The following is a 115343-nucleotide window of genomic DNA, read 5'->3' as shown; positions in this document are numbered from 1 at the left end:
TGTTGCCCTCGAATTTTGATTTTACTATATTTATAAAAAAATAAAATGGTACTCGCATTAATTTATAAAGGCTCCATGTTTTAAGTATTAACTTAAAACATAGTAATGGTGAAAAGTCAAAAAAAATTCGGAAAGGCTTTTGGTCTGAACGAAAAAGGATTGATAGATTTCCCAAAGAAAATATCCAGCGTAAGAATTTCCAGAATCAAAAATGTGGATAAAATGGGCGGCTGTTCTTATTGCTTTCCACATGGAATAGATACAACCAATTCTAAGCATTCAAAATTCACAAGAAACTGGAAGAAATATAGGCTAAAACAATATAAATCTTTAAACTTTGGCAATCAGAATTAATTTAATGTTAACCTCATTTTTCTACAGCAAAAAGAGGTTTTTCAATTTTTTTGGGTTTATAAAACAAACCTTCCATTGTTCCTGTTTTGAATTCTATTAATACTACATATATTGTCCATAGAATTGTGCGTTTCATCAAAAAATGGATTAAAAAAGCACACTTTGAGTGTCCTTTGTTGTACTTTAGTGACAGATTTAAAATTATATTAAGTAGGAATCTACGTTAAATAATGTTAATAGAAGTTGGAGAAATAAAAGTGATGTAAGGTCAAAAAAGCAAAAGAGCTAGGTAAATTTGGGTAATTATTAACCCTATAATTTATTTAGTTATGAAAGCACAAAAATTGATTTTTGCAGTGGCCGTATTGTTTACAATTGGATTATCAACTTCTTGTACAAAGAGTGATATTGCAGAACAGGACGAGCTGTACGAGCAGTCCATCGAAAGAGATGAAATTACGGAAGACGACGTTGTATGAGTTAGTGGTAGTGGTCGGTATCATTGTGGTATCGACCCTACCTTATTTTCATGACTTGGTTGCTGATAGGTCGGGCGTAAAGCCCAACGTTCCCGTTATTGGTGTGGAATCTTTTCTTACTGGTAGCGACGGGAAGATACTTGGGTTCAGTTCCTATCGTGTTTTTCTATATACCATCATGATTCACTTGTTCGCCCATGTCGGTTTTCTTGGTTGGATGATGGATGCAAAAGGGAAATTTTACCGTATTGCCCTGCTTGTTCCGGTAGTACTTAGCGGTTATACTTTGGCCGTAATATTGTTCAATGCCAGACAGGGGCCTTTTAATGATGTAAACACAAAATTTATAATAACGATAGTAACATCCCTTGGGGTGCTGGTTTACTATATCCTTGACCACAGAAATAAATTGAACCTCAAAAAATCCAAATCGAATCATGCGAGTTCTGAGGTGGGCAATTAGATTACATTTTCACTCCAAAGAAAAGCTTTGGAAGCTTTTCGACGCTTTTAACGAAGATAAAATCTACGTTGCTAATGTTAGTGACATACTTCAGAAATATATTGATTTCAAAATTGATGATATAGAGGAATTCGCTGCAACATATACCTACGATTTCCATGATACAAGGCGGATTCTAGACAATAAAAAAAGTAAGGAACACATGTACAATCGGGTATATAAAATGATGAAGGCACTTGAAGAAAAAGGGAGCCTTGACCGCTAAATCTTTCCGATATATTTTTCCATGCGTACACCGGATTTGAATATATGTTTTCGTAAAACAACGGATTCTTGCTTACTCCATTGCGGTTCTTTCAGGTATTCCAATTCAACAAAAAACGTATTTAGGGCATATAGCGCAAAGGAACTGGTTCCATTGTGAAGATGTGTTACCAAATTGCCATTTACCATGACTTTGGTCATTTGCTCTTTGGTGTCCAACATGAGAAAATCGTAGAGGGTCATATGATGGGCTGCTTAATGATTAAGCGTGTGTTGTAAAAGTAGTAAAACCTTTACAAATTAAAAATATTTTTGTGGGTTTTAAAGCCCACATTAATTTTTAGTAATCTGCGCAACTTGCGTAGATGGACGAAATGGATTTTTTAAGGGCGTTCGGAAAAAGATTGCAGCAACTTCGCAAATCTAAAGAACTAAGCTACCGTAAGATGTCCACTATGTGCGATATTGATTATAGCGACATATCAAAAATCGAAAAGGGTCAAGTCAATATACAGCTTTCTACAATTTTGGAACTTTCCAAAGCCTTGGAAGTAGAACCAAAGGAATTTTTTGAGTTCAACAAGGACTAGCAACTTCGTGGCTAGATAAAACGGCAACTTGACTTACTAGTGTCTATTAATAGACCTAAATCAAAATAATAATTGTTAAATAAATTGATTTAGGAATCAATAGTCTTTTTAGTACCGAAAAAGGTTGGTTTTACGGAGCTAAACTTTTTCTACTTTTTATATGATTCAAATCTTGGTGTCAAATTATTAGACGTTCACTGTATAGTTTTTAGACAGTTTCAAAACCTTCTTTTATAGATTTAGTTCTTAAGTATCTGATAATAAGGTAAATGTAATCATGGCATATTTATAGTACATGATAATTAAAGTTCTACCCTCCGAACTTATTCTAACAGATTTGGAACATTTGGGAACCCACTGTAGAACTTCATCAATCAAACAAAAGTATTATGTTCAAAAATCATCTTAAAGTAGCTTGGCGAAGTATAAAAAAAGAGAAACTCCTTACAGTGATTAAAGTGGGTGGTTTTGCCCTTGGTATCGCAGCTTGTCTTCTCATCGCATTGTTTATCAAGGATGAATTGAGCTATGATAAACATTATAAAAATGCGGATAATATATATAGGGTCGTTCTTGAAGTGGAAATAGAAGGAGAAACAAAAAAAAGTACCCATTTCCCTCTACTGTTTGCTGAAACTCTTAAAACAGATTTTCCGGAAGTCCAAAATGCCGGTAAAGTATATGGTTCCCAACTTTCGTCCGGGGGTAAACGGGCATTTAGAAAATCTGGGGATTCTCAAAACATATTTGAGGAAGGTTTCTTGATTGGCGACCAAGGTATTTTTGAAATTTTGGACATACCCTTAATACAGGGTTCCGAAAGTGAAGTTTTATTAAGTCCTAGGAATATTGTAATCTCTGAATCAAAAGCGGACAAGTATTTTCCAAACGGAGATGCGTTGGGAAAGAATTTGATATTAGATGATAATTCCTCCAATCCTTATACGATTGCAGGAGTAATGGAAGATTTTCCAACCAATTCACATCTAAATTTTGATTTTATATTGCCTATCGATGACTCCAACATAAGCTGGACCAGTACAAATTACTTTACCTACCTGAGTCTGGACGATAACAGTAGCGTTACCCAGTTGCAAACTAAAATGCAATCTATTTTAGAAAAATATGTAATACCAGCACAGATTCAAAGAGGCAGGGACGCTTCTTTCATAGAAGTGTTGAAAACAATTGAATATAAGTTGCAGCCGATAAGCGATATTCACTTAAAATCCGACATTGAAATGCAAGATGGACTCAAACATGGGGACTTACGGTTTGTTTGGCTTTTTGCTGCAGTCGCGGTATTTATTTTATTATTAGCGTGCATAAATTTTATCAATCTGTCAACAGCGAAATCAGCAAATAGAGCAAAAGAAGTCGGACTAAGAAAGACGATAGGCGCTTTTAAAAGTAATCTCATTTCCCAGTTTCTTACAGAATCTGTTCTATTCAGTGTGATATCTTTCATGTTCGGTATTTTGTTGGCATGGGGACTACTTCCCGCTTTCAACTCTATTGCTGCTAAAAACCTTGAAATACCCTGGGCGGATTGGTGGTTCTTCCCTACCGTTTTAATCTGCTCTTTAACTATTGGTTTAATTGCCGGTCTTTACCCTGCTTTTTATCTATCCGCGTTTCGACCTGCAAGTGTTCTCAAGGGAAGTCCGAGTACTAGTGGCAAAAGTGGCAAATTTAGAAGTGGTCTTGTTGTTTTTCAATTTACTACGTCCGTAATTTTAATAATTGGAACAATTGTCATATTTAATCAGATGGATTTTATATTGAACAAAGAACTAGGTTATGATAAGGATCAAGTGATAATATTGGAAAGTACGAGCATATTGGGTAACAAAATAGATAATTTTAAACAACAGTTATTGCAATTACCCCAAGTTGAGGCCGTTTCCAAAAGTGATTTTCTCCCTGTGGATGGTTCTAGAAGAAACCAGACCACTTTTAAGAATATTGGTGAAGGAAGTGAAAACGAGGGTGTTCTAAGCCAAACGTGGGAGGTTGACTATGATTATGTCAATACCTTGGGCATGACGATAGTGGAAGGACGTAATTTTTCAAAGGAATTTGCTATGGATTCGGTCAATTCAGTTATAGTTAATCAAAAAATGGTTAATGACCTAGGTCTTGCAAATCCTTTAGGAAAAGAGATTGACAATAATTATCAACAATATACAATAGTAGGGGTCATAGAAGACTTTCATTTTAAATCCTTAAAAGAAGATATTACACCTTTAGCCATTTCTATCGGGAACTCTCCAAATACTTTAGCTATTAAGATTAGAACTGAGGATATGAATGGAGTTTTATCATCTATTACAGCAATATGGGATAGGAATGTTCCGAACCAATCCATTAGTTATGGTTTCTTAAATCAAAAATTTGCTCAAATGCACGAGGATGTTCAGCGTATGGGTTCCATATTCAATAGCTTTTCTTTGTTTGCGATTATAGTCGCCTGTTTAGGTCTTTTTGCCCTCTCCGCTTTTATGGTGGAGCAAAGAAAAAAAGAAATTAGTATTAGAATTGTATTGGGTGCCCCGTTTCGTAGTATCTATAGATTGTTAACGTGGGACTTTTTGAAACTAGTTTTGGTTTCTATCGCCATTGCTGTGCCACTAGGATGGTATATGATGAATCGTTGGCTTGAGGATTTCGCGTATCGGATCAATATTGGATGGGAGGTATTTGCAGGTGCAGCTTTAGCTGCTCTGATTATAGCAGTTTTAACTATCAGTTATCAATCTATTGGTGCTGCTTTGATTCAACCTTTAAAAAGTTTAAGAAAAGAATAGTCGGTTCTGTAAATCGGCTAGTTAATCGAACTTATTTAAGAAGTTGAGAAAGTCCTTTTATTGGTTCTTTTAATCGAACTATTTTAGAAAATCCTCCAAAGAACTAAATTAGGCTTTTCAAATGAGTTTGTATTAGCGATAGTTTTTATTCAGTTCATTTGATAAAAGATACAATAAGTCATTCCTAAATTAAATGCTGCATGACATATTATTGCCCCTAAAATAGAGCCTGAACGTTTTCGACATATATAGAACAATATACCGACACAAAACATACTTAGAACCCATATCAGAGTTGGTGTTAACAAGAATTTCCATTCCTGATTGATAAATATTAGTCCAAAGTGGGAAATATGTACAATGGCAAATGCAGAGCTATCAACTAAAGACGCTGTTTTGTCTCCCAGGGAATTTGCAAAGCTTGAATGAACTATTCCTCTGAAAAAAAGTTCTTCTCCAATCGGGCTAAACGTCATTCCGATTAATGCGTTTATGTAGAACAAATTAAGTTTGTTTTGTTGGTCTATTCCTTCTGGAATGTTATAAGATTTTCCAATATAGTTGTACCAATTTTCATAAGAGTTGCCATAAAGCATTTCTCCTAAGAAATAAAGCAAAACGCTAAATATAACACCAATTGCAAAGGCAATGATTAGCCAACCATAGTTCGTTGGTCTTTTAATTCCTGCTCCTTTCCTACCATATTTGCTTAAAAACACGAATGGAGCTATTGCTGAAATAAGCATAATTATTCCGACATATTGCATATTCCCCGCTTCATTGCCTAATAAGACCAAGACAAAACGAGGAATGCAGATTAGAAGAATTAAAAAAAGCCCGAATTTCCAATCGAAATTGAAAATCTTGCCCCAAATAGGTTTTAATTCATTCTGCATACTTTGCTATAAATTATGGAGTTTTTCAAGCGTCTATTTGAACTTTAAATCTCCAATAGTTATTGGAAGACTAAAGCTTTCATAGGAGCCATTGTTGACAACAATCAGTAAAAATGCAACATAAATCTATTGTGTACCTGACACATATGTGACAAAAATTAGTTTTTAGCGATTTTATTTCGGATTCTACTTAATGATTGTCTCTCGATTCCTAAATAGGACGCTAAATGGGATAAGCTTATTCTATTGATGATATCCTTATTTTGGGCAATAAAGTTTAAGTATCTTTCTTCGGCATTTTCGAACAAAAAGCTCTCTACTCTGTCTGTTTCTCTTGTTAAGACTTTTTCTGCCATCAATCTTCCGTACATTTCGCTGTCCTTATGATTTCGATAAGCTTCCTGAAGTTTTTCATATGGCATTTTGATAATGATTGAAGGTTCAAGACATTCAATAAAATATTTAGACGGTGTTTGCCTTAAAAAAGAAGGATAGTCGGTGGCATACCAATTCTCTCTTATAAAACCTGTGGTTATTTTACTGCCATTTTCGTTGACATAATACTTTCTCAAAAGCCCTTGGCACACATATCCGATTTCTTTTTGTACTTCGCCACTTTCAAACAGAAATTCCTTTTTATCGTATTTTTCTAAGATTAAAAAAGAGAGCGTGAAGTTTTTTGCCTCAAGATTCAAGTCAGGAAATTGTTCCATAAATAAGTCAAAGTAGGATTGTAATTCATTTTCCATTTTTCTTTCAGCTTGTTGCCAGCAGGTGTATATAATTATAGATTATACACGCACATTTTGTGAAATAAAATTAAACAATTAAGACTGATTACCATGGAGGAAGAACAGTACTCTAAAACGGCCGTTTTACGGCACAATACAAATATCATTTAGAAATATTCTTTTCCAGTTCCATTTTCCGTCTTTTTTAATAGTTTCGAAAATTAACGTTTTACGGGACTAAAATGATATTCGGATACGCTAGTGGATTTCACTCAAAAAATTTACGATTACAAATAAAATTGCTTATGGGTTTCGGTTGCGATAAAATTTACAGGGACAAATATGTAAATCGAAATGACTACCGCGATGGTCTTAGAAGAATGTTGAAAAGAACCAAAAAGGGAGACATCATTTTTGTCCATCGAAATGAAGTCATTTTTGCCTCGATGAATGAAATGGTCAGAATCCTATCAATCTTAAGAGATAAAAATGCTCATTACATTAGTTTATCTGATTTCCATTTCAATACACTTCGTCTCAATGGTAGTTTTCTCCTTAAAGTATTTGATTCCATTCGAAGGTTTCAAAACGATATCTTACTTGAAAAAAGAAATCATATCAAACGACCGAAACAGAGAACCCTTTTAATGGGTCGTCCATCAGGCATTCAAAATGCAACTTTGGATAAGTATGAATATGCAAATTTTCTATATGAAGTGAAGAAGGAAACAATTGAAACAGCTTGTCAGAAAGCCCAATTGAGTAAATCGAGCTACTATAGAATCAATTCTGTCTTTAAAACTGAAAACTATAAGACCTGAAATCATTTGTCTTTAACATTTGGAATAAACTTTATGTTGAAGGAGTATCTAAATACTATTCCAAGTGCTATCCATTTCCTGTTTTTTTAAATCCTCAGCGATTTTTACATACCGCCTAAAGGAAGCTTCTTTTTTGTGACCCGTAATATTTCTCACAACCATTTCTTTCATACCCAATACCAAGCTATTAGTGACGAACGTTTTTCTTGCTGTATGACTTGTTATAAACTTCCATTTGGGTTCTGTAAGATCAATTCTTTTCTGACCAACCCAACGAGATATTGAAGTGGGAGTTGTGATTTTTGCAAATCGGCAACACTCCTTTATATACTTGTTAAACTTGACATCAGATATAATTGGAAGTGGTTCATGTATTGTGTCTTCATATCTGGCTAGTATCTCCTTTGCAAAATTATTCAAAGGGATTTTATGTGATATAGTTTTGGTCTTTTTAATATTAAGGACTAAATAATCATCTAGAATATTGGATGATCTCAGTTGACTTAAATCGGAATATCTCAATCCTGTAAAACAACCGAAACAATAAACGTCTCTGACCTGCTTTAATCTATCATTGTGAAAATCATGTTTGTAAAGTGCCATCAATTCATCCATAGTGAGATAAATTACTTCTATTTCTTCTTCGGAAGCCTTGAATTTTCGGTATTCTACATTTTCATGATAACCTCTTTCAAATGACCAATTCATAAAGGTTTTTAAAATTGAAATCAACTTGGCAAAATAGTTGTTCAATGTGTTCTTTTCTTCAAAACAATAATCCCTGAACCGTTCAAAGAACTGAATATTAATAGTTTCAAAAGTTAAAGGAAAATTGGTGTTTTCTGAGAACTCCTTATAAAAATTCAGTACTGATTGATACTTCTTAAGAGTGCTAGTCGCCTTAACATTTTTACCCTTTTCTATAAATTCATCGAACGATGGAAAAAAATCATTTGTCAATTTGATTGGCTCCAAACCTTTGCTCATCTTTTCGACAATGAAATCTTTAGTAGGATTAATATTGTTTAAGAGAATATATCTAAAAAGAGTTTTAGCCCTATTTTCCGATTCATCTATGATTTTATTGTATTCAAGATGATAATTGTAGGCTTCATTTTTTCTTGGCGTTTTAATACGTTGATTGCTATCATCCCAATGTGGTTTAATACAATCTATACCCTTGATTACTTTAAAATATTTAAACCCATTAGCAGAAATAAGCATCCGAATTGGTACTAGACCTGATTTCTTGATTTTGTCCTGTCTTAAGTGAAATGAAACTTGCATTATACTTTATTTAGGTAAAATTTGATAAAATAGGGCAACTAATAGGGCTACATATTTTTATTTAAATTGACAAAAATAGAGTTTAGATACCCTTGTAAACCCCAATATAGGCAATATATACCCAAGAAACTACGTTTTAACGAGTTTTAAAATTGAAGTAGTCCCGTCCAGACCGCTGGAATTCGTTGAAGAATTCGCAATAAGCCTGTAAATCAAGTATTTACAGGCTTTTTAATTTTATTTAATGCCAAAAAATACCATATAAAACCATAAAAAAGGTGACTCTCACGGTGCCTCTAGACACCCCTTTAAAAGAGTCACCGCCATCGCTGTAATTGACTGTTAAAGAAATCTTTACGAAGAAATTTTAACATTTGGTTTTACTACCTTCTGGTGACTATTTAAAAGTGTCACCAATGTATGGAGCAATAAATATCCTTTTTTACCCTAAAAAAAGAGAGTCCGATTCGGATGGAAAAGTAATGGTTTATGCCAGAATTACGGTCAATGGCAAGCGGGCCGAGTTTAGTTTAAGGCGCACTGTTGATGAACAACGATGGGATGCAAGAGCAGGAAGATTAAGAGGTACTGGTCTTGAAGTGTCCAAGTTCAATCGATTCTTAGATACCGTCAAAAACCGTTGTTTTGAAATCCATGATACCCTTTTAAGGGAACATCAAGATGTTTCCGCTACCATCATCAAGAACATCTATCTGGGAAAGGAAGGCAAGGAATGGATGGTGTTGGAAATCTTCCAAAATCACAATGATGAAATGGAAAGCCTTTTGGGGAAAGGTTTTACCAAAGGTACTTTACAACGTTATAAAGCAGCCTATGGACACCTATCCGCCTATATCCAACACAACTATCAAAGAAATGACATTCCGGTGCGCAGGATTGACCATAAGTTCATCACGGGCTTGGAATACTTTTTAAAGTCAAAACGAAGCTGCGAACACAATACGGCTATCAAGTACATCGTCAATTTCAAAAAGATTATACGGATTGCCTTGGCCAATGAATGGATCACCAAAGACCCCTTCTTTCATTGGAAGGCTTCATGGAAATCAAAAGAGAAACAATACCTCACTCAAGCTGAATTGGACACGCTATGTGAGAAAAGGTCTTTTTTGCCACGTCTTGATTTGGTACGCGATATTTTTGTGTTCTGCTGCTATACAGGTTTGGCCTATGCCGATGTAAAACAGTTGGGAGAAGAAGACATTATTATTGGGGTCGATGGTTACCGATGGATTAAGATGGCACGAAAGAAAACCAAGGCCATTAGCAGCATCCCTTTGCTCCCTCCAGCCGAGGCCATTATTGCAAAATATAGCGAACATCCGTATGTATTGGATGGCAAGGGTATCCTACCCGTATTAACCAATCAAAAATCGAATGCCTATCTAAAAGAGATTGCTGATGTTTGCGGTATCAATAAGAACCTGACCACCCATTTGGCACGACATACTTTTGCCACAACGGTCACTTTGTCCAAAGGGGTTTCCATTTCCACCGTAAGTAAAATGTTGGGCCATCGTTCCTTAAAAACTACCCAGATTTATGCCAAGGTATTGGACAGTAAAATTGCGGAAGAAATGGCCGTATTGAAAGCACAACTGGAAGAACAGGAAGCCCAGAAACGAAAGGAAGAGATTCCTAACCAAGATTGATTTAACTTATATTTCTAAGGACGCAAATTGCGACCTTAAAGCTTTTCTTCCCAAAGATTCCTTCCATTACCATATCCTCAAAAAGTAATGATAGGACTTCTTAAAATCCGAAAAACCACTGTCAAAAATAGCAGAGGCCATTACTTTAAAAGTAATGGTATTCCGAAGTCCCCACTCGTGGGGAAGAGGAATAGCAAGAGGGTAGCGTGCCAAGGCAGCGCTACGATAATACATTTTCCTTTGGAAGCCCCATAAATAAAGGGATGATAAAGAAATTGAAAAATAAAAATATCAGTAAAGTTTGGCGCAAACTTGCTTCAAACCCCCATAAACAGGGAAAAAATTTGACGTAAAATGATTGTAAAAGGAAAATATAAATACAGTTACAGTACGATTAACTTAAAAAGCCACGTAGCAAAACGATTTCGGCATTTCTCAAAAAAAATTGCTCCTTCACATTCCGAAACGCTCCAGAAGATTATGGATTTTTTTGAATGGCATGGATTGACGTCTTTCGACGAATTCGCTCAAAATCTTTTAGAGGAAATTCTAAACAACAGGGAACGAACAGAGAAATCCATCAAGCGTACCGAAGCGGCTATTGCGATTATACGTGATATCGAAATTACCCAGACCAGACCCAACAATGCCATGCTCCTTTCCCTTTTTGGTGAGAGCATAAGGCAAGAGAAACCTATTAGAAGGGAAAAGAAGCTTATCAATAAAGACCCAAAAAAGAATAAGGAAATAGAAATCACAGTCCCCAAAATTCGTTATGAACGTTTGACTGACAAATTGAACCGCACCGTTCGGGATTTCCAACATGTCTTGGACAGTGCAAAAGTGGTTAAGAAAGGTTTTGGGAAAGCTTTTCTGAAATTGGAAATCACCGAAAACGAACTAAAAAAATATAAGCAGAAGCTAAGGAATACCACTGGTGGGGAATGACCAAGGTTCGGGACTTTTATTCAAGCCAAATAGTGTGCCCTATCCGATTTTTACTTCACGCTTATCTGTCGGAACACTACAAAAATCGAACAGGATCCATGCACAAAGTTTTGGGGTAAGTATTTGGGACTTGCAGCGCAAAACCTTGTTTCGCTCGCCTTAATTTCATTGACACTACAATTTGTGGTAAAGAAACCTTTCCATTAAAACTCTAATTATCTAAACAATTAAAAGAAACTATGAATGGGACATTTTGATTGAAGAAAAACTGTTGCTTGCAAACCAACCTGTAAAACGGGCATATTACAGGACCTATTCCTTAGGTTGATCAAACTGTTTATTTATTTTTATTGTACATCTAGTGCGTAGATGTTTAATAATCAAATACTCTTGTTGTGTTTCATTTTTAAATACATAACCACTTTAAATAATAAGCTGACTTTATTGAAAAAGCAACAACATTATGTTTGGAAGAATTATTTGAAACCCTGGTCAATTCAAGGTAAAATTTGTTGTTTAAGAGAAGGAAAGACATTTGGGAGCTCTCTTAAAAATATAGGACAACAACGATACTTTTATAAAGCCGAAAAGTTGACAGATAATGAACAAGATTTTTTAAAAGGATTTATTGAATATTCATCAGGAGAAAATAAAGCAAGTCTCTACAGATTACTCAAACTTTACAACAACTTCTCAAATGGAAATGAATACGCGGTCAATTGTGGAATAGAAGATATACATTCAATAATTGAAAGCCGTTCAATCGAACTTTTGAATAATCTTTACAAGGATGATTTTAGTTTTTTTCAAGACCCGAAACTAAGAAACACTTTTAGTTTTTTCGTTAGCGCCCAATACACGCGAACAAATAGGATGCGCGAAAATATATCAAGAGAAAGATTTCAAACACCTAATCTCAACAATGAAAGGTTAGCAAGGGTTTTTCATCTATTTTTCATTGATATCACAAGTAACTGGATCTATAATCGAACCAAAATACAATTAATAATTAATGACACTTCAAAAGATTTAATTACTGGCGACCAACCAGTAATCAATATCAAAAACAATCCAAGAAGTTTAAACGAACCAGAGGGTTTTGATTTATTCTATCCAATTTCTCCTAAAAAAGCAATTCTACTAAGCGAAGAAGCAGAAGGTATAAAGTATATAAAAAAAGATGATGTTGAACAATTCAATAATCTAATATTCGAACATTCAGAGGAACAAGTTTATTCTAAAAAAATGTCCGATTTAAAATCGTTTAAATAAAAATTTAAACATTGATTTCATATCGCGTACTTCGCCCACCACCGATAGGTTTGAAAATTCCTTTTGCCACCAAATCTTGCAAATCCCTTGTGGCCGTTGCTTTTGATGTTTTCGCAAGCGAAACATATTTTCGGGCATTCATGCCCCCCTCAAAACTTTGGTGCCCTTCATCCAACATTCTACGAACTACTTTTTGCTGACGCTCATTCAGTTCATCTTTATGCTGGTCAAAAAACTTTGTCTTTTTTAGGGTAAATTCGATTTCTTGTTCGGCATCGATTTGGGCATCCAAAACAGTTTTGACAAAGTAATTTATCCAATTCGTGATTTCGTTGGAACGCTGTGCCTTTTGCAAGGCATCGTAATAAGCCTTTTTGTTTCCCTCAATGGATTTAGATAAACTGAACAGAACGGGACGACCGATACTTTGCGAAAGTGCTTTCTCTGCGACGGCTCGCCCAACTCTACCATTACCATCTTCAAAGGGATGTATGGTTTCAAAATAGAGATGTGCAACGGAAGCTCTAACAATAGGTTTTTTGATTTTGCTTTGTGAAGTATTAAACCATTGGATAAAACCATCCATTTCAATAGGAACTTCTTTTGATGGAGGAGCTTCAAAATGGACGACCTCCCTTCCCATGCCACCAGAAACTATTTGCATGGGTTCTTGATGGGTGCGCCATTGGCCTACCTGAATTTGGGTATTACCTTTCATTAGCATGGTGTGCCATTCGAATAGCATTTGGCTAGTCAAGGGTTTTAAAAAGTCATTGCGTACCGCCAACATCAATTCAGCCACTCCTTCCGCTCTTTTGTCTTTCGTCAAGGGTAATTCTGGATTTAGTCCTAAGTTTCTTCGAATGGAGGACATGACATCATTTCGGCTCAAATACTCTCCTTCAATTTCGGAAGTCTTTATGGCCTCGGAAACCATAAGATTTATAATGGCCTCTGTTTGCTCCAATTCAGAAAGTCCTTGTAATACCCCGCTGATACGTCCTGTTCGTTCTGCAAACTCGAAGAGCATATCTTCAATATCATTAGTTTGATATTGAAAATTTGGCCAGTCTTTTTGTTGCCAATTGTAGCGCATGAGCTGATTGGAATTCTTATTCAGCTCAAAAATAATAAATATATGAGTTGATTATAGATTTATTTGGCTCAATCTTCCCAACCGCAAAGAGTTCTTCCCATATATCTTGCTTTGTCTACCGATACGCTTGAAATGGATGCCTTGCAGTTTGAAAGACCTCTACAATAGGGTGATAAATGATAGCGCTTTGAATATTTACCATTACAGATATATACAGATTGTAATTTTAAGACAGGTTTTGGCGTTGCTGGAACAGGATTGGTTTTGTTAACCCTTGGTTTCTCCTTTGCATTTTTTTCATCAGGTGAAACAGTTGTTTTTCGAGGATAAGAGATTGGGGGCGATGGACTTGATTCAATTTTATTTAAACTCCTATTTCTATTCGAATCGGAACAATCATTAATGATTGTAAAAAAAACAACCAAAAAAAATACCGCCAAAGCAATGTATGCCAACCAAGAAAATATTTTAGAAAGCATGCTTGAATTACTGATTAGATATAAAAGACCAATAACTAACAGGAAAAACAAACCGGGAAGTCCAAAGGAAAGTAAAATAGCAAGAGCAATAAGGATTCCTAATACAGTGAAACAACCAGAGTTGGAATCATAAGAGTCTCTGTAGTTCGGTCTTGGATAGAAAGTCCTTTTACGGGGCAAAGGCTCGGTAATAGCCAAAGGTTCGTGGCAAATACATTTTTCAATTGGTTTCTCACAACTATCACAAGTTTCAATTTCAATTTCCTCTACCTCTGTTTTGTGATCTAAAAGATAGCCGTTGACCTTGCAAAAAAGAGTGCCAAAGGTTTGATTCCCTTCCTTGACCACATCCTTAATCTTTACATCTTCTAATTTTGGAGCTTTAATGCTTAATTTATAACCATCAAAACTGGATAAACCCTTGTTGGGAAAGCATGCAACATCCTCAAAGCTTTCTTGTTCAATTTGTATATCCGATTGGATGCCATTATATATTGACTCATTGATTATGTCCGAATCTTCTATTTCATTTTTTACGTTGAAAATCTTCCCTTCGTATATTGATATATCATAGACTTTGGAAATGGAAATTGGGTTTTGTCCTCTGCTTAAGCTTCCGAAGTATTTGCCTATAAAATCTCCTAGGATATAGGTTTTTCTGGGAACCTTTTTCTCAACTTTTATAGTCTTAAAGCCCATGGATTTGGTTTAAGAAATCACCCTCTTTGCCCAACTCTATTGTATAGAGCTTTCTCTGTGTATTAAAAGGAGCATCCTTGTAATTTTCTTCCCATACAATTTGAGATTCACTGAAGTTTCCAAGGAAATTGGGATATAATAATTTGAACTTACCATATTCTTCTAGGACTATTTGTCTTTGTAGAGTTATTCTATCCTCGGCATATTTACTTCTTGGTGAAATGGAAAACTTCAAGAACAGAGGTAATAGAAAAATCACCAAAAAACCTAAGGTGAAAATCCATACCCAAGGATTTTCTGTATTGAAGACCAAAAGTCCTATAAAAAACAAATTGGAAGGACTAAAAAGGTCATGAGTCTCAGATAGTGTTCTCTCTTTTTCATTCAACAACATTTGTTTTTTTTCATTTAGAAAGTCGAATTTTTCATTTCCCATTGAAATTCGTCCTGTATTGGTCTGCTGACTTAATTGAGCTAATTCTTTTTCGACGCTGGCTATCTCGACGTCAAAGTACCTATTGGATTTTTCACTGCTATTTTCAATCTTTTCAGCTATTACTTTTGAAAGTTCCATTGACAGTGACCTTTTAAAGATGAGGGCTTCGAGTGGCTTGATTAATGTGATGCCTACCAAAACCATAAAGACAATCCTGATGAACAATGACATTACATATCCAGTATTGTACTTTAGTTTATTGGGAGAAAGTGTAGATAGGTTTAGTTTATAAATATTGAAAATGATAATGGCCCATATTAAAGCCAAAGGCCATGAAATGGTTGGAATTTTAAAAATTCCGTTGAAAACGTATCTATAGGACAGAATGCCTAAAAAGAACAAAACAAAAAACAAAAAACCACTGATCGCAAAAATCATTTGGGTTTTCTTTCCACAATGGCTAAGTATCTGTTCATCTTCCCCAACTATTTTCCACAAAAAACGATACGTGTTGTTCAGTCTCATTGTGATTCTGAGATAAAAGCATCAACATTTTCATCAATACTCATTTTCTTTCGTTGCTTCCACTTTTCGATGATATAATCGCTCAGTTCAGATTGAGCAGCCATTAAGGCCATTTTTTCATCAATTTTACGTTTCACTTGATGGTTAATTACCAAATTTCTTTCCTGGCCCTTTTTATCTTTATAATACTCGTATTTAATCTGGATTCCTTCCTCCGCTCGTAAGAGTTCCTTAACGTTGTCCCTCATAAAATCATAGGGGCTTTTAATGAGCATCATTTTGAAAAAAATTGGGGTCAACTCAATAACGACAAAAAGCAATGTGATGAAAAATGTTATCCAAAATCCAGCAATTTCATGTGCTAGTTTTATTCGCTCCAATAAACCATCCAAGCCACTAGCTACTTCTTGGTTTTTGGCAAGTTCCGCATCAAGTTCTTTGGTTAGTTTTAATTTTTCAGATGTAAGTCTGTCCATTTCAGCTTTATTGTCCTTATCGAAAGTTTTTAGTTTTTCACCTAATGAACTCATAAGTTCCTTTAGAGCTGCTGCTTTTGGACCAGGCCTTACTATTCGAACTTCTTCTGTATATTGACTCTCCACTTCAGTCAATCTCTCCAGCAATTTATTTCTTTCCTCTTCTATTTTATCTATCTCAGCCTCAATGACATTAAACCTGGTTTCATAATTGGCCTTTGTGGCAATTTCATATTGCTTTCGTTTTTCCAATTGTTCTTGATGAAGTTCTGCATCAATCTCAGATTTGAACATTCGAATTTCCATGGGCTTAGAAATGGTAATGGCAATTACTAGTCCCATAATAATTCGAGGAAGAGAGTTTGTAAACTCTTGCCAAGTAATGGCTTCAGTTCCATCTCCCTTTCCGGTAGCAGCAACAATGAACCGGTCAATATTAAAAATGATAAGACCCCATATCACTCCAAAAGCACAAGACATGATTGCGGTTGGAATGTGGGCACCTCCATCCAGTGCGGAACCTTTGGGTTCGAAAATGGTATATATGGCATATCCCCCGGCCAAAGCTGCCATAAACCCAGTCGCCACTACAATTCCACCTAAACACGCATATTTGACTTGATCGGAATAGGTGCTCTTTTTCAGTATATAGCCGTCAGAACCTGCGGCTTTCCAAAGCCATTGCATGATTTTTCCAGGTTTGGGACTTTCATAATAGTCTCTTGTCATAAGTATTGGTTTTGTTGGTTTTCTTTTCTAGGTCTTTTAATTCTTGTAGTGTCTGCACTTTTTGAAGCCTCGAAAGCTGATTTAAAATATGTACATCAGTGATTGTCCTTATTTTTTGTGGAACTTTGAGCTGTAAACGAACTGGATTTGACTTCAATAAAGTCTTCGCAGGGTCTAAATTTTCCTCAGCTATTCGAAAGGAATTGTTTTTAAGCTTTAATGGAGGGTTTTTTAGTGAAGTTTCACCAAAATTCTTGACTCCCAATTGTATTACTTTGATTGAAGTAGTGGTCTTAATTTTATTACCCACTCCATAACAGGTAAGGCTGAATTGTTTTTTCCTATGGTCTACCTTAAATACTTGTTCATTAGGGCCGAAGTATGGTTTTGAAGAATTTTCGGGAATTATAATAATTGCATTTTCCACGTTCCATGATAGCTGATTCAATGTGCCATCTACACAATAGATGGAATCAGGTTTAAAGAAATGTAGTTCTAGGCGTTTTCCTTTTGTGAGAAGTATTATTGCTCGAAAAAGGATTTTAGGCAAAAAAATTAGGACTCTTAGAAAGAGTAAAATCTTAGTTTGTAATGTGCCAAAAGAACCCACATCAGTCTTCATAATGATTTACAGTTGCCAATAGTTCCTTTTTGTATTGATTTAATAAGCTTATTGCAATTTCATTTTCATCAATAACCCCTTTATTGGGAAGAATCAGTTGGATTTTATTCGTAATAGGATTCTCAAAAATTTCATATCCATATCTACAATTCTGATATCGGAAAATAAGAGCCTTAAACCCTTGACCAAAGCCCCTAGCAGAAGTGATTTTATAAACGTGTTGAGAGCAAGGCTCGCGAAAAATACAGCAACGGCGTTTAGATTCTGGAATTAAGAACCAGTATACCTTAATAATTATTAGAAGAATCTGACGCATTTCAATTTTTACTAAACACCACCATCTGTCTAGTTGTTGTATATCCAGGTGTAGCACCAAGTCCGAAGCATCCGCTACTGGGCAGAACGAAAGTGGAAACACTTTCTAAACGAACATAATTCCAGCCTAGATTGGAGTGATGTTTTATAATACCCTCAAGCTGTTCCGCAACATGCGTGGAATTACCTTTCTTTGAATCTATTGATGCAACAAATGGGACTACCTTGTATTCCATGAAATCAATTGGTTAAAACTTGAATAGTGTTAGTAAAGTTTATGATGTATGACAATCGCGGGAGCAGTAATAACATCCATTAACTTGGGTATAATATTTTTTGGCTTCCCTAACCGCACTTTTGCAATTGGTGAAACTTCCTAAATAAATTCTGTTACCTACTAAAGGTAACCAAACACATCCCTCTTTATGGACTTCATGGTCTCCATTTGCTTGTGCATTTTTGTTTACATAGTATTTCGCCATGATTTAATATTTTGATTCTTTAGATTGCTTTAAATTCACTCGCTAAAACTGCTATAGCTTTTTCCAATGTTACTCCCAACCCTCTACAGGTGTTTTTTAAATCGATAATTGCTTGATTTGAAGTTTTCTGTGGATGCCATAGAGTAGTATTAGGCAAGTAATAGGTTTTTGTTTCCCCTTTATATTGGAAATTATCACTGTAATCAAGTTTTTCCATAGCGGACTTAACACTTGTATGAAGCTTGTTCACGTCATAAGAAATCAAGATATATCCGACAGTATTTCCCATTGGTTCAGTTTTTTAAATTTATGGATATCCAAACCTAACCCCTTCGAAAGACAAACCCTTGCGTTTTCCCGCAAAGTCCTAGACTAATAAACCCTTCAATTGAGCTATGCCAAAACTCCTCCAAGTCAGGACACTACTTTATGAAGGGCAATGGGGCGAACATCGCCTTATCCTAAAAAATTATTGGCAGATTTATACGGAAGATGATATTAAATAAACCCTCGCTCTATGGCTTGTGCGACAAGATGCACTGGGGTTTTTGCTCCAAAAATTGTTTTAAGCTTACCAAGACGATCTTGAATGCTGCGGAGACTACTTGCCGGGTAGTTCCTTTCTTGGAATTTTTGAGCTATTTGTTCTTGCTTGTAGCCTTTGGACAGCAACTGCAGTACTTCTATGTCATAAGCATCAAGTTCCAGTTGGTTTTCTACGCTTCGCAATGATTGTTGAAGTGATGGCGAAATATATTGTCTTCCTTCAAACGTCTCTTGTATGGCTTTGTTAATCTCGTTTAAATCTTCACGATCTTTCCCTACAAAACCATTTATGGCATAGGAATCAAAAAGACTTTTGATTTTGCCCACTCGATGTTCTACCGAATATACGATGATTTTAATACTCGGTTGTATTTCCCTAAGAGCAGCAATCAACGCTTCACCGGTGGTGATTCTACGATTTTTATAACTGTTTTTAAATGAAAGGTCGGTAATCACCAGATCAAAAGGTTGATTTTGCTGTACCGCACCTTTACTCTTTAAAAGAGCATCATCACAATAGTGTACCACTGTTACTTCGGGTATTTGTAACAATGAGAGCCTTTCTTTTAAACCTGTTCCAGTAAGGCCGTGGTCTTCTGCAACAAGAACTTTTTTGAACATGCTTAGGTGATTAAATAACTAGATGGGCTCTAAAACCTTTGCCCTTACTTGATTCAAAACTAAAACTACCATCGCTTTCTTTCATGCGTGTTTCCACATTGTTCAAACCATTTAACTTCTTCTCGGTGACCATAAACCCAACGCCATTGTCCGTATAAATGGTTATTATCTTTTTGCCTTCATTTTTAAAAACAATGCTTATATCAGTAGCTTTGGAATGCTTTTTAGTGTTGACCAACAACTCTTGTAACCCTTTATAAAGCGCTATTTTCTTCGCTTCGGATTTACTATTCCAATTGATTTGGTTCACTGGGCTGGTTATCACCTGCATATCTTTAGGATGATGTTGGGCAATTAAATTCCTTAAAGCCTTATCATAATCTCTAACATCAATATGGGCATGGGTAATCGAAATGTCTCTCGCCTTTTTGTACAAAGAACTTAAATGCGTAAGCACTTTTTCTTTTGATTCCTCTTTTTCACCATACCATAAATCAACATAGTTCAGCACCCCCGAAATATCATTGGCCAGTTCATCATGGACTTTCTTTGAAATCTTGGCCTCAGTTTTAATAGAAGCCTCTAAAAGTTCTCTTCTACGGGTGGCATTTTTATAAATCATGAAAATACTACTAACGAGAACAACGATGATAAGTGCTACTAAAATCAGTACCTTTTGCTTATCCTTTTTGGCAGTTTCAGCTTGTAGAATCAGGTTTTCACGCTCCAGTTGGTCACTATTGAATTTGGTCAACGCATAAATATCCCTGATTTTGTTTTGAATCAGTTTTAGGTGTTTATTTTTGGCACTATAGAGATTTACTTCTTGGGTCACAGAGGCTCCAATTTTAGATTTTATGGATAGCAGCAAGTCCAATGCCTCTAACTGAGCAACCGGGTTGTTCAGTGCTTCGGAATATTTTAAGGCAGCTTCCGCAAATTGCAGTGCTTTAGCTGGAGAATTTTCTTGGTGGTACTTGGCAAGATTGATATTGCTAGAAATAAGTCCGGAAACATCGCTTATCGCTTCTCTGATTTTCAACCCTTTCATAAACATCGACTCACTTTCATTGTTAAAACTATCTTTTAGCCATAATACACGAGCCAGATTGGTTAAAACCATTGCATACACCTTCTTGTTTTCAACAATACTTTCATCATCAAGCAATTTTTGAAAATGTGTAACCGCTTCATCATATTGATTTAAATCAATCAAGATATTGGCGCGGGTATTCTCAAAATTTATGATTTGGCTCTTGATATTGACAGCATCATTTTGTTCCAAAAGTTTTTTAATCCTATCACTCCATTCCAAACTTTGTTGTGTTTTTCCCTCTTCTTTTAAAGAAACTGTGATAATATGGTACGCAGGAAACTTTTCTTTTACACTTGCGTTTTCGAGAAGGGAAAGAGCATCAGTAGCAGAGATATAAGCTCCGTTGAAATCACCTATCGCCTTTTGAATATTTGCCATTGACATGAGCATGGCCGCAGCAAGTGCTTGATCTTTTAAACCTGTATAAAGTACAAGTGCCTTATCATAATTTTTAAAAGCTTCTAAATGGTTGAACAGTTTTTTATTGTAGTATCCCAATCTAAAATGCGACTTGGCCAAAGCGATGGAATCTCCCAAATCTTTTGCTTTTATAGCCATCTCTTTTGACAACATGATTGCACTATCCAATTGTTGTGTTTTGGCCAATCTTTTTATGCGTTGGTCCAATTGACCTAAAAAAGAGGTTTCTGGGGCTGATTCTTGCGATAAATCATGAGCAGGTTTTTTCTGACAGGATAATAACATCAGAAAGCAAAAAAAGAAGGGAAAAACGAATAGTTTCACCCTTCTAATTTAAACAAAAGAAGATTAGTTAAACGGTCAATTCATTACTTGTCGGGGTCTTTGTCCTCATCACCATCATCGCCTTCAGTACTTTGCGTTTCATACAAAGATTTATCTTCTGTCAAAGATTCGGTAGTACATGAGAATAATGTTATGCTGCCCATTAGCGCAAATAAAAATAAAAGCTTCTTGCTCATCGTTTTCTATTTTAAAATTTCACAAAGTGGGCCCCTGTCCAGATGCTTATCTAGATTCACCACGGGGTTCAGCGACCCGTTAAAAATTTGCGTACGCTATGGTTTGGGAAGTGGAAGGGAATCCAGTAACTTTAAGCTACTCCCCCGGCTTTTAACCCTGAATTGCGTCTTCCTGCAAGAACCATCACTTGCATTTTGCTATGTTAGCTATACACAGCATGAACTGTTCGATGCAAATGAAAAGTAGTTTCTGAAGTTTTGATTAGACATTGGTTCGACATCTTTTCCCCATTTGTTCGACACCAATTTGACATGCATATAGGAAGCTAAATATCAACCAACTAAAAGATGATTTTGGAAGAAGGAAAGAGTTTTGAAAAAGAGGAACTGGTCCAAGAATTAATGGAGCTAGTATTTGAAAAAGCGGAGAAGGAATCAAAGAAGAAACCAATACATGGACTTGCCAAGTACCTATCTATTAAGTTGATGGAAAATTTTCAATTCAGTATTGACATCAATACGTTCACTAGATACTACAAGGGGTATATCCTTAATGAAGGAGGAAAGCAATCTCCAACCGATGATATTCTAAATACTCTTTGTAAATATTTAGGTCATAAAGACTTCAAAGATTTTGAGACCAAAATTGAGTGCGAAATAGTAAAAAAAAGTTTGCGAAAGGAGATAAGTGATCAAGAAGAAAAATACAGGAAAATGGTCTCCATATGTTTAGTGGTTGGAGTCTTGTTATTGGGTACACTATCATTCTTTATCTCTAAGTATTATAAAAAGAATTGCATGATTTGGGTAGATGATCATTATGAAAAAATAAGATGCTCTGGATTGGAAAATGAACGAAAATTGGATGAAATGGTTTTACTCAAAATGAAGGAAATAAAAAGGCCATTGCAATGTGAACGTGAAATGTGGTATGACAAGACCGACAACGAAGTTACTTTTTTTACCTATCGTGGAGAACATCCGGTTAACGGCAAAGAGTTAAAGCCTGTTACAGAGCATATTTGCGAGAAATACATTCTAGAACCTAGAGATTCAATTTTGTCCAATACAAATCTAGATACAATACGGTAATTACGATATGGGGATTAAAGATTTACGGGCTCTCGGTAATAAAAAAGCACTTTATAAAACTCAATATACCTTTTGAGCCAATGTGTTTTTACGCAAGGTTCCTTTGAAAAGTAATTTCAACTTGATAAGCCTTTAGAGGTAAGATGTTTACTTCGGATTTGAAATAGTGAGAACAAAAGCTAATTAATTATGGAGACAGTTTTGAAAACTAAGGCCATTAAACCCGGCCCAAAAAGGAAAGCAAAATCAACAGGGAAACCAGATAGGCGTCAACGAGATAACAAAAAAACTCCTGGAAATACACCATCGTTAAAGCCGCATAAACATAAACGCGGAGACTAAACTGCCCATATGGATAAAATTGAGAAGGTGTGAAATTAATAGAGCTTCGCAAATTTTTGGTAAGAAAAATCCACAAAAAGCTCTACTTTGTAAAGAGTATTTAAAGAGGGTATACCAACTGTTTCTGAAATCTCTTACCAATGGGACATTTCTATTGTTACTTATTATAAGTATTAAGACAAAGGGGTCAGGTCAATTGAGCCCTACAGTATCAAATAGGATAGAAGAAAATAAAAAAGGAAGTATTGGCTGTCAAAAATGAAAGTAAGTGAACTTAGAAAATTAATCCGGGACTCTGAACAAAAAGAAAAAGCAGATTCTTTAGTGGTAAATATCAATTACTCTAGTGCAAATTTTGAAATAGAGCTTAAAGGATTGGATATCATTTATCAATTTTTTTATAAGGAAAACTCTTTTTTCTCCAAATTAGAATCGCTTCCTGAAAAGTTGAAAAATTCAAAGACCCATTTTGAATTATGTGCTAGCCAAATTCGAAGTTTTGTAGAAGAATTGGCAAGAACTAAACACTTCGATCAATACAAGTGGAATAATATTCAATCGCAATGTGGTCAAGGGGTTTACAATCGTCTAGCAATTTTCAATAAAGACTCTGAAGTCACATCTTTCTTAATTGATTTGGATTCTCAATTCAAAGGAGCAGTCGATGGGGCCTATGATTTTCTTACTAATCAACAATTTAAATACAACATCAATGATCGAAATTATTTCACAGGATGGCAAAGGGCTTGCGAATTTTACACACAAGATCTTGAAGCCGTTAAACGTAGAACTAATGAAAGAAAGACCTTAGGGAGAATCCGTTCAGAATATTTAAAAAATCTTGAACAAAATGACAAAAACGTAGATGATCATATTTCCGAAAAAAAAGTTTTATACAAACAAAAAGAGAATGCGTTTTCAAGACTCTTAAGGTTAAGAAAATTTCAATATGACAGTTGGAAGCAGCAAAATCAAGATAAGTTCAACGTTTTTTTAGATGATTCAGAAACAGCGTTTAAAGAATTAGAAAAGCTTTATACAGAAAAACTAAAATTAGAAGCTCCGGCTACATATTGGAATCAAAGAGCTGAAAAACTGAGACGGCAAGGGAATACCTGGCTGGGATGGTTAATTGGTTTTACAGTTATTGCCATCTTATCATTAGGGGTAGTATTGTACTTCATTTCGGACGGCACCTTAAAAGAGCTCTTTGAAAGTACTGGAAGTGCAATTAGGTGGTCCATTGTATTCATAACCTTTGTTTCGTTCTTGGCATATGGGGTAAGAACTTTTGCAAAGCTGATGTTTAGTGCTTATCACTTGACACGAGATGCAGAAGAAAGAGAACAACTGGCCTACGTATACTTAGCTTTGAAAAAAGAGAAGAATATAGATGAAACCGAAAGACATTTAATTATGCAATCATTGTTTAGTAGAGCAGATTCAGGTTTGTTAAAAGATGATTCTACCCCATCAATGCCCGGAGGAAGCGCATTAGAAAAGTTTATGGGAGGTTCAAAATAAGAATAGTTTTAACCTCAATTTGAATTAAACTCAACACATAAATTGTTAAACTTTGTTAAAAGGTGAGCCGCGCGGTGAGTCCAAAAAACGACCCTTTGGTAGGCCTTATATACCGGGCATTTCAATGAAAAGTTCGAGTCCCGTCCAAACCGATTAGTAAATAAAGGGCTTCGATTTCTCGAAGCCTTTTTTTGTTTTCAAAATTGCAGACTTTCTCATTTAGGGAGTTATCTAACACACTTTAACACAAATAAGGTGGTTTTTTATTGCTCAGTAGAAATTTAAAGGGATAGAAATAATTCTAACAAATTGAATTAAAAAAATTCCTATACACTCATAGCCATCTTCCCGTTGGCATCAACATATCTAAACCAATAGTCCCAGCCCGGCAAAGGATTACCTAAAAAAGGTTTTCAAGAAAAGTTCCCTCGAAGCTTCGGGGCCGTCCAGACCGCAAGCAATAAAACCCTTCACGAAAGTGAAGGGTTTTTTAGTTTCAGGAGGTCACAAGCTTGCTTTTTTGGAAAGAAATTAAAAAATAGCTTGCCAATAAGGTTAGCGGCAGGGTTTGTCTTCTTGCAGGGACACCCTTTGTGGCAACTTTCGAGGGAAACAAGGAAGCAATCGTTTAGTCCTAATTTTTTTTGAAATAATACATTGTGATATTTTAATTGCATAGGAAAGTTATTACATTGAGGTGTATTACGATAGCATCCATTGAGAAGGTAAAGAGTCATCACCATTAGAACTGGTTATAAGGAAAATCATATCAATTGCAACTCCATGAAAAAGTATAACGTTACAGTATTTTCCGTTTTATCAATAGGACTTTTGTTCTTTTTTGTGAATCCCTTGCATTCCCAAAAACTAAAAACCGATGTGGTTTATGGAGGAAGGGGCTTTACTTGGGGATTACAAATGTCCAGTTACGATCTAGTGGTGCTGTTCCGGAGTGATGGTACTTTTTGCGACCGTTTGGAAGATGCTGATTGGCAAGCCAAGATTGACGGCCGTTATAAGAGAACCAATGATAAGATTGTCATGGAGTATTCGGATGGTGCAGAAGAAAACGATACCATTTTCTTTAAACGGAGTAAAAAAGGGAATAGGTTGATTTTCTATAAAGGGGCCCAGATGGTGAAAATGAAGATCGCCAATACAATACCTGAAGGATTTTATGAATTCAGTAAAGCTTCCAGTTCCGGTGGTATGGGAACGGGTTCGGTCTATGTGGGTACACAAAAGAACAAGGGCTATAACTTTTATAAGAACGGTACTTTTGACCGGAGTACTTCCAGTGGGGTTTTCTTAAGTGGTAAAAATGTTGGGGGCGGAAGCGGGAGCGAAAGCTCGGGAAAAGGCAAGTATACCATGGAACAGGGTTTGCTTACACTAAAATATGATGATGGTACCATAACGAAAAGCAGTTTTTTCTATAGCCGCCCAGATGATGGCGATGAAGGGGTTTTTATGACGGCCATCAACGGTTCGATTTTTTTCTCTGGTATGGAAGAGGAAGAAAGCACAACTCAAAATAGTACCGTCAAGACCTCCAAGGAAGTGACGAATCGAGATGTCAAATCCGTGGAACAGAAAGGAATGCAAATCTTAAGGGATGCAAAACTTGTACATGGTGGCCAGGCCCTTGACCGACTAAAAACAATGGAGGCGGATATCGTATTTTCAGGACTCTCTTTTAAGGTCTCGATGGATTTTGAAAGATCGTATTTACGATTGGAATCCACATCGCCAGGTTTCAACTATGTGGAACAACTTGAAGGTAATGAAGGATGGGTGCATCAAAACAATGTGACCACATCACTTTCCAAAGATCGTAAAGAGGAATTACGCATGACGTTTTATACCGGACTTTTTGGCTTAAGAGATCTGATTTTGAACGAACTAAAAATTAGGGATGTTGTTGAAACCAAAGATGACCTTCTTCTGGTATTGGCACAAATGGGAACACATAAAATGGGATATGTAGTGGACAAAAAAGATAAGGTGCTGGTAGCCGCTATGGTGCCCAAAAATGGCAAAAGTGAAATCACCTATTATTCCAACTTAAAAAAGGATGCTGACCTTTTGTTGCCCTTTACGGAAACTACCGAAGGTAAGGATGGAAACACCGTGGTGAGGTATACCCAATACCGTATCAATCCGAACTTCACGGATAACGACTGGCAAATGAAAAAATAGGCTATCACAGGTCAATAACCAATGGCAATTGACCACCACGCCGGTACTGGTCACAACAAGTGGTATACTAGACTTATGCTTTTGCTTCGGGCGGTCAAGGGTGCTTGCCCAACGTGACACTGAAATGGAAAGGAACCTACGCACCAACACTAATCCGATAGGGCATTTTGGTGTGGAACTTTTGGGCGTGACGAAAGTTTTAGGATACGGATTTAGTACTTGCAGCGTGAGACCTCATTTCAATCGATTATGGGCTTTTTGAGCAAAATGCTTTCCCAATATGTAGTGTTTCCTTTCAACCAAGGGAGGGTAAAACAAGCTGTCGTTGTGATTACAAAAATATCTTCACTAAGAATCCGATTTTATGTTTTTTGTAGCTGCGGGAAATTAATGGGTATAATCCATCCTAGAAATTTATACCCATGGGAAGCTGACAACGTCCATCCAGCAGTTTTTATAATGTCGATAGCATTCAATGATGATTTTAACGAAAACTAAAAACATGAAAACAGTATTTAAAATCCAATCTTTTATTCTTTTGTTCCTTTTTCCCTTGCTTTTAATGTCCCAATCCTACTACTTTTTAATGGAACCAAGTAGGGATGGAAAGAACGAGCAGATCCTGCAATTGGGTGAGAACAATGGCACCAAAGTCTTGGCTATGGCCTCATGCGCGCAATGTATGCCGGCAGTGTATACTTACAATGCCAGTGCTAGCAAGGCTGCTTCGATGGAGGTGTATGGAGTTTCAGGAATCTATGTTATTCCTTATGATGGCAACAGCTATATTGCTGTAGCGCCTAAATCCCCCCTTGTAGGTTTGGGAGAGGGTGTGTGGCAAACGTTCCAGTATTCAAATTTCTTTAGCAAAGAAAGGTCCAAAGTAAAAAACATGACCAAGGATATTGTGGAGCAATGGGCCATTACGCTATCAAAACGGATAATGCATGGTGAAGTATCCAACGACAAAATGGATAAAGGTGACAATCGTTACTATTCCGCTTTACAACCCTCGAATGTGTCATCAATAACTATCTCAGAAAAGTTGGTGAACATTGGGTCAACAACGTTCCATCACTTTGAAGAGTTGAGCAAACTACTTGGGGTAAAGGTATTCAGTGAACATAACAACAGAAGGGAACATGTGTTTATCGAGGGGCCAGAATCCATCATTTGGGCCAAGTATGGCCATGGCCATGATTTGGGTAAATCTATTTGGGGGGAGCAAGAAAAGTTCAATTATTACCATAAAGACCAACAAAAAATACGTGAACTTTTAGTCAATAAAAATGCACAGGATGCCATAGATGCCAAACTCCAGGATTGGTCATTAAAAGCAAAACAGTATCGCGAAACACAATATGCGCAAAAGGAAAAAGCGGAAATCAAGGACAGGAGGTTACTCTCAAAAGGCTTTTCGAACCTAGCACTTGAAAAACAGGCATTGACTGCCGCAAAAAGTTGGGCAAATCAGTATGGTTGGGAAGAAACGGTGATCAATGCCTATTTTATGGGAAACGATTGGAACATTTATCGAAATTCATTGACAGGCGTTCAGTTAGGCAGAAGAATTTCAGGGGTTATTGTGATGAAGCGAAGGGATGGCAACTGTAGCTTTCATCATGCAACCTTTGCCCAGCAATTCAATGGAAGTGGTTATCAAAATGTATTTGTAGAAGGGATAACACCTGGGCAATATATGCTCTTATGCGAAAATGTAAACTGAGGAGGGCCAGAAATAAAAAACAAAGGAGGGTGTTCTGGAAATACACCCTCTTTTGTACAGCATTTATTTTACGTCAACGGCCCCTTCGCAATTGGACCCGGAACTATTGACCAATCTTGATTTTTTATAGGTAGTTCCTGCTACTTGGTACAGGTAAATGTCCTCCTCACAAGATACGGTCACCATGGCACCGGGATTTACCGTGCCCCCTGTCATATTGGTACCATTACCAAAACCCACTATTTTGCCCGTAAGGTTTTTTAGGGTGACTTCGGTTTTCGCATCTTCAGCGGCTTTGTTGGCGAAAAAGGCATCCCGTTTCTGGATTTCCCTATACTCTTCCGAATTATAATACTCGGCGTTCACCCTGTTGATTTCATCGGTTTCTTTGTCCTTGTCTGCCTTCAATTCTGCCAATTCCGCTTTTGTTTGGGCATTGTAGGGATTTGCTAACTGCACCTCTTTCATGGCCTGAAGGTAATCTTTGATACGGGCTTTATGGTCCACATCGTTCTGGGCCATGTAATGGGCATTCATACCCATGGCCTTGCCCATCTTTGCCGCCAACTTGTTCATAAAACCGCCTTTTTTCTTTTTCTTGCCTTTGCCTGCCGTCTCCTTTTTTTCCTCTTTGATGAGGGGTACCAAAATGGTCTGTATTTTAAAGTCTTCACACCCTTCACTGCAATACCAGATCTTATAGAGCACCTTATCAACGAAAATGAAGCTTGTGGCTTGGTTATTGCCAGCGCCGTAAATGTACCTCGCTGGGTGGGTATAATGGTCCAATTCGTCAAAATAGGGGCGCCATTCCTGGGTTTTGATCTTGCCATCGCCATGGTCTATTTTGGCTTCCAGACCAGCATTTCTGCCAAACTTGTTTTTTGCTATCGTATACGTGTGTTTATATCGATATTCGTCAAGGGTCATAAATTCCATTTTACCATCTGCATAGGGTGTAATAGCCGTGAACAGATTTTCTTGGGCCGTAGTGTATAGGCAAATACAAAAAGTGGTACTGAGAAGTATTGATTTTAGATGTTTCATGATTTTCCTGAAAATAAAATTGTGTTTTTGGTTTGGCAGTATCTTATCCCAATTTCTACTGCCATTTGATTAAGCAAGGGCAACCTTTAAGTTGCCCTATCATTTAGTTGATAGTGAATTATTGTTGGCAAATGGAATCCGTAAATGTCCAATTGAAGGAACCTGTCAACGCATCATGCGCAGCAACTGAGGTACAGTATACCAATCCCGTTCCCCTGAAATCGACACCCAAGGGCATGTTGCTAGCCTGATTGGACAAGCTGTCCAACAAAAGGTCGTAATTGAACGTGCTCAACCCAGAATTATCAAGCATGCTTTGCATGGCCGAGCGATTTGCCAAAGAAGTAAACTGCCAGTTCCTTAGGTTTTGGTTAAAACTGGACGCATTTTCGAACATAGCCGAAAAAAAGTTTACGTTGGCCACGTTCCAATTGCCCACATCTTGATTGAAGCTGTTCGCATTTCTAAACATGAAAGACATGTTGGTCACGTTTTGAACATCCCATGAATCTAGGGGTTGGTCAAAAGTTACGGCCCCATTGAACATGCTATCCATCACGGTCACGGCTGAAACATTCCATGTATTGATATTTTGATTGAAAGCCGTGGCATTTAAGAACATCCTACTCATGTTGGTTACGTTCGCCACATTCCAAGAACCGATATCTTGGTTGAATGATGATACATTTTCAAACATTCGGGCCATATTCTGAACATTGCCTACATTCCAAGAGCCGATATTCTGATTAAATTCCGCATTGCCTTCAAACATGCGACTCATGTCAGTAACTTGTTCTACATTCCACCCACTGATATCTTGATTGAATGTTGCGCTAGCCGCACTTCCTTTGGCACTCCCACCTGCCGCAGCAAACATGGAAGCCATACTGGTCACATTGGCGACGTTCCAATTATTGATATTACCGTTAAAATCATCGGCACCACTGAACATACCTTGCATATTGGTAACCTTGCCCACATCCCAATTATCAAGGTTTTGATTAAAATCACTTGCATTTCTGAACATCACGGCCATGCTTTCCACATTGGAAACATCCCACCCGTTAAGGTCTTGGTTGAAGACCTGGGCACCACTGAACATTCCTGTCATCGTGGTTACCTGCCCCACATTCCAACTGCTGATATCTTGATTGAAAGACCTTGCTCCTAAAAACATCAATTCCATATCGGTTACTTTTTCGGTATTCCAATTTGAAATATCGTTGTTAAAACTATTGGCATCGATAAACATACTTTCCATATTGGTTACATTAGAAACGTTCCAGGTGCTAATATCCCCATTGAAATTGTTTGCCCTTCTGAACATGCGCTGCATATTGGTCACGTTTGACGTATCCCAACCGCTAAAATCCGGTGTCGTCACACTACAATCTTGAAACATGAAAGACATGTCGGTCACCAAAGAAAGGTCGGGACTGTCGGTTGCATTGATATTAAAATCACGGGCTCCATTGAACATCCCGGACATTAGTTCCCATTGAAGGTTACCCCATTGCTCTACGCTTCTTATGGCATCTTGAAGCTGTTGGCTGTTGAATGGTGCCCAAGGATACGATCCAGTAATCTCAACAGTATAAATACCACCGTTTGTGTATACATGGGCGTTGCCCGAAGTGTTGGCATCGACGGACTCTACGGTACCATCACCCCAATCAACGGTATAATCATAGGTGAAACCGCTCCCCCGCGGTAATCGGATACTTTCCCCGTCACTTACACGCCACCTAAATATAAATGGAATGGAACCGGGTGCCGTTTCCATTACATCTTGCAGGGTAATGGTTGCCGTAATGGTCTCGGATTTTGTGTTAGCGGTCACTTCAACTTCCGCTGTTAGGGTTGGATTGACCTCAAAATCAAAAAAGGCGGCATTGGCCACCGTTAATTCTCCTGTTTCGGCGTTTATGGCCATGGCACCTTCGGGTGTCTGTTGTGTTATTGCGAATGTCAAATCACCCAAAGTGGTACTTGCCGAAATTGTTCCGAGGGATTGGCCAATGGTGGGATTTTCATCAATAGCCACTGCAAAGTCTTGTGCCGTTAGTACGGTCTCATCGACATCGGTAATGGTTATGGTGATCGTTGAGGTTGCCGTTTGCCCCTCGACGGTCGCTACCGCGGTGGCCGTAAATGTCGGATTGGTCTCAAAATCGATAAGGCTTGCCTCTAAAAAGGAGAGTTCGCCGGTACCGGCATTCACTTTTAGTGCGCCATCAGGAGAAACATTGGTCAAGCTAAAGGTGATTTCCCCCCTGCTGGTGCTTGCTTCCAATGTTCCCAAAACGGATGTTGGGTCCACATCTTCTGGAACGGTAAGGGTAAAATCTTCAATGTTCAATTCAATGGGTTGTGGGCTGTCATCATCTTGGCTACAGGCAAAGACCAAAAGTAAGACTAGGCTACCCAATAGTGCTTTTAAAGAGTTTTTCATGGATTTAATGTTTTAAAATTTAGTTTTCAATAAAAAACTCCCACAATACCATAATGTGGTACCATAAGAGTTCCCTAAGCAAACTTACACCCACTCATGCCGTTGAAAAGCGACGATTGCTGTACCGTAATTTTGAACTGCCCTAAGCCGTTCTTGCCCTTCTAAAGGTTTTTGGAAACCCTAGATGTTTTGGATAATTTTCAGGAACTCTTCTTTATTGTCCCTAGAAATGGAGGCGGTAAGTTGTTCGTCCATTTCAATGTAACCCCCATCAGACTTCACATACTTTCTCAAATGCACGAGATTGATCATAAAAGAACGGTGGGGCCGATAGAAACTCGGCACTTTTTGCAGGGGTTGCACAAAATGCTTTAATGGCTTGCTGACCACCATTTCTTTGTGTCCCTTAATATGGAAGGTGGTATACATGCTGTCCGCTTTGAGCATGATAATATCGTTGAACGAGACAAATTCAATACCATCACTTACGGGTAAGGCTATTTTGTCAAACCGCTTTTCTTCTAGAAAGACCTTGAGGTTTTCAAGTTTGTCGTAGAGGGTCGATTTTCCGATAAAGGCAATGGCCCTATCCACGGCATTTTTGACCTGTTCCGGTCCTATGGGTTTCAGCAGATAATCGATTGCGGACAATTGAAAGGCCTCCAATGCGTACTTTCGGTAGGCGGTGGTAAAGATGATTTCAAAGTTTGATACCTCCCTACTGATGAAATCCAAGATCTCAAGACCTGAATGGCGTGGCATTTCAATATCCAAGAATACGATATTGGGCGCTTCGTTTTTAATGATATCCACACCACCCATCAAACTATCCGCTTGTAAGATCGTTTTGATTCTTGGGCAGTTCTCGGTGACCAGAACCCGCAAAAGGTTTCTGGCCTTGGCCTCGTCGTCTATGATAAGTGCTTTCATACAATTGTTTTCAAAAGGGGAATGGTCAGTACGACCCTGGTGCCGTTTGCGACCCCCCCATCGGTGTATAGGTCATTGATTTCTATCCCTATTTTTTTGTCCCTTCTATAGTTGAGCAGCTCTAAACGGTCTTTGGTTGCCTTTGTTGCAAATGACCCATGAACCTTTCTTTTGAGTTCTTTGGTATATTCACGCCCTACACCATTATCTTGTATGGTACATTTGATTTTATCTTCATCGACCAATGCAAAAACAATGTCAAGCTTTCTATGGTCCTTTTTATGCAATAACCCGTGTACCAAGGCATTTTCAACAAAAGGCTGTATAAGCATGGTCGGTATCCTCCCTGATTTGGGCACACCGATCTCGATGACCATTGCGTATGAAAAGGTCTCTTCAAACCGGAGTTTTTCCAATTCAAGGTATTTGGAAAGGGTATCATATTCCTCTCTAATGGTGACGGCACCAACTTCACTGAAATCGAGATAGGAACGGATCAAGGAAGCGAATTTTTGTAGATAACTACTGGCCTCCTTCTTTTTGTTCAACACCACATATTCTTGAATAGAATTCAAGGAATTAAAGATAAAGTGCGGATTCATTTGTGCTTTCAGGGCCTTTAGTTCGCTGTCTCGATACTGTTTTTCCAGCGCCAATTGCTTCTGTACTTGTTTTAGTTCAACCGCTGCCACTTCAGCACTTTTTTGGGCCTTCGTTTTTTTGATATAATAATTATAGATAATGGCCACTGCGAACAGAAGAAACAACAAACCGACCAAAAGATAGTTCTTGATGCGATTGTTGGCCTTGGCCAGTGCGGCCTCCGCTTTGGCCGTATTCTTTTCCGCTTCTATTTTTTCGGTCTCGAATTTGGTCTTCATTTCAGCCAGAAGACGCTTTCGTTCTTTTGAATCCAAACTATCCTTAAGTGCAGTATAACGTTTGTAGGCAGCATTTGCCGAATCTCGCTTGCCCAACGCACTGTAGCTTATAAATAGTTTATGGTCCAAATCTTTTATAAGGGCCAAATGTTTGGTTTTTGTAAAGAGCTCCTTTGCCTTTAGATAGTAAGGCACGGCCTTGTCATGTTGGTTTTGTACGCTTTCAATATTCCCTAGACCAATATAGTTTCCACCAATACTGGCCAGTCGGTCCACTTTTTGAAAATATACTAGGGATACCATTAGGTTTCTACTTGCTTTTTCAAATTCCTCTAATCCAATATAGGCATATGCTGCTTGGGCCATCGCTGACATTTTTCCACCTTCGTCCCCAACATCATCATAAATGGCAATTCCCTTATCATAGTTGGTAATGGCTTGCTCAAATTTCCGCATTCTTCGATAAATATTGGCTAAATCAACATACTGCTTGCCCTTTTCTGCACTGTCTGGTTCGTCTTTGGTCATTTCAAGGTTTACCATACTTAACTTCAGGGCTTCCTCTAAATACCTGGCTTCTTGATATAGCGCCAATAATTCTTTATTGGCCCTTAAACGATTGGTTTTGTTGTCGTTTGAAATGGCAATATCCGATGCCTTTTGCAGATAAAATAGCGCGCTGTCTCTTGATGCATTCAACCTGAAAGCGACGCCTACCCTGATCAACGAATGAAACAGGTTTTGCCTTGACTCGGTAGCGTCTACCATTTTTAAAGCCTTTTTGGAGTAAGAAAGGCTCTCCTTGATATCCACTTGTCCGTAAAACTCAGATAGTCGCAATAGCACCTTGATCTTTGCTGTGTCGGTCAAGGATTTTCGTTGTAACAACTGCTCTAAACTATCGATCTCTGATTGTTGTGCCATACACACCAGAAAGCCAAATAAGAAACAGCTATACAGATGAATTTTTTTTAACCTCATACGCTCAAAAATAGGATTTCCTTTTGGCTATGTTGTGTAAAACTGCCCAATAGTTGAAACCGGTTTCTGAAAGTAAGCCTTCGGAACAAAAAAACATAGGAAGTCAATGAGTGAAAATGGTAAGAAAATGTACTTCGGTTTTTCCGGGATGTACATTTTTTTGGCAACGGGTGACCAATTTTTCATTTTCTATATGATAATACCATAGGCAAGTAATCATTTTCAAAATATACGATTAAGGTTTATTACCCGTTAAGAAAAATCACTTTTTATTCCAGGAAGAGGGATTATAGATGGGTTTCCTAAACCTGAAATGGTAAAAAAACAAAGCCCGCATTTTATGCGGGCTTTATCAACTTCAAAATAGAGTTAGACAATGAACTAAACTAAAATGATGTGATACTAATTATTGCCACTTCCTAAACTTGGGGTAGTGTCTTCTTCCCAATCATCGGAAGTAAGGCCTTCACCATCATAGGCGATACTGCTGCCGGTGGCCACATTCGGCACAAAACCGCCCGCATTCCAGATACCGGCCTCAACGGCGACGCTCTCCCTGGCATTGCCCGCAGCGCCCCACTGCACGAAGCTCCTGATGTTTACCGCGTCACCAAAACCATCGTTGTTGGCATAGAGGCCAAGCCCACCGGCATCGTCTGCGGCCTGTAAGGTGGCCGGGGTGATGACCAAGAACTCCCCTGGGGCAAGGTTTGCGGAACCGGAAACAATGGTGGTCATGGCCGCGTCACCGATTCTAAAGTACTGCCCGGGGCCAAGGCACATCCAATAGTTTGAAAGGTCTACCGTTACGTTACCGTTGTTGTAAAGTTCTATCTCATCATTCACCAAGTACTCCACTTCGTTGATGATTACGGAACGTACCTCAGTTTCTGTAAATACATTGGCTTCTCCTAGGGTAATTGTTCCGGTGCCGTCCCAATCATTGGAAGTAAGGCCTTCACCGTCATACGCGATGCTGCCTCCAGAAGGTACGTTTGGTACGAAACCACCTGCGTTCCAGATACCGGCTTCCACGGCGACGCTCTCCCTGGCGTTGCCCGCAGCGCCCCACTGCACGAAGCTTCTAATATTCGAGGCGTCACCAAAACCATCGTTGTTGGCATAGAGGCCAAGTCCACCTGCATCGTCAGCGGCCTGTAAGGTGGCCGGGGTGATGACCAAGAACTCCCCAGGGGCAAGGTTGGTGGAACCGGAAACGATAGTCGTCATGGCCGCGTCACCGATCCTAAAGTACTGCCCAGGGCCTAGGCACATCCAGTAATCGGTAAGGTCTACCGTTACGTTACCGTTATTGTAAAGTTCTATCTCATCATTTACCAAGTATTCCACTTCGTTGATGACTACGGAACGTACTTCCGCTTCAGGGGCCGTGGTAATATTCGCAGCGCCAAGGGTAACTGTAGCTGTTTCTGCCCAGTCGGAAGCGGCATTGCCATTCCCATCAAAAACGATGCTGTTATTTGCATTTCCCAACACCGGAACAAAATCCCCATCCGTCCAAATGCCGGCTGCAACCGCAACGTTTTCCCGAGCGCTTCCCGCATCTCCCCATTGCACAAAATCAGCAATATTCGCTGCATCGCCAAAGCCAGAATTATTACGGTAAAGGCCTAGGCCACCGGTCGCGTTTGGCATATCATAATCCAATACCAGAAACGCACCGGGAGCAAGATTGGCATCGCCACTGGCGATGATGCCACCCACTTGAATATAGGTGCCCGGCCCTAGGCATAAAAAGTAGTCACTAACGTCCATCACCGCATCACCGGTATTCGTGAGTTCCACTTCGCCACTTAAATAGGCTACTTCGTTGATGACGATATTGGCCGAACCTGCTGGAGGTGTCGGTGTAGGGGTAACGACGATTTCATCGGAATCATCTTCTGAACAGGAAAATAAAATTCCTGCGATTACTAAAAGGCTTGCTAATTTTTTCATTATTGTTTTTTTATGTTTAATTATGCTGCAAATGAAGCACAGCCTGACCTCCCGTACATTAAAAAGATAGGTGAAGCGGAATTTTCACCCTTAAAAAGGAAATATTTGGGTTGAAATTTTGATGATTTTGTGCTTTTGAACCCAAATCGGCCGGATTATTTGGCAGGCCTTAATCTGTTCATACGCTACAGAAATATTTTGATTAAAAACCTTACGGAAACCCTTAGAACTAAAAGTTAAGCCAATTTTTAAACGCTTTGGTCTTTGGTCGGCTTACGATAAATTCTTGATTTCTGGGTGACGAAACCGTCAGTTTCAAACGATGGTTGAAGTAAGGGTTCACTTTCAAAATAGCTTTCTTGGCAATCACCTGTCCGCGGTTGATTTGATAAAATATCTTTGGATCCAATGTGGTTGATAATTGGTCTAAGGTTTCATCAACGATAAATCGTTTGTCTTGGGTAACCGCAAAAGTGATACTGTCTTCTGAATAAAAGTATACGATATCCGCCATTTGCACTTGTACGAACCCGTTGCCATCCTTAACCAGTATTCCCGATCGATATTCTTGGGTTTGCAACGAACCCAGAAGCTTTTTCAATATCCCAGGCGCCAAGGAGGACGGTTGGTTTGTTTTTTGAAATTTGTCCAAGGCATGCTTTAAGTCTTCTTTGCGGATGGGTTTTAATAAATAGTCAATGCTATTGACCTTAAAGGCTTGAATGGCATACTGATCAAATGCGGTGGTAAAAATGATGGGGGCAGTAATCTGGGTTTTTTGAAAGATCTCAAAACTGAGCCCGTCGGCCAATTGTATGTCCATAAATACCAATTGTGGGGTTGCATTGGTCTTAAACCATGTTATGGCATCTTCTACGCTATCAATTACATCCAATACCTGATAATCAAAATTGCAGGCGTTCAACATATTGCGTAACTGTCGAACGGCGCGTGGTTCATCTTCTATGATAAGTATCTGCAAAATCGTGGTTTTAATCAATTTGCCTTAACAAAGGCAGGGCCACCCTAAAGTTGCCATCTTTTCTTTCCATTTCCAAACCTTTGGGGGATATTAAAGCATAACGTTCCGTGATATTTTTGAGTCCTAATTTGGTTGAGGGCAATTGGGTCGATTTGGGCTGTATACGATTGGTTACCGTCAAGTACTCTTCTTTAATCGCAACTTCAACACATAAGGGTTTTGCTTTTGAAATGGTATTATGTTTTATGGCATTCTCTAAGAGTAGTTGCAAGCTCATGGGTACAATCATATGATCAAGAAAAGCATTGGTAAGATTCCAATGAACCTTTAAGTTGTCGCCAAACCGTTCCGATTGGATATGTAGGTACGAACGGGCAAATTTCAATTCGTCGCGCAAGGGTATTACATGGGCGTTGCCCGATTCTAGAATAAAACGGTAGACATCCGCTATTTTATCCACAAATTCCATGGCCTCTGCCTTGGGGTTTTCCTCGATGATATCGCGTAGCGTATTGAGCGTATTGAACAGAAAATGGGGTTGTGCTTGGTTTCGAAGGGTATCCAGTTGGGTCTGGATCACGACTTGTTTTGCACGTTCTTCTTCTCGGATAGCTTTTTTTAAACGGATGTAAAAATAAATAGCTTCATAAATGGCCATGATCATGGTGCTTATGATAATCACAGGAACAATGATCCTAGACCGTGAACTTGGATTGTAACTGAGGTTCCAGAGCCACGAAATCAGCTTTCCCCCAATAACATCCACAAAAATCACTGTGCTTACTATGGCTAGAAAAAGCAGGGCTATACGCTTGCTATTATCCTTTAACAAGGGGTATTTTTTTCGTAACCAGATCATCATCTCTCGAATGATGGACCAGTTGAAAATAGAAAAGAAAAGCGATGTACTCCAACGTAAGATGGCCTCCCCAAAGGGATACCTGCTAAAGGAGTTGCTGAAGATGTAATCGGTGACAAAACTCAAAATGATAACCCCGATGACCATGAACCAGGTATCGTTGAAACCTATCCACTGTTTGCGTTTTTTCTTGTCGAATCGTACTAACATCAAGGACCAAGTTACAAACGAATTAACGGAATACCACTTTTCGCTTGATAGAAAGTGAATGCGATCCAAGAGGAATAAAACAACCCAAATAGCAATATATAACGCAGTTGGTGGCTTTTTTTGATATTCCATTTGTGGCCGATCCAAAATGCGAATAAAGGAATGAGCTGTATGCCATGCAACCCGAAGAAATGGGCGATACGCAGATCACCTGCAACGGTACTCCAGTTCAATAGGGGCAATCCATCACCTCCGTCGGCGACACCTACGTTGTGGGCCATTTGTGAAATCATGGTTCCCCCGATCCAACTTCCAAAGAACACAACGATCCAACCTATTAAAATCGCAAACTGTACGGGTCGCCCTAAGGCGAGCTTCAATCGAATGGTATCAATGATAAAAAGTACCATGATCAAGACATTGATACCGATAAGGATACCCATACCCGCGAAGAGCATCGCGTCAAAAGCGGTACTGCCATTGTAATGCGATGGAACTCCCCTTGCGGCTTGGTATACGATGATGCCGAGTTCAAGTAATAAGGTCCACGAAACAATATTACGAATGCTATTTTTCTTTAGGGTCGAATAGGGGTAAAAAGTAATCAAATACCCAACGGTCGCTACATAGATTGCAGTGGAAATCAAGAATTTGAAGGGTTTGATCCAAACGTTGATCCCCGCTAATTGCCTATCGTCAAATGCCAGTGCGACAAGACAGGCGACTGCACCACTAAAGAAGAGCATCACAATCGAATAAAGAATCGGACTTTCTTTTTTGAGGATTTTAAAAATTTGATTGATATACTTCATGATTGTTGTTTTTTGATGGTTTTTAATATGATGAAAAGGGCAAACCCCACGGGGCCGAACATAAAGGTGCCCAAAAGGCAGGGTACCATAAGCAGTCGATGTATTTTTAGTTTTGCATTTTGATTGACCATCCACATGCCTACCAGAAGATCAAAGGCCAGATAATGGATCCATCCTGCTAAGACGGCGTTCTCTTCGGTAAACAAGGCCATTACGGAATCCAAACTGCCAAAATCCATCCATCCCCCAATCTGTATGGCCCTAACAATAAAAACAACGTAAAGAATGGCCAGAAGTAAGGGGACGATTTTGTAATCAATCAAGAATCTAGTGACCTTCCATTTTGGGAGTGCCATTAACAATAGCCACATGGGCATCGCGGTCATATTGGCCGTACTGAAAATCTCGCTTGGTGTCATAGGTATCGGTTTTTCTTGTGTTTTTAAGTAGGGTCAAATATGTGATCTTTCATAAATAAATGAAATTGCAAAACGCTGAACCGTCGTATGTGGGTTTTGAATTGTATGCGTTTAGCCGAATTTCTGATGTGGGGCGTGCTTACCTAGAAAGTTGCTGATTTTGCCGCTGGGGGCATAGTGGTTTGATGATACGGTTGTCTTATCCATCAGATTTCCCAGAATTTAGCTGTCTATAATGGCAACTTAAATCCTTAGAAAAGGGCCTTTTAAGAAAATTGTTTCAACCACTTACCCTAGAACACTGCCCAGTTTAAACATCGGCAAGTACATGGCAACTAGAATGACACCTACAAAGACGCCAACGATCAAAATGATAAAGGGTTCTAAAAGTGTGGATAACAACTTTGATTTTTGTTGTACCTCAATGGAATATTGCTGATTTAACCGTTGAAAGATAAACTCTGTTTGATTGGTCTCTTCAGCAACCTTGACCAAAGAGACCATTTTGCTATCAAATAACTTATTTTGTTTCAAAGCGGTGCTTAAACTTTCGCCCCGAAGGATTTTTGAGGCGACTTCATCCAAAGCCTGTTTCAAGGGGGTGAATTTTATCATTTTACTGGCAAGCCCTATTCCCGTTAACATGGGCACTTTAGATGCGGTCAAAAGGCTTAATGCCCTGGTGAATTGTGATAAATACACCGCTTTAATAAATGATCCCACATAGGGAATCCGCAATAAGGCGTAGTCCTTTTTCTTTTGGAACCATGGGTGGCCAAAAACCAATTTTCTAAATACAAGGGATATCAAAATCACCGAAAAGATGATCCAACCATAATCTTTAATAAAGTTGGAAGCGGCAACGATGAGTTTGGTGATCCAAGGCAAATCTACCCCATTCTGTTTAAAAATATCCTCGAACATGGGCACTACCAAGCGTAGCATAAAAATAATCACAAGTAGGGCTGTGATCAAGATGATTATGGGATAGGTCAACGCATTGATCAAGTTTCTGAATTGTTCGTTCTTACGTGAAAAAAACAAACCAAGTTCCGTAACAATGTCGGTCAATGTTCCTGATTCTTCACCAATTTTCAGGGAATAAAACTCATATTCTGAAAAATCGGTATTTCCTTCAATGGTCTCAGATAGATTTTTACCTGATATCAGGCTGTCTACAATGTTCTCTATGAATTGCCGTTGCTTTTCCTTTTTTTGCCCTTCCAGAATGAGACCGAGTGCTTCTTTCAGATTGATTCCGGCCTTTAGTAAAACACCGAGTTCAGTATAAAAATCCTCCTTTTTTTTATTTGAGAATGACCTACCAAAAAGATGGATCTCTTTTTGGAGCAGGTTCGACAATCCACCTGAGGCTTGTTTTTGGTCGTTATCATTATGTTCCAGTTTAAAGCCCATTATTCGTTCATATAATTAGCTGCATCATTTTCTCGGTATACAAAAATGCTTTTCCCACCCATATCCTCTGTGGTAAGTAGTTCTAAAGCATTGATCTTCCCTTCTCGAACCTCGGTTCCATCAAAATAGAACCGTTTTTGACCAAGTTCAATATTAAAAGTGTCGTTTTCCCTTATCAATTGGTCTTTAAGTAATCGGTACTGAATGCTGCCCAGTTCATTTTCAAAGACCAACTTTTGTTCGTTTTCGAGGAAAAAGCTATTTTGAAAGGTTCGAAAATCACGCCATAAGGCCCGTCTCAAAAGTTGTAGTTCCGTACCTTTTTCATAATTTTTACGGGTAAGGTCCATTTGTTGCTGCACTATGTTTAATATGGAAAATGCCAAGCCGACAACAATGACCGTAAGCAATAAGACCACTAACATCTCACTGAGCGTAAACGCTTTTATTTTTTTGGTCAGCTTCATTCTTCAGCGATTAGATTTGTAGCCACTTTTTTTTGGGTTATGGTATTTGTAGCTTTCAGTTCAAAGCTATCCAGCCCTTCGCGTTCCAATATAAGACCTTCGATTTGCCAGTTGTTCCAATCCTCAAAATAGGGTAGTGTAAGCATTTTGTTTACATATTGATACTCCAATTTTTTAAGGTGTTGTGTAATGGCCTGAACATCGTTTTTAGCCCTTGCTGCCAAAAGGGAATTCATGACCAAACTGGCGACCATAAAGATAATGACGATCAAGACCGTGGCCACCATGGTTTCCATCAGGGTCGACCCTTTTATTTTTTTCAGTACAACCACTTTGCAATTTTTTTAGGGGCTGCCGTATCATTCCAACCGAGTCCGACAAACTGCTCTTGCAATTGATTAAAGTCAATGCTGCCATTATAGAGGTGGTTTTGATAAATACTGCCATTTTCCAAGGCCATAAAGCCATCGGTATACACACTGCCCCTTACCTCACCTTTGAGTTCTACATTCTTTTCGCAGTGCAATTGGCCAATCACGGTCGCATTGGTGTTTATCTTAATTTGGGGATAGAACATCTTTTCCTCTGAGCGCTTCTGATAGATAAGAATTCCCTTGATGATGGAACCGGAACCTACAAATAGAGGTGCTAGATTGGGTTGGTTTTGTTGTTGGTCAGTGGCCGTTTCATGCAAAACCAAGGCCGAAGGGTAATTCAAGATACAATTGTTACCAACTTCGATACGTTTTGAGGCGAAAGCTTGAAACGTACCTTTGGTGTTGTTTTTTATCGAAATGGTTGGGGCGGCCAGTATGATGTCTTGTAGGTTTGATGAGGCGTCAACCTGAATCTCACGACTTGCCACTACAATAATGTTTCCGGTCAGGGAAACCGATGTCAAGTTGATATAATCACCGGTAATATACTTTGTAGGTTGTAAGAATGAATTCGAATAAGATGAATTTCGGGATGGGGTAAGTGGTACGACCCCATTTTTTGGCGAAAAAGGCCCACACAAATATTTTATGTTTTTCTCCTTTTCAGATTCTAAGTTTGGAAGGATGGCCGTACTCTGGGTTATGGTACCATGGACCAATCTATTGCCAAAATAAGAATTACCAGAGATAGTGCCTGGCCGTATCCCTTGTTGCGGTAGCACGGCATTACCAACGATCTTGGTGTTGCCAGCTACTATCAAGGGTCGTTGGTTGTCTTTTAAGTATAGTGCCGGTAAAGTTTCATCGACACCGTAGCCTACCAAAACACTACTGCTAAAATTGATTTTTTCAAAGGAAGATACTGCGGTATAGTGGTCAAATACGCCCCAAAGCCCTTTCTTGACTTCTGTCGAAATCCCATCTTTTTCGTAGCTGTTGTTGTTTGAAGCTATTGCCTTTCCGTTAGGTTGTAGGGCGAGCTTTACCGAAAAGCTATTGCATTCGATTACTTCCATAAATTTGTTGCTCTTTTTTGCAAAAAAAATATGACTGTGGCTGAGTAATACAAAGGTCAACAACAAAACTGCGATCACAGCTCCTATAAAAAGCACAAATTGCAAGGAACCTGCTTTTATTTTATGGTTCTTGGTCATTGCTGCAATTGAATGGTCTCTATGACGCCACTATAGCGAATCCGGATGCTTTTCGCCGTTCCTTTGAGCAAGGTCACGCCCTCATGGGTCTGACCGTTTTTCAGTAATACCTGTTCGCCTTCAATAGCTATGAAAAAAACGCTGTTTTTACTGTTGTTGTCAATTATGGATCCGGTGTAGGTGACATTTCGTTTTTGAACTTCCTTTTTTTTGATGATAGGTTTTTTCAAGCTCTTTTTCTTGGGTAGGGTGCCTAAAAAAGGATCTCGATAATCGGCAACAATGCTAAAGGTATCCCTTTTGAGTGTCGTTACTTTGGTAAAAGTAACCTCTTTCATCGGGGCATTTTCTTGTTCGTTTGGGGAAAGGGCGCTGAAGATCTTAACACCAATGATACCCCAGATCATTAGCACTACACCCAAAAGCAGGTATGTTTTTACATTCTTTGACAATTAGTTAATGGTAAAGCTGAATGTTGAACTGTTTTCACTTTCATTGCCGGCTGCATCAAATGCCCTTACCAGCCAGAAAAAGGTGCCTGAGGAAAAATTTGCGGCATAGGTTTTATTTGCCCCAATATCACTACCCACCAAGGTTTCTAAGTTCTCATCAGAGAAAAAGTAAATACTATCGCGTTCTGCCGAGCCCGAAATATCCGTTCTTGTCCAACTAAAATTGACCAGATCATCATCTTGTATGGTTCCATCGGTAGGAGCGACTAGTTGTGGGGTATTGGGCGGGGTAGCATCCAAATCCTCATCGCCATTTACTTGAAAGGCATTGGTGAAGAAAGCGGTCTCAAAGCCCCCGTTCAATGCTTGTACCCGCCATTCGTATGCACCATTGAATAAGGTCTGTGTGATCTGCGTGCCCACATTGCCCAAGCTGTCTACTGTGATAATGCTATCGGCAAGAAACTGTTGGGCATTTCCAAAATTGGGCTGTGCCAGTTGAAACCGGTACAATCTTGCTTCGTCTAGAGCATCCCAATTAAAGTTTACGGTATTTCCGGTCACTACCGTACCCTCTAAAGGGGCAAAAATGACAACGGTTTCATTGGAAATGTCCGGGGATTCCAAAATATCTTCACAACTTGAAAAGATAAAGAGGGCCATCGCATACAAAAGAACTTTTTCAATCTTCATTTTAGAATTTTAGATAGGCTTTGTCCGATTTGATTTTTGAGGCTTTCAAATAGGTATTCCTAGGGCATTTTAAATCTTCGTCCACGATATTTTCTATCCGCAATCGGTGGTATTGATCTTCACCCCAACAAAAAGCACTTAGTCCGTAATCAAAAATAGGAAGATCTTTTAATTGGTAGGTTCTTTCCACATCATCCATATAGAGTACCAAAACAATGTTGTTCAATTTATCCTTTTTTAGTGCTGCCCCGTTTATGGCCAAAAACTCCTGTATTTCCAATTCGGTCAACGCTAGGTCTACTGAGGTCACCAAGCGGTGGTCGGGATCTAGGCTCAGATAGTCCCGCATTTCCCCATGCGCATCGTCATTGAGCATATGGGCGATGTCAATCTTGTTCTGTACCTGTAAGCGTATGTATTTGGGTTTGTATCGTAGCGAGTCGTTATAGGGTATGGAGTTGATCTTGGCAGCTCGGTGCATATGCCGTGCATAGGTGGTATAGCTTTCGATATTGAACGGTAATTCTTTGACCTCCACTTTTAACGATGTCCATTTGGGTATGCCAATTTGCTCGGCCGCATTGTACGACATATCCCCTGTTGTTTTAACAAGGGTTCCCATCAGGGGCAAATTCAGTAGTGCTTCTTGTTTTTTAGCCTTGTATGCCCCACATCCTAAGATGGTTAGCGCCAAAACGTATAGCAGTAATTTTTGAATAGGGTTCATGCTTAAAGAATTATCTTAAAAGTAACGAAAATTGTTTGTTCAAGGGCCTTGATTTTTGGGTTTTATGATTATCGTTTCAAGGTAAAATGCCCTGTCATTTGATGATGGTTGCTATTGAATATTAGGCTATGGTTACGATAGTAAACGGTGCTACCATCGGTGCGGAATAATAGGGCGTTATTAAAATCAGAGGTGACCGCACGGCCTTCTTGGGTTACCAATGCCCTATCCGTTAATGCTATTGGTGTGCCCGTATTACAATCGATTCCAGCGCTTGCCCCAAAATACCAAATGGTGGCTTCTTGTTGGGTATACCCAAAGCAACAAATAAAAAAAGTGATTGCTACGACAATTATTTTTCTTGGCATAAAAATCAATCAGTACAATTAGTACCAAGATTCGTTTTTATACCATTCAAACCTTGGCTATTAAAAATTCTTATTTATTACTCTTTTTCTAGCGATGTTATCGTTTACTTACACCACCTCTTATTAAAGATTAATTCTGATAAATAATGCCATAAAGTCTGTCGAAGACTGGCGTTAGCCGTACCCTTGCTTGAATATTCTTGAAACAACGAGGCTTATTCTTATATTTTTTCCAAAAATCACCATATTACTTTTGTACTCTATTTATAACATTCTTTGTTGCTATTGCTATGAACCAAATATTACAGACTAGCGTTATCGATTATTAAGGGGACAATGGGGACCCGTTATTACAGCAGCTGGATGGAAACAGAAAAACCACAGCCCCCTCCCAATGTCGTTACTTATAAAAGGTTCAAGCGTAATCTTTGTACTAGTACCCAGTTCTGCTTGCGCCAGCTTGTAAACTAATCTTTGTACATTAGCTGAATTGATTTTAAAATATCATTTTCAGGATTTGCTTTTATATATTTTTCTATTCTTTCTTTAGCCAAATCTTTTTTTCCAATTTTATCTAATAGATTAACAATCTGTATTTTTATTTCCAAGCTGTCTTGGAATTTTTTTTCCATATCAATTTGAATGTTTAGCGCTTTATTGAAATAATATATTGAAGAATCTTTATTTCCGGACAGCTCATAAATAGTCCCTCTTTGCGCTATAAAAAATGGAAGTAAATTACCATTTATTATTGCTTTTTTATTAATGGATAGTGCTTTTGAAAAATCTTTCTTATAGAGGTGAGCTAATACTACATATTGTAAAGCGTAAGTATTTGTTGAATCACAATTTAGAACTTTGTTGAAATTACTAATACTTAAATCCAGTTTATCGGTATTTAAATCTTTGTCCTCAATAAAATTGTTTAGATTTTTAAAAGCTATGCTGTTTGTTTTTTCAATATCACAATATTTATTGTTGCATGAATATAAAATAAACACAGTAAAAAAAATAATATGTATTTTTTTCATTATTCTCCAAATAAAGTTACTCTTCCACCAAAAGATAAGCCTCCAAAAATTGGATCTATCCCTGCTGGAATCCCTAATTTTGTGCCTATATGAGCTCCAGGCTCATTACCTTTATAGAACCAGTTTAATCTATGTAAACTTATTTTTAATCTTCCATTGTAACTATTCTTTATTCTAAAACTAGTGATTGCTGTAGGCAACATAGATGCATCAATAATTTGAGGTCCTTTTGGTATAGCTAATGAATTTGCTAATTCTCTTGTTTCAGAACTATCGTCAAATTCAATCTTTATGGATGAGGAAATAACCCCATTTGATCTCCCTACCCTAGGATCAGAACTTTTAGAACCTAACGAAACTCTGAAGTTGTAATCAGAAGGGTTAACACTACTAATAGATTTATTTTTACTCACTATTAAAGATAGATTGGAGTGCAGAGTAGTTGCTATAGCTGGATCTGCTCCAAATTGAGCAAATGTAGCATCTGGCTTGCTAAAAACTTCAAAATTCCCATTTAAATTTCGTTCCCAATCAAAACCATAAACTAATTCCACTCCATCAACTCCTTCGACTCCTGTTCTATCAATACCAAATTGTCCTGATTCATTTTCAAAAATTTCTCCACCCCCACCATTAAAAAACCTATACAAAAAGGCTCCAATCCATGTGTCAAAACCACCATCAGGATCAATTCTAGAAATTGGATTGTTGCCAATCCCCAAGTATGGTGAACTATACTGACCATAAGGATCCGTAGTCAACCACCGCCCAATCCTACCGTCCCATAAACGTAGTTCGAACGCTTCCTTACCAGTTTCAGAATCTTTTTCTTGCCCCTGAAAAGCATACCTATAGCTGTTTGCGTCCACTGAGTTTCTGCCTGGCATTGGCATACCAAAGGGGTAATAATCATTGTAGTTTTCATTGGTAGTATTATTACCACTCTTTTGAAATATAGCCCTCACATTGCCCAGATGGTCGGTAAGTTGGTAGGTAGTGCTGTTGCCCTGCCTGTTGTACACTGCCAAACGTTGGTTACCATAAATAGGCTGTTCTTGTAGGGTGCTATTATTGTATATGGCCATGATAGTGCCTGCTACGTCCCTTACATAATATGTGGTCATGTTGAGGTTGCCACTGCCATCAAAGCTCTCTTTCTTTACCCTTTGGTTGCGGTCGTTATAATAAAATTTCACTAATGTTTGATAGTACCTTTTTATCTCCGTTACCAGACCATTGGTATTATACGTATAAATAATGTTCTCTTGACTGTTATAGGTCAATTGCCCGATTTGGTTATAGCTGTAGTTGTTCCCATTCTGGTCCGCGATATCTTCTGCACCAGCGACATCTCCGGCGGCATCATCGACCCGTAGCAGTTGGTTGGGGCCGTCTTGTGGGGTCGTCTTATAGGCATAGCTAAGGTCGTCCATCGCATTGCCGCCCGTGGCATCTTTGTTACGCTTTAGGCTCTGAATATTGCCATTGGCATCGTACTCGATTCCCGATACATCATAATCCCCATCGGCATTGCCGCTGCCGCTGCCCAATTTGGCACTGAAGTAACTTCCTGATTGTGCATGGAAGCCCGGTTGTAGTGTAATACTGTTACTTGCTTCCAAGGTGGTGCTACTGCCACTATTATAGATACTGCTGTTGGTGATGCTAGGTGGTAGGTTACCCGCTCCCGCTCCGCCAAAGTCCGCTGCAGTAATCCAGTTGTTCCTATCATAACTATAAGCATAACTTGCCTCGCTCCCAAACATAGCACTGCGCCATCGTATGCCCTTGATGTTGCCGTTGAGCTGGTCGGTACCGTAAGTTGGTGTGGTAATGTTGGTAAGGTTCCGCTTGTAATCATCTTCATGGTAATCTACCTGTATTCCAAAGAGGTCGTTCGTATCTCCGCCAGGGTCATTGCTACTATTAAGACTAGGGTGGTTTATCCCCTTTAGCTGCCCAGCCAGATTGTAGACATAGTCCGTGCCCTGTGCGCCACCGGCTAGTTCTGTTCTTTTTAATGCGCCTGTCTCATAGTACTCATATTCTGCATGGGTGGTAAAGGTACTGTTGTTGGTAGATGTTTCTACTTTGGTGAGTTGGTCTACTGCATTATAGGTGTATCGGTGAACGAACTGCTCTGCCGATACCCCTTTCTGATAGATGACCTTGGTTACCAAACCTGTAAAAGCGTCGTACTCGTAATCTATCGTCTTAGTGCCTAGCCCTTGTATCTCTTGTACCAACCATTCTACACGGCCGTAGATGTCATAGCTGTACCAGGTTTCGCTGTTCTCGTTCTTGGTATAGGCGACATTGCCAGCAGAAAAATTCAAAGTAGGGTAGTTTGATTGTCTGGAACCTAGGTTATAGGTCTCATTGGTATCATCATACTGGGTTATTGTCCAATCATAACGTTGTGTCTGCAATCCATTATCAACGGATAAAGTGCTAAAACTGGCATTTACGAAACCACTGCCTATAGGTCGACCAAATTGATCATAGTCGGTATACGACACTTCGTTTGCCACCTTTTGTTTACTGTTCTGTGAGTAACGTATTTGACCATCTTCACGGTACTTGAACCAAGCCTCGCCATGGTCGGGACTTTTGGAATACACCAATTGCCCAAGTACGTTGTATTGATATGTTGTTTTGGGCTTGGTCAATTTTGAATTACCCAATGGCTGATAATTGGTAATAAGCCTGCCTACCTTGTCGTATTCGTTTAGGCTATAATCGTAATAATTCTCTTTGTAAGTGACCGTAACCGGATTATTGATATCATATTCTTCGGGATTATTTACCGACACCCTATAAAAACCATTGGCAAGACCAGTAGAGGGGCTTACGGTGGTCTCTGAAATTAAATTGTAGGTTGTGATCGAATTACCATTGCTTGTTACCGTAAAGCCCATGCTGCTGCCTTTTGGCACATGGATATCAACAAAACCCTGTTCATTGATACTGATACTTTGGGTACGGGTGCTACCTAAAGGTCCACTACGTGCCGCGGCCAACAACCTGCCATCACTGTCGTTGAACACCACATTCTCGTTGCCATGCACATCACGGCTCACGGTCTTTAACAGTTTATAGTCGGGGTCACTGTATTTGGCCTCGCCGAAAGCAACGGACTGTGCCAGTTCGCCTCCCGCCCGCATGGTGAAGCTATGACGCTGTGGCCACTGCCCATTAACCTTATTACCCCCAATGGCCTTCAACGGCATGCCAGGGTCAAGGTTGCTAAAAATAGTACGTGAGAATGGATATGACGTTATGTCCATATAACTGTTGCCAGGGTAGTCGCTGTCATCATTGGCGGTACTGTAATAGTTGCCTAGGGTATTTGCTGCATTACCCACCGTGCTGGGGTTCTCGGGGTTTGCCTCAAAATCAGCTAGGTTATAGGTGTTGTTTCCCGAATCGCGCATGAAGCTACTACGGTACCCAAAGGTTGTACCGACCGGTGCGCTCAAAGTGGTCAATGCTGCACGGCCATGATAATCGTATAGGGTCTGGGAGGTCCATATCTTATTGGTCAATAAATCTTTGCTCTGGACTTGCTGTAATCGACCTAAGATATCAAAAAATGATACCCCTCGACCTTTTACCTGTCCATTCACATCGAAACGCTCTAAACTGCTCCAATTCCTTCCTGTGCCCAAATTTTCGAAACTGTCTTGACCGTAGACGGTATTCATAATTAAAAAAGTGAACAAAACAAACAAGTGAAATAAATTTTTCATAATACCTAAATATCTTTTATTAATCCTATAACCAATATTCATAACGCTAATAATTAATAGTTACTGAAGAAGTTGCATTACCACAATTTCCAGGTTTTTTTACTTGTAAAGTGACTGTTCCAGCACTTCCGCCAGATGAGGAAGAAATACTTAGGTATGCACTCACTTGACCTGAACTAGGAAAAACCCCGGCAGAAACATTGGAAACACTGCCGTAACCGGGTAAGTTGCTGCCTACTCCATTAACCGATACATATCCCGTATAACCTGAATTTGTTCCTCCAACACTAGCACTATAGGTGATAGGTTCTCCTGGGGCTCCATGTAAAGTCAAGTTTTTGCTGCTTGAATTAGAACTATTGGTGGTGAAGTAGTAGGTAGGGACCACTGTTAATACATCTGTGAACGATTGGCTATTACCACTAAAATCCGTTAAAATAAGTGTGGCCGTTTTATTCCCTAAACTAGTGTAGCTGTGGGTGAGGGAAGACGGGGGATTGTTGGTGCCATTTTGCGAGGTACCGTCACCAAAATTAACCGACCAATTGGCTACGCCACCAGAACCTGTAAGACCAAAGCTAATCGTGCAACCTACCGAAGCAATATCTCCATTCGGAACAATACTACCGGTAAGGTTGCTACAAGTACCAACGTTTCCATCTTTGTAATACAGTTTGTTTTTGCTAATTATTTTAAATCCACCCGTCAAACCGCTTTGGTCAGCAATTTCAGCATACGTACTACATAGTTGCCCCGCCTCGTTATATACATATTGCGTTGCCAAATTACTGGCGCCAAGAATATGCGTCAACTCATCCCACTCGTTGTATACATAACTTGTCATAGAAGACCGTGCGGGATGGATCCTAAAATCATCATAATAAGTGGTACCTGAAGAAGATGTTACGTAAATGGTTTTGTTAGAAGAACTTAAATCTACATAATGGTTGAGTAGAACCCATTGTCCTGCTATAATTTTCTCACCATTAAAAGTTTTAAGACTGAGGCCATCATAAACCCTAGCATTGTTATAATTGTCTTTTGATGCCCATACCGAAATTTTATATTTACCCGAATTATGACCAGATAGTGTCGTCTTAAAACCTTGTTCTGAGGTAACCTTTATAGCATAACGGCCCGTATGGGAACGTTCTAGGGTTTGGCCTACATCATCTATGCCACCATCAAACAGGCCAAGTTTAACATACTCTGCACCACTATAGTATGCTCCATTTAATGGGGCGTTAGCCGTTGCAATGACTTTGGTGTGATCATCACCCATTCTGGTAGAAGCCCTATTACCATTGACATCTTCAATTTCTAATGCCATTGAATAAGGGTCATACTGATTAACTTTAGAAATTAATCTCCAATCTGAGCCAGAAGATTGAGAAGAAGAGGTATTCCAATTAAAGTTGTCATAATCGCCTGAATAGGATATAAATTGGCCGTTACTATCCATATTGCCATCCCATACATAATTCTGATGTTTGTGCCAAACATTTTGACTAACTCCACTAGAAATGGTATAGCTATTTGATTTCCAGGTGTTAATACTGGCACCTACTAGGTTCCATACATTATTATTTTTAATGTAACTCTTTTTCATGGCCTCTTGAGTCAGCATATTTTTATTTGTGATATCATCCGTTTTACCACCCATTGCATAACCACTTACGTCATAAGGGTAAAAGTTATAGGCGGGTATTTTTTCTTGTTTAACCTCAGTGCCATCACCTAGCAAAGAATGTGATTCTAGAACTTGCCCCGTAAGGAAGTCGTGTTTCACAAAACTTGTTGTTGTTTCTATGTTTTTTTGCAAAAATGTCGTTTGTTCAATCACGCTAGGGTATTCAACTCTGCTGGATGAACTTATGTTATAATTAGGATTCGATTGGTTCAAATCACCATGTCTACCATAAGTTTTAAAAGATTCTTGAACAATCCCTTGTGACTCATCAAAATCAGAAAAAGATTTAAATTTATTTAAAGTCTTAGAAATCAGTTGATTGTATTTGTTGTATGTTTGAATGGATCTCAACCTACCTAAACTGGCCAATTTGTCGTGTAATGTGTATTTATACACCCTGTCAAAAGAGGTGAAATCGTTGCCGATACTTTGTTCTTTTACCACTTTAAAGGCCTCACCTAGGCTGAAGTGCGTTTCTCCATTATTCATGTCAAGGTTATATGGTTTTAAAACATCGTGTTGATACACGGTTTTTTGAATCATGTTTGATTGACTGTCAAGGTTTATGACGGTGACGTATTCATACATAACATTGGGTGCGGGCAACTCTTCAATGTAGGGAATATTTTTGCCTCTCTCGAAAGGTTCATATGATGTAATTCCCGAGATTTTATCAGTCATTGGACTTCTGTAACCATAGTCTGTTTTATAAGTGTTAATTCCATCTGTTACCGATACCGAAGCAACGCGTATTCCACCACCTGATTTACCATTTGGGTCGTTGTCGGTATATATTCCATCTGTAACACTGAAAGAAATCCATTTCAAACAGGAGCTATTATTTGAAGGGAAATTATAGTTCGCGAGACAGTTTACTACCGGAAGCTGATTATGGAAGCTTAAGTCCGTTGATTCATTTACCCTAAGTTTAATTGAGTTATTTTGATTTATTTCTACTATAGTATATGGAATTACCTTGTTCCAATCTGCAATCTGACCAGCTTGAGTGGTATATTTAAAACCAAGTGCTAAATCTAATTCTGTACCAATTATTACAGAATTTGCAAAACTTGTGGGCACTAGGGAAGTGTCGAAAAAAACGGTCAGTTCATCTCCATTTTTTTGAATATTGGTAATTTCATCAAATTCCCATTTACCGTCGGTCGCATCTGCAGAAAAAGTATAATCTTTGACGGTCTGTATTGTTTTATCCCTATATGCGGCTTCGGCATAAAATGAGTCAGACTCGTATTGTATTTGTATTTTACCTCCTACAGGAGTTGTGATTTCATTTAGGCTCCATGCTTCGGGAATATTGTTGACATAACCCCAAACATCTTGATTGGTGTAGTTATAATTTACCGAAGGCTGTTCGTAGGCAAATTCATAAGGGGGCATAAGGGAGACCCCTTTCTTACCTGCAAATTCCACATTTTTAAGGGAAAGTCTACCACCTCCTGAGGCATTGGAATTGGGTGAGTTTTTTGCCAATGAATAATCATAATTGAAGCGAATTACCTTACTAGCATTACCTTCTAAAATACTATTGTCTTGGATGTCATTGATATCCAAGACACGATCTTCAAAGTGTGAAGAGAAACTGGTGACTTCATTTAGGGAGAAGTAGAGATTTGGAAACCCTTGACCAATTACGTTTGAAACATCAAAATAACCATCATTGAAACTAGATTTACCATTGACTTGACTTATGAGGTTATTGCCAGCGCTTTTAGAAATGTTGTCATATTCATTTTTGACTAGTATTACCTTATCAAGTCGTAAACTTCTTGTCTCGGGGGCATCTACGTATTTAACATATCTTTTTTTGCCAAAATAGATACCCGATGCTAAAGAATAAGTGCTTCCAAAATCTGTGTAAAATGGTCCGGCCGTGTTTGTGAACGCTTCTACTTCACGGTCATCGTAAATTTTTGAGTAGGTATCGGGATCAAAACTGCCTGATCCGTTAAAACGCTGATCAAATTCATTGATTGTTGAACTTTTGTTGTCATTTCGAAGTGATTTTATAAAAAGTGCCGTATGTGTTCTTGTTTTTACTTTATCTAAATAATAGACTTGTTTTCTTCCCCAGAATAATTTATAACCATCATTTCCGGTAAGATTGGGTGAATTTGGAATTTCATGATATCCAGACTTCGGACTTCTCCATACATAGCCATCACTCCATTTGCCATATTCAAATTCTACCCAATAGCCATAATCATTTTTATCAACGCGTCCGTTTGAATTAAAATCGACATAATCAGGTCCAGTTACTGCTGTTAGCAACCAATGGGTTGCATAAGAATCCTCTCTTCTTGACTCAAAGAACTTGCTGTCTGCCTCATTTAATTCTTTAAAATTTTTGTTGAAGCTTTCAAAATGTAAAACCGGAAGGGAATAATGGTAGGTTTTACCATCAACGGTCGTGACTCTAAAGGCACCAATTGCATCATCATCATAAATTGCATTATTCCTGTTTAGTTCTCTTGCCTCGATAAAATAAACACCGGTATTATCATCAAGAATCTGTTTGTTCGTAAAAGATTCTACAAATGTTCCGTCACGTTTCCTATTTCCATTTTTTTTGAAATACCCCTCTGCCGTGAAAGAAGCTGCAAAAGTTGGGTCTGTTTCAGTATCATGATTAAATAAAACATCATTATTGTTAGAAAAAGTTATAGTATAAGGGTCATTTATTTGTGGCCCCACGAACTTTCCAGATTGTATTCTTAATGAAGAACTATTGGTGTTGTCCATGTAGAAATGTAACTTATTACCTAAACTATAAGAACTTGGGTTGCTAGGCATGTCTATTAAATATCTAAAATCTTCATTACCCCTATTAACCAATGTGGCCTCCTCAAAGAACCTAGGACTCAAATTACCCGAAATCCCTTGAGAATTTACCATGTAGTTATCATAATTTGGAAAGGTTAAAGTCTCATAATTAATAAATGCCGGATTAGCACCCACACCTGCATCTGAATCATCAACATGATATTGTTTTACATCCATGATTGAACTAACTTTTTGGTTGTGATTGTCGTCGGTTTCGATAATAGCATATGGATTTAGAGAACCACTTACCTTATATCTTGTGTTTTTAAAGAGTGAGTATTCAAATCTTGTATGTTGATAACTTACCCAAAATATTCCCGTATTTATACCAAAACCTTTGCTAATTATATTGCTATAATAATCACCCTGCGAAGCAGATGATAAACTTTGATTACTGGAGCTGATACTCGCGATTCGACCAGATAATCCATTTTGAGAGCTCAATGATATTCCTGAGGCAAATTTTTTAGAGTTTGCCGAAACACTAAATTCTTTTGATGCAAAACTTTTTGAAACAGAAATACCTAGACCATTAGGGTTTATTGGTTTTCCCGTATCCGCATTATATCCTGAAGGAGTATATGAAATCGAAATTCCTTTGTCTGAGGCGTTTAGTCCAACAGGCCCTATTCCCGTACCTACACCAAAACCATTGGATCCAAAACTGAAAGAATTACCAGCATAGCCAACTATGCCTCCCCAAGATCTATTTGCTCCCCAAGATTTACTTACTCCCAGGGTAATTCCATTTGGTAATGTTCCACCAATTGTAAATCCATAAGTGTTTTGCTGACCACCTTCATCATATAAGATTTCGTTAAAACTTGTTGTATTCCAATCATCTGGATAGCCATTTACTGATCGATTTATCGCTCCCGGATTTAAGTTCCAACCCAAACCTACCCACGAAGCTTCTTGGTCCATTGCAATACCTGCATGGTAAGCTAAAGATAGTGGATACCCTCCCTCGGGAGAAGGGACGTTCATTAATGGTAGTACATAACTTAAATCACCCGTAGCTAAGTTGACCATATCCGTGGCATCAATAGGTTCAAAACTCGCTGCCTCTGGAGCCGTAGGCCCACTGTTTGAAGCAAAAAGCATATTTACCGGTAATATGCTTGGTAAGAATGCCAATGTCAAAAACACCGCCATTGTCTTGTGGGAGAATTTGGTCTTTTTCATTTTCAGATTTTTTTTCTTGTTGCTTTTGGTATTCATAATCATAGGGTTTGGTCAAATGTTAAACGGGGTTCTTCTAAGATGGGTTTTGTTGGTACTTTAAAGCCCACTTCACCAGTGAAGAAGCCTAAATCTTGTACGGTAAAATGAAAGAATTCATTTTCAAACAAGGCCCTATCTTTAGGGTAAACCAAGAGTATATTGGTGTTGTTCGACATGCCATACATTCGGGGGTATATGTAATCTGCCAACGGCACAGTATCACGACTTTTGCTTACCAGGTATATTTTGTTGTGCATCTCAAAGGCCAATTGGTTGACCATGGCCCCAAAATTATTTTTATTGCCCGCTTTGCTATTTAAGAGTTCTTGATTGTTTGCACTCATACTTAAATTGAAATAGAGGTATTCCCCATATTTTTTTCGTAGACTGTCAATGGTGTTTTTATCATAATTGTTGGTCAAAGTCTGTTTGACCAGCACATCAGTAGGGCGATAGGTTAGCGTGTATTTTAGGTTCCCTATCTTTTTTTCATGGGAGTAGCCATTTTCTACATCTTTGACATAAGACCATAGTTCTTTTTCAGAATCAAACTTTTTTTGACAGCCACTTGTACTGAATAGTATTGCCAAACAAAAAATACCTTTTGATAAAAACCCAGACACCTTAAAATATGTCTTATTATTTTCCATTGTAATCTGCATTAAGTCCTTCTAAAATGATTGGTGTCAAGTCTGAAGCATCGCCGGCATACATAATATTACCACTACCGCTGGCGCCAAATATTATCGTATACCCTTTTTGCTTGCCATAGTCTTTGACATAGTCATTAATATCATTAATGACCGTTTGCGTCATTTTCTGGTCTTCTTCTTGTATTTGTTTTTGAATGGCCTGTTGGTAGTTGTTGATTTGTTGTTGTTTGTTTTGCAACAGCTCTTGTTTAAGTTTCAACTCTTTTTTGGTCATTGATGACCGTTCTTTTTCGTAAGTTTTCAACTCATTTTGCCAGTTCACCATTAGGCTATCTACATTGGCTTTTAATGTGGTAGTTTTTTTATCAAAAGCTTCTCGCTCCTTTGCTGTACGATCATAGCCCTCGACGAGCTTATTGATATCAACATATACCAAATCAGATTTGGACTGTGAATAAAAAAAGAGAAATACACTTGCCAAAAGTGCCAGTATTGAAATTGGTAATGCGAGTTTGTTCATAAAATTAGTTTCTGGTTGTTTGCTTGTAGTTGTTGGTTTTCTGTTTTTATTCATTTGGGATTCTTAATTGCTTCTCAATTTTCTCTAAACGTTCTACTAAACCTAGGTTAACGGTTTTTTGGTTTTGAAGTTCTTTCTGTTGTTGAATCGTGTAAAGTGTCAACTCCTCTATCTTCTCCAAGAGGAGTTTGTTCATCTCGCCTAGATGTATACCGTTTTCTTGTACTTCCTTAGCAGACGGAATGTTAATCAGGTGCCCTTTTTCCTTAATGTGCTTTTCCACCTCTTTGAGTGATGGAAGGGGGTAATCTTCTTTAAAGACGTAATCGGCCCAACCCGTTTCTACTTTGACCTCTTTGGCTCGAATATTGCCATTTACGGCAAGTTTGTAGCTTCCGGGGTTGGTTGTGCCGATGCCAAGATTACCATCAAAATATGAGATTTGGCCATTGCCCCTTAATTGGGTGTCTCCCCCTAAAGAGAGGTAGCCATATTCGCCGTTGGCATTATCAGCCAGGTGTAGGTAAATTTTCTGCGCATTGTTCTTTTCCGATATTATCAATCCTCTATCCACACTAGGGTCATCATCTTGTTTGATTTCCAAAGGTGCATCTGGGAGACTGGTGCCGATGCCCAGTTTTGATCGATCCATATAAACATCATCTTTAAACCTTGTCTTAAGCCAATTGTCAAGCCCCCATGAAAAATCATCATTGGTCTCGAATTCAACAACCGATCCTATTTTTAGCTGTGAGTTTTGATTGGGCATCTCTATATAGCTGAACAGTTTATTATTTTGCCCCACAAAACTTCGAACACTTATATATGGGGAGTTGGGCTGAATGGTGTTGTTCCAAAGTTCGATTCCACTACCAGAGTAACTATGCATCGCAGAAGATTGATGATCTATTCGAAGATTTCCGAGAAGGTTTAATTTGGCATTGGGATTTTGTAATCCAATACCAACATTACCAGAATCGTAATAAATATTCTGACCATTGACTATCCAAGGGCTATTTCCGCTAGATGGGGTGTTCGTTTGAAAAGTAATAGTAAAGGAGTCATCTCCAACAAGGGTTCCATTGGCACCATTAGCACTCCAGTATTCAACCGTAAAATTGATGGGTACCCCTATATGGTTCGGCAAGGTGATCCAACTATAGTAATCCCCTAAATAGTCTCCATTAAACGCGTAGGGAGGCGTACTTTCTGTTCTGCCTTCGTTAATACTTGTTAGAAATCGCACACTCTCCACTATTACGCCATTAGGTGGTGTTGCAACAATGTTCAAACTGTCACCAACAGTATCAAGATAATACGTAGCCCCATCTGAAATATTGAGTATGGGCTGTTCGGTCACCGAATTATAGAGTTGTACCGTACCGAAGTCAATTTGGGCATAGATGTCCGATTGTTGAAGGAACAATGTTACAAATGTGGTGTATAAGAAAAGTTTTTTCATAAGTATGTTATTTAGACTCTAGTATTTTTATTCTTTTTTCTTGTTCAATGATGTAAAGTGTCAACTCCTCAATCTTTTCGAGCAACAATTTGTTCATCTCACCCAATTGCAATCCATTTTCTTCGACCTCTTTAGCTGAGGGGATATTGATCAGGTGGCCTTTTTCTTTGATATGCTTTTCGACTTCCTCAAGTGCGGGCAGGTCATAATCTTTTTTGAAGACATAATCGGGCCAACCAATTAAATCTACTTTAACCTCTTTGGCGTGGATGTTACCGTTGACGGCAAGTTTTGAATCTGGAGCGTTAGTGCCAATGCCCACATTGCCATTATTTACAATGACTATGTCATAGGCATGGTTGTTTACCCTAAAAATCATACTGTCAAAACTGTGTTCATAATGCATGCCCCCTACATACGAGTCATCGGCATCCGAAAAACCATAATAACCAACTTTGTTTGAAGGACTTAATAAATTGACCATAGTGTTATCATCATCTTCAATCGTTAAATCAGAAAATGAGTGGTGGCTACCTGATGATGAACCATTGGAAACGGTAAGTTTTGTGTTCGGGTTTGTTGTGCCAATACCGACTTTACCATCTGGCATGACCCGAAATCTATTGCCGCTAGGGCCAACCTCGAAAACCCCATCCGTTCTCATGGTTCCGGAGTTATGATAAAAACTCTTGTTTCCATAAGTGCGAATCCACGTAGCGTCCTGCATAAAGAAACCCCCTCCATGGTCTTGAAAAAGAATACCTCGATTCTCCTTTACCCTTAGCCAGCCATGATTGGCATAAAGCTCGCCTTGAAAATGAAAATCACCTTGTGTATTCAATGAGGCAATCGGTGTTTGGCCACTTATTCCCCAAACCCATCCTCTGTCGGGATCATCGTTCATATTCATCTTTATACTGTAATCATTGACCCCACCGTACTTATATTCAGAGGTGTTGCCCATGTGTATCTTATAGCTTTCACTGCCATTCCAAAACCTGAAACCATAACCATTGCCTGCGGTCGTATTATAGTAATTTTGGGTCTGGCAAAAGCCTGAATATGTAATCAGGACAGCCATTAAAATGAAAAGAATCTGTTTCATGGTTTGTTCATTCATCTTTTAATGTTTCAAGTTTTTCTAATATTATTTGGTTGGTCTTTTTTATCCGCTCCAGTTCCAAATTGAGTTTTTGATTGTTCTTTCGTTGCGACTCCAATTCTTTTTGTTGTTGAATCGTATAAAGCGTCAACTCTTCAATCTTTTCTAAGAGCAGCTTGTTCATCGCCCCTAATTGCACGCCATTTTCTTCGACTTCTTTTGCTGAGGGGATATTGATGAGATGGCCTTTTTCTTTGATGTGTTTTTCAACTTCGTCAAGTGTAGGCAAATCATAATTCTCCTTGAAAACATAATCTGCCCAGCCACCAATCTTCACCTTAACTTCGTCTGATGTTAATTTTCCTCTAATACCTAAATCTCCATTAATACCATTTAAATACATAGAATACTGACTAGGGTTTTGAGCATGTGAACGACCTCGTCCCCAATAAAAATTTCCATTTGTATGCATGCCGAACATCAATTCGTCAGCTGCCCCTGGATGAAATACAATGGCGCCATGCCCTCCGTTTATAAATTCTATTTTATTTTCAAAACCGTTTGTTGAACTGACAGGGTTCGGAGATCCGATGCTAAGCCCACCTGTTTCCAATCTTGTGAAATTTGTGCTAGTATCTGAATTCCAAAATCGAATTTGCTTTCTATTACCATCATAAAATGTTTTGGCATGCGAACCATCATCATAGGTTGAATTGTAAGGGAAGAGTGTAAAATAATTGCTTTTATGACGTAATACTCCATTAATGGTGCCTTCAACATCGATTCTATGTTGTGGGTTTGTTTTTCCTACGCCCATTCTACCTGATTGGTCAATCACTACAGATGGTGTATTGATACTGTTGCCACTTACGGCAAAGCGTAGTTTAGAACTAGACTCCAATCCACCTCCGTATCCTGAATAGTTGGCCACCAGTCTAATATTATCGCCTCCTTCCCTTTCTACCTGAATTCCTTGAATTCCCGTAAATGACCCTTTAAACAATGCATGGGTAGATACATTGGTATTTACTTCCAATGGATTTTGAGGGTTGGTTGTTCCTAAACCAATCTTATCCATTGCATAAAGATTACCTGCAATTTGAAACTCACCAGAAGTATTGAGGGCCGCTATCGGTGTTAAACCTACAACCCCCCATGTCCATCCTCGATTTGGGGTGCCGCTGCTCATATTAGTTTTAATACTATAGTCTTGTACTGGACCGTACTTGTACTCAGCGGTATTGCCCATATGTATTTTATAGTTATTGTTTGTTCCCCAGAGCCTATATCCGTTACCGTTACCAGCCGTAGTATTATAAAAAGGTTGTGTTTGAGACCATGACAGTGATGTTGCCATCAATACTAGGAATACTAATCTTCTTAAACTCATTATTCTATTCTTTTGATTTTTCTATTGCGATAAGCTTTTTCAACAATTGAATATTTTGGGTTTCGACTGCTAGTAGCCTTTTTTCAATGTCTTTGGTTTTGTCGATTTCCTTCTGCTGTTTTAGAATATATAGGGTCAACTCCTCTATTTTCTCCAAAAGCAGTTTGTTCATCTCGCCCAATTGCACGCCATTTTCTTCCACTTCTTTTGCCGAGGGGATATTGATGAGATGGCCTTTTTCTTTGATGTGCTGTTCGACTTTTTTTAAAGTAGGTAGGTCATAGTCCTCTTTAAAGACATAATCGGGCCAGCCAACTAAATCTACTTTTACCTCTTTGGCGTGTATATTTCCATTGACTGCCAATTTTGAATCAGGGGTTCTTGTACCGATACCTACATCACCGTTACTTTTAATCGTGAATTCTGGTTCTTGTAAATAGTTACCGTTACCGTCCCTGAACTGTTCTTCTTGACTAATATGAAAATCAGGAGTCGACCACCCCCCACCATAGAGTAAACCGGTATGCCATTTATAGTTGCCGTCATCGCCATAAGAGACCAGGGCTCTGTCTTTACCAGCACTTCCCCTAGAAATTCTCAGAAAGGAATTTTCCCGTGCTTCTCCTTTATCTTCAATTCGAATTTCTTCTTCTGCACTAAATTTTCCTTCATCATTTTCAGTTAGTATTCCTCGCCAAGCACTCCACACATCGTTGGTTGGGTCCCATTGTCTTATTTTTAGTTGGCCATAGGGATAGCTAGTTGCTAGTAGTTCGAAATTTCGGTGTTCAACACCTAAAACGGTCAATTTTGTGCCGTAGGGATAAGACCAGTTCAATGTATTGTTGCTGCCAGGGCCCGTTTGATAATATACTCCTGAAGCCATATTGTTTGGAGATAGTGTTTCTGCATATTGATTTTGGCCTAACGCCAAGGCTGAAGCAATCATTAGAATGCATGAGACCAGCTTTTTCATTTTTGAGTATTATTTAAAAGTTTTTCTATAATAATATTTTGGGCTTCATTTTCTTTTTTCAGCTCAATAACGTATAAAGTCAATTCTTCAATCTTCTCTAGTAACAACTTGTTCATCTCCCCCAATTGTACACCATTTTCTTCGACTTCTTTGGCTGAGGGTATGTTGATGAGATGCCCTTTTTCTTTGATGTGTTTTTCGACTTCATCGAGGGTGGGTAAATCGTAATCTTCTTTAAAAACATAATCTGCCCAACCGGTTTCCACTTTTATTTCTTCAGCACGAATTTTTCCTTTTACGGCAAGTTTATAGCCGTCAGGGTCTATAGTACCTATACCAACACCAGAGTTCTTCACGGTCATTTGAACTTGGTCGCCATTAATTAGCTGGATATCGCGATTTGATGATTCTGAACCGATGATCAATGCATTTGCCGTGGTACCTGTTGACTTGGTATTGGCTTGCCCCTCGACCTCAACAAAATAGGTAACCAATGCCCCGTCTTGAACAAAGTGTATTCCTGGGTTGTCATTTTCATTATTATTATCGGTATCAGCCTCAATTCGTAAAATGGCATCACCAGAGGTCTCCGTTGAGATATGTAATTTAGAGGTAGGAGTCGCAGTTCCTACACCGACATAATTCGTAGCGGTATTTATCGTAAGGTTGTTGTAAAAATCAATACCGTTTCTACGCGTGCCTATTCTAAAGATATTATCAGGTTCTGGGCCGCCCCAAGTGTTTTCAAACCCTATATATGCTCCAAGTAGTCCTCCATCTTGAAGTAGTTGAATCCTAGAATTATTGGATTCATTGCTGTTGTTGGTATCCGCTTCTATAAGCAGAACTGCATCACCAGATGTGGCAGTGGAAACATGTAATCGACTTTGTGGGGAAGCTGTGCCAATACCAGTATCTCCATTGGGTTTAAAAACCATTTGATGAATGCCGTTGAACGCAAATCCAATTCCATTGGTTTTATGAAGGTTGATACCATAGTGGGAATTATCCATGGTTCCTATGCTTGGATCTGTAGCAACGAATGAATTGGCAATCCTTATTTCATTGCTGGAAAGAAAAACGGGAGCTACCACCTCATCTGTAGTGCTAATGGTATTGCTGTTGGGATAGGTCCACTGACCATGACTTTTTATGAAAAAAGTAGTGGCTAATAAGGCAAGGATTCGATATTTAGTTTTCATTGCTTGTTCGAGTTTAGTAAGGTTATTTGCCTTTTAAGTTGTTCTAGTTCGTTTTGAAAAAGGGCAGTTTTGTTTTTTAGTTGTTCCAGCTCTTGAATCTTTTGTTCTTGCTTCAGGGTATACAGCGTCAACTCTTCAATCTTCTCGAGTAGCAATTTGTTCATCTCACCTAGTTGAACACCATTTTCTTCCACTTCTTTCGCAGATGGCATGTTGATCAAATGCCCTTTTTCCTTGATATGTTTTTCGACTTCCTCAAGTGCGGGCAGGTCATAATCTTTTTTGAAGACATAATCGGGCCAACCTATCAAATCGACTTTTACTTCTTTGGCATGGATATCACCGTTGACGGCAAGTTTTGAATCTGGAGCGTTAGTGCCAATGCCCACATTGCCATTTATAGTATTGATGATAAAAGTATCCCACCGTAACCCACCCGTATTCGGATATTTGGTTCCGATACCGAACAGGTTTTCCCCGAAATTTTCTGAAAAGCCCACGTTAGCTCCAACAACATCTCCATCTTGACTAAATTCTATTATAGGATTGTCAGACTCATTATTGTTGTCTGTATCTGCTTCAATCCTTAAGACCGCATCACCTGATGTACCCGCCGAAATGTGAAGTTTGCCTTGAGGTGCCTCCGTGCCAATACCCACATTTCCGTTGTTGTTGACATAAAATCTGGATATCCAATCACCAGTGCTCCAATACTTGTATCCTATTTGAAAACTGCCCAAAATATCATCACCTACCCTTAGCTTAACCGTGGAATTGTCATTTGCAATATCTTCACGATATAGCGAAGTATAATCACTATTTGAACCAAAGGTACCATCGACCAAAACGAACCCTTTTGACTGCACTTGGCCATTAATGTCAAGTTCTTCTGTGGGGTTCGTCGTTCCAATACCCACATTACCCGTGTCATCATTGATACGCATACGTTCATTACCCTCGGTCTTAAATATAAGGTCGTTGTTATAAGAAGAGAAGGCATTGGTAGTGGTGTAGATATCTTTGTTGAAGATGATATTCGGCCTATCGGTATAGATATGCCCCCACGAAGTATTAAAAGGGCCTATTTCTATTTTTCCATGATTGGTGGTGAATGTATGCTTGTTGGAGCCGTTATAAACGGATTGTGGGAAAGCAAGCGAACTAAAACTTAAAAATGTAAGAAAAAGGGATAAACAAGGTGTTTTCATTCTGAAGGATTAGTGTTGGTCAAGACCTACCAAAAAAAATCCATCAAAATCAAAACTTTTGTTGAAATGTAAGTTAATGCAACTATTTTTTTAAGAAAGAGATTATTTGATTGGTCGTTCTTTAAAAGTAAGAAAAACTTTTTCTCCACTATTGTAGGGAAACCGTAGAAAATATATGGTTTTTGCACAACAATGATTTTGGGAGATTGGAATATTTTGTTTTTCAGGGAATTAACATTTTTTTAATAGTTGTAAATGATTTACAAATAGACTTATTTAACTTTTTTTTAACGAAAAATTAATTACACATAGGGTAGGCCGGAAGTCTCTTATGATTTTTTTGTTTTGAAAGTAGCAATACAATAGCGTTTCATTTTTTCAATAGCTCAAAAAATGATACCTTAACCAGTGCTAGTTGATAAAATGTAAATTGATATGTCGAAAAAACACAGCCCATTTTTTCAAAAAAAGGTCAAGGCCATCAACCTTCAAGAGACTTTGATTGTGCTTGCTATTATTGGCATTCTATTGTTGCTTGCACTGCCAAATCTGATGCCCTTGATTGCCAAGGCAAAAAGTGTTGAGGCCCAAGTGCAGCTAAAGGCCATTTATAATGCCCAGACCACGCATCGGTACATGTACAGCAAATACACCAACGATATCAATGAACTTGATTTTGAGGCCCCGAAAACGGTAAAGGAGAACGGTACCGCCAATTATGTGTATCAAATACTGAGTGCCGACAATGCCACTTTCAAGGCAAGGGCCGAAGCCATCACCGATTTTGATGGCGATGGGGTGCTGAACGTATGGGAAATCGATGAGAATGGCAATCCAAAGCAAATCACAAAAGACTAATGGGCTCCCTATTGAAAGTAGTTGCCTGTGGGGTGCTCGTATGTATCTTTTATCAAGATTTGAAAGAACGTGAGGTACTCTGGTTCTTATTCCCTTTATTGGCATTTTCGTTGGCCATTGTCCACTATTTGAATGTGGATGAGAGTCTGATTTTCGGCTATTTCATCTTGCTCAATATGTTATTGGTCACGGGCATTGTCCTCTTGTTGTTCTTGATTCATAAGCTTTGGATTCAAAAACCTTTTTTGAACCATAGTTTTGGCTTGGGGGACCTGTTGTTTTTTTATGCCTTCGCAATGGGTTTCCCTACGGTGACGTTCGTTGTCTTGTTTGCAAATTCGTTGTTGTTCTCTTTAGTGGTCTATCCCTTTATGAAAAAATACGGTAAAGTAGCGACGGTTCCCTTGGCAGGATTAATGAGCCTATTCGTATTGACCGTATTGGGGTTGAGTGTATTCATTAAAACGCCTTCACTTTATACTTTTTAATGTTGGAAAGCACTTATAAAATATCTAAAGACCTTATACAACGCATTACGGCGCAACAGGCTTTTCACTATCGTATCGTACCAAAACAAATGAATGATGGTACGCTATTGTTTTTAACGGACACCCATACCCCCGAAGCCTTATTGGGCGAGTTGAAAATTATCATGGGATATGACCTATGTTTAGAAAAAGTGGGTGCCGAGGAGTTACAAAACTTTTTAACCGCCAACTATCGTATTGCCGCGAAACAGGATAAAGAGGCCTTAAGTTTCTCTGCGGATTTTTTGGATAAGATATTGATCAATGCGAAGGAAATCGGAAGTAGCGATATCCATTTTGAACCTTATGAGAACGAATGTCGTGTGCGGTTTCGTTTAGATGGTAAACTGGTCGAACAGTTTGTTATAGACAGAAAAGAATATCCGATAATCATCAATAAAATTAAAATTAAGGCAAATTTGGATATTGCTGAAAAACGATTGCCACAAGATGGCCGCATAAGCCTAAAGTCGATGGGTGACGATTTTGATATCAGGGTGTCAACGTTACCAACCTTATATGGTGAAAAAACTGTGTTACGTATTCTCAATCGCAATACGCAAGATCTCAGTTTAGAGGGTTTGGGGTTTGATACCATTGAGTTGAACGCATATAAAGAGGGCATAAAGAAGCCCAATGGTATTGTCTTGATTTCTGGTCCGACCGGTTCGGGTAAAACGACGACATTATATGCCACACTCAAACTGTTGAACAACAGTACGACCAATATTTTGACTATAGAAGACCCTATTGAATACACACTGGAAGGTGTTAATCAAGTACAGCTCAAAGAAAATATTGGTCTTGACTTTGCCACGTCGTTACGAACCTTTCTACGGCAAGATCCCGATGTGATTATGGTTGGCGAGATACGTGACGTAAAGACGGCCAATATGGCGATTAGGGCAGCACTGACAGGTCACTTGGTACTTTCTACCATACATACCAATTCTGCTTGGTCCACTATTTCGAGATTGATAGATATGGGGGTACCCCCTTTTTTGATTGCAAGCACACTTAATCTTAGTGTTGCCCAAAGATTGGTCAGAAAATTGTGTGACAACTGCAAGAAGCAAGAACGGATTTCAGAACAGCTACTGCCGAAGAATTTTAATACGAGTGAAAAATTGACCGATCATTTCATTCCGATCGGTTGTCCAAAATGCCATCATACCGGTTATAAAGGGCGAAAGGCCATTTATGAAATACTGCCTATAACAAACACGCTGACCAAAGAGATCAAGAACAATTCGCTAGAAATAGATACCTACTTAAAAGATAATAAAATTATTACCTTACAAGACAATGCAGTGCGAATGATAAAAGAGGGTGTAACCTCGATAGATGAAGTATATGCCCTACTAACCAACTAGAACCATGAAGAAAATCCTACTATTTCTTTTCCTATTACCACTTTGTATTGGATACGCCCAAGAAAGCGATACTGCTGTCAAGCAAAATAGGATCTTGAATATTCAGAACAACCTTGAAGCATTGGCAGTTGAAAATGCCGGACTATCAGAAAACCTGAAGTTGGATATCAACATAAGTAGTGTTTCACTATCTAATTTTTTGTTGGCGGTTGCCGATGTACACAAACTAAACCTGAATGTTGACCCAAGTCTTCAAGGCATAAACATCGTCAATAATTTCTCTGATGTGGCGGTTGCCGATTTATTGGTCTTTCTGTGTAAAGAATATGATTTGGATATTGATTTTACGGGGAGTATCCTATCCATAAAAAAATACGTTCCCCCGCCTAAAAAAATTGTCGAGAAAGAAATCCAAGTTTCATTTGATGGGGTGAACAACACCATATCCATGGATTTGACCAATGATAATCTAGAGAAGGCCTTTAGAAAAATCATCGATGTTTCTGGTCAAAACCTATTGCACAACAATGGAATGGAAAATATGCCCTTGACATTTTATATAAAGGATGTTCCCTTTGATCTTGCCATGGAAAAACTGGCCAATACGAACAATTTGATCTATTCGAAATCTCGGGATGGCTTTTACTTGTTTGATAGAATTGCACCTGATGAAGGGGCCAGCTTGAATTCACGAAGAAACAACAGGGGTTTTGGTAATAATCTAAATTATCAGGTGATTGATACGATAAAGCGAATATTGACCGTCGACTTTCAAAACACACCTATTTCGACGATTGTTGAAGCCATTAGTCTTGATCTTGATTTGGATATTTATACCGCCACTCCGCTTTCTGAAGCTGGCAATGCCAGTATAAAGGCCAAACAGATCTATTATGATGAACTGCTCACCAAGATATTTGAGAGCAAATCAACGATTGTTGGAACCCAGAATGCACAGGCCAATAACCAACCAAACCAAAATGTAAGAAACAATAGAAATACAAACGCTGCATTGAACAATCAAGGCATTGGTTCTGGGGCATCCGCATTTACCTTCAAAAAGGAAAATGACATTTATTTTTTTGGTACGGAAGATCAATTAAGTGTTCGAAAACTTGAGGTGGTGCAAATGATGCATCGTTCTGTTGAGCTTTTGGGAGACCCGATGCAAAACAATAGTTTTGGCAGATCGGCGGGCAGAACAGTAGGGGGTAATATCAATTATCTGGGCGGAGGTTTTCAGGGTCAAGGCAATTTTGGGAATAATCAAAACGGTCTTGGTCGCAATAACCTCAATAATACACGTAGTATAAATACCCAAAGCTCGCAATTTGGTAGTGATTTTGCTTCAACTGCAGAAGCCATAGTTAATATTCTGCCCGATGAGGTTACCTCAGATCTTGATATTAGGGTAGACTTTGAGCTCAATAGTTTTTTGGTAAGCGGGCCTGCCTCAAAAATCAATCGCTTTAAAAAGTTTATTGGTGAAATAGATAGGCCCGTACCCGTGGTATTGATAGAGGTGATGCTTATCGAGGTTCGAAGAACGGCAACCGTTGAAACAGGTATTAGCTGGGGAATCGGTGATGAGGAAGTTAGAACGCAGGGGAGTGTTTTTCCAGAAACCGATTTGACGCTTGGGGCTAAAACGGTCAATAAGATCATCGGGGGTTTTGACGGTTTCGGTTCTTTTAATATCGGTAAGGTAGTGCCCGAATTTTTCGCCACCATAAAGGCGATGGAACAGAACGGTAATATTAAAATTCGTTCTACCCCGAAATTGTCAACCTTGAACGGACATCGAGCAAACCTCTCTATCGGTGAAACCACCTATTATGTGGTGACCAGCCAAAACTTTTTTGGATCCCAAATACCTACCTCATCGGAAATTCGAAATTTTCAACCCATTGATGCTGAACTGGCGGTGAGTATAAAACCTTTGGTATCGGGCAACGGTCAGGTTACCTTGGATATCAATGTCATCCAATCTGACTTTAACGGGGAACGAATAGATGAAGACGCCCCACCAGGGCTGACCTCTAGGGAGTTTAGTTCGATAATCAGAATGCAGAACCAAGATCTCGCCGTTTTAGGAGGGTTGGAAGAAAAGGTCAAAAACGATTCGGGCAGCGGTGTGCCATTTTTGGCAAGAATACCCGTTATTAAATGGCTGTTTAGCAAGAGAAGAAGGGAAGACAGCAAACAAAAACTCACCATCCTCATTAAACCAACCGTAATATACTAGTGTTCAAGCAACTTAAAACGTATTTGAATATAGGGTCTAAAATCTATGGGATAGAGGTTTTCGAGCATAACGGTACCCTTAATTATGAGGTGGTATTGGTAAAACGATCAAAAACCGAGTTGCTCATTTCAACGAGCCATACCTTTACTGACTGGCAAGATGTGGTCGACGGGTTAGATGCCAAAACACCTATTTGCTTATGCTATAATACCGACGATGTCCTTCATAAAATGGTATCGGCCCAAGCCAAGTACAATGATACTGCGTTAATTGAACAGGTTTTTCCGAATATCGTTATAGAACGATTTTATTATAACATTGGCCCGTTTCATGCAGAGCACTATCTTGCTTTGGTCGAAAAGGCTAAAATCGATGCTGTTATAAAAAACTTTGAAGGTGCTAAACTGCATGTTGTAAACTACAGTATAGGGCTCTCGGTGTTGACCAACCTGTTGGACTATTTCGTTGAGGATACCATACATACCACCACCAAAACACTTGTTATTGATAAAGGCAGATCTGAAGATACCATTGTTATTCAACCTCAAAAAGGAAAAATCCCTAAAACGGGTTATGAAATCAATGGTTTACATGTTGATCATACCAAATTGCTAGGTTTAGGTGCCGTTATTGATCTACTGAACCAAGGTGCGAAAAAAAATTATCTCGGGGTGTTGAACGCCCAACAAGAAAAATTTAAGTACACAAGGGCTTTTCAGGTTCTGTTGTGGCCCATCGTAGCTTTTTTCTTTGTATTGTTATTGTCCAATTTTTTAGTGTTCAATCATTATTATACAAAATCCAATGATCTGGAAGTGGAGTTGAATTCAAACAACACCAACAAAGAAAAATTGATAGGATTAAAAGAAAGCCTCATTGCAAAAGAAAAAAGGGTCGAAGCCATTCTCACCAACAATAATTCGAGAAGCACGCTCTTTATGGATGCTATAGCCCAAAGTATTCCAAATTCGGTATTGTTGGAAAATTTGGTCTATCAACCTATTTCCAAGCCCATAAAGAAGGACGAGGCCATTGCACAAGATTTCAATGAAATATATATTTCAGGAGAGACCAACGATACGGAAGCCTTTTCAAATTGGATCGTAATACTTGAAGATTTTGAATGGGTGTCGCAAGTTGAAACGATATCGTTCGGTTTTAAGAGTAAGAACAGTTCGATTTTCAGTCTAAAAATCACGGTCAATGAATAGTAAAAGACGTTTTTTTCTATTGATCATCGGGGCAGTTGTGCTCTTTCTGATATCTTATCTTACGGCGATATCAAAAACCCTTACGCTTCGCAAACAGTATAGATCATTGGAAAAAGAAGCTTTTTTGAACAAAGACGTTTCGTTGCAGTTTCAAGTAATTTCTAAAAAACAGGTGTATTACGATTCCATATTGCAGACCATGAATTTGACGGATACTTCTTTAGAGAATAATTTTTTAAAAACATTGAACGCTGAATCAAAAAAAGGACAACTGAAATTAAAGACCTTTAATACACCCCACCTATTCCTAAGCGATGACGCAAAATACGTTTCGTATGATTTTACTTTAGAAGGAGACTTTGTCAACATGTTGAAATTACTTCACAAAATAGAAATAGGGGGTACGTTTGGTGTCATAACCCATCTTGATTTTAAAAAAGAGACTGATTTTAGAACTCGAAAAAAGTCGCTTACCTCAAGGGTTTTGATCCAGAGCGTACAGTGATATTTTCAGATTAAAGTTTTAATAACGTTAACCCAATAGGTTTAGGCCGACTATATTTAACCCGACCGGTATGGGTCATTAATTTTCTACTATTGGGTAAAATATTTACTTTTAAAGGTATAGCAACAAACATATGGATTTAGCGATAGGAATTGACATTGGCGGAACCAAAACCAAGATTGGATTGGTCGATAATAAGGGGAATTGCCCTGTGCAAACCTTCTTCAGAACAAAGGAGTATCCTGATTTGGGCGACTATCTTGATCAGCTAAAGCAAAGTATTGATGATCTGATTGCCGAATTGGATTTTAAACCTAACATCATTGGATGTGGTATCGGGGCCCCCAATGCATCAAGTAAACGGGGCACCATTGAAAATGCTGCTAATCTACTTTGGAAGGGTTCTGTGCCTTTATTGGAAAAGTTCAAGGAAAGGATGCCCATGCCCATGCGTATTATGAATGATGCCAGTGCGGGCGCTTTGGGCGAAATGCTCTTTGGAAGTGGGCAAAACATGACCGATTTTATAGTTATTACCCTTGGTACCGGTTTCGGAGCGGGGATTGTGGCCAATGGCAAATTGATAGATGGTTACGACGGCTTTGCAGGCGAGCTTGGCCATATCGACATGACTATAGGTGACGGGCGTTTAACTGGCCTTGGGGTTCGGGGCGGATTGGAGGCCTATGTTTCGGCAACCGGCCTAAAACGAACGATAATGCATATGCAGAGTAAATATATGGACGATAGCCGATTTCGGAATATCGCTTACAATGACCTACACGGTGAGGATATTACCAAGGCTGCCGAAGAAGGTGATGTCATTGCCATCAAGGCATTTGATTATACCGCTAAAATAATGGCGCAAGCTTTAGCCAATTTTACCGCATTTACCCAACCTGAAGCTTTTGTTTTGATGGGCGGGTTGACCAATAGCGGAAAATGGATCTTGGAACCCTTGGAAAAATTTTTTAATGAGTTTTTGTTGGAAGTCTATAGAGGTAAGGTGAAGCTTATCTCCTCCGGAATGGAAGATAAGACGGCCGCTATTTGTGGTGCGGCAGCATTGATTTGGGAAAATCAGCATTAGAATAAATTCTTTTATATCTTTGTACCGTTGTGTTGGGTCTCAACATTGTTGAGACCAGGTGATGCACAGAAAGTGCAAACCAATGAAAGGCTTTCCTTATGGGAGGCTTTTTTTGTTCAACGATACTCGGCATGTATAATACTGTGCAATAGGCTGGCAGCAAGCTTCGCAGTGCGACCATCTAGATCGTATTTTGGGTTCAGTTCTGCAATATCAATGCTAATCAATTTGCTAGAGGCCATAATGGTATCCAATGATTCCAACACAATATCAGGCGAAAACCCCATCGGGGACGGGGCACTTACCCCTGGGGCATATGCCGAAGAAAAACCATCTAGGTCAATGGTAACATAAATATGATCCACTTTTTCCATGAATGCCCGTATCCAAGTATTGATTTCCTTTGAGAATTGAATGCGAAATGTATTACGGTCTACGAAAGTAACTTCAAATTCTTGTGCAGTCTTGAAAAGTACTTTATCATTGGCATCTTTTCGAATACCCAGACATAAATAATGAAATGGTTCGTTTTCATTTGCAATTTGAAAAAAAGGAGTTCCTGAACTGGCTCCGTTGACATCGTTTCTCAAGTCAAAATGCGCATCAAAATTGATAATACCTATTGATGGTCTTTTCTTTTTGCTAAGAAGATAGTTCTTTATTCCATTATAATGTCCATAAGCCATATCATGGCCACCGCCTATAAGAATGGGGCGTTTGTTTTTCCTTAGCAATTCAGTAACTGTCTTTAAAAGTGTTTTTTGTGTGGCTTCCAATCGTCCATCGTTACAATGTATATTGCCAACATCGATTAGGGATGTCGTTTCGTTTAAATGGTTGGGCATTTTGGCCAAGATTTTTCGAATCGCATCCGGACCATTTTTTGCCCCAATGCGTCCCTGGTTTCTATGAACACCTTCATCACAAGCATACCCTAAAAGAGTGAAGGCACTTTTGGTGCTTTCAAGCTCTGAAAGCGGGACCAATTGCACTTTTTCATGCAAGTAAAGCACTTCGCTTGAATTTCTGCCAATCCAATTTGCTCTTGTTGGGGGTGTGTAATTTAGCATACTTATAGCAAATTATCCAAAAGGGCGTCATCTACCAAATTAGGCAAAGTGATTTTTAGGTTTTTCGTACGTTCCATTTCCCGTTTAAGGGCAAAAATCGCTTCTTTATTTCTCGCCCAACTACGTCTTGCAATACCATTGTTCACATCATAAAAAAGCATGTTTTGTAGCTTTTTATGGGCTTCTTCCGTGCCATCCAATAACATTCCAAAACCACCATTGATGACCTCACCCCAGCCTACACCGCCACCATTGTGGATAGATACCCAGGTGGCGCCCCTAAAACTGTCGCCAATCACATTGTGAATGGCCATATCTGCGGTGAATTTACTACCATCGTAGATGTTGCTCGTTTCACGATAGGGCGAATCGGTACCGCTCACATCATGATGATCACGACCCAATATAACGGGTGCTGAAATTTCGCCTTTGGCAATCGCCTCGTTAAAAGCAGCCGCGATTTTTATGCGACCTTCCGCATCCGCGTATAAAATCCTTGCTTGAGAACCTACCACCAATTGATGTTGTTCCGCCTCTGTGATCCATGTGATGTTGTCTTGTAGTTGTTGTTGAATTTCATTTGGTGCTTCTGTTTTGATGCTATTTAAGATCGTTGCAGCGATTTGGTCGGTCTTTGATAGATCTTTGGCGGTACCTGAAGCACAGACCCATCTAAATGGGCCAAACCCATAATCAAAACACATCGGGCCGAGAATATCTTGAACGTAAGAGGGATAAGCCCATCCCCCGACACTTTCCCCAGGTGAAGGGGAGCTTATCATTTTTCCATTTTTATCCTGATAGATTTTAGCACCAGCTCTCGATGCCTCTAGCAAGAACGCATTGCCATAATCAAAAAAGTAAGTCCCTTGGGCCGTATGGTTATTAATGGCAACAACCTGGCGTCGTAAAGAGGCCTGTACTTTTTGTTTGAATGCTTTGGGATTTTCGACCATGAGCACATTGGCTTCTTCATAAGATAGGCCGACTGGATAGTAGCCACCCGCCCAAGGATTGTGCAATGAGGTCTGGTCAGAACCTAGGTGAACTGCTATTTTTTCCTCAAAAAAACGTTCCCAAACATCAACTATATTTCCGATATAGGCTATGGAGACCACTTCTTTATTGACTACCGCTTTCTTGGTCCATTTTACCAAGGTATCCAAATCATCTACGAGAACATCTACCCAGCCTTGTTCGTGTCGCTTTTTTGCAGCGGAAGGATTTACTTCGGCGCACACGGTGATACACTTTGCGATAGTACCCGCCTTAGGTTGTGCACCGCTCATACCTCCCAATCCGGCCGTCAAGAAAATTTTTCCATAGGGTGTATCATTCTTCTTCAACACTTTTCTAAAGGCATTCATTACGGTGATGGTAGTGCCATGAACAATACCCTGTGGACCAATATACATATAAGAGCCAGCCGTCATCTGTCCATATTGGGTCACCCCAAGGGCATTGAATTTTTCCCAATCATCGGGTTTGGAGTAATTAGGAATCATCATTCCATTAGTGACAACCGCACGAGGAGCCTCTTTTGAGGAAGGAAACAAACCCATAGGATGCCCTGAATACATGTGCAACGTTTGTTCATACGTCATTTCAGACAGGTATTTCATGGTCAGAAGGTACTGTGCCCAGTTCTGGAATACGGCCCCATTGCCGCCATAGGTAATCAGTTCTTCAGGATGTTGGGCTACAGCGGGGTCGAGGTTGTTTTGAATCATCAACATGATACCTGCTGCTTGTCGTGATTGGGCGGGGTAATCATTGATGGGTCTCGCATACATTTCGTACTCCGGCTTGAACCGATGCATATAGATGCGACCATAGGCCTTAAGTTCATTGGCAAATTCATTTGCTAATTCGCTATGCCATGCTGTTGGAAAATAACGCAAGGCATTTTTTAGCGCTAATTTTTTTTCTTGTGCGCTCAAGACATCCTTTCGTTTGGGAGCAGGATTGCCATTTTTAGGATAGGGCCTTGGTGGCGGTAATTCTTTGGGAATTCCTTGTTTTATAGCATTTTTGAAAGAGAGCCTCATTGTTAGTATTGTATTTTTCTAGTTATTATCACCCATCACCCACCTTAACTCCATTTTTCCAAACCTTGCCAGGCTTTAATTGCCCTTGATGATAAGTGATTTCTTGATAATTCCCTGTGGGAAAGCATATAAAATCCGCCAATTTCCCCCCTTCCAGATTTCCCCTATCCCCTAGGTTCAAAGCTTTTGCGGCCCTAAAAGTGATACCGGCCAAAACCTCAATATTGGTCAACTTTTCAAAGGATCCCAGTACGCAGGCTTGGGTCAACAAATCACCCATGGGTGCTGAACCGGGATTATGGTCACTAGCGATGGCCAAGGCAGCGCCCGCATCCAATAATTGACGGGCAGGGGCGAAGTTACATCCCAAGCCTAGGGAGGCCCCAGGCAATGCAACCGCAACAACATTACTTTTGGCCAATGCCATAATTTCTTTTGACGTACTTGCCTCTAAATGGTCTGCACTCAGCGCATTGAATTCTATCGCCAGCTGACTTCCGCCCGTAGTAAATTGATCGGCATGCACCGTAATATCAAATCCATTTTGTTTGGCGTTTTCAAAATAAGGTCGAATTCCTTCTTTTGAAAAAGCGCTTTCTTCGATAAAGGCGTCAATACGTTGGGTCAAGTTTTCTTTGTGCAGTATAGGAAACAGGTCATTCGCAATATGCTCAAGATATGCTGTAGGGGTGCCGGCCCAATCTTTAGGCTTCATATGTGCCGCCAAACAGGTGGGGATGAGGTCTTGAACGACGGTATCATTCCCTTTTTTAATGGCACGGAGCATTTTGAGTTCTTGGGTTACCGATAGACCGTATCCGCTTTTGACTTCAAGGGTGGTTACACCATTGCCCAAGTGTTTTTGACATCGTTGTACAATACCATTGACCAATTTGTCTTGACTTGCTTTTCGAGTATGGGTTACGGTATCCCAAATACCGCCTCCGGCCTTTGCGATTTCCAAATAGGATCTACCTCCATTTCGCATGGCATAGTCGTTAGCTCGGTTACCACCAAAACAAATATGGGTATGGGCATCAACAAATCCTGGTAAGCACACCTGTTCCCCCTCAATACGCTCTATGGTAACGGTGTCGGATATTAAGTCCTCAAAACTACCAACCTTGATTATTTTTCCTTCAGAGACAAGAATTCCACCATTGTCAATGACGGTCAATTGGCCATCTTGCAAGGCACCTTTTACAGATAGGCCCGTCATTGGGAGTATCTGGGTAAAAGGCCCTATCAATTTAAGATTCTTCATTTTAATAGTGTTCAAATTCCTCTTCGTAAGGGGCATTCCATCTCAGGTCATGGTCCTGCATCGTTTTGTCGACCAAGGCAATAATCCCCGAGTTCTTGATGATACCAATGGCAACTTCAATATCATCTGAAAAAACGCGGTCTTTGGCCGCAAATGGTACTTTGGTGCGAAGGTATTGGTGTATTTCATCCAATAACATTCCTGATTTTAAAGGCTTTCTAAACTCAAAAGCCTGTGCGGCCGTCAATAACTCGATAGCCAAAATTTTCTCAATATTATTTAAGACCTGTAGGGCCTTTCGACCACTGATACTGCCCATGCTTACATGGTCTTCTTGCCCTAATGAAGTGGGAATGCTATCGGCACTCGCCGGAAAACAAAGGCTTTTATTTTCACTAGCAAGTGCCGCTGTGGTATACTGCAAGATCATGTACCCTGAATTGATTCCCGTATTTTCCATTAAAAGTTTGGGCACCCCTGGACTATTGCCCTCCAATGCCAGATAAATGCGTCGGTCTGAGATGTTGCCAAGTTCTGCTGCCGCCACCGTGGCATAATCCAAGGCCATAGCCAAAGGCTGCCCGTGAAAATTACCGCCACTTATGGTCAATTCCTCATTGATAATAATCGGATTGTCGGTCACGGAGTTCAGTTCAATTTCGAGCAGTTCTTTCAAATGTAACCAAGCATTTCTTGAGGCCCCATGAACTTGGGGTATACAACGTAAGGAATACGGATCTTGCACCCGTTCACAATCGATATGGGCCTCTAAAATTTCCGAACCTTTAAGCAAGGTACGAATGCGTGCCGCCACATGTTGATTGCCTTTGAACGGGCGTTGGTTGTGAAGTTCTTCATAAAAAGGTTTCATAGAGCCTTGTAGGCCTTCAAGCATCATCGCTGCGACGACATCGGCATGTTTTAGGCAATTTCGCAGTTTGGCCACCACTTTGACGGCATGGGCAGCAATGAATTGTGTGCCGTTGATAAGGGCTAGCCCTTCTTTCGCACCGAGAGCAAGGGGCTTTAAATCCATTTGTGTAAAGAGATTTGCCGTAGTGATGGTTTTACCTTTATAACTGACCTTGCCCAAGCCCAGCAAGGGTAAGAATAGGTGTGAAAGTGGTGCGAGATCTCCGGAAGCACCAACGGAACCTTGGGATGGTACGACGGGAATTACATGATGTTCGATATGCCAAATGATGCGCTCTAAGGTTTCCAATCGAATACCGGAAAATCCTTTTGCCAAAGCATGTACTTTTAAGATGAGCATTAGTTTGGCGATATCTTCTGCTATCGGTTCACCAACACCAACACTATGGCTTTGTAAAATGTTGGTCTGCAATAGTTTTGTTTCTTCTTTGGATATTTTAGTGGTACAAAGTGGTCCGAAACCGGTATTTATGCCATAAACCGGCTGGCCTTTTTCAACGATGGTCGCTACTGCCTGTGCACTTTTCTGAACTTTTTTCTTGGTCGTATTGGATAGCACTGCCTTAAGAGTGCCTTTACCGATGAGGATGGCCTTACGGGCCGTCAAATGGTCTTCGCCCCATAAAAAATAAAGTTGCTTGGGCATAGTGCATATAGTTTTAGGATACTTAAAATTAAAACCTATTTTTGATAACTGGTAATACTAATATTTATAATGATTGATAATTATGAATTATCAAATTGAATTACGGCATCTGCATTATTTTTTGGCCGTTGCCGAAGAACTGCATTTTAGAAGGGCAGCAGAAAAACTGTTTATTTCACAACCCGGTCTGAGTACCCAAATCAAACGGTTGGAAGAAGTATTGGAAACACCGTTGTTCTTAAGGGATAAGAAGAAAGTGCGCTTGACTGCTGCTGGAATGTACCTGAAAGGCGAGGTAGCGTTTCTATTGAATCATTTAGAACAAACCAAAAAACAATTAAAACAAATTGGGGCCGGTCATTTGGGAGAGTTGCGTATCGGCTTTTTGGGCTCTGCGATGCAAAAGGTGATTCCGAAACTGTTGGTCCGGTTAAAAGAGAGCCATCCTGGGGTGCACACTTCGCTCGAAGAGCTATCGAATAACGCACAAATTAACGCCCTATTGAAAGACCGATTGGATGTTGGTTTTGTCCGTCTGAGACGTGTGCCCGAATCCCTTGAATTACGGCCTGTCTTTGAGGATACCTTTTCCGTGGTGCTTCCTAAAGATCATAAAGTGAAGTCCGCTACCTTCAAAAACATGGCATCATTTGCAAATGACGACTTTATTCTTTTTTCACAAGAGTACAGTCCGTTGTATTTTGATACCGTGGTGAGCATCTGCGAAGATGCCGGCTTTACGCCAAAAGTCTCGCATAAATCGGTACATGCGCACACCATCTTTAAGTTGGTCGAAAATGGATTGGGAATTGCCATTGTACCGACCGCCTTACAATACGGATTTGACATGGAGGTTCGGTTTATCGAATTGAAAGAAGTACCTCAAAGAGCGGTTTTGTCCGTAGTTTGGAAAGCAGACAACCGCAACCCGGTGTTAAAACCTTGCTTGGATTTATTGTTGGGACCTAAAAATTGACTCCGGTATTGTATTTTAGATTTTTATTAATGGGACCATAATTGCTTTTTTTGAAAAAAGGGCATAAAGCGAATACCATATAGTCGATTATCAAAGAAATTATGATTTTAGAATTAATACGAAAAAGACGTTCCATCTTTCCTGTCCAATATAATGGGAAACCCATTTCAAAAGAAGTGTTGGAAAAGATTTTGGAGGCTGCCAATTGGGCACCGAACCACAAAAAGACGGAACCTTGGCGTTTTAAGGTATTGCAAGGGAATTCGAAGGATGCCTTAGGTACTTTTTTGGCGAATAAATATCAAGAGGTTGAAGCGAAACCCAAGAAATTGAAAATCAAAAAGTTATTGGATAATCCGTCAAGGGCGGCTGCCGTTATAGCCATCTGTATGCAACGTGACCCTAACGAAAGTCTCCCTGAATGGGAAGAGGTGGCGGCAACCGCAATGGCCGTTCAAAATATGTGGCTTTGCTGTACCGAATTGGGTATTGGCAGTTATTGGAGCTCACCAGGACTTATCAAATATATGGATGCCTTTTTTGATTTGAACGAAGGGGAAAAATGTTTGGGTTTTTTCTATATGGGCTATTATGATGAAGCGCCGGAAGCGGGGGTACGCCAACCTATAGAAGATAAAGTGGTGTGGTTGGAATAATATAGTGTCCAATCAAAATCAAAAGGCTGCTATCACCGGAATCAACTGAAAGTGAACAGTTCAACACCGTATTCAATGGCTTTCCAAATGAAAAGTCCGGCATAAATCACGGTGACCAAAAACTTCATAAAGGTTCCGGTCAAAAATCCCAAAAATGAGCCAAAAGCAGCCATTAAAGCAGATTTTTGATCCGTATTCTGGGTAAGCTCCCCTATGAAGGCCCCTAAAAATGCCCCAATGATGATTCCACCTGGTATAGGTAAAAATAAACCGATGAACAGTCCGATAATACTTCCCCACATGCCTGCCTTGCTACCACCAAACTTTTTGGTACCCATTGCGGGTATGACGTAATCCATGATGGTAATAAGCAATGCAAAGAACAACGTGATACCCAGTAACCACCAATTGTCAGGCACCGCTTTGGTAGAATAAAGCAATAATAACCCGATCCAACTAAGGGGTGGACCCGGCAATACGGGCAAAAAACTACCCAATACACCAATAAGTATACATATAAAGCCCAAAATCAGTAAAACGATGTCCATATTAAATTAGCTATTGGTTAGACAAATGTATACCGCTTTTGTTACATATGGTAAGGTGTGACCAAAACATTTTTAAACTAAAAAATTAGTTTAAACTAATTTTTTAATTATATTTAAATCCTTTAAACTAAAAACTTAGTTGAATGAAGCGATTGACAAAAGCGGAAGAAGAGGTCATGCAGTTACTCTGGAAGCTTGAAAGGGCCAATGTAGCCGCACTTATCGACCAATTGCCCGAACCAAAGCCAGCATACAATACCGTATCTACGATTGTTAGAATATTAGAGGATAAAGGTTTTGTAGATCATGAAAAAGTGGGGAAGGGCCATATTTATTTTCCGTTGGTTAAAAAATCAGAATACGGCAACCAAAGTTTGAACAAACTGGTCGATGGCTATTTTCAGGGTTCCTTTCAAAGTATGGTCTCTTTTTTTATGAAGAAAAACGATATCAGTCTACAAGAATTGGAAGAAATTATGAAAAGCATTAAAGAAGAAGGGCGATGATTACCTACGTTTTGGAAATAGTAATGTTTCAACTGGCATTTTTGCTCGTCTATGACCTTTTTTTGAAAAAAGAGACTTTCTTTCAATGGAATCGTGCTTACTTACTGGTAACCTATGTTTTCTCTTTGGTAGCACCTTGGATTAAAATAGAAGCTTTTAAAACTACCCTGCCTACGGAATATGCCGTATATCCAACAGCGTTTCATGCATGGTACTCGCCACAAGCGGATATTGTAAAGGAGGAAGTCCGATTTTGGGCCTCTTTGGCTTGGTATGAATGGGTTTTTGGAATCGGAATTGTGATTGCAAGCCTGTTGTTCATAATCAAATTGTCAAAAATCAATGGACTAAAACGACGAGGTCGAAAACAATATTATCCCCAATTCACCAAAGTAATTATCGCCCAAAGTGAACTGGCCTTTTCTTTTTTTAGGCATGTTTTTATGGGTGACCATATTCCCAAAGAAAAAGAGGCGAACATCCTGGCCCACGAGTTGGTGCATATACGTCAGTACCACTCTGTAGATCTCTTGTTCTTTGAATTGATGCGCATCGTATTTTGGTTCAACCCTTTGAGCTATGTGTACCAATCAAGAATGGCGGAACTGCACGAATTTATCGCTGATGCCCGAGTGGCAAAGCAAGATAAAAAACAGCAGTACCAATTGTTATTGTCAGAAGTTTTCCAGACCCAAAACATCAGTTTTGTCAACCAATTTTTTAAGAAAGCATTAATCAAAAAACGAATCGTCATGTTAAGCAAATCAAAATCAAAAAAGGTATTTCAACTAAAATATTTATTGTTGTTGCCCTTGGTATTGGGGATGTTGGTATACACTTCATGTGAAATGGAAGTCAAAGAAAAGGATGCTGAGGGTGCCATTGGTCTAAGATCGAATGTTACCCAAAACGTACTACCCTTTGCGACCGTTGAACAAGTTCCCATCTTTCCCGGCTGTGAAGGTGCTGCCGACAGGCGTAGTTGTTTCCTAGAACATATTCAGGGCCATATCAGAAAGCATTTTAATTATCCCCAAGAAGCCCAAGCACAGGGCATTCAAGGCAGGGTCAATGTCTTATTTGAAATTAACACTGATGGCAACATCGTGAATATTGTCAAAAAAGGCCCTCATGGACTTTTAGAGGATGAGGTGGAACGAATAATCAATCGTTTACCCCAGATGCAAGCCGGTAGTCAAGATGGGGAACTGGTAAGAACCGCATTTTCAATACCTATAGTTTTTAGGCTTGAATCGGTAATCGAAGAAAATAGTGAAAGTAAAAATGGACCAGAGGTCACCTTTATGACCATTGATGAAGTCCCCACTTTTCCGGGCTGTGAGAACGCAGCGGATAAACGCGCCTGTTTTCAAGAGCGTATACAAGAACATATCAGAAAGCACTTTAACTATCCACTTGAAGCCCAAGAGCAGGGTATCGAAGGGAGGGTAAGTGTTGTCTTTCAGATTACCAAAGATGGCTCGATTGCCAATATCAGAAAACGAGGTCCGCACGAGTTGTTGGAAAATGAGGTGGAACGTATCATAAAGAGATTGCCAAAAATGGAACCGGGCAGACAAGACGGAACATCGGTCGACGTGCCTTTTTCAATACCTGTAAACTTTGTGCTGTCAGAGGGTAGGGGATAGTAATCTTAAAAAAACAACAAATTGATTTGAAACAGGTAAATGTAGTAGTCCTTTTAGGGTTCTTATTGACGAAAGTCGGAGCCCAGTCATTGGATTTTGCTATGGCGGACAGCCTCTATCGTATTGGCGATTATACCAAGGCTATCAATGCCTATGCAAAAATTGGGGATGAAAAGGCCAATCTTCAAATCGCAAGGGCCTATGCGGCACAAAACAAAAATGAGAAGGCTATTGCCCAGTACCAAGGCTTGGTGGAAAACTACCCAGAAAACATACTGGCCCAATTTGAGTTGGGGAAACTCTATGATAAAACCAAGCAATACACATTATCGATTTCATTGTTTAAAAACCTTACAGAGACCACTGCACAGAATCCCGAGTTCTTTTACTTTCTAGGGAAGGCCTTGCAGGCTACACTTGATTACGATAAAGGCAATGAGGCACTTCAGAAAGCAATTGACCTAGACAGTACCCATTTGCGTAGTATCTATTTATTGGGCAAATATTATGTAAGCATAGAAGAACCTTCAAATGCCTTGAAAACGATAGAGCTAGGCTTAAAAACCGCCCCCAATAATGTTGCCTTACTTAACTTAAAGGCTTTGACCAAATTTGAGACTGGGGTATATGAAGAAGCTGCGTCATTGTTTGAGAGGCTATTGGAGTTGGGAGAGACAAAACCTTTTATCTACAAAAAACTGGGTTATTCCCTAGTCAATAGGTGGAGATACAAAGAGGCCAAAGAAGCCTATAAGCAATTAGGTAGGGTCTTGGATTATCAAGCAGACGCCTATAAAGGGTTGGCTCAAGTTTATTTTCAAGAACAAAAGTTGGATAGTTCCGAAACCTATTATTTAAGATCAATTGAAGAACGACGGTATAGTTTTGATGAAGAGTATCGCGACCTAGGGCGTATTGCTAGGTTAAAAGGAGAATTGAAAAAGTCGTTGGACTATTATACCAAGGCTTGGGAAGAAAATAAAGCGAATCCCTTCAACTACTGGCAAGTCTGTATTTTGGCTGACGAATACTATAAAGATCCAAAGGTCAAATTACGCTATTACCAAAAACTACTTACCGATTTTAAAGAGGTGATGCCCTTTATGAAAGAACGTGCCCAAAAACGTATCACTGAACTGAAAGAGGAAATTCATTTTGGCAAAGACTGATGCTAAAAGTACGAGGTACAGGCCTTAACTTCGGTCATGCCCTGTTTCCGTTTTGTTTTTGATTTGATCCCTATGCTTGAACTTTGTGTTTGTATTTGAGGTTTGGGTTTGTATTTTAGTTTGTATCTGTTTATCCTAAAAATTGTAATTTCAGCCAAATTCTTTTAGGCTGTGATCAAAAAGGTAATCCCTTTATTCTTAGTATTTTTCTTTTGCTCGTGCGAGCTATTCCAATCAAAGGAAGTTCGCACTGAGAATCAGGTGAATAAAGAGTTGATGACCATTGATTGGAACGATGTCGATACGTACCCGGTTTTTGAGAATTGTGATGAAGGTGTAAGCAAATATGAACAGCGAGACTGTTTTCAACAAACCATGCTCCAATATTTTGCCAATGCTTTTTCAGATGCGGAATTTGAAGTTTTAGAAACGGTTGACGAGACGCTGTATATTGATTTTAAGGTGGATGAGCATGGTTTCATTACCTTGCATAAAATAGGGGAAAATGAGAGGGTCAATGAATTGATTCCGAATTTTAATGAAGAAGTTTCAAATCGTTTAAAGGAATTGACGACGGTAGCTCCCGCAATAAAAAGGGGTATTCCCGTAAGTATGAAATTTCGACTACCACTGGTTTTAAATACAAACAACTAATTTGATAACGGAGAAAATCATATTGGGGATTGATCCCGGTACCACAATAATGGGTTTTGGGATCATAAAAGTGGTCAACAAACAAATGCAATTTGTTCAAATGAACGAGTTGCTACTTAAAAAATATGATGATCCCTATACCAAGTTGAAACTTATTTTTGAACGTACCATTGAATTGATTGACACCTATCATCCTGATGAGATTGCCATAGAGGCACCATTTTATGGTAAAAATGTACAGTCCATGCTCAAATTGGGTCGTGCCCAAGGCGTTGCGATGGCCGCAGGTCTGTCGCGACAAATACCGATAACGGAATACCTTCCGAAGAAAATAAAAATGGCCATTACCGGTAATGGAAATGCCAGTAAAGAGCAGGTTGCCAAAATGTTACAGGGTATGTTAGGGTTGAAAACCCTGCCTAAGAACTTGGATAGCACCGATGGCTTGGCCGCTGCCGTTTGTCATTTTTATAATGAAGGTAAGGTTGTGGTGGGCAAATCGTATTCGGGATGGGCGGCTTTTGTAAAGCAGAATAGCCCCCCAGCCCCCAAAGGGGGAGTAAAAAATACTGCGGTAGTAGATCTGAGGAAAAAGAAATCGTAGTGTTTCAAGTGTTGAAAAACTGCCTAAAATTATGAGTAAGGAAGAAAGTTCCCCCTTTGGGGGCGGAGGGGGCCTATACATCCACATTCCTTTTTGCAAGCAAGCCTGCCATTATTGTGACTTTCATTTTTCGACCAATTTGAAAAAAAAGGTGGAAATGCTTGAAGCCCTTTCAAAAGAGTTGGTGCTCAGAAAAGCGGAGTTTTCAGAAGAGGTGGTGGAGACCATTTATTTTGGCGGTGGTACCCCTTCCGTTTTAAATACATCTGAGATTCTAAAACTGGTCCATACCATTTATGAAAACTATGAGGTAGTGCCAGATGCAGAGATAACGCTAGAAGCAAACCCCGATGACCTTTCTGAAAGTAAGATCAATGAATTGGCCCAAGGTCCTATAAACCGATTAAGTATCGGAATCCAATCTTTTTACGAAGAAGATTTAAAGCTTATGAACAGGGCACACAATGCCCTCGAGGCCGAGTTATGTATCCGCGAAGCGAAAAAGCATTTTAATAATATTTCAATCGATTTGATCTATGGTATTCCCAATATGTCAAATGAACGCTGGAAGTCCAATATTGAGAAAGCCTTATCATTTAAAATACCGCACATCTCTAGCTATGCACTTACCGTGGAGCCTAAAACAGCATTGGCCAAGTTCGTTGAAAAAGGATTGATAGCACCAGTAAGGGATGAAGTTGCCCAAGAACATTTCAATATCTTAAATGAGACGTTGACTTCAATAGGATATGCTGGTTACGAAATTTCAAATTTTGCAAGACCTGGGTATTTTTCAAAGAACAATTCGGCGTATTGGCAGCAGAAAAAATATTTGGGTATTGGGCCTTCAGCGCATTCTTTTGACGGGGATAGAAGGGGTTGGAACATCAATAACAATTCGAACTACATCAAAGCCATAACCGACGGAAAACTTCCGATGGAAATTGAGATGTTGTCCAAAACCGACAAGTACAATGAATATGTAATGACAGGATTGCGAACAATTTGGGGGGTTTCTTTGTCTAGAATAGCTGCCGAGTTTGGCAAAAAGTATGAAGAATATTTAATGCTACAGGCCGAAAAGCACATTCAAGAACATTTGCTTTATATTGACGATGAAAGCCTGTTGACCACAAAGAAAGGAAAGTTCTTGGCTGACGGTATAGCAGCAGATCTTTTTATGCTTAATTTGTAAACATGCAGGCAACTATAAAACACAATTCAAGAAATTATAAAATAGATCTCTCGAAACCTTTGGACATATCAATCGCGATAACGGGTACCCCCAGCGATGTAAATGCATGGTATTTGGGGCACCCCAAAATTGAGCCACATGTAGAGGATGGTTTTATTGGTAAGGTCTCAGAAGGGTCTTCAGTGAATTTTAATAACATATGGTTCAATCCGCATTCCCATGTGACCCATACCGAATGTGCCGGTCATATCACTGAAGCTTTCCATTCCGTCAACCAAAATCTGAGAAAATTCTTCTTCTTAGCCGAATTGGTCACCGTGGTGCCTGAAAAGCTGGATGATGATTTCGTAGTTTCGAAAAAGCAGCTGCAATACGCCCTTGGGAATAAAAAAAGGAAGGCTGTAGTGATTCGTACCCTACCAAACCTAGACTCAAAAAAAAGCAGGCAATATTCGCATACGAATCCACCCTATCTCTTAGAAGAAGCGGTCATCTTTTTAAGGGAAAAAAATGTGGAGCATTTATTGATCGATCTGCCATCGGTGGATAGGGAACAAGATGAAGGGGCACTTCGGGGGCATAATGCCTTTTGGAATACCCAAGGGAACTTACGCCTGAATGCAACGATTACCGAATTCGTTTATGTGGCCAATACCATTGAAGACGGTACTTATTTTTTGAACTTGCAGGTGGCCCCTTTTGAAAATGATGCCAGCCCAAGTAGACCAATATTGTATAAAATTATTTGATCATGAAGGTAATATTGAAATTAGAAGAGGCGCTGTTATTTTTGCTGGGCTTTTTTTTATTTATGAAAATGGAGTTGGCCTGGTGGTGGTTTTTTGCACTACTCTTGGCGCCTGATATCGGTATGTTGGGCTATGCTTTTGGAAATAAGATAGGGGCAATCACCTATAATCTTTTCCATCATAGGGGTCTAGCGATCTTGTTTTATCTGGTTGGGGTTTCATTGAAGTCCCCTATTTTGCAACTAACAGGAATTATTTTATTTTCCCATTGTGCTATGGATAGGATTTTCGGGTATGGTTTGAAGTACCAAAAAGGATTTAGGTTTACGCATTTGGGTGAAATAGGCAAGAAAAATGGATAGTTTGATAGAAGCTTTTTTAGGATTGATCTTAGGGGCAATACTAATGTATTGGGTCTACGGCATGTTCACGAAAAAAAGAAGGCGCGAACTGACCGAGCACCAATCTACCGTAATTCTTGATAAGATCAAAAGTGTATGCAAACTGGTCTCGGTAGAAGGGGATTTTGCCGAAATATACCGATATGAGAACATCAAAGACGGGTTTATGAACATTTTAAGTAGCAAGAAAAAAGCTCTGGTGGTTATAAATGCCAAGGCTCAGATAGGGTATGATCTTAAAAAATTACGTATAAGTGCAGATAAGGAACAAAGAAAAATCATATTGGCAGCGTTTCCAGAACCTGAAATACTCTCCATTGAACCTGACATTCAGTTTTATGATATCAAGAACGGATTGTTCAATTCATTTTCGCCAGATGATCTTACACAGCTGAACCAAAAAGCAAAAGAACATATCAGGGAAAAAATCCCTGAAAGTGGTTTGGTCGAAACGGCTCAAAAAGAGGCATTGGATGCCGTACTCTTAATCGAGAAGATCGTAGAGACCATCGGGTGGAAACTTGACTATTCTGCGCTGGAAATCACCAATAGGGAAAAACAATTTTTAGAAAATTAAAATGATGAGAAATATTATTTGTACATTTTTACTTGTAGGTATGAGTTTAAGTACGATGGCCCAAGATCATAACGAAATGAAAAATTTTGATCCCGCATTCGCACACACGGTTTACTTTTGGTTCAAAGACCCGGTAAACCAAAACAATAGGGAACGTTTTGAAAGATCATTGAAAAAGTTCTTAAAGAACTCGAAGTACGCCAAAACCAATTTTATCGGGACACCACCAAATGCTACCAGAGATGTCGTGGATGGATCTTTCACCTATTCACTGATTGTGACTTTTGAATCTGCAGAGGCACAGCAGCACTACCAAGACGAAGAGGCCCATCTCATATTCATCGAAGAATGCAAAGATTTATGGGACAAGGTGATCGTCTATGACTCCAATGGTATAAACCAATGAATGTTGAAGAAATTAGGTCGTATTGCATAACGAAAAAAGGGGTTACCGAAACGTTTCCTTTTGATGCACATACCTTGGTCTTCAAGGTCATGGACAAAATGTTTGCCTTATTGTCGTTGGAAAGGATGCCTGCACAGATCAATTTGAAATGTGATCCAGAGTGGACCATTGAACTTCGTGAAGAATATGATGGAATCGTCATACCGGGTTATCATATGAGCAAAAAACATTGGAATACCATTTATATAGAACAGCTAGACCCCGCCATAACAAAAAAAATGATAGATCATTCGTATGAGTTGGTCGTTTCCAAACTTTCTAAAAAACTTCGGCAAGAATTACGGGATAAAGTCAATTAATCGAAAATCGATTGCTTCCGTAAGAATTTTTTTACTAATTTCATCGATACCTTTTTGCCATTAACCGAAGGTAAAATACAATTCATCTCCCCCAACTGTTTTGTTTTTTCTATTTGTAGCAATTTTGTAATCTGTAAAAAGTGTTGAATCGTGAATGTATTGTTTATAGAAGATGATATGATTGAATCAATGAAAATGCAACGTGCAATTTCAAAGTTCGAATCAAAACACAATATTATTGAAGCCAAAAACGGTGAAGAAGCCTTAGCCATCTTAAACGAAGGTAATTTACCCGATATCATTTTACTTGACTTGAATATGCCCCGAATGAGCGGTATAGAATTCTTAGGTGTTCTAAAAGCAGATCCGCGGTTCAAATATTTGCCAACCATAATTTTGACCACATCAGAAAATCGGGTCGATTTATTGAAGTGTTTTGAAATTGGTATTGCCGGTTATATTATAAAGCCTTTAAAATATGAGGATTACGAGTTTAAACTAAAACGCGTATTCGATTATTGGGAGATAAGTGAACTTATCAAAGCCTAACTAAAATTGGCATTTCACAACATTATTTTTTAGCAAAGTAGTCCAATTCTTACTTTTAAATCATAATATTCTGTATTATGAAAGGAATTGTGTTTACTGAATTTTTAGAAATGGTCGAAACTACTTTCGGATTGGAGGTGGTGGATTCCATTATCGAAAATTCGACTCTTGAATCAGAAGGCGCATATACTGCGGTAGGCACTTATGATTTTAATGAGATGGTGTCTTTACTTACTTGTCTGAGTGAAACCTCAAAGATGCCGATAAACGATTTATTATATTCTTTCGGGTATTATCTTTTTGATGGATTGTGTAAGGCACACCCCGAGGTGGTGCGTGCCTATAAAAATCCCCTGGCACTTATTTATGCCATTGAAGACCATATTCATATTCACGTAAAAAAATTATATCCAGACGCAGAACTACCCAATTTCAAGATACTTGAAAAAACAGAAACATCATTGGTAATGATCTATAGCTCATCAAGAGGGCTTTATGCACTGGCAAATGGACTTATCAATAAGACCTTCGAATATTTTGGTAATACCGTTACGGTAGACTATGAGCTGTTGAATGAAGCCGGAACGGAAGTGCAATTTGCAATTGTTCAAAATGGATAAAGTGGATATCTCAATATTGCACCGCGCACTATCACGTGAAAAAAAAGCGCGTAAAGAGGCAGAACGTTTGCTTGAAAGTAAGTCTAAAGAGCTATACGATGCCTCACTGCACTTGAAAGAGGCCAATGGAAGATTGGAAGCCTTGCTGAGCAAAGACGATTCAAAAATTGACGGGGCCTTCGTTAATATCATTGACCCTTATGTGGTTATGGATATGACAACCAAGGTTGTCAATATGAACACAAGCGCAAAAGAGTTTTTGGGTTACGATCATACCAAAGAAGACATCACCTTATCAGAATTGGTACACGAAGATTATTTAGAGTACACCGCTGAATCTTTTAAAACCCTTTTACAGGTAGGTATTCTCAAAAATTACAATGTTCAAATACGAACACAACATAATGGTGATCGGTTTGTGAACATAAATGCCAGCCTTATCTACGATGAAGAAGGGAGCCCGATAGCAGCACAAGGTGTCATTCGTGATATTACACGCGAGATTGAGATCAAAGAGCTTTTAGAACAGCAAAAGCAACAACAAGATATTATAGTTGAAAACTCATCACTAGGTATTCTTTTGATAGAGCAAGACAAAATCGTAAAGGCGAACAATGCCTTTATCGAGCTTTTGGGCTATACAGAGGCAGAATTGAAGAAACTAAGCATAGATGCCATTTCAACCATAGAAGATGTCAGCCTGTACAGGGATTTGTTGGATGATAATGAAAGAGGTGAATCAGACAGGTTCTCGATCATAAGAAAGTTCCATAAAAAAGATGGAACCTCTATATACGGTAAAACCTCAGTGAACACTTTACGTAACGAACACGGTGGCATTGATTACAAGGTAGCCATGATTGAGGATATTACAAACGATAAAATATCCGAAGAAAAGATAAGGGCCTCTGAACAGCGGCTGACCACCTTGATACGAAATTTCCAAAACGGAATCCTGCTTGAAGATGAAAACAGGAAAATGATCTTGACCAATCAAAAATTCTGTGACCTTTTTGCAATTCCGCTATCTCCCCAGAAGTTAAAGGGTTTGGATTGTAGAAAGTATTTGAATAAGTACAAAGAACTTTTCGTCGACCCCGATTACATAATAAAGAGGATCAACCATATACTCAACAAAAAAGAGTTGGTACTATCCGATGAACTTGAATTGGTCGATGGCCGCACCTTTGAATTGGATTACATTCCTTTGATAATCGATGATGTGTATAAAGGGCACCTCTGGAGCTATAGTGATGTGACCCTTAGAAAGAACTACAGAAAGAATCTTGAGATACAAAAAGAGAAATACGGCAGCATCATCGCCAATATGAACCTCGGTTTGGTCGAAATCAATGCAGAAGGTGAGATTCTATTGGTCAATAACAGATATTCAGAGATGATTGACATCAATGCTGAGGATCTTATGGGTAAAGATGTATTGAAGGTGATGGGATTGGATGAGGCAAACCTGGATAAAATCAAGGCACAATTTGAAAAACGACGAAGAAATGAATCCGATTCATACGAGATTGAGGTAAAACTACATAACGGCGAAAAAAGACATTGGCTTATCAGTGGGGCACCCAAATATGATGAATTTGGTAAAGTAAATGGATCTATTGGGGTACATCTTGATATCACAAAACAAAAAGAACTCGAGCAACAAAAGCAACAATTGGTCAATGAGCTTGAAGAAAGCAATAAGGGACTTCAAGAGTACGCACACATTGTCTCACACGATTTAAAATCACCATTACGGAGTGTTAGCGCCTTGGCGACATGGTTGTATGATGACTATAAAGACCAATTGGACGAAAGTGGTCGGTATAATTTAAAAATGATGCTCGAAAAAGTAGAGGGGATGGACAAATTGATTACGGGCATACTAAAATATTCAACGGTCAATAGCGATACTTTAGATCATAAAGAAGTCGATGTCAATAAGGTCATAAACGAGATATCCGAAATCATATTCATACCTGAACATGTTCAAATCAAGATAGTGGGTAAACTCCCCATCATTATAGCCGACAAAACCAAAATCCATCAATTGTTTCAAAACTTTTTGAGCAATGCCGTAGTCAATATTGATAAGAAAGAAGGCCTTGTCGAAATCGAAAGTAAAGAAACACCCACGCATTGGCAATTCAGTGTAAAAGACAATGGTGTCGGAATACCGAAGGAATACCATGAAAAAATATTCAAGATTTTTCAATCCATTGGTAACAATGAAAGGTCTACGGGTATCGGATTGTCAATAGTTAAAAAAATTATAGACCTGTATCACGGATCGGTATGGTTAGAAAGTGAAATAGGTAGGGGAACCATATTTTATTTCACCTTAAAAAAATAAATCATTGAAGAAATCATGAAAGTAAATCAGGCGATAAGAACTAAAGATGGTGAGTGGACCTTCCATCAAAATGAAAAATTGGTAAAACCATTGGTATTGATCTTTGCAGACCGGTATATTCTCGAATTGGATACCATTTATAACGAGATACGTGAGCTGTATCCTGACGGGGAACTTGTTTTTGGCTCCACTTCGGGTGAAATTTTGGAGACCAATGTTTTTGAGGGGACCATTACATTGACCGCTATTGAATTCGAGAAAACGAAATTTAAAATAGTCAATGAGAACGTGGCAGATTATGTAGATATCAAGAAAATGGGTCGGGCCATAGCAGATCAATTTGAAAAGGAAGATCTCTGTCATTTGTTTGTTGTTTCTGATGGCAGCTTTGTAAATGGAAGTGGTCTCATTGAAGGGTTGGAATCTGATGAAGAGTTCAAAGCATCAATAACTGGTGGACTATGTGGTGATGGGGCACGTTTTGAAAAAACGTTGACCTCATACAATGAAAATCCGAAACAAGGCGAGGTAATTGCCATTGGTTTCTATGGAAGCCAATTGGAGGTTTCGTATGCGAATTATGGAGGTTGGACTTCTTTTGGTCCTGAAAGGACAATTACCAAATCAATTGGGAACGTGCTGTACGAAATCGATGGAAAACCAGCTTTAGATCTCTATAAGACCTATTTGGGTGAAAAAGCGAAAGAGCTGCCCAAGGCCGCATTGTTATACCCATTGACCGTTCAAGAACATGAGGGTGCGGAATCTTTGGTGCGAACTATTTTGAATATTGATGAAGAAGCAAATTCGATGATTTTAGCAGGGGATGTTCCTGTAAATTCAAAAGTGCAACTAATGATGTCTACCACGGGTGATATCGCGCAAGGAGCATCAAATGCGGCGGAATTTGCGATGATGAACCGCAAAAATAGCCCTCAATTGGCCATATTGGTAAGTTGCGTGGGGAGAAAATTAGTGTTGGCCCAGCGCACTGAAGAAGAAATAGAAGAAGTAAAAGAGGTCATAGGCAATCAAGCTAAGATCACCGGATTTTACTCTTATGGGGAAATGGCCCCTTTTGCGGGCAAAAATGAATGCCAATTACATAATCAAACCATGACCTTAACATTACTCAGCGAATAAATGCACTCCCTGCTCGAACGTCAAATAAAAAAGTATTTGCCCAAAGATCTGCAAAATCATAAGGGCCTCGATGTCTTCTTTGAATCGATAGCCAATTCGTATTCAGACTATGATGATAAGCTTGAGATGATCCAGCATGCCACATCATTGAGCTCAAAAGAACTTTATGAGGCCAATAAAAGGTTGAATATAGAGACCGAGAGCCAGCGCAAAGTACTTGAGGCCTTGAGTAAAGCTGTTGCATTTATGGAAAGTAAGACGAATACCATGGAACGTGGGTCACTTGGTTTTGATCCTCAAAGATTAGTGGAGAATATTGAAAATCAAACGAATAAAATTGTTGAGATTACGGCCGAAAAAGACCACCTTCTTAAAAACCTTGAGCAGCAAAACGAATCACTGAACAATTATGCACACATGGTTTCGCATGATTTGAAATCGCCAATTCGAAATATTCATTCCTTGGTCAGTTGGGTTCTTGAAGATGCCCCGAATAAATTGGAAAATGATAACAAGAAGAACTTTGATCTCATTTTTCAAAATCTATCTAAAATGGACAGTTTAATAGATGGCATTCTGAAACATGCTACCATTGATTCTTTAGAAGAGAAAATAGCCAAAGTGGATTTGAATTTATTGATCAAAGAAATTGACCAAACGATTTATGTGCCAAATCATATTAAAATCGTGATAAAGGACAGATTACCGATTTTATATACGGGCAAGTATAGAATAGAACAGCTCTTTAAAAATTTACTAACCAATGCCGTTACGGCACTTGAAGCAGAGAAAGAAGGCTTTATTGTCATTAGTGCAGCGGAACAAGAAGACAAATGGCTGTTCAGTGTCAAAGATAATGGCAAGGGAATTCCGGTACACCTACAGGCCGGTATTTTCAATATGTTCAAGAAATTGGAAAATGATGCGAATGCGACTGGAATCGGATTGGCATTGGTCAAAAAAATAATCAACTATTACAAAGGGGATATCTGGCTTTCTTCAGAAGAAGGTATGGGTACCACATTCTTTTTTACAATAAAAACGAAAATCTAATGGGTGAGAAACCAAATTTGAACTATATCAAGGAGATTGCGGGAGGGAACGAAGAATTCGAAAAGAAATTCCTTTCCATCATACAGGCCGAATTTCCGAACGAAAAAAAAGACTACACCAGACTACTTCAAGAACAAGAACTGGAAGAGTCTGCCAAGGTAGTACACAAAATAAAGCACAAGTTAGGTATTTTGGGGCTGAACGGTGCGTACAAATTGGCCATAAAATATGAAGAAGACTTGAAGTACGGTGATACCAAACTCAAAGATGAGTTTATGGATGTATTGACAACGGTAGAGGAATTTATATTAAAAATCGCATAAAGTGAACTGTATAATCATAGACGATGAATTGACCGCGAGGGCAATCGTTGCCGAACTTTGTGAATCGTGTGAAGACTTAAAAGTCATTGGCCAGTTTTCAAATGCCGTGGAAGCATTGAAGTTTTTGCCACATCACCAGGTCGACGTTATATTTTTGGATATTCATATGCCCATGTTGACGGGGTTTGATTTCATTGAAACCTTACAAACCCCTCCACGAATCGTATTGACAACGTCGGATACGAATTTCGCGATAGCCGCTTATAGTTATCCCTTTATTGTAGATTATTTGGTCAAACCGATTACCCATGGGCGTTTTCAAAAAACAATGGTGAAACTTCAACATACCGAATACGCGCCAGTGACTGATGAAGAACGCGAAGGTGTTGGTGCAGTACCCAAAGAAGACCATTTATACATCAATATTGATAGGCGGTTGATAAAACTAAAATTCAAGGATATACTATTGATCGAAGCCAAAGGCGATTATATAGAGATCAAAACCACCGAATCGTTTTATAGGGTGCATTCCACATTAAAGAAGATCAGGGAAAAATTGCCGCAATCGCTATTTATGCAGATTCATCGGTCATACATCATAAATTATACTAAGATTATTGATATTCAAGACAATAGTGTTTTGATTGAACGAAATGTCATCCCCATAAGTCGTTCGAATAGGCCCAGTCTTATGCAACGGTTGAATCTTTTGTAAATGATCTAAACATTATTAGAAATAACATATTTAATCTAAAATAGCTGTCAAATGGCATTGGAAATAAAAGAGGATAAAGGAATATTTGAAGTGATCGGAGAGCTTACTTCGCAGAATTTAGGGGCTTTGAAAGTTTATTTTGAGTCGGCTTTAGAGGTAACCGATGAAATGGTAATTAGTTTAGAAAAGGTTACTGTTATGGATTCAAGTGTTGCCCTGTTTTTTGAAAAATTGTATAAACAAGTGGCTGCCAATCATAAAGTGCTGGCCATAGTAGGAAGACAGAACAAAGAAATTTCGGAAGTAATGAATATTACTAAGACCGATTACATCCTAAGTTCCGATCGCGTGTAATACCCATTACCTTGAAAATTATAAAAGCACAAGATCCATCTTGTGCTTTTTTTGTGGTCTTGTACTTAAAATTCCGTTGAAATCGATACTTGGCATACCCAGATTGTCTCTTTTATTTCTTAAGAAGAATACGGAAGCTATTTGAACGATCTAAACCTACTTTCAAGACAATTGCATGACACTGTTATTGAGGGATAGAATTCATTAAGAAAAATACTACATACAGATCTATTGTAATTACAACACTTAGCTCTTGTTTGACAACAATCAATTCGTTAAAAGTAATATTAATCCTACTTTTCGTTTCTATTAATACTACAAAACAGAAATTATGAAAATATTGGTAGTTGATGACAAGCAGTCTTTGAGTGAATTGGTCGCACAGTTTCTAGGACAATCACATAATGTAACCACTATGGAGAATGGCTTGTCGGCCATTTCATGGTTGCAAGAAGGCAATATACCTGATTTGATCATTACAGATCTCGAAATGCCTGAAATGGATGGTTTTGAACTGATCAAACAAATAAAGGGAACCGGACTTTTTTCCGATATCCCAATAATCGTATTAAGCTGCAGGGACAGTTCGGCCGATAGGGTGGAGTGTCTGCGACTTGGAGCGGACGATTATATGGTGAAACCATTTAATCCTGAAGAATTACTCATAAGAGTAGACAAACTGTTAATCCGCAGTTAGTATGGAGGTCTTAACCCAAAAGAAAACCCAAGTATTATACATAGGGGCCAACAAGCGTTTGGCCGAAGAGTTCCATCGTGAAACCGATAGGGTCAACGTACATTCAACCGTTACTACGGTTGAGGCCATTAAGTGGTTGCACAATAATGCCGAATTCAAAAAGGGCCAGTGGATCAATGTGGGTAATGCAGTGGATGCGTTTTTGTGTGAACACGGTATACCGCGGCAAGAATTGTTGGAACTTAAGCGCTACATAGAAAAAACGTTCGATCCGGCACAGAAAATACCGTTTTTGCTTTTGGGGAAAAAACTGACCAAAGAAGAAAAACTTCTGGCCATTGAGAATGGATTTGATGATTTCTTCGCCCATCCCGTTCGTTTTGATCGTCTTTTAGAGCGCATTGACTTTTTAAAAGAATTAAAGCTAAACTTACGTAAGCAGAAAATCCAATCCAGTAACGCCCAGTTAAAGAAGTATAAGATTGGTTTCTGGAAACGGAGCTTTGACCTATTGTTGGCAGGTTCCGTATTGTTACTGGCATCCCCGTTTTTGTTACTTGTCATTCTGGCGATTCGATTAGAATCAAAAGGTAAGGTGTACTATATCTCAAAAAGGGTCGGTACAGGCTATAGGATATTCAATTTCTTAAAGTTGCGTTCAATGTACCCTGATGCAGATAAACGCTTGAAAGAGTTTGAACATTTAAACCAGTATGTGCATGAAGATGATTCAGGGCAAATCGCAAGTAATGCGGGTGAGAAAAAGATTCAAGGTACCGTGCTTATCAGTGATGATGCTGAAGTAGATGAGATAGCACATAATCAAAAAAGAAAGGAAAGCGCAAAAAGCGCTTTTGTAAAATTTGACAATGACCCACGTATTACCAAGGTGGGCAAGATCATTAGAAAGCTCAGTATTGATGAGTTGCCACAACTGATCAATGTTCTGAAAGGCGATATGTCGATCGTAGGTAATCGGCCATTACCCCTTTATGAAGCTGAAATGTTGACTACCGATGAGTGGACGGAGCGTTTTAACGGCCCAGCCGGAATTACCGGCCTTTGGCAAGTAGAGGCACGTGGTAGATCTTCAAAAATGTCACCCGAAGAAAGAAAACAACTTGATGTCAAGTATGTAAAATATGCCAATAGCAAATATGCCTTCTTAATTGATATGTGGATTATCCTAAGAACGTTCAAAGCTGTTTTTCAAAAAGAAAATGTTTAAGAATGCATTTACGTATTATCCCCCTATTACTATTTGCTTTGGGCACCCAAATATTATTTGCGCAATCATTGGATGATTTTGTGTCAAAAAGTCTTCAGAAAAATGATATTACTGAAAAACTACCGCCCTTAGATAGCTTGGTATCCATGGCCAAACAGCATTCACCAAGGTTGAAATATTTTGATGCCGATGCAAAGTACTGGGAGGGTCGTGTCAAAAGTGTAGGCAGGTCATGGTTGAACAGCATTTATCTGGACGCTTCTTATGGCTATGGGGTTTTCGATAATTTGAGTAATGCCCAGATCGCTGGGGTACCCGATGCAAGTCAGACCTTATTTACGACCGAACAAAGCCGTTACAATCTTGGGGTATCGATGAAAATGCCCCTGCACGCCATTTTCAATAGGAAGATTGAGGTAAAGACCTCAAAAGCCGAAGTGGAACGTGCTAAATATGAAAAAGAATTTGCCGTTCGTGAACTCGAAATGTTCGTGGCCCAAAAATATCATGAAGTCATTAGGGCGCATCGAATGTTGGTAGTGGCCAGTTCCGTAGTAGAAACCTATAAGGTACAATCTGTAAATGCCGATAAAAATTTTACAAATGGGGCGATTGATGTTACGGAATATACCAGATTACAGCAGATGTTGAATCAATCATTGAAAACATTTGAGTTTCAACGATCCGAATATTTGCTGGCCATTACCGCCCTTGAGGGAATCGTCGGTACTAAGTTTAGGATATAAAGATGAAATTTAACCTACTCTTTTTTGTACGGCTTTTATTAAGGCATATCGCTTTGCTGCTCTTGGTGCCCATACTATTGGCATCGTTGGTGTTTTACCTTACCCAAGACCAGCCTAAGGTATTTAACTCAAAAGCCAGGGTCTATACTGGCATTGCTTCCGGCTCAACAATAGAGCTCGATAATACAAAACTGGATTTTAGGGCAACCAATACGGCCTATGACAACCTTTTGAACCTTATCAAGGCAAGAACTACGATTGAAACGGTTGGTCTTAAGCTTTTTTCACAGCATATGTCACTCGATAGTGTGGACACGAAGATTATCTCAAGGGAAAAGTACGATGACCTTATGGAAATCGTACCAGATGATGTTAAGGCACTTTCCGTAAAAGGAGATATCGAAAAGACCTTTGAAAATTTCAAAAGGTTGAAAGAATCAAACCATTCGAATTTTATTTATGAGTTGATCAATCTAAAGCATCCTGATTACAGTATTGAAAAAATCATAGGTAGAATCAGTGTCCGTAGAATATTGAGTAGTGATTTCGTGGATATTGAATTTGAGTCAGAAGATCCCGCCATTTGTCAAAATACCTTGTTGATCCTTGCAGAGGTTTTCGTCAGGCTCAATGCCGATATCAAAGTAAATCAATCAGATGCAGTGGTAAAGTATTTTGAAGGGCAGCTCAATACGTCTACCAAACATCTTCGTTCAGCTGAAGATGAATTGTTGGATTTTAATAGAACACACAACATCATCAATTACTACGAACAGACCAAACATATCGCATCAGAGAAAGAGCACTTTGAATTGGAATATCAAAAAGTGCATATAGCGCACTATGCGGCGAAAGCCGTTTTGAAGTCATTGGAATCAAAGTTAAAGACGCATGAGAAGAAGCGGTTGTCAAGTGAAGGGATCTTGTCGCTCAGAAACAAATTGGCCGATGTGAATTTTGAGATTTCAATGAAAACATTGGGTGTCGAAACCGATTCATTAAAACAGGTGCAGAATGCAAAAGATGTGGTCGCGTTACAGCAAAAAGCTGCCGAACTAGAGGCAGACCTTTCACAACGCGTCGACCAGTTGTACAGTACCGATTATGACGAAAAAACACTTGCTTCAACAGATATTTTAAGTGATTGGTTAGAGAATACCGTGGCATTTGAAGGTACAAAGGCACAGTTAAAGGTCATGGATGAAAAACGACTTGAGTTTGAAAAATTATATCAAGTTTTCTCTCCTTTAGGGGCTACCATGAAACGACTAGAGCGCAAGATCGATATTGCCGAAAGGGAATACCTTAGTTTGTTGCATAGCCTTGGCCTAGCTAAACTTCGCCAACAGAACGTAGAGTTGAAATCGAATTTGAAACTCATTGAAGTACCTTTTTTTCCAATAAACCCAAAGCCCAGTAAGCGTATGCTGCTGGTCATCGTTGCAGGTATGGCCGGTTTTATTTTGGTCACATTTACGGTATTGGTCTTAGAGTTTTTAGATGGCAACCTGAATACGGCAGCTAGGGCAGAAGATAAAATTGGTTTGAAAGTGTCCTCAATTTTTCCCGTAATCAATGAAAAAAGCAATAAGATAGACTTTGAATACCTGAAGAATAAGGCCATCAATGCTATTTCGCGTAATATCATTTTAAATCAGTTCAAAAAAGAGAAAGATGATAGACCAGTGGTGAATATGTTCTTTTCGACCCAAGATGCGGAAGGCAAGACGTTCATCTGTCAACACTTGATCGCCAAACTTTGTGAATTGGACTACAAAATGCTGCACGTAACCTATGATGACTATGACTTGAATCTGGAAGGACCGTATTATCAAAAGTTGTTATACGGGGTGAGTGATCAACTGTACAAAATTTCGACGGTCGAAGAGTTGGATGGTGATAAGGCGATTACGGACTTTGGTTATTTTGATTTCGTAATCCTTGAACTACCCAGTATCATCAAAAATCCGTTCCCTGTAAAGTTGGCGTCTACCATGGACTATACTTTTTTGATTACCAGGGCCAATAGGGCTTGGGGTGAAGCGGACAAAAATTCTTTGGCGCTTTTCAACGAAGCGACCACAGGTCCAGAACCGACTATCATACTAAATGGGGTCAAGGTATTGGAAATGGAAACGGTGGTGGGTGACCTTCCTAAGAAGAGGTCGTTGATTCGAAAATGGATAAAACAAATCGTTCAGTTTAGGTTCTTCACTAAAAAAGCGGTGGCAAAATGATACGTAAACTGAAAAATATTGGAAAAGAAAAGAACATATCCTCATTGTTGACCAATGTAGTTATCGCATTTCTTGGCCTTGTTAGTTTTATGTTGCTTACCCGGCAGCTAAGCAAACCCCAATTTGGTGATTGGGTGCTTTTTATCACATTGGCTACGTTTCTTGACCTGTTACGATTCGGCCTGACCCGAACTTCCGTCGTTAGGTTGTTGTCGGGCGCTGATAAAAAAGCCTTTAAAAGATTATTGGGATCCTCGTGTAGGATCAACCTCATATTACTTGTAATTCTGACGATTTTTTGTTGGTCGACCATGGCGATAGTACATGTTGTCGAGTTTCAAATAACGCAGGGATACGAACTCTTTTTAAGATGGTATCCCATTTTGGCCTTTTGTAATTTGGGTTGGAACAATGCTTCGGCACTGTTTCAAGCGGAGCAGAACTTTAACCGTATGATGCTGGTTCGATTGGCCAACATCGGCTTGTTCGTAGTCTTCTTGGTTTTAAACGGATTTTGGTTTCATTTAGGGCTGTTGGAGCTGGTTTGGGTCAATCTTGCCGTCAACCTTATTTCGAGCTTGTGGTGTACCTTCAAAAAATGGGATGGCCTATTTTTTTTAAACAAGGCAGACAGAAAAACCGAAAAGGAGTTGATCAATTTTGGCAAATACTCCATGGGTACGCTTATAGGCTCAAGCCTACTGAAAAGTGCCGATACCTTGATAATTGGGCTAAGTCCGGTTTTGGGGTCAACTGGCATCGCCATGTATGCAATTCCATTGAAACTTACCGATTTATTAGGCATTCCCTTACGAAGTTTTACGATGACCGCCTATCCGCGAATGTCCAAAAAAGCTATTGAAGGCGATTTAGATGGTGTTCGAAAGGTTTTCTATGCTTACTCAGGTGCGATCACATTGTTGTTCGTTCCGGTAGCAATAGGCTGTTTCGTATTGGCAGAAGACTTGATATTGATTTTAGGGGGAAAGGCCTATTCCGATTCTTTACCCTTGTTGACATTGGTTTTTAGGGTATTTACGGTGTATACGCTTTTATTGCCGGTTGACCGCTTTACCGGGGTTTTGTTAGATAGTATAAATAGGCCCAAATTGAACCTTTATAAAGTCATATGTATGACAGTGGCCAATATTTTGGTCGATGTACTCGCCGTATTCGTATTTGAGAGCCTAGTGGTAGTGGCGTTGGGTACTGTTTTCTTTACGCTATTGGGGATTTTTCTGGGGTTCTATTTTTTAAGAAAAGAGATTCAAATAGAATCAAAACAGATTTTACCTGAAGGAATTTTCTTTTTCAAAAATTTAAGCACCTATATCGGCCGATGAATCCCTTTCACAAAACATATGGAACGGATCACCTTAGGGAACCATTGCCCATTGCGATATTTCTATCGCTCTGTATAGCGTGCGCGCACTTAACAGCCTCAAAAGGACTGGTCGTAGGTATGGCCATAATTATCCTACCCATGGCAGTAGTCTATTTAGGGGTCTTATTCGTTAAGCCCAAAATTGGGCTGATGACCATTTTTGTTTTAAATTTTCTAATCTTGGGCCTGGGTAGATATGTGCCCATGACCTGGGGTTTGCTGATTGATGGGTTGCTGTTCTTAATGTATCTGGCCTTGTTCTTTAAGGCTTTCAAGATCAAGATTCCCTGGAGTCGGGCAAAATCCCAATTAAGTCTATTGGTGACCATTTGGTTCGGTTATGCCCTTTTTCAAGCCGTAAACCCCGAAGCCGCCAGTATTGAAGCCTGGTTTTACGCCATGCGCGGCTTGGCATTGTACCAATGGATGATCGTGCCCCTACTTTTTATCATTTACAACAAACCAAAAGATTTAAAGATTTTTTTGATCATTTGGGGGGTCATGTCCTTTTTAGGAACCTTAAAGGGTTGTCAACAACTGTTTTTCGGGGTTGACCCATTTGAACAAAAATGGCTGGATAATGGGGGCGCATTGACCCATGTGCTTTTTGGTAAATTGCGTATTTTCTCATTCTATTCCGATGCCGGCCAGTTTGGGGCATCCCAGGGTCACGCCGGGGTCGTCTTTGGTGTTTTGGCCTTATTTGCGAAAAGCAGGAAATTCCGAATATTCTGTATTATAGTCTCCTTGGCCGGCCTTTACGGCATGCTGATTTCGGGTACACGTGGTGCCATCGCCGTTCCTGCCGCGGGCGGAATCATGTTCTTGATCTTGAGAAAAAACATACCTATTTTGGTTGCAGGGGCCATTATGGGAATAGGGGTGTATGTTTTTTTTGCACATACCACCATACTGAACAATAATGCACAGGTGCGTAGAATGCGAACTGCGTTTGACCCCAATGATGCCTCGTTGCAAGTACGGTTGGCAAACCAAAGGAAGTTATCGACCTATCTGGCATCAAGACCTTTTGGTGGCGGTATCGGTTCAACAGGTAACTGGGGGCAACGTTTTACCCCCAACACATTTTTGGCCAATACCGCCACTGACAGTTGGTTCGTCGCCATTTGGGCCGATACGGGAATCGTCGGATTATACCTGCATCTCTTCATTTTATTTTTTGTACTCATCACCGGTGCCTACAATGTAATGTTCAAAGTACGCGATGATTGGCTTAAGGGGCAAATAGCGGCTTTGGTGTGTGGCATGTTCGGTATTATGGGCGCATCTTATGGCAACGGGGTATTTGGGCAGTTTCCAACTTGTATTTTAATGTATACGGGTATGGTATTCATGTTTATCGCACCACAAATGGACAGAAAAATAAGGGCTGCTAAAGGCGAACCGAAAAGTGGACCGACAACAGAAAAGCTAAACGATATCGTACCAGCATAAATTCAAACAAATGAAAGCAAATCAACCCTTGGTCTCCATCATAACCATTAATTACAATGAGTCATCTGTGACGCTGGCGATGTTGGAATCATTACAGTTTCTATCGTATAAAAATGTTGAGGTAATTGTAGTGGATAATGCATCACCCGATGACGATCCTGATGTGCTCAAGTCACATTTTCCAGAAATAAACTTGATCAAGAGTAAAGAAAATCTAGGCTTTGCCGGGGGCAATAACCTCGGTGTCAAGGTTGCCAAAGGCGATTACTTACTTTTCATCAATAACGATACTATAGTACCCGAAAATTTTATAGGGCCCTTGGTCGAAACGCTGCAAAAGGATGAAACTATTGGTATGGTGAGCCCCAAGATCAAGTTTCATTGGGACCCCACATTGATTCAATATGCGGGGTATACCCCTATGAACCAATGGACCATTCGAAACAACAGTATTGGGTATCATCACAAAGACGATGGCTCATTTGATAAGGCGGGGGAGACCGAATCGATACATGGGGCGGCAATGATGGTTCCTAAAAGGGTGGTGGAAGAAGTTGGGATGATGACGGAAGTATATTTTTTGTACTACGAAGAGCACGATTGGGCAGAAATGATCAAACGCGCTGGGTACAAAATCTATTATCAGCCCAAATCATATATCCTACATAAAGAATCGTTGTCAACGGGCAAATTCAGCCCGTTAAAGACCTATTACATCGCCCGGAATCGAATCGTTTTTGCGAGACGTAATTTCAGGCCCTTTCAACTGTTTGTGAGCCTATTGTTCCAAACTTTTATATCGATTCCGAAGAATACGGTGACCTTTCTTTTTAAAAGACAGTTTCAACATTTAAATGCTTTATGGAAAGCCGTTATGTGGAACCTGTCAAACCATAAAATCCTTAAAACCTAATCTGTATAGCTGTAATTATGCCAGTAGCTAAGAAAAATGTTTGAAATTCGGTTTTTGTCTCCTTGAGCGCAGTCGAAAGGCTGGCAAAACATCTTGACTGCGCTCGATATGACAACAAGATTTACCGCTTGTATAATCAAGTGAAATCCTTAAAACCTAATATTAAATTCCCCAAAACCATGAAGACTTTTAAATTAATGTATGTGGTCTTTTTAGCATTTGCCATTATTGGATGCGTAAATGAAAATGATCTCGACCAAAATTTAACCGATGATAGTATGGGTGGCACCGATGATGTCGACTCCAGTGACCCTCTAAATGCATTGAATGTTTCAGCTGAGTTCGATTATGCGACCAGTAAAGACGTAACCCTTGAATTGGATGTGCCTTCAAACCTTAAGGGTGCGGTATTTACCCTTTACAGCAAAATAGGGGCGCAAGATAGTACTTTGATCGGTAAGGGCACTTTTGATGATGGCGGGCATTATAAGAAAGCGTTTACCTTAAGTTCAAGAACGGACAGTCTACTCTTGTTCTCTAACTACATTGGCCTTATTGACAATGTGCGCCTGCCTGTTGAAACGAATACCATTGCATTTGACTATAGGCCCTTTTATGAGCGGCAAGGTAGTTCGGGAAAATCTAAAATAAACCCTAAAAGAACGATTTTGCCATCGCGGAATGTGGACAACTATACTTTCATTGATACCTTTGATTTTTGGGGCGTACCCGATAATCTTGCTTTTCAAGATGTCATTGAGCAAAACTTATTGGATGATATCAATGCTTCCCTGCCTGAAAACGTGCCAGGTGGAATTCCCGTAACGAATCCCGATTACTTAGCGGGTAAAGAAACTAGTTTAATCATTACAAAGGAAGCTGATGTTTGGGTAACTTTTGTATCAGAGGGGGCCGGGTATCGCAATGTTTTGGGTTATTACTCCCATCCTATAGGTCAAGAACCGGCATCAACCGATGAAATAGATCCCCATTATGTCATATTTCCGAATGTATCCATGCAATATTCAGGGGGAGGCTTAATACCGGGTGATCGTGTGTACTTAGGTAGATTTCCGGCAAACACGGTCGTTTCTTGGTTTTTAGCCGCAAACGGATGGGCTTGGGGTGATGTGCAAGATGGTAATGGTGTGTACTATTCAAACCCTGATTTCAATCCTGAAGCTACCCCAGAAAGAAGAAACCATATGGTGCTTCTGTATGATGAAGGTAGGGAATTGACCTTGCTGGGTTTTGAAGATCTATTTAGGGATGGGCCTACGGACGATGATTTTAACGATGCCGTATTTTATGCAAAGTCGAATCCCGTAGATGCCATTCAAGTAGGTAATTTGGCCCAAATACAAGCGGCGACCGATGCTGATGGTGACGGAATCAATGATGAGTTGGATGATTTTCCTTTTGATCCCAATAAGGCATTCAGCAATTTTTCGCCATCTGTAAATTCAACGGGAAAATTGGTTTATGAAGATTTATGGCCAAGTCAGGGCGACTATGACTTTAACGATCTCGCGTTGGATTATGCCTTTAACCTGATTGCAAACGCCGATAATATGGTCACTGCAATTGATGCCACCTTTACGATTGAAGAGATTGGTGGAGCCTTGCACAATGGGTTCGGATTTGTCCTTCCGATAGACCCAAGTATTGTTGCCAGTGTAGACGGCCAAATTTTGAATGGGGGTTTTGAAACCGTGGCCGCAAATGGCACCGAAACAGGTACGGGAACCAACGAAGCGGTGATACTCGTGGTCGGTGATGCTTTTGATTTAAAGGGCACTACCGTAAACATCAATGTCGAACTCAATTCACCGGTCAGTGAATCGGTTTTGGGTGAGATTCCTTTCAATACGTTCTTAATCTCTAATGGCGATAGGGCGCGTGAAGTACATCTTCCAGACTTGCCACCAACGAGCAAGGCGGGTTACTTAGGCACTAAAGATGACTTTTCAGATGCTTCGATAGGGCGTTATTATAAAACGGCGACCAATTTGCCGTGGGCCCTGAATATCTATGAGGGCTTTGACACCCCGCCAGAATCAGTTCCCATTACCCTGCAGTACCCACGATTTATAAACTGGGCAAATTCAGGAGGCGTAGAGAGCCTTGATTGGTACCGACGCTAAAAAAATAGGGGAAACCCATGATTGACAACGATTATATATCGTTTGACAACAATATTTTTCAATCTTAAAATTGTAAGATAATATTTACAAAAATATAACGAAAAAGCTTTAATAAATGAATATTGCAGTAATTGGAACGGGGTATGTTGGTCTAGTGACCGGTACTTGTTTTGCAGAAACAGGAATCAACGTAGTATGTGTTGATATCGATAAGAAGAAGGTAGCCATGCTTCGAAATGGGGAAGTGCCCATTTATGAACCTGGTTTAGATACCCTTTTAGAACGTAACATTGATAAAGGTAGAATTTCTTTTACGACAAGTCTGGAAAAAGCGATAAAAGATTGCGACGCGGTATTCATTGCTGTCGGTACCCCGCCAGATGAAGATGGTAGTGCTGATTTAAAATATGTATTGGGTGTGGCCCGTGAGATTGGACAACATATGGAAGACTACAAAGTCATCATTACCAAGAGTACGGTTCCCGTAGGTACCTCTTTTAAGGTAAAGGCCGCTGTTGAAGAAGAACTGGTCAAACGTAGGATTAGGATTCCGTTTGATGTGGCATCCAATCCAGAGTTTTTGAAAGAGGGCAGTGCAGTTGATGATTTTTTAAAGCCCGACCGCATTGTTGTCGGTATTGAAAGCAAGCGCGCTGAAAAAGTAATGAAGCGTTTGTATAAACCATTTTTAATGAACGGTCATCCGTTATTATTTATGGACATCTTCTCTTCTGAAATGACCAAATACGCTGCCAATTCCATGTTAGCAACTAAAATCAGTTTCATGAACGATATCGCCAACTTATGTGAATTGGTGGGTGCCAATGTTGACTTGGTCCGTAAGGGTATCGGTTCTGATACCAGGATCGGTAATAAGTTTATTTATCCCGGTACGGGCTATGGAGGCAGTTGTTTTCCTAAAGATGTTCAGGCCCTGGTAAGAACGGCAGATGAATACGGCCATTCCCTAGAGGTTTTAAAAGCTGTCGAGGCCGTAAACTACCGTCAAAAGACCACTTTGGTCGAAAAAATCAAAAAACACTTTGGTGAAAACCTAAAAGGGAAGCAGTTTGGACTATGGGGCTTGGCCTTTAAACCAAAAACCGATGATATGAGGGAAGCACCTTCTCTAGTGATTATTGAACAACTCAAGGCGATGGGTGCAAATATACGTGCATATGATCCGGTGGCTATGGAAGAGGCAGAGCGCATTTTAGGCGATACCATTGAATATGCCAAAGATGAATACGATGCCTGTATCGATGCTGACGCATTGATCGTAGTGACCGAATGGTCAGAGTTTAGAATGCCGAACTTCAGGATTTTGGAAAAGCTGATGAATGGCCACACCATTTTCGACGGTAGAAATATATATGATCCCGAAGAGATGGAAGAAATCGGCTTCGGTTATTACAGCATTGGGCGTGAAGCAGTCAATACAACAGCAACTGCCCAAGTATAAACTTTTTCAAAGAAAAAACATGAAAAGAATATTGGTAACCGGTGGTGCGGGCTTCGTGGGATCGCATTTGTGTGATCGCCTTCTGAAAGAAGGGAACGAAGTGATCTGCATGGATAATTATTTTACTGGCAGAAAGGGTAAGATCATACACTTGATGGACAACCCCTACTTTGAATTGATACGACATGATGTGACGATGCCCTATTTTATTGAGGTTGATGAGATTTACAATCTTGCATGCCCGGCTTCTCCGGTGCATTATCAACACAATCCCATTAAAACGATAAAGACTTCCGTTTTGGGTGCCATCAATATGTTGGGCTTGGCAAAAAGAATCAACGCCAAAATTTTACAGGCGTCCACCAGTGAGGTTTATGGTGATCCTGAAGTACATCCGCAACCTGAGAACTATTGGGGTCATGTGAACCCTATTGGTATTCGTTCTTGTTATGATGAAGGTAAACGATGTGCCGAATCATTGTTCGTCAATTACCATGAATCCAACAATGTTTTGGTAAAGATTATTCGAATCTTTAATACTTATGGGCCCAGAATGGAACCTGATGATGGTCGTGTGGTCTCTAACTTTATCATGCAGGCTTTACAAGGCCAGGACATTACCGTATTTGGTGATGGTACGCAGACAAGAAGTTTTCAATATGTAAGTGACCTGGTAGATGGTATGATCAAGATGATGGATACCGAAGATGGGTTCATCGGCCCTATCAACATTGGTAATCCGGGGGAGTTCACCATGTTAGAGCTTGCCCAAAACATCATTGATTTAACAGGGTCTAAATCTAAGATTGTCCACTTGCCCTTACCTTCTGATGATCCCATGCAACGCAAGCCGGATATCACTTTGGCAAAAGAAAAATTAAAGGATTGGAAACCTAGTGTCGATTTGCGAACAGGTCTTGAAAAGACCATCGCATATTTTGATAGCACCTTACAAGATAAGTCTATAAAAGAATTGGTTAGGCTATAGTTTTAATTTGAATTAGCAAAGATGGATGTAGTAAAATATTTGATCAATGGTATGGAAATTGCTTTGATGACCTATTTTGGTTTTGCATCCATCTATGTTTTTGTTTTTTCCTTTTTTGGTCTTTTTTCTGCGAAAAAAAAGGAAACCATTATCAATAAAAAAAGGAAGTTCGCCGTACTTATTCCTGGCTACAAAGAGGATAATGTAATCGTCGAGGTAGCGCGTCGCGCGTTAGAACAGAGTTACCCTGAAGAATTGTTTGAAGTGGTCATCATAGCCGATTCCTTTCAAGAAAGTACCCTTCAAAAATTGAAAAAATTACCCATTCGATTGATTGAGGTATCTTTTGAGAAAAGCACGAAATCCAAAGCCTTGAATAAGGCAATGGACGTTATCGGAGACCAATACCATGTTGCTTTGATACTTGATGCCGACAATATTATGGAGTTTGATTTTATTGAGCGGGTAAACGATGCCTTCAATAAAGGCTATAAAGTCGTTCAAGGACATCGTGTCGCAAAAAACACCAATACCCCCTTTGCCATTTTAGATGCCATTAGTGAAGAAGTAAACAATCATATTTTTAGAAAGGGACATCGTGTTTTAGGCCTTTCTTCAGCGTTGATCGGCTCGGGTATGGCCTTCGATTACCATTTTTTCAAGACGACCATGGCCAATGTAAATGCCGTAGGCGGATTTGACAAAGAATTGGAATTAAAATTATTAAAGGCCAGCACAAAGATCGAATACCTACACGATGCCTTGGTTCTTGATGAGAAGGTTCAAAAGTCAGATGTATTCTCAAACCAGCGTAAAAGATGGTTGTCGGCTCAATTCATCTATTTTAGGCGGTACGTTATTGCCGGAATCAAAGCACTTGTGTTGAAGGGCAATATTGATTTTGCCGATAAGGTCTACCAAATGGTCTCACCGCCAAGAATACTTTTACTTGGTCTCGTAGGTATCTTAACCGTAGTTTATCTAAGCAATGATTTACTCTTTTCAGAATCCCTTTTGGTCGTTCCTTCGGTGTTTTGGTATGTGACCTTATTGTTGACAGTGCTGGCATTCGTATTTGCAATACCTAAAAAATTCTATGGTAGAGCTACTTTAAATGCCCTATTGACCCTACCAAAAGCTTTTGTATTGATGTTACTGTCTTTATTCAAGCTGAAAGGGGCAAACAAGAAATTCATTCATACCCAACACGGAACCTTAAGCGGTCAATAATATACTAATTCATGAGAATAGGAATTGAAGGACAACGGCTTTTTAGAAAAAAGAAGCACGGTATGGACATGGTGGCCTTAGAGCTGATCAAAAACCTACAACGAATCGATACGAAAAACGAGTACGTGGTTTTTGTAAAGCCCGATGAAGACGATGGCTGTATTCCTATGGCATCGAATTTCAAGATTGTTGAGCTCACCTCAAAATTCGGTTATCCCGGTTGGGAACAGTGGGCACTGCCCAGAGCGGCCAAGAAAGAAGGGTGTGATGTTCTGCATTGCACGAGTAATACAGGCCCAATTTTCTCAAAGGTTCCTTTAGTGACCACTTTACACGATATTATCTATTTAGAGAGTATCAGTATTTTCAAAAAAGAAGGTACCTGGTACCAAAAATTTGGTAATATGTACCGCAGGTATTTTGTGCCTCCCGTCATAAAAAAGAGTAAAAAGGTAATTACGGTGTCCAACTACGAAAAACATCGTATCAATAAATATTTCGGATTTAAAGACGACCGGTTGCAGGCCATTTATAATGGGGTAGGCGAGCATTTTAAAAAAGTCACCAATACAAAAAAACTTACTGCGGTCAGTACTGAATTTAAGTTGCCCGATAACTATTTCTTCTTTTTAGGAAACACGGATCCGAAGAAGAATACCGTAGGCGTGCTAAGGGCTTTTGCACATTTCAATGAATCGTATCCGAACCAATACCAATTGGTGATGTTGGATTATGATGAAGACGAGCTACAAAGAATTCTTGTAGCCCTTGGTCAACCTGAATTGCGTAAGTCGATTCATTTGTTGGGCTATGTGCCCAATGAAGAATTGCCCGCGATCATAAGCCAATGTGCGGTCTTCTTATATCCTTCATTACGTGAGAGTTTTGGGATTCCCATTTTAGAAGGGATGGCCTGTGGGGTGCCCGTCATAACATCAAATACCTCATCAATGCCTGAAATTGCCGGAGAAGAAGCGGCCTTGATCATAGATCCCTTTAATCCGAAAGAAATTGCCAACGCCATGAAAACCTTGGTAGAAGATCAAATGCTAGCGACATTACTGTCAGAAAAAGGCATTTTGCGAGCCCAGAAATTTTCATGGAGGGCAATGGCCGAAAATGTATTGGCACTCTACAACGATGTGTATGAAGATCTAAATAAAACATCGGTATGATAAAGGGAAAAGACATCATTGTAATGGGCATTCAAGCTTGGGATATCGAGATTGGAAGCAATTGCAAAAACATTGCGACGGAGTTTGCGAAACACAATAGGGTGCTTTATGTCAATCCGCCAATGGATAGGGTTTCTAGATATCGTGAAAGGCACACCGAAAAAATCAAAAAACGAATACGTATTCAAAAAGGGCAACAAGATGATTTGGTGCAGCTAGCGGATAACTTCTGGAACCTCTATCCCAAAACACAGACGGAATCCATCAATTTTATAAAAAACAAGTTTTTGTTCGATAGTCTGAACAAGGTCAATGCAAAACGTTTTTGTACTGATGTTGATGATGCCCTCAAAAGATTGGACTTCAACGAATATATCATTTTTAATGATAGTTCGATGTTTTTGGGCCAATACATCAAAGAATTTCTAAAGCCCTCTTTTTACGTGTATTACATGCGTGATTATTTGACTAAAAATCCCTATTGGAAGAAAAATGGGGTACGTCTAGAGCCCAAATTAATTGAGCATGCCGATTGCGTAGTGAACAATTCGACCCTGTATACCGAATATGGCCAGCAATTTACCGAGCATTCGTATATGGTGGGTCAAGGTTGCGATACCTCACTTTTCAATGATGCGATACGTGAGATAAAAGTTCCAGCGGAATTAAAAGCGATCTCAAAACCAATTATAGGGTATGTAGGGTTTTTGAGCAGTCGAAGATTGAGTATTGAAATTTTAATCCATATTGCAAAATCCCGACCTGAATGGAGTATTGTTTTGGTCGGGCCAGAAGATGAAAAATTCGGTGCCTCAGAATTACATAAAATCAGCAATGTACACTTTTTAGGTAGTCGTGATGCTTCTGAACTACCCAATTATATCAAAGGTTTTGATGTTGCCATAAATCCGCAATTAATCAATGATGCCACCATGGGCAATTATCCTAGAAAAATTGATGAGTACCTGGCAATGGGTAAACCCACAGTAGCCTCTGCTACAAAGGCCATGGAGTATTTTGAAGAATATACCTATTTAGGAAAGACACCTGAAGAGTATGTACAACTCATTGAGAAAGCTTTGGCAGAAAATACACCAGAACTAGAGGCAAAAAGAAAACAGTTTGGCTTGTCGCACAGTTGGGAGAACAATGTAAATGAAATCTACAATTGTATTTTAAAAGTAAAACGGCAGTCCGCTTAAACATCAGGTTATGGGCATAGTACATCGCATAAAATCGAATGCAAAGACAAAGCAATTGGCGTTGAGGTTAATCGCTCCGAAACGAAACCCCCGTCCGCGGTTATGGGTCCGTTGGTTTTTAAATCCGCTAAAGCATAAAAAGGGAAAGGGTGCGACGATTAGAAGAAATAGCCGTATTGATGTTTTTCCATGGAAACGATTTGAGATAGGGGAGCTTACCACTATAGAGTCTTTTTGTACCGTCAACAATGGTTCAGGTGATGTGATTTTAGGTGATAGGGTACGTGTGGGCATTGGTAGTGTGGTCATAGGTCCCGTAACTATGGGAAACGGGTCTGGCCTGGGCCAGCATGTTTTCGTTTCCGGTTTTAACCATGGCTATGCCGATGGTTCTAAAAACTCAAGTGATCAGGCGTTGGATGTGCGACCGACCGTTATTGAAGATGACGCCCATATAGGCGCCAATTCAGTGGTACTGGCCGGTGTGACTATCGGTAAGCGATGTCAAATCGGTGCGGGCAGTGTGGTGACAAAAGATATTCCGCCCTATTCGGTTGCGGTTGGCAATCCTGCAAGGGTTATCAAACAATTTAACCATCATACGGGTGAATGGGAATCCATAAAAAAGAAACAGGCCGTTACGGTCTAAAATATAAGGTATACTATGGAAGCTTTTAAGATAATTTTCTGGGTGGCTTTGTTCATCATATTTTATTCGTATTTAGGGTACGGAATTTTACTTTTCGGTATTATCAAAGTGCGAAGACTTTTAGGTTGGGCAAAACCTTTTGAGGGCAATGAAGAATATGAACCTGAAGTAACACTGTTTGTAGCTGCTTATAATGAAAAAGAATACTTACATGAAAAAGTGTTGAACTCAAAGAGTTTGAATTATCCGCAAGAGAAAGTAACCCAGTTATGGGTGACCGATGGTTCTGATGATGGTACACCAGAGTTATTAAAAGAATATGAAAACATAGGTGTTTTACATCAGCCAGAGCGAAATGGGAAAATTGCTGCTATGAATAGGGGGATGAAATATGTAAAAACCCCAATAGTCATTTTTTCTGATGGTAATACCAGTTTAGGAAAAGATGCTGTTAAAGAAATCGTTCGTCTTTTTAGAAACCCAAAAGTAGGATGCGTCTCAGGAGAAAAACGCATTTATTCAAAAGATGCGGATAGCGCTGCTGGCGCCGGTGAAGGCATGTACTGGCGTTATGAATCACAACTTAAAAAATGGGATGCAGAGCTGTATTCCGTGGTTGGGGCGGCAGGCGAATTGTTTGCCATCAGAACCGAGCTTTGGCAAGAAGTCGAAAAAGATACACTTTTAGACGACTTTATGATTTCACTTCGGGTAGCGATGAAAGGAAAAACGATTCAATACAATCCAGAAGCATATGCCATTGAAAGCGCTTCGGCCAATGTAAAGGAAGAATTAAAACGTAAGGTCAGGATTTCAGCAGGAGGAATTCAGTCGGTCATACGATTGGCATCACTTCTGAACATTTTTAAGTACGGTACACTATCATTTCAATATATCTCACATCGTGTGCTGCGATGGACATTGACACCATTGTTATTATTGCTTTTGATTCCCTTGAACTTTGTTCTTGCCCAAAATGAAGGCCTATTTTCTTTTGGAATTTTTAGTGTATTGTTTTGGGGACAGGTACTTTTTTATGCAGCAGCCCTTTTAGGTTGGTTTTTAGAGAACAAACAGATTCGACTTAAGGTACTGTTCATTCCATACTACTTTTTTATTATGAACCTATCCGTTTTCTTAGGGTTTGCCCGTTATTTAAAAGGAAAGCAATCGGTAAATTGGGAACGTGCAAAACGGGGTGGAACCACAACTGAGGCCGTTGCTTAAGCAAGTTGTTTTGTATGGATGGGCAAGTCAAAGTAAAAAACACTGCCTCTACCAACCTCACTTCTGATATTCAAGGTTCCCCCATTCTTATGCACAAAGTTTTGACATAGTATCAATCCTAAACCAGTGCCAGGTTCTTTTTCAGTGCCAAGCTTGCTAAAATGCTCATTCGGGTTGAGAATTTTGCCAATATCTTCTTTTGGTATTCCTTGACCGTTATCTTCTACCTCAATGGTCAAACGACCATTCTCGGTGTTTGAGTTTACTTGAATCAAACCATCAACAGGTGTAAACTTGATGGCGTTCGAAAGTAAGTTTCTTAGAACGGTTTTGACCGTGTTCATGTCTGCATAGACCATAGTGTCTTTTGGTACATTATTGACCAAATTGATTTTTTTATGTTCGCTGCCCAATTTCAATAAGCGGAAAGTCTGTTCTACCAAATCAAAAAC

The 115343-nt window shown here is 39.4% G+C and carries 104 protein-coding genes (1 of these 104 only partly in view); 55 read left to right on the top strand and 49 right to left on the bottom strand.

Translation table 11 applies throughout. From position 1 onward, the window contains the following. Window positions 1-804 precede the first annotated feature (804 nt). Together AACM45_RS08450 and AACM45_RS08445 are read left to right on the top strand one after the other, a co-directional pair. A complete protein-coding gene (locus tag AACM45_RS08450; protein WP_339142020.1) occupies window positions 805-1296 on the top strand; it encodes a hypothetical protein in 492 nt (163 codons plus the stop codon). Further along, complete coding sequence (locus AACM45_RS08445; RefSeq protein WP_339142018.1) at window positions 1271-1561, top strand: hypothetical protein; 291 nt, start codon at window positions 1271-1273, stop codon at window positions 1559-1561. The genes AACM45_RS08450 and AACM45_RS08445 overlap by 26 nt, the downstream gene beginning before the upstream one ends. On the opposite strand, the gene AACM45_RS08440 is transcribed toward AACM45_RS08445, so the two are convergent. Next, window positions 1558-1803 carry a hypothetical protein gene (locus AACM45_RS08440; protein ID WP_339142016.1) on the bottom strand — a complete coding sequence of 82 codons (246 nt, stop codon included), beginning with the start codon at window positions 1801-1803 and terminating at the stop codon, window positions 1558-1560. The two genes, AACM45_RS08445 and AACM45_RS08440, sit on opposite strands and share 4 nt — an antisense overlap. 122 nt (window positions 1804-1925) lie before the next feature. On the opposite strand from AACM45_RS08440, the gene AACM45_RS08435 reads away from it, so the two are divergent. Further along, entirely contained in the window at window positions 1926-2150 is a 225-nt protein-coding gene (locus tag AACM45_RS08435) for a helix-turn-helix domain-containing protein (RefSeq protein ID WP_339142015.1), read from the top strand. Window positions 2151-2539: 389 nt separating this feature from the next. Beyond that, window positions 2540-4957: an ABC transporter permease gene (locus AACM45_RS08430; protein WP_339142013.1), complete on the top strand. Its 2418-nt coding sequence runs from the start codon at window positions 2540-2542 to the stop codon at window positions 4955-4957. Window positions 4958-5106: 149 nt separating this feature from the next. Here the strand turns inward: AACM45_RS08430 and AACM45_RS08425 are convergent, their stop codons facing one another. After that, the gene (locus AACM45_RS08425; protein ID WP_339142011.1) at window positions 5107-5853 is read right to left on the bottom strand and encodes a CPBP family intramembrane glutamic endopeptidase; all 747 of its coding nucleotides are present in this window, start codon (window positions 5851-5853) and stop codon (window positions 5107-5109) included. Window positions 5854-6011: 158 nt separating this feature from the next. Continuing rightward, window positions 6012-6602: a Crp/Fnr family transcriptional regulator gene (locus AACM45_RS08420; protein ID WP_339142009.1), complete on the bottom strand. Its 591-nt coding sequence runs from the start codon at window positions 6600-6602 to the stop codon at window positions 6012-6014. A 224-nt stretch (window positions 6603-6826) separates the two neighbouring features. Between AACM45_RS08420 and AACM45_RS08415 the strand changes: the two genes are divergently transcribed. Continuing rightward, window positions 6827-7405, top strand: a complete 579-nt coding sequence (locus tag AACM45_RS08415; protein WP_339142008.1) for a recombinase family protein — start codon at window positions 6827-6829, stop codon at window positions 7403-7405. 48 nt (window positions 7406-7453) lie between these two features. Here AACM45_RS08415 and AACM45_RS08410 read toward each other — a convergent pair whose 3' ends face one another. After that, window positions 7454-8692 carry a site-specific integrase gene (locus tag AACM45_RS08410; RefSeq protein WP_339142006.1) on the bottom strand — a complete coding sequence of 413 codons (1239 nt, stop codon included), beginning with the start codon at window positions 8690-8692 and terminating at the stop codon, window positions 7454-7456. Window positions 8693-9108: 416 nt separating this feature from the next. Here AACM45_RS08410 and AACM45_RS08405 point away from each other — a divergent pair, with 416 nt between their 5' ends. The 3 genes from AACM45_RS08405 to AACM45_RS08395 all read left to right on the top strand — a co-directional run bounded on the left by AACM45_RS08405 (window position 9109) and on the right by AACM45_RS08395 (window position 12585). Continuing rightward, entirely contained in the window at window positions 9109-10365 is a 1257-nt protein-coding gene (locus AACM45_RS08405; RefSeq protein WP_339142005.1) for a site-specific integrase, read from the top strand. Window positions 10366-10719: 354 nt separating this feature from the next. Next, window positions 10720-11313 (top strand): BfmA/BtgA family mobilization protein, encoded by a 594-nt coding sequence (locus tag AACM45_RS08400; protein WP_339142004.1) that lies wholly within the window; start codon window positions 10720-10722, stop codon window positions 11311-11313. Window positions 11314-11757: 444 nt separating this feature from the next. After that, window positions 11758-12585: a DUF4238 domain-containing protein gene (locus AACM45_RS08395; protein ID WP_339142003.1), complete on the top strand. Its 828-nt coding sequence runs from the start codon at window positions 11758-11760 to the stop codon at window positions 12583-12585. Between the two features lie 4 nt (window positions 12586-12589). On the opposite strand, the gene AACM45_RS08390 is transcribed toward AACM45_RS08395, so the two are convergent. The 11 genes from AACM45_RS08390 to AACM45_RS08340 all read right to left on the bottom strand — a co-directional run bounded on the left by AACM45_RS08390 (window position 12590) and on the right by AACM45_RS08340 (window position 21648). After that, on the bottom strand, window positions 12590-13681 hold the full coding sequence (locus AACM45_RS08390; protein WP_339142002.1) for a Fic family protein: 1092 nt from the start codon (window positions 13679-13681) through the stop codon (window positions 12590-12592). A 68-nt stretch (window positions 13682-13749) separates the two neighbouring features. After that, window positions 13750-14859 carry a hypothetical protein gene (locus AACM45_RS08385; protein ID WP_339142001.1) on the bottom strand — a complete coding sequence of 370 codons (1110 nt, stop codon included), beginning with the start codon at window positions 14857-14859 and terminating at the stop codon, window positions 13750-13752. Beyond that, a complete protein-coding gene (locus AACM45_RS08380) occupies window positions 14849-15820 on the bottom strand; it encodes a DUF4407 domain-containing protein (RefSeq protein ID WP_339142000.1) in 972 nt (323 codons plus the stop codon). The genes AACM45_RS08385 and AACM45_RS08380 overlap by 11 nt, the downstream gene beginning before the upstream one ends. Next, window positions 15817-17025, bottom strand: a complete 1209-nt coding sequence (locus AACM45_RS08375; RefSeq protein ID WP_339141999.1) for a DUF4407 domain-containing protein — start codon at window positions 17023-17025, stop codon at window positions 15817-15819. Before AACM45_RS08375 ends, AACM45_RS08380 begins: the two co-directional genes overlap by 4 nt. After that, a complete protein-coding gene (locus AACM45_RS08370; protein WP_339141998.1) occupies window positions 17006-17647 on the bottom strand; it encodes a hypothetical protein in 642 nt (213 codons plus the stop codon). The genes AACM45_RS08375 and AACM45_RS08370 overlap by 20 nt, the downstream gene beginning before the upstream one ends. Then, entirely contained in the window at window positions 17637-17963 is a 327-nt protein-coding gene (gene yidD / locus AACM45_RS08365; RefSeq protein ID WP_339141997.1) for a membrane protein insertion efficiency factor YidD, read from the bottom strand. Before yidD ends, AACM45_RS08370 begins: the two co-directional genes overlap by 11 nt. A gap of 274 nt (window positions 17964-18237) precedes the next feature. After that, window positions 18238-18444, bottom strand: a complete 207-nt coding sequence (locus tag AACM45_RS08360) for a hypothetical protein (protein ID WP_339141995.1) — start codon at window positions 18442-18444, stop codon at window positions 18238-18240. 19 nt (window positions 18445-18463) lie between these two features. Next, window positions 18464-18733 carry a hypothetical protein gene (locus tag AACM45_RS08355; RefSeq protein ID WP_339141993.1) on the bottom strand — a complete coding sequence of 90 codons (270 nt, stop codon included), beginning with the start codon at window positions 18731-18733 and terminating at the stop codon, window positions 18464-18466. A 209-nt stretch (window positions 18734-18942) separates the two neighbouring features. Then, window positions 18943-19611, bottom strand: coding sequence for a DNA-binding response regulator (locus AACM45_RS08350; protein ID WP_339141992.1), 669 nt, complete (start codon window positions 19609-19611; stop codon window positions 18943-18945). A gap of 10 nt (window positions 19612-19621) precedes the next feature. Then, window positions 19622-21451, bottom strand: coding sequence for an ATP-binding protein (locus AACM45_RS08345; RefSeq protein ID WP_339141991.1), 1830 nt, complete (start codon window positions 21449-21451; stop codon window positions 19622-19624). A 44-nt stretch (window positions 21452-21495) separates the two neighbouring features. Further along, window positions 21496-21648, bottom strand: a complete 153-nt coding sequence (locus AACM45_RS08340) for a hypothetical protein (protein ID WP_339141989.1) — start codon at window positions 21646-21648, stop codon at window positions 21496-21498. 348 nt (window positions 21649-21996) lie between these two features. Between AACM45_RS08340 and AACM45_RS08335 the strand changes: the two genes are divergently transcribed. From AACM45_RS08335 to AACM45_RS08320, 4 genes are all read left to right on the top strand, one after another. After that, on the top strand, window positions 21997-22740 hold the full coding sequence (locus tag AACM45_RS08335; protein WP_339141988.1) for a hypothetical protein: 744 nt from the start codon (window positions 21997-21999) through the stop codon (window positions 22738-22740). A gap of 600 nt (window positions 22741-23340) precedes the next feature. Continuing rightward, window positions 23341-24606, top strand: coding sequence for a DUF6161 domain-containing protein (locus tag AACM45_RS08330; RefSeq protein WP_339141985.1), 1266 nt, complete (start codon window positions 23341-23343; stop codon window positions 24604-24606). A gap of 783 nt (window positions 24607-25389) precedes the next feature. Then, on the top strand, window positions 25390-26805 hold the full coding sequence (locus AACM45_RS08325) for a hypothetical protein (protein WP_339141984.1): 1416 nt from the start codon (window positions 25390-25392) through the stop codon (window positions 26803-26805). A 502-nt stretch (window positions 26806-27307) separates the two neighbouring features. Then, complete coding sequence (locus AACM45_RS08320; protein WP_339141983.1) at window positions 27308-28531, top strand: hypothetical protein; 1224 nt, start codon at window positions 27308-27310, stop codon at window positions 28529-28531. A 63-nt stretch (window positions 28532-28594) separates the two neighbouring features. Here the strand turns inward: AACM45_RS08320 and AACM45_RS08315 are convergent, their stop codons facing one another. The 28 genes from AACM45_RS08315 to AACM45_RS08180 form a co-directional block, all read right to left on the bottom strand. After that, the gene (locus tag AACM45_RS08315; RefSeq protein ID WP_339141982.1) at window positions 28595-29578 is read right to left on the bottom strand and encodes a hypothetical protein; all 984 of its coding nucleotides are present in this window, start codon (window positions 29576-29578) and stop codon (window positions 28595-28597) included. Between the two features lie 118 nt (window positions 29579-29696). Next, on the bottom strand, window positions 29697-32030 hold the full coding sequence (locus AACM45_RS08310) for a BspA family leucine-rich repeat surface protein (protein WP_339141981.1): 2334 nt from the start codon (window positions 32028-32030) through the stop codon (window positions 29697-29699). A 180-nt stretch (window positions 32031-32210) separates the two neighbouring features. Continuing rightward, entirely contained in the window at window positions 32211-32960 is a 750-nt protein-coding gene (locus tag AACM45_RS08305) for a LytR/AlgR family response regulator transcription factor (protein ID WP_339141979.1), read from the bottom strand. Beyond that, window positions 32957-34765 carry a tetratricopeptide repeat-containing sensor histidine kinase gene (locus AACM45_RS08300; RefSeq protein WP_339141978.1) on the bottom strand — a complete coding sequence of 603 codons (1809 nt, stop codon included), beginning with the start codon at window positions 34763-34765 and terminating at the stop codon, window positions 32957-32959. The genes AACM45_RS08305 and AACM45_RS08300 overlap by 4 nt, the downstream gene beginning before the upstream one ends. A gap of 459 nt (window positions 34766-35224) precedes the next feature. Next, window positions 35225-36781 (bottom strand): hypothetical protein, encoded by a 1557-nt coding sequence (locus AACM45_RS08295; RefSeq protein ID WP_339141976.1) that lies wholly within the window; start codon window positions 36779-36781, stop codon window positions 35225-35227. A gap of 229 nt (window positions 36782-37010) precedes the next feature. Then, the gene (locus tag AACM45_RS08290; protein ID WP_339141975.1) at window positions 37011-37763 is read right to left on the bottom strand and encodes a LytR/AlgR family response regulator transcription factor; all 753 of its coding nucleotides are present in this window, start codon (window positions 37761-37763) and stop codon (window positions 37011-37013) included. Between the two features lie 10 nt (window positions 37764-37773). After that, window positions 37774-38832 (bottom strand): sensor histidine kinase, encoded by a 1059-nt coding sequence (locus AACM45_RS08285; protein WP_339141973.1) that lies wholly within the window; start codon window positions 38830-38832, stop codon window positions 37774-37776. Window positions 38833-38843: 11 nt separating this feature from the next. After that, on the bottom strand, window positions 38844-39644 hold the full coding sequence (locus AACM45_RS08280) for a hypothetical protein (protein ID WP_339141972.1): 801 nt from the start codon (window positions 39642-39644) through the stop codon (window positions 38844-38846). Further along, complete coding sequence (locus AACM45_RS08275; RefSeq protein ID WP_339141971.1) at window positions 39641-40063, bottom strand: ABA4-like family protein; 423 nt, start codon at window positions 40061-40063, stop codon at window positions 39641-39643. The genes AACM45_RS08280 and AACM45_RS08275 overlap by 4 nt, the downstream gene beginning before the upstream one ends. A 288-nt stretch (window positions 40064-40351) precedes the next feature. After that, window positions 40352-41479: a type II secretion system F family protein gene (locus AACM45_RS08270; protein ID WP_339141970.1), complete on the bottom strand. Its 1128-nt coding sequence runs from the start codon at window positions 41477-41479 to the stop codon at window positions 40352-40354. Then, window positions 41479-41946 carry a hypothetical protein gene (locus AACM45_RS08265; RefSeq protein WP_339141969.1) on the bottom strand — a complete coding sequence of 156 codons (468 nt, stop codon included), beginning with the start codon at window positions 41944-41946 and terminating at the stop codon, window positions 41479-41481. Before AACM45_RS08265 ends, AACM45_RS08270 begins: the two co-directional genes overlap by 1 nt. Further along, on the bottom strand, window positions 41943-42278 hold the full coding sequence (locus AACM45_RS08260; RefSeq protein WP_339141968.1) for a hypothetical protein: 336 nt from the start codon (window positions 42276-42278) through the stop codon (window positions 41943-41945). Before AACM45_RS08260 ends, AACM45_RS08265 begins: the two co-directional genes overlap by 4 nt. Continuing rightward, window positions 42266-43537 carry a hypothetical protein gene (locus AACM45_RS08255; RefSeq protein WP_339141967.1) on the bottom strand — a complete coding sequence of 424 codons (1272 nt, stop codon included), beginning with the start codon at window positions 43535-43537 and terminating at the stop codon, window positions 42266-42268. The genes AACM45_RS08260 and AACM45_RS08255 overlap by 13 nt, the downstream gene beginning before the upstream one ends. Next, window positions 43534-43959 carry a hypothetical protein gene (locus AACM45_RS08250; RefSeq protein ID WP_339141965.1) on the bottom strand — a complete coding sequence of 142 codons (426 nt, stop codon included), beginning with the start codon at window positions 43957-43959 and terminating at the stop codon, window positions 43534-43536. The genes AACM45_RS08255 and AACM45_RS08250 overlap by 4 nt, the downstream gene beginning before the upstream one ends. 30 nt (window positions 43960-43989) lie before the next feature. Then, a complete protein-coding gene (locus AACM45_RS08245) occupies window positions 43990-44682 on the bottom strand; it encodes a hypothetical protein (RefSeq protein ID WP_339141963.1) in 693 nt (230 codons plus the stop codon). A 1-nt stretch (window position 44683) separates the two neighbouring features. Continuing rightward, window positions 44684-45409, bottom strand: a complete 726-nt coding sequence (locus tag AACM45_RS08240; RefSeq protein ID WP_339141962.1) for a hypothetical protein — start codon at window positions 45407-45409, stop codon at window positions 44684-44686. A 68-nt stretch (window positions 45410-45477) separates the two neighbouring features. Further along, complete coding sequence (locus AACM45_RS08235) at window positions 45478-45777, bottom strand: hypothetical protein (protein ID WP_339141961.1); 300 nt, start codon at window positions 45775-45777, stop codon at window positions 45478-45480. Window positions 45778-46244: 467 nt separating this feature from the next. Beyond that, window positions 46245-46808 (bottom strand): tetratricopeptide repeat protein, encoded by a 564-nt coding sequence (locus tag AACM45_RS08230; protein WP_339141960.1) that lies wholly within the window; start codon window positions 46806-46808, stop codon window positions 46245-46247. Continuing rightward, window positions 46808-50512, bottom strand: coding sequence for an RHS repeat domain-containing protein (locus AACM45_RS08225; RefSeq protein ID WP_339141959.1), 3705 nt, complete (start codon window positions 50510-50512; stop codon window positions 46808-46810). The genes AACM45_RS08230 and AACM45_RS08225 overlap by 1 nt, the downstream gene beginning before the upstream one ends. Window positions 50513-50603: 91 nt before the next feature. Next, entirely contained in the window at window positions 50604-56273 is a 5670-nt protein-coding gene (locus AACM45_RS08220) for a PKD domain-containing protein (protein ID WP_339141958.1), read from the bottom strand. Window positions 56274-56311: 38 nt separating this feature from the next. Then, the gene (locus tag AACM45_RS08215; protein WP_339141957.1) at window positions 56312-56962 is read right to left on the bottom strand and encodes a hypothetical protein; all 651 of its coding nucleotides are present in this window, start codon (window positions 56960-56962) and stop codon (window positions 56312-56314) included. After that, complete coding sequence (locus tag AACM45_RS08210; protein WP_339141955.1) at window positions 56952-57485, bottom strand: OmpH family outer membrane protein; 534 nt, start codon at window positions 57483-57485, stop codon at window positions 56952-56954. The genes AACM45_RS08215 and AACM45_RS08210 overlap by 11 nt, the downstream gene beginning before the upstream one ends. A 46-nt stretch (window positions 57486-57531) precedes the next feature. Then, complete coding sequence (locus AACM45_RS08205) at window positions 57532-58947, bottom strand: hypothetical protein (protein ID WP_339141954.1); 1416 nt, start codon at window positions 58945-58947, stop codon at window positions 57532-57534. 7 nt (window positions 58948-58954) lie between these two features. Then, window positions 58955-60052: a shufflon system plasmid conjugative transfer pilus tip adhesin PilV gene (gene pilV, locus AACM45_RS08200; protein WP_339141953.1), complete on the bottom strand. Its 1098-nt coding sequence runs from the start codon at window positions 60050-60052 to the stop codon at window positions 58955-58957. Window positions 60053-60059: 7 nt separating this feature from the next. Then, a complete protein-coding gene (locus AACM45_RS08195) occupies window positions 60060-61439 on the bottom strand; it encodes a hypothetical protein (RefSeq protein WP_339141952.1) in 1380 nt (459 codons plus the stop codon). A gap of 4 nt (window positions 61440-61443) precedes the next feature. Then, the gene (locus AACM45_RS08190; protein ID WP_339141951.1) at window positions 61444-62415 is read right to left on the bottom strand and encodes a hypothetical protein; all 972 of its coding nucleotides are present in this window, start codon (window positions 62413-62415) and stop codon (window positions 61444-61446) included. After that, window positions 62412-63617 carry a hypothetical protein gene (locus tag AACM45_RS08185; RefSeq protein ID WP_339141950.1) on the bottom strand — a complete coding sequence of 402 codons (1206 nt, stop codon included), beginning with the start codon at window positions 63615-63617 and terminating at the stop codon, window positions 62412-62414. Before AACM45_RS08185 ends, AACM45_RS08190 begins: the two co-directional genes overlap by 4 nt. Beyond that, window positions 63614-64825 (bottom strand): hypothetical protein, encoded by a 1212-nt coding sequence (locus tag AACM45_RS08180; RefSeq protein ID WP_339141949.1) that lies wholly within the window; start codon window positions 64823-64825, stop codon window positions 63614-63616. Before AACM45_RS08180 ends, AACM45_RS08185 begins: the two co-directional genes overlap by 4 nt. Window positions 64826-65260: 435 nt before the next feature. Here AACM45_RS08180 and AACM45_RS08175 point away from each other — a divergent pair, with 435 nt between their 5' ends. The 7 genes from AACM45_RS08175 (at window position 65261) to AACM45_RS08145 (ending at window position 72634) form a co-directional block, all read left to right on the top strand. Then, complete coding sequence (locus tag AACM45_RS08175; protein WP_339141948.1) at window positions 65261-65683, top strand: hypothetical protein; 423 nt, start codon at window positions 65261-65263, stop codon at window positions 65681-65683. Then, the gene (locus tag AACM45_RS08170; RefSeq protein ID WP_339141947.1) at window positions 65683-66171 is read left to right on the top strand and encodes a hypothetical protein; all 489 of its coding nucleotides are present in this window, start codon (window positions 65683-65685) and stop codon (window positions 66169-66171) included. The genes AACM45_RS08175 and AACM45_RS08170 overlap by 1 nt, the downstream gene beginning before the upstream one ends. Beyond that, window positions 66171-67583, top strand: coding sequence for a GspE/PulE family protein (locus tag AACM45_RS08165; RefSeq protein ID WP_339141946.1), 1413 nt, complete (start codon window positions 66171-66173; stop codon window positions 67581-67583). Before AACM45_RS08170 ends, AACM45_RS08165 begins: the two co-directional genes overlap by 1 nt. A gap of 4 nt (window positions 67584-67587) precedes the next feature. Further along, window positions 67588-69828 (top strand): type II secretion system protein GspD, encoded by a 2241-nt coding sequence (locus AACM45_RS08160; protein ID WP_339141945.1) that lies wholly within the window; start codon window positions 67588-67590, stop codon window positions 69826-69828. Next, window positions 69828-71039: a hypothetical protein gene (locus AACM45_RS08155; protein WP_339141944.1), complete on the top strand. Its 1212-nt coding sequence runs from the start codon at window positions 69828-69830 to the stop codon at window positions 71037-71039. Before AACM45_RS08160 ends, AACM45_RS08155 begins: the two co-directional genes overlap by 1 nt. Next, complete coding sequence (locus tag AACM45_RS08150) at window positions 71032-71544, top strand: hypothetical protein (RefSeq protein ID WP_339141943.1); 513 nt, start codon at window positions 71032-71034, stop codon at window positions 71542-71544. The genes AACM45_RS08155 and AACM45_RS08150 overlap by 8 nt, the downstream gene beginning before the upstream one ends. A gap of 133 nt (window positions 71545-71677) precedes the next feature. Beyond that, entirely contained in the window at window positions 71678-72634 is a 957-nt protein-coding gene (locus AACM45_RS08145; RefSeq protein ID WP_339141942.1) for an ROK family protein, read from the top strand. A 116-nt stretch (window positions 72635-72750) separates the two neighbouring features. Here AACM45_RS08145 and hutG read toward each other — a convergent pair whose 3' ends face one another. The 4 genes from hutG to hutH are packed head-to-tail and all read right to left on the bottom strand — an operon-like array spanning window position 72751 to window position 78595. Further along, entirely contained in the window at window positions 72751-73704 is a 954-nt protein-coding gene (gene hutG, locus AACM45_RS08140) for a formimidoylglutamase (protein WP_339141941.1), read from the bottom strand. 2 nt (window positions 73705-73706) lie between these two features. Continuing rightward, a complete protein-coding gene (locus AACM45_RS08135; RefSeq protein WP_339141940.1) occupies window positions 73707-75752 on the bottom strand; it encodes a urocanate hydratase in 2046 nt (681 codons plus the stop codon). A gap of 28 nt (window positions 75753-75780) precedes the next feature. Then, window positions 75781-77016, bottom strand: coding sequence for an imidazolonepropionase (gene hutI / locus AACM45_RS08130; RefSeq protein ID WP_339141939.1), 1236 nt, complete (start codon window positions 77014-77016; stop codon window positions 75781-75783). A 1-nt stretch (window position 77017) separates the two neighbouring features. After that, window positions 77018-78595, bottom strand: coding sequence for a histidine ammonia-lyase (hutH, locus tag AACM45_RS08125; RefSeq protein ID WP_339141938.1), 1578 nt, complete (start codon window positions 78593-78595; stop codon window positions 77018-77020). 82 nt (window positions 78596-78677) lie between these two features. On the opposite strand from hutH, the gene AACM45_RS08120 reads away from it, so the two are divergent. Next, entirely contained in the window at window positions 78678-79571 is an 894-nt protein-coding gene (locus AACM45_RS08120) for a LysR family transcriptional regulator (RefSeq protein ID WP_339141937.1), read from the top strand. Window positions 79572-79672: 101 nt separating this feature from the next. Then, window positions 79673-80227 (top strand): nitroreductase family protein, encoded by a 555-nt coding sequence (locus AACM45_RS08115; protein ID WP_339141935.1) that lies wholly within the window; start codon window positions 79673-79675, stop codon window positions 80225-80227. 41 nt (window positions 80228-80268) lie between these two features. Here the strand turns inward: AACM45_RS08115 and AACM45_RS08110 are convergent, their stop codons facing one another. Further along, window positions 80269-80775: a DUF456 domain-containing protein gene (locus AACM45_RS08110; RefSeq protein ID WP_339141933.1), complete on the bottom strand. Its 507-nt coding sequence runs from the start codon at window positions 80773-80775 to the stop codon at window positions 80269-80271. 143 nt (window positions 80776-80918) lie between these two features. Here AACM45_RS08110 and AACM45_RS08105 point away from each other — a divergent pair, with 143 nt between their 5' ends. The 34 genes from AACM45_RS08105 (at window position 80919) to AACM45_RS07940 (ending at window position 114891) form a co-directional block, all read left to right on the top strand. Beyond that, a complete protein-coding gene (locus AACM45_RS08105) occupies window positions 80919-81281 on the top strand; it encodes a BlaI/MecI/CopY family transcriptional regulator (protein WP_339141932.1) in 363 nt (120 codons plus the stop codon). Further along, window positions 81278-82930, top strand: a complete 1653-nt coding sequence (locus tag AACM45_RS08100) for a M56 family metallopeptidase (RefSeq protein WP_339141931.1) — start codon at window positions 81278-81280, stop codon at window positions 82928-82930. Before AACM45_RS08105 ends, AACM45_RS08100 begins: the two co-directional genes overlap by 4 nt. Window positions 82931-82956: 26 nt before the next feature. Continuing rightward, entirely contained in the window at window positions 82957-84099 is a 1143-nt protein-coding gene (locus AACM45_RS08095; protein WP_339141930.1) for a tetratricopeptide repeat protein, read from the top strand. A gap of 171 nt (window positions 84100-84270) precedes the next feature. After that, window positions 84271-84753 carry a hypothetical protein gene (locus tag AACM45_RS08090; RefSeq protein WP_339141929.1) on the top strand — a complete coding sequence of 161 codons (483 nt, stop codon included), beginning with the start codon at window positions 84271-84273 and terminating at the stop codon, window positions 84751-84753. A 1-nt stretch (window position 84754) separates the two neighbouring features. Further along, window positions 84755-85357: a crossover junction endodeoxyribonuclease RuvC gene (gene ruvC / locus AACM45_RS08085; RefSeq protein ID WP_339141927.1), complete on the top strand. Its 603-nt coding sequence runs from the start codon at window positions 84755-84757 to the stop codon at window positions 85355-85357. A gap of 31 nt (window positions 85358-85388) precedes the next feature. Beyond that, a complete protein-coding gene (gene hemW, locus AACM45_RS08080; protein WP_339141926.1) occupies window positions 85389-86552 on the top strand; it encodes a radical SAM family heme chaperone HemW in 1164 nt (387 codons plus the stop codon). 2 nt (window positions 86553-86554) lie between these two features. After that, entirely contained in the window at window positions 86555-87301 is a 747-nt protein-coding gene (locus tag AACM45_RS08075; RefSeq protein WP_339141925.1) for a cyclase family protein, read from the top strand. Between the two features lie 2 nt (window positions 87302-87303). Then, entirely contained in the window at window positions 87304-87663 is a 360-nt protein-coding gene (locus AACM45_RS08070) for a DUF4260 domain-containing protein (protein ID WP_339141923.1), read from the top strand. Then, window positions 87656-88279, top strand: a complete 624-nt coding sequence (locus AACM45_RS08065; RefSeq protein ID WP_339141921.1) for a DUF4230 domain-containing protein — start codon at window positions 87656-87658, stop codon at window positions 88277-88279. Before AACM45_RS08070 ends, AACM45_RS08065 begins: the two co-directional genes overlap by 8 nt. Before the next feature lie 40 nt (window positions 88280-88319). Next, window positions 88320-88685: a Dabb family protein gene (locus AACM45_RS08060; protein ID WP_339141919.1), complete on the top strand. Its 366-nt coding sequence runs from the start codon at window positions 88320-88322 to the stop codon at window positions 88683-88685. After that, the gene (locus AACM45_RS08055; protein ID WP_339141918.1) at window positions 88682-89044 is read left to right on the top strand and encodes an MmcQ/YjbR family DNA-binding protein; all 363 of its coding nucleotides are present in this window, start codon (window positions 88682-88684) and stop codon (window positions 89042-89044) included. Before AACM45_RS08060 ends, AACM45_RS08055 begins: the two co-directional genes overlap by 4 nt. 150 nt (window positions 89045-89194) lie before the next feature. Then, window positions 89195-89593 carry a response regulator gene (locus AACM45_RS08050; RefSeq protein WP_339141916.1) on the top strand — a complete coding sequence of 133 codons (399 nt, stop codon included), beginning with the start codon at window positions 89195-89197 and terminating at the stop codon, window positions 89591-89593. Window positions 89594-89670: 77 nt separating this feature from the next. Next, window positions 89671-90213, top strand: coding sequence for a heme NO-binding domain-containing protein (locus tag AACM45_RS08045; RefSeq protein WP_339141914.1), 543 nt, complete (start codon window positions 89671-89673; stop codon window positions 90211-90213). Next, window positions 90206-92566, top strand: a complete 2361-nt coding sequence (locus AACM45_RS08040; RefSeq protein ID WP_339141912.1) for a PAS domain-containing sensor histidine kinase — start codon at window positions 90206-90208, stop codon at window positions 92564-92566. Before AACM45_RS08045 ends, AACM45_RS08040 begins: the two co-directional genes overlap by 8 nt. A gap of 15 nt (window positions 92567-92581) precedes the next feature. Beyond that, window positions 92582-93709 (top strand): FIST signal transduction protein, encoded by a 1128-nt coding sequence (locus AACM45_RS08035; protein ID WP_339141910.1) that lies wholly within the window; start codon window positions 92582-92584, stop codon window positions 93707-93709. 36 nt (window positions 93710-93745) lie between these two features. Next, the gene (locus AACM45_RS08030) at window positions 93746-94762 is read left to right on the top strand and encodes a sensor histidine kinase (RefSeq protein ID WP_339141909.1); all 1017 of its coding nucleotides are present in this window, start codon (window positions 93746-93748) and stop codon (window positions 94760-94762) included. Then, the gene (locus AACM45_RS08025; RefSeq protein WP_339141907.1) at window positions 94762-95085 is read left to right on the top strand and encodes an Hpt domain-containing protein; all 324 of its coding nucleotides are present in this window, start codon (window positions 94762-94764) and stop codon (window positions 95083-95085) included. Before AACM45_RS08030 ends, AACM45_RS08025 begins: the two co-directional genes overlap by 1 nt. Before the next feature lies 1 nt (window position 95086). After that, entirely contained in the window at window positions 95087-95800 is a 714-nt protein-coding gene (locus tag AACM45_RS08020) for a LytR/AlgR family response regulator transcription factor (RefSeq protein ID WP_339141906.1), read from the top strand. A gap of 51 nt (window positions 95801-95851) precedes the next feature. Next, complete coding sequence (locus tag AACM45_RS08015; protein WP_339141904.1) at window positions 95852-96154, top strand: STAS domain-containing protein; 303 nt, start codon at window positions 95852-95854, stop codon at window positions 96152-96154. Between the two features lie 331 nt (window positions 96155-96485). After that, window positions 96486-96851, top strand: coding sequence for a response regulator transcription factor (locus AACM45_RS08010; protein WP_339141903.1), 366 nt, complete (start codon window positions 96486-96488; stop codon window positions 96849-96851). A 1-nt stretch (window position 96852) separates the two neighbouring features. Then, window positions 96853-98079 carry a sugar transferase gene (locus AACM45_RS08005; protein ID WP_339141902.1) on the top strand — a complete coding sequence of 409 codons (1227 nt, stop codon included), beginning with the start codon at window positions 96853-96855 and terminating at the stop codon, window positions 98077-98079. A 2-nt stretch (window positions 98080-98081) separates the two neighbouring features. Beyond that, the gene (locus AACM45_RS08000) at window positions 98082-98825 is read left to right on the top strand and encodes a TolC family protein (protein WP_339141901.1); all 744 of its coding nucleotides are present in this window, start codon (window positions 98082-98084) and stop codon (window positions 98823-98825) included. Between the two features lie 2 nt (window positions 98826-98827). Continuing rightward, on the top strand, window positions 98828-101062 hold the full coding sequence (locus AACM45_RS07995) for a GumC family protein (protein ID WP_339141900.1): 2235 nt from the start codon (window positions 98828-98830) through the stop codon (window positions 101060-101062). Next, the gene (locus AACM45_RS07990; protein ID WP_339141899.1) at window positions 101059-102405 is read left to right on the top strand and encodes an oligosaccharide flippase family protein; all 1347 of its coding nucleotides are present in this window, start codon (window positions 101059-101061) and stop codon (window positions 102403-102405) included. Before AACM45_RS07995 ends, AACM45_RS07990 begins: the two co-directional genes overlap by 4 nt. Next, the gene (locus tag AACM45_RS07985) at window positions 102402-103901 is read left to right on the top strand and encodes an O-antigen ligase family protein (RefSeq protein ID WP_339141898.1); all 1500 of its coding nucleotides are present in this window, start codon (window positions 102402-102404) and stop codon (window positions 103899-103901) included. The genes AACM45_RS07990 and AACM45_RS07985 overlap by 4 nt, the downstream gene beginning before the upstream one ends. Before the next feature lie 10 nt (window positions 103902-103911). Next, complete coding sequence (locus tag AACM45_RS07980) at window positions 103912-104814, top strand: glycosyltransferase family 2 protein (RefSeq protein WP_339141897.1); 903 nt, start codon at window positions 103912-103914, stop codon at window positions 104812-104814. A gap of 179 nt (window positions 104815-104993) precedes the next feature. Then, window positions 104994-106958, top strand: a complete 1965-nt coding sequence (locus AACM45_RS07975) for an LruC domain-containing protein (RefSeq protein WP_339141895.1) — start codon at window positions 104994-104996, stop codon at window positions 106956-106958. Between the two features lie 115 nt (window positions 106959-107073). Continuing rightward, window positions 107074-108420 (top strand): UDP-glucose dehydrogenase family protein, encoded by a 1347-nt coding sequence (locus tag AACM45_RS07970; RefSeq protein WP_339141894.1) that lies wholly within the window; start codon window positions 107074-107076, stop codon window positions 108418-108420. Between the two features lie 19 nt (window positions 108421-108439). Further along, window positions 108440-109408 (top strand): UDP-glucuronic acid decarboxylase family protein, encoded by a 969-nt coding sequence (locus AACM45_RS07965; RefSeq protein ID WP_339141892.1) that lies wholly within the window; start codon window positions 108440-108442, stop codon window positions 109406-109408. A 21-nt stretch (window positions 109409-109429) separates the two neighbouring features. Further along, entirely contained in the window at window positions 109430-110638 is a 1209-nt protein-coding gene (locus AACM45_RS07960; protein WP_339141891.1) for a glycosyltransferase, read from the top strand. Window positions 110639-110649: 11 nt separating this feature from the next. Next, the gene (locus tag AACM45_RS07955; RefSeq protein WP_339141890.1) at window positions 110650-111813 is read left to right on the top strand and encodes a glycosyltransferase family 4 protein; all 1164 of its coding nucleotides are present in this window, start codon (window positions 110650-110652) and stop codon (window positions 111811-111813) included. Then, the gene (locus AACM45_RS07950; RefSeq protein WP_339141889.1) at window positions 111810-113015 is read left to right on the top strand and encodes a glycosyltransferase; all 1206 of its coding nucleotides are present in this window, start codon (window positions 111810-111812) and stop codon (window positions 113013-113015) included. The genes AACM45_RS07955 and AACM45_RS07950 overlap by 4 nt, the downstream gene beginning before the upstream one ends. Window positions 113016-113025: 10 nt before the next feature. Then, on the top strand, window positions 113026-113664 hold the full coding sequence (locus AACM45_RS07945) for an acyltransferase (RefSeq protein WP_339141888.1): 639 nt from the start codon (window positions 113026-113028) through the stop codon (window positions 113662-113664). A gap of 15 nt (window positions 113665-113679) precedes the next feature. Next, complete coding sequence (locus AACM45_RS07940) at window positions 113680-114891, top strand: glycosyltransferase family 2 protein (protein ID WP_339141887.1); 1212 nt, start codon at window positions 113680-113682, stop codon at window positions 114889-114891. Here the strand turns inward: AACM45_RS07940 and AACM45_RS07935 are convergent. Further along, window positions 114888-115343: the end of a hybrid sensor histidine kinase/response regulator gene (locus tag AACM45_RS07935; protein WP_339141886.1), read on the bottom strand. 681 nt of this gene lie beyond the right edge of the window; the window shows 456 of its 1137 coding nt (coding positions 682-1137); the start codon falls outside the window, past its right edge; it ends in the stop codon at window positions 114888-114890. The two genes, AACM45_RS07940 and AACM45_RS07935, sit on opposite strands and share 4 nt — an antisense overlap.

The sequence above is a fragment of the Croceitalea sp. MTPC5 genome (assembly GCF_036985505.1).
Taxonomy (GTDB): Bacteria; Bacteroidota; Bacteroidia; order Flavobacteriales; family Flavobacteriaceae; genus Croceitalea.
The sequence above is the reverse complement of the archived record's forward strand: the minus strand, read 5'-3'. Positions and strand labels throughout refer to the sequence as shown.

Bases quoted from the DNA above. Each gene is read 5' to 3' on its own strand.
- AACM45_RS08405 (WP_339142005.1), top strand. From the start codon at position 9,109: ATGTATGGAGCAATAAATATCCTTTTTTACCCTAAAAAAAGAGAGTCC.
- AACM45_RS08065 (WP_339141921.1), top strand. From the start codon at position 87,656: ATGGATAGTTTGATAGAAGCTTTTTTAGGATTGATCTTAGGGGCAATA.
- AACM45_RS08075 (WP_339141925.1), top strand. From the start codon at position 86,555: ATGCAGGCAACTATAAAACACAATTCAAGAAATTATAAAATAGATCTC.
- AACM45_RS08425 (WP_339142011.1), bottom strand. From the start codon at position 5,853: ATGCAGAATGAATTAAAACCTATTTGGGGCAAGATTTTCAATTTCGAT.
- AACM45_RS08040 (WP_339141912.1), top strand. From the start codon at position 90,206: ATGGATAAAGTGGATATCTCAATATTGCACCGCGCACTATCACGTGAA.
- AACM45_RS08310 (WP_339141981.1), bottom strand. From the start codon at position 32,030: ATGAAAAACTCTTTAAAAGCACTATTGGGTAGCCTAGTCTTACTTTTG.
- AACM45_RS08195 (WP_339141952.1), bottom strand. From the start codon at position 61,439: ATGAGTTTAAGAAGATTAGTATTCCTAGTATTGATGGCAACATCACTG.
- AACM45_RS08245 (WP_339141963.1), bottom strand. From the start codon at position 44,682: ATGAAGATTGAAAAAGTTCTTTTGTATGCGATGGCCCTCTTTATCTTT.
- AACM45_RS08110 (WP_339141933.1), bottom strand. From the start codon at position 80,775: ATGGACATCGTTTTACTGATTTTGGGCTTTATATGTATACTTATTGGT.
- AACM45_RS08025 (WP_339141907.1), top strand. From the start codon at position 94,762: ATGGGTGAGAAACCAAATTTGAACTATATCAAGGAGATTGCGGGAGGG.
- AACM45_RS08000 (WP_339141901.1), top strand. From the start codon at position 98,082: ATGCATTTACGTATTATCCCCCTATTACTATTTGCTTTGGGCACCCAA.
- AACM45_RS08035 (WP_339141910.1), top strand. From the start codon at position 92,582: ATGAAAGTAAATCAGGCGATAAGAACTAAAGATGGTGAGTGGACCTTC.
- AACM45_RS08115 (WP_339141935.1), top strand. From the start codon at position 79,673: ATGATTTTAGAATTAATACGAAAAAGACGTTCCATCTTTCCTGTCCAA.
- AACM45_RS07995 (WP_339141900.1), top strand. From the start codon at position 98,828: ATGAAATTTAACCTACTCTTTTTTGTACGGCTTTTATTAAGGCATATC.
- AACM45_RS07955 (WP_339141890.1), top strand. From the start codon at position 110,650: ATGAGAATAGGAATTGAAGGACAACGGCTTTTTAGAAAAAAGAAGCAC.
- AACM45_RS07965 (WP_339141892.1), top strand. From the start codon at position 108,440: ATGAAAAGAATATTGGTAACCGGTGGTGCGGGCTTCGTGGGATCGCAT.
- AACM45_RS07940 (WP_339141887.1), top strand. From the start codon at position 113,680: ATGGAAGCTTTTAAGATAATTTTCTGGGTGGCTTTGTTCATCATATTT.
- hutG (WP_339141941.1), bottom strand. From the start codon at position 73,704: ATGCTAAATTACACACCCCCAACAAGAGCAAATTGGATTGGCAGAAAT.
- AACM45_RS08055 (WP_339141918.1), top strand. From the start codon at position 88,682: ATGAATGTTGAAGAAATTAGGTCGTATTGCATAACGAAAAAAGGGGTT.
- AACM45_RS08265 (WP_339141969.1), bottom strand. From the start codon at position 41,946: ATGAAGCTGACCAAAAAAATAAAAGCGTTTACGCTCAGTGAGATGTTA.
- AACM45_RS08235 (WP_339141961.1), bottom strand. From the start codon at position 45,777: ATGCCAAGAAAAATAATTGTCGTAGCAATCACTTTTTTTATTTGTTGC.
- yidD (WP_339141997.1), bottom strand. From the start codon at position 17,963: ATGCGTCAGATTCTTCTAATAATTATTAAGGTATACTGGTTCTTAATT.
- AACM45_RS08360 (WP_339141995.1), bottom strand. From the start codon at position 18,444: ATGGCGAAATACTATGTAAACAAAAATGCACAAGCAAATGGAGACCAT.
- AACM45_RS08225 (WP_339141959.1), bottom strand. From the start codon at position 50,512: ATGAATACCGTCTACGGTCAAGACAGTTTCGAAAATTTGGGCACAGGA.
- AACM45_RS08045 (WP_339141914.1), top strand. From the start codon at position 89,671: ATGAAAGGAATTGTGTTTACTGAATTTTTAGAAATGGTCGAAACTACT.
- AACM45_RS08430 (WP_339142013.1), top strand. From the start codon at position 2,540: ATGTTCAAAAATCATCTTAAAGTAGCTTGGCGAAGTATAAAAAAAGAG.
- AACM45_RS08205 (WP_339141954.1), bottom strand. From the start codon at position 58,947: ATGAAAAAACTTTTCTTATACACCACATTTGTAACATTGTTCCTTCAA.
- AACM45_RS07945 (WP_339141888.1), top strand. From the start codon at position 113,026: ATGGGCATAGTACATCGCATAAAATCGAATGCAAAGACAAAGCAATTG.
- AACM45_RS08295 (WP_339141976.1), bottom strand. From the start codon at position 36,781: ATGAAAAAATTAGCAAGCCTTTTAGTAATCGCAGGAATTTTATTTTCC.
- AACM45_RS08450 (WP_339142020.1), top strand. From the start codon at position 805: ATGAAATTACGGAAGACGACGTTGTATGAGTTAGTGGTAGTGGTCGGT.
- AACM45_RS08190 (WP_339141951.1), bottom strand. From the start codon at position 62,415: ATGAAAAAGCTGGTCTCATGCATTCTAATGATTGCTTCAGCCTTGGCG.
- AACM45_RS08320 (WP_339141983.1), top strand. From the start codon at position 27,308: ATGAAAACAGTATTTAAAATCCAATCTTTTATTCTTTTGTTCCTTTTT.
- AACM45_RS08255 (WP_339141967.1), bottom strand. From the start codon at position 43,537: ATGACCAAGAACCATAAAATAAAAGCAGGTTCCTTGCAATTTGTGCTT.
- AACM45_RS08350 (WP_339141992.1), bottom strand. From the start codon at position 19,611: ATGTTCAAAAAAGTTCTTGTTGCAGAAGACCACGGCCTTACTGGAACA.
- AACM45_RS08215 (WP_339141957.1), bottom strand. From the start codon at position 56,962: ATGGAAAATAATAAGACATATTTTAAGGTGTCTGGGTTTTTATCAAAA.
- AACM45_RS08415 (WP_339142008.1), top strand. From the start codon at position 6,827: ATGATATTCGGATACGCTAGTGGATTTCACTCAAAAAATTTACGATTA.
- AACM45_RS08060 (WP_339141919.1), top strand. From the start codon at position 88,320: ATGAGTTTAAGTACGATGGCCCAAGATCATAACGAAATGAAAAATTTT.
- AACM45_RS08120 (WP_339141937.1), top strand. From the start codon at position 78,678: ATGAATTATCAAATTGAATTACGGCATCTGCATTATTTTTTGGCCGTT.
- AACM45_RS08435 (WP_339142015.1), top strand. From the start codon at position 1,926: ATGGACGAAATGGATTTTTTAAGGGCGTTCGGAAAAAGATTGCAGCAA.
- AACM45_RS08150 (WP_339141943.1), top strand. From the start codon at position 71,032: ATGAATAGTAAAAGACGTTTTTTTCTATTGATCATCGGGGCAGTTGTG.
- hemW (WP_339141926.1), top strand. From the start codon at position 85,389: ATGAGTAAGGAAGAAAGTTCCCCCTTTGGGGGCGGAGGGGGCCTATAC.
- AACM45_RS08135 (WP_339141940.1), bottom strand. From the start codon at position 75,752: ATGAGGCTCTCTTTCAAAAATGCTATAAAACAAGGAATTCCCAAAGAA.
- AACM45_RS07975 (WP_339141895.1), top strand. From the start codon at position 104,994: ATGAAGACTTTTAAATTAATGTATGTGGTCTTTTTAGCATTTGCCATT.
- AACM45_RS08145 (WP_339141942.1), top strand. From the start codon at position 71,678: ATGGATTTAGCGATAGGAATTGACATTGGCGGAACCAAAACCAAGATT.
- AACM45_RS08285 (WP_339141973.1), bottom strand. From the start codon at position 38,832: ATGTTAGTACGATTCGACAAGAAAAAACGCAAACAGTGGATAGGTTTC.
- AACM45_RS08070 (WP_339141923.1), top strand. From the start codon at position 87,304: ATGAAGGTAATATTGAAATTAGAAGAGGCGCTGTTATTTTTGCTGGGC.
- AACM45_RS07980 (WP_339141897.1), top strand. From the start codon at position 103,912: ATGAAAGCAAATCAACCCTTGGTCTCCATCATAACCATTAATTACAAT.
- AACM45_RS08445 (WP_339142018.1), top strand. From the start codon at position 1,271: ATGCGAGTTCTGAGGTGGGCAATTAGATTACATTTTCACTCCAAAGAA.
- AACM45_RS08105 (WP_339141932.1), top strand. From the start codon at position 80,919: ATGAAGCGATTGACAAAAGCGGAAGAAGAGGTCATGCAGTTACTCTGG.
- AACM45_RS07970 (WP_339141894.1), top strand. From the start codon at position 107,074: ATGAATATTGCAGTAATTGGAACGGGGTATGTTGGTCTAGTGACCGGT.
- AACM45_RS07960 (WP_339141891.1), top strand. From the start codon at position 109,430: ATGGATGTAGTAAAATATTTGATCAATGGTATGGAAATTGCTTTGATG.
- AACM45_RS08185 (WP_339141950.1), bottom strand. From the start codon at position 63,617: ATGAAAACTAAATATCGAATCCTTGCCTTATTAGCCACTACTTTTTTC.
- AACM45_RS08340 (WP_339141989.1), bottom strand. From the start codon at position 21,648: ATGAGCAAGAAGCTTTTATTTTTATTTGCGCTAATGGGCAGCATAACA.
- AACM45_RS07985 (WP_339141898.1), top strand. From the start codon at position 102,402: ATGAATCCCTTTCACAAAACATATGGAACGGATCACCTTAGGGAACCA.
- AACM45_RS08005 (WP_339141902.1), top strand. From the start codon at position 96,853: ATGGAGGTCTTAACCCAAAAGAAAACCCAAGTATTATACATAGGGGCC.
- AACM45_RS08375 (WP_339141999.1), bottom strand. From the start codon at position 17,025: ATGACAAGAGACTATTATGAAAGTCCCAAACCTGGAAAAATCATGCAA.
- AACM45_RS08275 (WP_339141971.1), bottom strand. From the start codon at position 40,063: ATGACACCAAGCGAGATTTTCAGTACGGCCAATATGACCGCGATGCCC.
- AACM45_RS08010 (WP_339141903.1), top strand. From the start codon at position 96,486: ATGAAAATATTGGTAGTTGATGACAAGCAGTCTTTGAGTGAATTGGTC.
- AACM45_RS08420 (WP_339142009.1), bottom strand. From the start codon at position 6,602: ATGGAAAATGAATTACAATCCTACTTTGACTTATTTATGGAACAATTT.
- AACM45_RS07990 (WP_339141899.1), top strand. From the start codon at position 101,059: ATGATACGTAAACTGAAAAATATTGGAAAAGAAAAGAACATATCCTCA.
- hutI (WP_339141939.1), bottom strand. From the start codon at position 77,016: ATGAAGAATCTTAAATTGATAGGGCCTTTTACCCAGATACTCCCAATG.
- AACM45_RS08385 (WP_339142001.1), bottom strand. From the start codon at position 14,859: ATGGGCTTTAAGACTATAAAAGTTGAGAAAAAGGTTCCCAGAAAAACC.
- AACM45_RS08100 (WP_339141931.1), top strand. From the start codon at position 81,278: ATGATTACCTACGTTTTGGAAATAGTAATGTTTCAACTGGCATTTTTG.
- AACM45_RS08370 (WP_339141998.1), bottom strand. From the start codon at position 17,647: ATGAAGACTGATGTGGGTTCTTTTGGCACATTACAAACTAAGATTTTA.
- pilV (WP_339141953.1), bottom strand. From the start codon at position 60,052: ATGAAACAGATTCTTTTCATTTTAATGGCTGTCCTGATTACATATTCA.
- AACM45_RS08325 (WP_339141984.1), top strand. From the start codon at position 25,390: ATGAAAAAGTATAACGTTACAGTATTTTCCGTTTTATCAATAGGACTT.
- AACM45_RS08220 (WP_339141958.1), bottom strand. From the start codon at position 56,273: ATGAAAAAGACCAAATTCTCCCACAAGACAATGGCGGTGTTTTTGACA.
- AACM45_RS08165 (WP_339141946.1), top strand. From the start codon at position 66,171: ATGTTGGAAAGCACTTATAAAATATCTAAAGACCTTATACAACGCATT.
- AACM45_RS08440 (WP_339142016.1), bottom strand. From the start codon at position 1,803: ATGACCCTCTACGATTTTCTCATGTTGGACACCAAAGAGCAAATGACC.
- AACM45_RS08410 (WP_339142006.1), bottom strand. From the start codon at position 8,692: ATGCAAGTTTCATTTCACTTAAGACAGGACAAAATCAAGAAATCAGGT.
- AACM45_RS08305 (WP_339141979.1), bottom strand. From the start codon at position 32,960: ATGAAAGCACTTATCATAGACGACGAGGCCAAGGCCAGAAACCTTTTG.
- hutH (WP_339141938.1), bottom strand. From the start codon at position 78,595: ATGCCCAAGCAACTTTATTTTTTATGGGGCGAAGACCATTTGACGGCC.
- AACM45_RS08210 (WP_339141955.1), bottom strand. From the start codon at position 57,485: ATGAACAAACTCGCATTACCAATTTCAATACTGGCACTTTTGGCAAGT.
- AACM45_RS08240 (WP_339141962.1), bottom strand. From the start codon at position 45,409: ATGAACCCTATTCAAAAATTACTGCTATACGTTTTGGCGCTAACCATC.
- AACM45_RS08270 (WP_339141970.1), bottom strand. From the start codon at position 41,479: ATGGGCTTTAAACTGGAACATAATGATAACGACCAAAAACAAGCCTCA.
- AACM45_RS08280 (WP_339141972.1), bottom strand. From the start codon at position 39,644: ATGAAGTATATCAATCAAATTTTTAAAATCCTCAAAAAAGAAAGTCCG.
- AACM45_RS08400 (WP_339142004.1), top strand. From the start codon at position 10,720: ATGATTGTAAAAGGAAAATATAAATACAGTTACAGTACGATTAACTTA.
- AACM45_RS08230 (WP_339141960.1), bottom strand. From the start codon at position 46,808: ATGAAAAAAATACATATTATTTTTTTTACTGTGTTTATTTTATATTCA.
- AACM45_RS07950 (WP_339141889.1), top strand. From the start codon at position 111,810: ATGATAAAGGGAAAAGACATCATTGTAATGGGCATTCAAGCTTGGGAT.
- AACM45_RS08330 (WP_339141985.1), top strand. From the start codon at position 23,341: ATGAAAGTAAGTGAACTTAGAAAATTAATCCGGGACTCTGAACAAAAA.
- AACM45_RS08300 (WP_339141978.1), bottom strand. From the start codon at position 34,765: ATGGCACAACAATCAGAGATCGATAGTTTAGAGCAGTTGTTACAACGA.
- AACM45_RS08170 (WP_339141947.1), top strand. From the start codon at position 65,683: ATGGGCTCCCTATTGAAAGTAGTTGCCTGTGGGGTGCTCGTATGTATC.
- AACM45_RS08335 (WP_339141988.1), top strand. From the start codon at position 21,997: ATGATTTTGGAAGAAGGAAAGAGTTTTGAAAAAGAGGAACTGGTCCAA.
- AACM45_RS08380 (WP_339142000.1), bottom strand. From the start codon at position 15,820: ATGAGACTGAACAACACGTATCGTTTTTTGTGGAAAATAGTTGGGGAA.
- AACM45_RS08160 (WP_339141945.1), top strand. From the start codon at position 67,588: ATGAAGAAAATCCTACTATTTCTTTTCCTATTACCACTTTGTATTGGA.
- AACM45_RS08355 (WP_339141993.1), bottom strand. From the start codon at position 18,733: ATGGGAAATACTGTCGGATATATCTTGATTTCTTATGACGTGAACAAG.
- AACM45_RS08180 (WP_339141949.1), bottom strand. From the start codon at position 64,825: ATGAAAACACCTTGTTTATCCCTTTTTCTTACATTTTTAAGTTTTAGT.
- AACM45_RS08315 (WP_339141982.1), bottom strand. From the start codon at position 29,578: ATGAAACATCTAAAATCAATACTTCTCAGTACCACTTTTTGTATTTGC.
- AACM45_RS08175 (WP_339141948.1), top strand. From the start codon at position 65,261: ATGTCGAAAAAACACAGCCCATTTTTTCAAAAAAAGGTCAAGGCCATC.
- AACM45_RS08015 (WP_339141904.1), top strand. From the start codon at position 95,852: ATGGCATTGGAAATAAAAGAGGATAAAGGAATATTTGAAGTGATCGGA.
- AACM45_RS08390 (WP_339142002.1), bottom strand. From the start codon at position 13,681: ATGCGCTACAATTGGCAACAAAAAGACTGGCCAAATTTTCAATATCAA.